Source organism: Marinobacter subterrani (assembly GCF_001045555.1).
In the GTDB taxonomy this organism is placed as follows: Bacteria; Pseudomonadota; Gammaproteobacteria; order Pseudomonadales; family Oleiphilaceae; genus Marinobacter; species Marinobacter subterrani.
On sequence record NZ_LFBU01000001.1, the window covers coordinates 3,212,887 to 3,326,912 of the forward strand.

Sequence of the window (114,026 nt, forward strand, 5' to 3'; positions counted from 1 at the left end):
ACTGGTTCAACAGGACAAGAACCAGATCGAAGCCAATCTGGCCAACGAAGCCCGGGCCATGGCCAATCACCTTGAGCGGGAATTTCTGGTACACGCCGAAGCCATCCGGCGCATGGCCAAGCGCTTGCATTCGAATCCCGCCATGACCAGGCTCGAGTGGCGCCGGGATGCCCGGAATTACCTGGATGATTTCGGGGTCTACCAGGCCATCGAGTGGGTTGACCGGGACTTTGTCATTCGCTGGCTCGAACCTGTCGCCGAAAATGAAGATGTGATCGGCTACAACGTGGCCTTCAACAATGAACGGCGGCGATCCCTTGAGCTGGCGCAGCAATCCGGCAACTGGGACCTGTCAGGCGTGATCGACCTGCACCAGGGCGGCAAGGGCATGGTGATCTACGCACCGGTTGGCGCCGGTGCTGAAAACAACGGCTTTATAGCCGGTGTGTTCCGGATGGAGGTGCTGGCCCGTCAACTGCTGACTAGCCGGGTGCTGGAGCTTTTCCGGATCGAGATCCGCCAGGCCGGCGCGGTGAGCTACGAGTTGAACGACTCCCGGCCGGTTAATCCGGATTTTTCCCACACCGAGCCGGTGGATCTGCCAACACTGGACTGGACGCTGACCCTCTACCCGACCGAGGAATGGGTGCAGCGACAATACAGTTACTGGCCGGGAATGACCTTCGCCACCTTTCTCCTGATGGGGCTGCTGACCAGCCTGACCACCCTGCTGGTGCAACTGATCCTGAAACGGAACCGGGCTCTGCTGAAAACCCGCCGGGAACTGGACCGGGAAATCGCGCAGCGCACCGCCATCCAGCAGGACCTGGCCCGCCTGGAGTCCACCGATACCCTGACCGGCCTGGCCAACCGCCGTTTCTTCATGGAAGACCTGTCCCACACCCTGAACATTGCCGACCGGCAGATGCGGCAGGTTGCCCTGATCATGCTGGATCTGGATCGCTTCCAGACCCTCAATGATTCCCTGGGCCACCAGTTTGGCGATGAACTGCTGATCAAGGTTTCCGAGCGGCTGAACCGGCTCAGCAACGAACGCATTCTGGTGGCCTATTCCGGCGGCGATGAGTTCATGCTATGCCAGCAGCAGGTGGATAACATTGACGACATCATTCACCTGCTGGGCCAGGTGAAGCAGTGTTTTGACCTGCCTTTTGAAGTACAAGGCCAATCCCACAGCATTACCGCCACCCTCGGCGTGGCGGTCTATCCCCAGAGCGGCCTGGACGCCGACACCCTGCTGCGCAATGCCGATATCGCGCTGTACCGGGCCAAAGAGCAGGGCCGCAACACCTATCAGTTCTATACCGAAGGCATGCAGGACCGGGAGGTCATGCGACTGGAGCTCGACAAGGATCTGAGCCAGGCCCTGGCCAACAACGAGTTCGTGCTGTATTACCAGCCCCAACTGAACCTGGACAACGGTGAAATCCAGAGCGTGGAAGCGCTGATTCGCTGGCAACACCCGCGCCGGGGCCTGTTGCCACCGGTGGAATTCATTCCACTGGCCGAGGAAAGCGGCCGGATTACGGACATCGGCCGCTGGGTGGTGATGGCGGCGTGTCGCCAGTTGGCCAAGTGGAAAGGTACGCCACAGGAAGGGCTGCGAATTGCGGTGAACCTTTCCGGCCGGGAGCTGGATGATGAAGACCTGGTGGATCATATCCGGGAGGCCCTGGCGTTGGAGGATGTGCCGGCAGATCGCCTGGAGGTGGAGCTCACCGAGGAGATCTTCATTCAGAACATCGAGCACAATCTGAACCAGCTCGCCCGCCTGCGCCAGCTTGGCGTGCATCTGGCCATTGATGATTTCGGGGTTGGCTATTCTTCGCTGGGTTATCTGCGTGATTTCCCGGTGGACCTGCTGAAAATTGACCGATCTTTCATCACCGATGTGACCGAGCGCCACGACGATGCGGTGATCACTCGGGCGGTGATCAATCTGGCCCACAATCTGGGTATTGAGGTGGTTGCCGAAGGCGTGGAAACCGAGGAACAACTGAATTTCCTGAAGAATCACCGCTGCAACTTTGCCCAGGGGTATCTGATCAGCCGGCCGATTCCGGTCGCGGATCTTGAGCAGGCGCTGGCATCCGGCGTTCTGGTCGCGGCCATTACTGCCGATTCCGGATTGTAATTACGGCAGGCGGTCCCCAAGATACGATTAAATGCTTCAAGTGAGATTCTATGGCTGCGCAATACCTGACTCCCGAGCAGGACGAGAGAATCCGCCAGTGGGAGCGCTGGAACCGGGGTTATTTTATTTTTGCCTTTGTGGCACTGACGATCATTCTGGTGTTCAGCAGTCAGCTCGGGTTATCCAGTGATGAGAGCTGGGGCCCCCTTGGGGTTCTGATCGCGGCGCTGATTACCCCGATCATTGTGCTGCAGCTGCGCCTTTCGTGCCCGGCCTGTGGCCACCGGATTGGCTGGCAGGCCAAGTTGATGGCGCCGGACCAGTGCAAGGCCTGCGGTACGTTTCTTCGCTCTAAGGGCCAGTAACCCTCCCTGAAGTTTCCCTTCTCAAAAAAACCTTTGACCTGTGAGTTGCTCACAGGTTTTAGGCTATCCTTAGCTTTTGGAGTTTGCCGTGTTGAGGCAAGGCTGGCTCCCGAAAACCGCTGTGAATACGTCCCTGCACGCTTGCTCTCCGCCATCCCTGGCTCCGAGCATTTTCGGGAGCCAGCCTTGCCTCAACACTCCGCTTGCTTCAGCGATGGATTCCTGAGGACCTTCCCTGTAGGGAGTAGGAACAGACGATGAAAGTTAAAGACATTGCAGTAGCCGCAGGCGTGAATCCGGATACCGTGCGGTTCTATACCCGCGAGAAGCTGCTGAAACCAACCCGCAATCCGGACAATAACTACCAGCAGTTCGACACCGAGGATCTCCGCCGGCTCCGGTTTGCGCGGAAGGCGCGGCAACTGGGATTTTCGTTGCCGGAGATCCGGCAGATTCTGGATCAGGCGGACGATCATCATTCGCCCTGTCCGATGGTTCGGGATGTGTTTCAGCAGCGGCTGGCGGAGGTTGAGCGGGAGATTCAGGAGTTACAGCAGCTGCGCAAGCGGATGACCACCGCCCTGGCTGCCTGGCAGGACATGCCTGATGGCACGCCGGATGGCCACACCATCTGTCGGCTGATTGAACACTGGGAAGACCCTGAGCCCTCTGAGGAGGCAGGCGACCAGACTAAGGATCTGAGTGAGGAGCGATAACGAATGACTGATGCACCCGTGTTACAGACCACGCTCAGCATTTCCGGGGCCTCGTGCCAGGGCTGTGCGAAAAAAATCCGCAACGCTCTGGCGCCGTTGACCGGGGATGCTGACTTGGTGGAAGTCGATCTGGATCAGCAGACCGTGGCGCTGCCGGAAGGGGTGGACGCCGCTGAGGCGGCGAGGATTGTGACTGAGACCGGTTACCCGGCCGAGCGGTTTGAAGCTGCGTCAGAACCTGCCAGTTGCTGTGCCTCCAAGCCCAAGGAGAGTGAGAGCGACGACGGGCATCAAGACCAGCCGTCCCCGAAAAGCAGCGAGCCGCGCTCGGACAGCAGTCAGGCGAGCACTCCGGACTCCGAAGACGGGCAGGTTCACCTCTCGGTGACCGGCGCTACCTGCGCCTCCTGTGTCAACACCATCGAGAAGGCTCTGATGTCGGTGGGTGGTGTGAGCCATGCCCATATGAATCTGGCAGACAATACCGCCACGGCCACGGGGAACGCGGATCCAGAGACTCTGGTGAAGGCGGTTGAGAGTGCCGGGTATGGCGCCAGCGTAATCCAGGACGAGGACGAAGCGGACGACCGCAAACAGGTGCAGGACCAGAAGCAATACAAGGTTCTGCTGGCGAAAATGGCCGTCAGCCTGGTTCTTGGCCTCAGCCTGATAGTCTGGGGTATGGGTTTTGGCACGATGATGGTAACCGAGGCCAACCAGGGTAGCTGGCTCGGGCTGGGGCTACTGACGCTGATCGTGATGGCTGCCACCGGCGGGCATTTCTATACCGGGGCCTGGAAAGCATTCCGGCATCATAACGCCAACATGGACACGCTGATCGCCCTGGGCACGGGCACCGCCTGGCTCTATTCCATGGTAGTGGCCAGTGTGCCGGGTGCGTTACCGGAGATGGCGCGCCATGTGTACTTTGAAGCCTCGGCCATGATCATCGGTCTGATCAATCTGGGCCAGGCGCTTGAGTTGAGGGCCAAGGGCAAGACCTCGGAAGCCGTGCGCCGGTTGCTGGATCTGCGGGCAAAAACCGCCCGGGTGATCCGTGACGGGGAGGAACGGGACATTCCGGTGGAAGATGTCCGCAAGGGTGACCGTATCCGGGTGCGGCCCGGAGAAAAGCTGCCAGTGGACGGGGTGATTGCCGAGGGCACAACCCGCATTGACGAGAGCATGCTGACCGGCGAGCCCATGCCGGTAAGCAAATCGGAAGGCGATGAGGTGTCAGCCGGCACCCTGAACACCCACGGCTCGATTGTTTATGAGGCCACCCGGGTAGGCAATGAAACGGCCCTGGCCCAGATCATCAAGCTGGTGAAAAAAGCCCAGGGCTCCAAGCCTGCCATTGGCCGGCTGGCGGACCGGATTTCCTCGGTGTTCGTGCCCTCGGTCATGCTGATTGCCGTTGTGACGGCGCTGGTCTGGTACAACGTTGGGCCGGAGCCTTCGGTGGTGCATATGATGGTGGCCGCCACCACGGTGCTGATCATTGCCTGCCCCTGTGCCCTGGGCCTGGCCACACCCATGTCGGTCATGGTCGGCGTGGGCAAGGCAGCGGAATATGGTGCGCTGATTCGCCAGGGCGATGCCCTGCAGACGGCCGGCAAGCTCGACCTGGTGATTCTGGACAAGACCGGCACCATCACCGAAGGCCATCCCACGGTCACCCGGGTGCATGCCAGCAATGGTGACGAACAGCGCCTGCTGGCCCTGGCGGCCGGGCTGGAACAGCACTCGGAGCACCCGCTCGCCGAAGCCATTCTGGCGAAGGCAAAAGCGGCCGGTGCCGAGGCCGGGAAAGTGACCGGCTTTGAAGCCCTGAACGGCAAGGGCGTCAAAGGCGAGTTTGACGGCCAGACCCTACGCCTGGGCAACCGGCGCTGGCTGGAAAGCGAAGGCCTGTCCCTGAACGATCTGACCGATGCCGCCGGTACCATCGCCGAAGAAGCCGGCACGCCCCTGTTCCTGGCTCTGGGCGACCAGGCCCTAGGTGTCATCGGAGTTGCCGATGCCATCAAACCCGACTCCAAAGCCGCGATAGCACGCCTTCACAAGGATGGCATCAAGGTGATGATGGTCACCGGCGATGTCGATGCCACCGCCAGAGCCATTGCTGCCAAAGCGGGTATTGATGACTACCGGGCGGAAGTGTTGCCGGAAGACAAGGCCGGGGTGGTCAGTGAAATGCGCGGCAAGGGCTACACCGTGGCCATGGTGGGCGATGGCATCAACGATGCGCCGGCCCTGGCTGCGGCGGATGTCGGCTTCGCCATTGGCACCGGCACCGATGTGGCCATTGAAAGCGCGGGCATCACCCTGATGCGCGGCTCCCTGCATGGCGTACCCGATGCCATTGAGATCTCCCGGGCCACAGTGAAAAACATTCACCAGAACCTGTTTGGCGCCTTCGTCTACAACACAATGGGTATTCCGGTGGCTGCGGGCCTGCTCTACCCTGTCTGGGGCATCCTGATGAGCCCCATACTGGCCGGCGCCGCCATGTCCCTGTCGTCTGTGACCGTCGTTTCCAATGCCAACCGCCTGCGCCTGTTCAAGACCAGCCACAGGCCGGCACGGGACGGCGTCAATAGTGACGAAAAGAGTGATCCGAAACAGCAAAAGGAGCGGAACTGATGGAAACACTTCTGGTCAATGCCGGAGGACTTGCCCTGATGGCGGCCATCGTCTGGTGGTTCTGGCTTTCCGGCTCCGGCGACACGGGCTCAAACGAACAGCAACATCACCACTGAGGAACACGCCATGAAAAAACACACCCTGGCTCTTGGCCTGATGGCTGCTCTGGGCTTCAGCACCACCGCACTGGCGGCCGGTGCGGCGCAGAACATTCACGTGTACAAATCACCAACCTGTGGCTGCTGTACCGACTGGGTCAAACACCTGGAAGAGAATGGCTTTGAGGTGGAAGTGACTGAGACCAACAACCTCAACCCGATCAAGGCCAAGGCCGGCCTCACCCCGGCGCTGGCCAGCTGCCACACGGCGTTTATCGGTGATTATGTGATCGAAGGCCATGTGCCGGCCAGCGACATCCAGCGGCTGATCGCCGAGGCGCCGAAAGCCGCCGGTCTCAGCGTACCGGGCATGCCTATGGGCTCACCGGGCATGGACATGGGAAACCGGCAGGACCATTACAAGGTCATTATGTTTAACGATGCTGGTCAGACCCGGGTCTTTTCTCAATACAACTGACCCGGGCCTCAGGCAGGGGCGGGCAAAACCGGGGCCGCAAGGCCCCGGCTGGCAACCGGCTCAGTAGAGGTAGGGTGCCAGTGCCAGCTCCAGACGCGCCTGGGCGGCGTACAGGTCAGGCACGGCGATGACGGCCTGCTCCGGCGGAATCGCGGTCGGCCAGGCTTTCTGCAACTTGTCCAGCGCCTTAACGGCGTCACGCCACGCCTCTTTGTTCTGCTTCTTGAGCATTCCCTGTTTCGTCTGCAGGTAATCCCCGGCGGCCAGCACAAAGCCACGGCCGTCCTGGTATTCATGTTCCGCAACAAAACGCCCGTCTTCCAGAGCTTCGTCATACTCCAGCACTGCCTGCTTGGTCAGTGCCAGAACGACTTTGGATACGCTGGCAGCACTCTGGCCGTCGACGGCCTTCACCGCCTTTTCAAGGTCGACCCAGGCAGCCTGAAACTCCTCACTGATATCGCCCCACTTCTCGACCTGCCCGGCCTTTTCCGCCAGCACCTTCAGGTGATTACCGAGGTCGTCCTGGCCACGGCTTTCAAGGCCTGCATCCGCCATCGGGTACACTTCCACCCACGGATGGGTCAGGTGTGGACGACCCTCAGCCACATCGCCTGACTTGATCAGTTCCCGGGCGGCCATCAGGTGCCCTTGCATCATCTGGAGCATGGCAACATAGGCACCGTCGGACTTCACCGCCGACACAGCGCCTCCGGTTTCACCGCCTTCGCCACCTTCGCCGCCTTCACCACCGGTCGCGAAGTAGCTGAACGCAGCTCCGGCTTCGCCGCCATGGGCTTCGCCACCCTCTCCGCCTTCTCCACCGTGCGATTCGCCGCTCTGGCCGCTCTCACCGCCGTGATGCTTGCCCTTTTCGCCCCCGTGATGCTCGCCACCTTCTTCCTGGTAGTGCTCACCTTCCTCGCCACCATGGGAGCCGGAGTTCATCATCTCGTCGTGGTGCTGGTCTCCGTGCTGGTCCGCGAAAGCGCCGGAGCTTGCCAGCAATGTCGCCATACCGATTCCGGTCCAGAGTTTCAGTTTCTGATGGGTCATCGTGTTCTCCTCAAAAGGCCGCCTGAGTGCTCCCAAAGGCGGTAAGATTGATGGGTGTGTCATGGTGGTGCATGATGCGTTAATCTTTATACGGATTGCAAATTATTCCCATTGCGAATTGGAGAATTGATGATTCTGTGCATCAGCGAAATCCTGAGTAGCGAACAACTGGCGCGTATTCGCGCGGCCCTGGACAGTGGACGCTTTGAAGATGGCCGTAAAACCGCTGGCTGGCATGCCCGCCTGGTCAAGAACAATGAACAGATGAACATGGCCGATGACGCCGCGGACACGCTTCGTGCCGAGGTGGAAAAAGCGCTCACCGGGCACCCGGTGTTCCAGATGGCGGTACGGCCGGCGAAAATGACACCCATCCTGTTCAGCCGCTACCGGGATGGCATGACCTACGGCAACCACGTGGACGACCCGGTGATGGGCCGGGGAGCGGGCCGGTTGCGCACGGATATCTCCTTTACCCTGTTCCTGGATGAGCCCGCCAGTTACGACGGTGGCGAACTGGTGACCGACACCACCGCTGGTGAACAGTTCTACAAACTGCCGGCCGGGGCCGCCGTGATCTATCCGTCCTCGACCCTGCACCGGGTGGAACCAGTGACCCGGGGCCAGCGCCGGGTCGCCATCGGCTGGATTCAGAGCACCATCCGCGACCCCGCCCAGCGGGAAGTGCTGTTCGATCTGGACACTGCCCGGCGGCAGCTGTTCGAACGTGAGGGCAAAACCGCCGAGTTCGATCTGCTCACCAAGTCGCTGGCGAATCTGCAGCGCTTCTGGGCGGAAATCTGATTCGGACAGTCTGCTATCTGACGCATGGGGCCATAACCGTTATACTCCGCCCCATCATTCATTTTTAGCAGCCAGGTTACTTCATGCTCAATGCCGACGCTCTCAGCCAGTTGCGCCAGCTGAAAACCGATATCAAGGAAAACAAGGTGGTCTTTGCCGGCACCGTCAAAGCCACCAATGGCCGCTTCGGGTTTGTCGCGCTCGATGAGGGCCGGGATGTGTTCCTGCCCCCGGAGGAAATGCAGAAGGTCCTGCCGGGCGACCGGGTGAACGTCACCGAGCAGGAAGTGGAGAAAGGCAAAACCCAGGGCGTGGTGGACGAACTGCTGGAAACCCGCCTGAACACCTTTGTGGGCCGTTACCTGGTAAAAGGCAAGGGGCACTTCGTGGTGCCGGAAACCCCGGGTATCAACCGCTGGATCTTCATTCCGCCCAAAGAGCGAATGAATGCCCAGCCGGATGACTACATTTACTGCCAGATTCACAAGCATCCGATCAAGGATGGCAAGGGCCAGGCCAAGGTCCTTCGGGTGATTGGCAAGACCGGAACACCGGGCATCGAGCGCGCCTTCACCCTGGCCACCTTTGATCTGGCGGACACCTGGCCGGAAGCAGTCCAACAGCAGGCCGATGGCCTGACTGACGGCGACATCGAAGCCCGGGAAGCCGGGCGCGAAGACCGCACCGACCGGCCCTACGTGACCATCGACAGCCCGGGCACCCAGGACATGGACGACGCCCTGCTGGCCGAACCCAACGCCACCGGCTGGACCCTCTCCATCGCCATCGCCGACCCGACGGCGGTGATTGCAACCGACAGCCCGGCCGAGCAGGAAGCCTTCAACCGCGCCACCGCCATCTATTTCCCCGGCGAGCCACTGCCCATGCTGCCCGACAGCCTCAGCACCCGCCTGTGCTCGCTGATGCCCGAGGTGAAACGCCTGGCGCTGGTCTGCGATCTGCAGGTAAACAACGACGGCAGCCTGGGTAACTACAGCTTCCACCAGGCGGTAATCCGGTCCAAGGGCAAACTCAGCTATGAGCTGGTCTCCAACCTGATCGAAGGCCGGGAGGACGACGACATCAAGGCCCTGCCGGAAACTGTCAGCAACAGCCTGGATCAGCTGCACCAGGCGGCCACGGCTCTGCGGAAATGGCGCAGTGAACACGCACTGCTCAGCGGTGACCGTCCGGAATTCCGCTTGCGTCTGGACGAGAACAAACGCATCCGCCTGATCGAGCCCTCTGTGCAGAACGAGGCCCATCGTCTGGTGGAGGAATGCATGGTGGCGGCCAACCGCTGCGCTGCGGATTTCCTCAGCAGCCAGAGCGCTGGCCTGTTCATCCATCACCCCGGCCTGCGGGATGACCGCGCCGACAATATCCGGGCGCTGATCGAAAGCCATGCACCGCACCTGGCCGCTGTCGACGCCCATCAGGCAGACGGCTTCAGAACCCTGATGAAGGAAACTGAAACACTGGAAGCCGAGGTGCCGGTCAAGGCCATACTGTCCCGGCAACTGGCCCGGGCCGAGCTGAGCTTCAGGCCGGCGCCGCACCATGGCATGGGCCTGGAGGCCTACACCACGTTTACCTCGCCGCTGCGGAAGTTTTCCGATTTCTACGTGCACCGGCTGATCCGGGCCGCGCTCTGGGATGCGCCCATGAAAGCGCTGACCGCAGATCAGCTCGAGGCCCTGCAGGCGGCCCAGATCCGCGCCAGGCAGGCGGCCAACAGCCTGGAGGCCTGGCTCAAGAGCGACTTTGCCAGAACCCTGGGCGAAGCCCCCATGGCCGGGATTATCAGCCGCACCGTGCCGGCGGGCTTCTTCGTGCGCCTGGATGCCAACGGGCTGGAAGGTTTTGTCAGCTGCAAGGAGCTTGAGGGCAAATACAGCTTCGACCCGGTCACCCTGCGCCTGATTCACAACAAGAACGGCCGGATTTTCCAGCTCGAGCAGCCGGTTATGGTGAGTTTCGCCGGGGTGGATGACGAGCGCCGGCAGATCAATTTCACGCTGGTGGAAGCAGCAAGCGAACCGGCCGGCGACAGCCCCGCCAACGGTTGAAAAACCGCTGGGGCAGGCGCATCGTATCAGCCAGAACATAGGCTTTCGGGAAAGATGGGGAGAGATGCGCCATGCCGATCAGCGCCAGTGAATTTCTGAAGAAATACGGATTTGAAGCGGAAGACGAAGAGGGGGATCACAGCCTCCGCCATAACGCCATGGAACACGCGAAACACCTGCGCCGGCCCCACGCCGGAACGCCCCACGACTGGGAGGACTGGGAGCGTTACAAGCAGGAGCATCCGGATGATATCGAGGAGGACGACAGCGATCGCTGACGCCTCCCAGCGGTGTTACCTCGCCAGCATTCGCTCCAGCCGCTCATCTTTCGCCCGCCACTGGTCCCCCAGCCAGTTTTTCACATTCCGGCGGTGCTCGGCATCGGTTGAATAGTCCCGGCCTTTCAGGTGCTCGGGGATATCGACGGTGTGGATTTCCATTTTGACTTCCCGCACCCGGCCGCAGATAAAGTCCCAGAAGGTCGGGGCGCCACCGGGATAGGCGATGGTGACATCCACCAGGGTCTGGATTGAGTCGCCCATGGCGTCCAGTACGAAGGCCGCGCCGCCGGCCTTGGGCGTCAGCAGGTGTTTATAGGACGACTTCTGCTTGTCGTGCTTGGCCTGGGTAAACCGGGTACCTTCCACGAAGTTCATGACGCTGACAGGGGTATGTCGGAACTGCTCGCAGGCCCGGCGGGTGGCCTTGAGGTCCTCGCCGCGCTTTTCCGGGTGTTTGATCAGGTATTCCTTGGTGTAGCGCTTCATGAACGGGAAATCCAGGCCCCACCAGGCCAGGCCAATCACTGGCACCCATATCAGTTGCTGCTTGAGGAAGAATTTCAGAAACGGTGCCCGGTGGTTGAAGACCCGCTGCATGGCGAAGATATCGACCCAGCTCTGGTGGTTGGCCAGCACCAGGTACCAGCTTTCCCGCTTCAGATTCTCCGCGCCTTTCACATCCCACCGGGTGCCATGAGTCAGCTTCATCCAGCCGGTGTTGCAGGCAACCCAGGCTTCGGCGATCCAGATGATGATTCTGGTACACAGGACCCGGAAGCCCTTGATGGGGATGATGAGTTTCAGGATGGCGGGGATGTACAGAAGGATGCACCAGAACAGGGTGTTGATTCCCAGCAGGATGGAGTTGAGTACGCCGATAACGGGTGCGGGAAGGAAGCTGAGCATGGCGATCCTGTTTTGGTTGTTGTTTCCAGATGGAAGGTAATCATAACAATCAGAGGCAGGATTGGGCAGTGGCCTGAAGTGACCGGTTTGCCCATCCGTTTGGACAGTTCTGCCATGGTTGTCTCTGAGGCATTTGCTCTATTCTTGTCCCAGACTGCGGGATTGGGCGTTATCGCAGGTACGAGATGGCTTTCCCAGACACGCCGTAAACCCATCCCTGGGGGCTCGGCATTGCCATCCATGGCAATGCACGGTCTGGGAAAGCCACCTCGTACCCGCTCGCCAAACTTTTATTTTGCCCGCCTTGTGTTCGTCTTAAATTCGGATCACGGCCTTTATGGACATGCCCATGCCCAATTTCCTTAAATACGCCGCCGACCGGGCAGCTGGTCTCACGCGGCAAACAACCCTGTATGCCGGCAACGCCTTTGACCGGGTGTTCCGCGCCGCCAGTCTGGTGCAGGCGGGGCAAACGCCGTTCGAGACGCTATTTACGGACGGGCTGGTGAGCCTGCGCTACTACGCGCCGCTGGCGGAGGACTTTGTCGAGCTGGAGGGCGAGACCATCCCGGTTGAACGCACGGCCCAAAGAACACCGATCGTGATCGTGCCACCCCTGGCGGTAAATATGCTGATCTACGACCTGTTTCCCCAGCGCAGTCTGGTGCGGTTTCTTCGGGCCAAGGGGTTTGAGGTGTATCTGATTGACTGGGGCATGCCGACCCGGGCGCACAGTCACTACAATCTGCACACTTATGTGGCCGAGTTGCTGCCGGCGTATCTGAATCGGGTGCGGGAGCACAGTGGTGAGCAGGAGTTGTCCCTGCATGGCTGGAGCATGGGCGGGATGTTTACGCTGTTTTACTCGGCCTTGAGCAATGATCAGCACGTCCGCAATGCCATTGTGCTGGGCTCGCCCATCGACAGTCACGCCTCGGGAATCCTGGGGCTCCTGAACCAGCGCATGGCCGATGTGGCCGGGTTTATCCGCAAACGCACCGGGTTCCGGCTCCATGACGTGAAGCCCCACTGGTTTCACACCCCGGGTTGGGCCAACACGATCGGTTTCAAGCTGACCAATCCAATCGGAAGCGTGATGAGCTATTGGGAGTTGATCATCCGCCTGGGGGACCGGGAATTTGTCACCAACCACGCGACGACGTCGGCCTTCCTGGACCGCATGGTGGCCTATCCCGGTGGAATCATTCAGGACACGGTGGTTCGGGTCTGGATCGACAACCAGCTCTCGAAAGGGGAAATCCAGATCGGCGACGACATCGCCAAGCTTGAAAATGTAAGTGCCAACCTACTGGCTATCGCCGGCAGCGAAGACACCATGGTAACGCCGGGCGCCGCCAAGCGGGTGATGGATCACGTCAGCTCTACCGACAAGACTTTTCGGGTGGTTCCGGGTGGTCATATGGGGATCCTGGCTGGCAGCAAGGCGCCAAAAGCAAGCTGGTTGGAACTGGCAGAGTGGCTGGCCGCGCGATCTGACTGAAAAATTCAGACGGCCTTCGTCAAAACTTGGAGCGGGCATCGGGGCGGGCTTTCCAAAACTGTGCGGAGCCAGGGATGGCGGAGCCCAAGCGTCACATGGATGTGCCGCAAGGAGCGTGTTTTGGAAAGCCCGCCCCGATGCCCGCCTGCACAGAGTCAGAGGCCCTTCAGAGTCTCAGGCAACTCCGAAAGGCTTTTTATAACCGCCGAGGGTTGAATGCCCCAGTCTTCGAAGACTTTATCGGGATTTCTTTTGACCCAGACCGCCAACAACCCGGCTGCCCTTGCACCAATAACATCCCAGGCGTTACTGGAAACGAGGCAAAGCGGTTTGTCCCAAGCTCCGGTCACACGCCGGGCATAGGTGTAAACGGCGGGATCTGGCTTGAAACTTTTTATGTCATCAACGGACACCAGACCGTCAAACTGCGCCAACAGATTGTTGTGCCCGAGCACCTTTTCCAGGGCCGGATAACTGCCATTGGAAAACGCAAACAGCGGATACTGGCCCTTCAGGCTTTTCAACGCCGGCAAGGAATCGTCAAACGCCGGCAGTGACAAATAAGCCGCCATCAGTTCGTTTTCACGTTCCCCGGACATCGACAGTTTGTGCGTGGCCATGGCGTAGTGCAGAGCCTGACGGGTGCACACGCCGAAGTCTTCGTAGACTTTCATCAGCCCCTTGCGGAACGAGAACTCCAGCTGTTTCTCGCGCCAGAGCGCGGCGACGGCTTCTGCACTGTCTCCGGCATCTTCCGCCAGCAGGCGGGACATGCCCATGGGATCGACCAGGGTTCCGTAGACGTCGAAAGCGAGGGTCATGGTCATCGGTGGCACTCCTCATCCGGAAAGGGTCTAGGGGTCGTATACCTGGGTTACCGTATCCGGAATTGAATGATCACTCAACACTGACCACAAACTGCCCACAGGAAACTCGGTTTACCCGCAGCTTATGACCGCCATTAGAACGCTTCTTATCCTTATCGCCGTGTCCGCAACCAGTGCCTGTGCCACCACGCCTGAGCTGTATCGTCCGGGGCCCGCCAGTCTCCGGGCCGAACCGGTTGACGACTTCGACCGTTATCTTGAATCTGTCGAGCACTATGTCGACACCAACCTGGTCGCCGTCTCGGGGTTTGAGCGTGAGCAGCAGGTCCGGTGGAACCTGCCCTATCGGCTGGTGCCTGCGAAAAGCTGCGGATCGGAAAACCGGACTGGCGTTTTGCTGGTTCATGGCCTGAGTGATTCGCCATTCGTGTTCCGGGATCTCGCCCGTTACCTGGCAGACCGTTGCATCGAGGTCCGAACACTCCTGCTACAGGGACACGGCACACGCCCCGGCGACATGATTAATGCACAGGCGGAGGTCTGGCGGCAACAGGTTCGCCATCACTTCCAAGCCCTCTCGGAGCATGTCGACCGGGCGTTTATTGGCGGCTTTTCCCTCGGTGGAGCCCTGGCCACAGAGTATGCGCTGGCAGAGCAGGGTTCGCGCCCGGAGGGCCTGATTGCCATCGCGCCGGCCTGGAAGCTCAACGGTCTGAGCAATTACCTCTGGCTGGCGCCGGTTGCCGATGCCTTTGGCGATTTCGTGGAGAAGGAGCCGGAGCTCAACCCGGTCAAATACGAGTCTGTCACCTTCAATGCCGGCAGCCAGATCGGTGAGGTGATCTCCGGAATCCAGAGCCGGATGAGCCAGCAGGCTACCCTCCCCATTCCGCTGTTTCTGGCGGCCACCGAAGCCGACTCGGTGATCAATCTCGATTATCTGGTGCGCCAGTTCCGCAACCGGTTCAGTCACCCTCAGAGCCGCATGGTGATTTTCCGGGACATGCGCGAGCCGTGGGGCGAGAAGCCGGTGGATAAACGGATTGAGTTCCTCAACAGCTACCTGCCTGAGGCCAACATCCTGGAGTTCTCCCATCAGTCCCTGCTTATTTCACCTAACAACGAGCTTTACGGTCTTGGCGCCCCGCTGCAGCGATGCCTGGAGCCCAACAACCTGTCGCTCCAGGCCTGCCGTGAGCTGCAGGAGGACGAGCTCTGGTTCAGCGCCTGGCACGATAGCGAACAGCCGGTGTATACCAGCCGGCTAACCTACAACCCCTGGTTCGGACAACTGGCAGGCACGATTGGCAATTTCATCCTGGCAAACGCAACAGCCGGCACGCCATAGCGCGGGAGATTGACCTCGGGTTACACTGCCATTCATGAACCCGATTGATACATTGAACCTGGACTTCCGCTCTCTGAGCACCTTCCTGGCCGTCCTCGACGAGGGCAGCGTCTCCCGCGCAGCCGTGCGACTGGGGGTGACCCAGTCTGCTGTCAGCCACACGCTTGAGCGCCTGCGCCAGGCGCTCGGTGACCCCCTGTTCGTCAAGTCCGGGCGGGGCATCGTGCCAACCCGCTACGCGCTCCAGGCCGGCCCGCATGTGCGGCAGATCCTGGACGATTTGCAATCCCTGTCGTCCGGGCCGCCGTTCAGCCCGGCTACGGCCGAATTCAGCTTCACAATCGCGGCCAATGACTACCAGCGTGACCTGTTGTTGCCCGGTCTTGTACAAGTTTTGCGGAAAGAGGCCCCTGGCATCAGTCTCCAGGTGATCCCTTCGGGCATTCCCCGGCCCGATCTGTTGCGAAAGGACGTCTGTGACCTGGTCATCTCACCTCATGCCCCGGAGGCGACGGACATTATGCAGCGGGGCCTGATGGCGGACCGGATGGTGGTGTTCTACGACGCCGCTTACCGGCAACCGCCAGCGGATCTGCCGGAATACCTGAAGGCGGACCACATCGCCCTTTTATTCGCGACCGGCGAGAAACCAACGGTGGAGACCGCCATGGACACCCGTGGTCTGGTTCGTCGCAACGTGGTGACGGTTTCCAACTTTTCCGGCCTGCCGGAGTTCCTGCGGGGCACGGATATGCTTGCCACGGCGCCGGAAGGCATGAGCAAACACTTACTCCGCGACTTCGCGTGGGTTCCGCTACCCTTTGATTTCAAAACTTTTACCTTGCTGATGCTGTGGCACCGCCGCAATCAGAACGACCCCGCCCATAAATGGCTGCGTAATCAGGTGAATGCCGTTGCTGCCGCGCTCAATGCCCTGAAGCACTAATCAATTAGTTTTGCTCATAGGTTGTATGAGCCCTTATGGCGTTATCTTTCTGTTTTCCCTCGCCTAGACTGCTCGTCACTTGCCAATCGGTCAGGTTGGGGGTGGCTTTCCGAAACACGCTCCTTGCGGCACATCCATGTGGCGCTTGGGCTCCGCCATCCATGGCTCCGCACAGTTTCGAAAAGCCACCCCCAACCCGACCTGGTGTAACTTTTCGATAACGCATCAGGAAAACCATGCTGACTTTAACCAGTGTCTGGACAACGATACTTCTTGCTGCCGCTGTGGCTCTCGGGCCGCTGGCGACGGATATGTATCTGCCGGCGCTGCCTCAGATCGGTTCAGACTTTGGCACCGGTACCGATCAGGTCCAGCTGACACTGAGTCTCTATATGGTGGGCTTCGCCATCGCCCAATTGATTTGCGGGCCTCTGGCAGACCGATTCGGCAGAAAACCGATCATGATTGGCGGATTCGTGCTGTTCGCCATTGCCAGCATCGGCTGTGCCCTGGCCACCAATATCGAAACCCTGATCCTGTGCCGTTTCCTGCAGGCCCTCGGTGGCTCGGCAGGACCGGTATTGGGCCGGGCGGCTGTTCGCGACATCTATACACCCCGTGAAGCCGCCAAGATCCTTGCTATCCTGGCCAGCATCATGGCACTGGCACCGGCTATCGCACCGACCATTGGCGGGCTAATGACCGCCAGCCTGGGCTGGTCATCGGTATTTCTGGCGCTTGGTGGTTATGCGTTGGTGATGGCCGTAGTGGTCGCGTTTGGCATTCCCGAGCCCATGCGCCCGGAGCACCGCCAATCCCTGAAACTCTGCAGCCTGCTGCGGAACTATCGGACCATCGCAAGGGACATCAGCTTTCTGGGTTATACCCTGACCAACGCCCTGATCTTCTCCGGCCTGTTCGCCTTCCTGTCCGGCTCCTCGTTTGTACTGATCGACTTCCTGGGCGTGCCGACAGAACAGTTCGGCCTCTACTTCGCCTGCATGGTTGCCGGCTATGTAGTCGGCAACCTGACCGCCGTTCGCCTGGGCAGCCGACTGCTGCCCGACCAGATCCTGGTTCGCGGCCTGCTGATTGCAATGGCCGGTGGTGGCCTGATGGCCGCACTGGCCGTGAGCGAAGTGTTCAACGTCTGGGCGGTCATCCTGCCCCAGGCCCTGTTCATGATCGGCACCGGCATGGTCCTGCCCCAAACCATGGCCGGGGCCATGGCCAATTTCCCCACCATGGCCGGTTCCGCCTCCGCCCTGTTCGGCTTCACCCAGATGGCCATAGCTGCCGTTGCCGGCATGCTCGTCGGCCACCTGCACGACGGCACCTCCCTGGTCATGGCGACCATCATCGCCGCCTGCGCCGCCCTGGCCATGGGCTGTTATCTGCTGCTGGTTCAGCGTTATCCTGCCGAGGGTTTCGAACCACAAAGCGCAACCAGCAGTTAAGTTCAACTGAGAAAACGTAGGCTACTCCAAGGCATGGGGACTGCTGCGGAACGGTTATCCAAAACTGTGCGGAGCCATGGATGGCGGAGCCCAAGCGCCACAGGGATGTGCCGCAAGGAGCGTGTTTTGGATAACCGTTCCGCAGCAGTCCAGCCACCAAAGCTTCAGATGCAAAATCATCCAAAGTGAGCTAAACAGAGTACGTAAGACTCTAAACCAGACACCAAGGAGCATCCCATGAGCAGCGTCAACCTCGACGGCAACCCCATTGAGCTGAGCGGAAAATTCCCCGAAACCGGCGACAACGCGCCCCCCTTTACCCTGACCAACAGCGGCCTGGAAGAGGTCAAAATCGATAACTGGGCCGGCAAACGCAAAATACTGAACATCATTCCCAGCATCGACACCGGCGTCTGCGCCGCCTCCACCCGCAAATTCAACGAAAAAGCCGGCAGCCTCGACAACACCGTAGTCCTCGTCGTCTCCGCCGACCTGCCCTTCGCCGCCGCCCGATTCTGTGGCGCCGAAGGCCTGAAAAACGTCGAAACCCTCTCCACCTTCCGGAACTACAGCTTCCAGCAGGACTACGGCGTTGCCATCCAGGACGGCCCCCTGGCCGGCCTCTGCGCCCGGGCAGTCGTCGTGCTGGACGAAAACAACAAGGTTCTGCACAGCCAACTGGTCGATGAAATCAAGAACGAGCCGGATTACGATGCGGCGCTAAAGGCACTTTAAAAGGCTCGATCAGTAATCAGGCGCTTGGCCATAACGCCTGAGCTCGGGCGAAGCAGCCGGTGCGGCTTTCCAGGACTGTGCATTGCCAGGGATGGCAATGCCAAGCCCCCATGGATGGGTTCACGGCGTGCCCTGGAAAGCCGCACCGGCTGCTTCGCTAACACCCAAGCCAAGACCTGTTAGAATCCCCGCCCAAAGCCTGAACCACAACCCAAGGCCCCAAATACCCCGTGCCAACAACCACCCAAAACCCAAGCCTGGCCCGCCAGCTCTACAACATGACCTGGCCCATGCTCTTCGGGGTGCTGTCCCTGATGACCTTCCAGCTGGCCGACAGTGCCTTCGTGGGTCAACTCGGGCGGGACCCGCTGGCGGCACTGGGCTTCACCGTACCCATGCAGCAGCTGGTCAGCGGCATGTACGTGGGTCTCGGCATCGCGACCACCGCCATCATCTCCCGCACCCTGGGGCAGGGTGACGAACTGCGCGCGCAGCGGCTCGGGGGCCTGGTGATAACCGTGGGCGCCTCGCTGGCGCTGATCCTGTGTGTCTCGGTCTGGCTGCTGAAGCCCCTGATTCTGGACTTTCTGGGCGCCGAAGCGGCACTGCGACCGTTGATCCGTGAGTACTGGGCCCCCTGGCTGGTGTCCGCCTGGGCCGGCGCCATGCTCTATTTCGGCTACGCCGTCTGTCGCTCCAACGGCAATACCAAAATCCCCGGCTACATGATGATCACCACCAGCCTGTTCAACATCGCCCTGGACCCGCTGTACATCTTCGTCTTCGGCTGGGGACTGCCTGGCGCGGCCTGGGCCACCATCACCGCTTTCGGAATCGGTGCCGCCATGGTGTACCCGACCCTGATCCGCCGGCAGTGGCTGCGCTTCGATCTTCGGCAACTGCAGCTTACAGCCGCCTTCCGGCAACTGGGCAGCGTCATGGCGCCAGCCATGGTCAGCCAACTGATGCCGCCGGTCTCGGCCATGCTGGCCACCGCGCTGGTGGCCGGTTTCGGATCGGCTGCGGTGGCCGCCTGGGGCCTGGGTACCCGGCTGGAGTTCTTCTCCATTGTGGTGGTGCTGGCCCTGACCATGTCCATGCCACCGATGATCGGGCGCATGCTCGGGGCCGGAGAAATCGAGAAAATCCGCCGCCTGGTACGCATTGCCGTGCGCTTCATAGTCGGCTGGCAACTGGCCATCGGCCTGATCTGGCTCGCCGCATCGGGGCTGGTATCAACATGGTTCACCAGCGATGCCAAAGTACAGGAGATTCTCGGCATCTATCTGGTTCGGGTGCCGCTGAGTTACTGCGGCCTGGGCGTGTGCATGCTGATGGTGTCGGTGTGCAATGCCCTGGGGCTATCCCTGCGGGCCTTGCTGGTGTCTACCCTGCGGCTGTTTGTCTGTTACCTGCCGCTGTTGTGGCTGGGGTCGCAACTGAGCGGCCTGACCGGCCTGATGTCCGGCGCCCTGGTGGGCAACCTGCTGGCCGGCACCATGGCCTATGTCTTTTACCGGGCCGGGATGAAGCGGCTCCGGCAGGACGTTGGGGTCAGATGAAGCGCACGCGGAAGCTCTCGGGCACCGGCACCACTTGCTTGCGCTGGTAGTTGAAGAACACGAAGCCGTACTTGGCCAGCGCCACCGGCTGGCCGCTTTCGGCCTTGGTGACCCGGAACACGAAATCCCCGCCGTATTTGTTGAAGTCCATAACGCCTACTTCAAAGCGCAGCATTTCCGGGAAGAAGGACTCGGACTGGTACATGGTGGCGAGGTCGGTGACGATGATGCCGGTGCCGTCCTTGCTGGATTCGTGCAGGCCATGGCTGACCATGAACTGGGCCCGGGCTTCGGAGAGCATGGAGATCAGGGCGTCGTTGCCGAGGTGGTTAGCGCCGTTGATGTCAGTGATTCTGACCGGCATTCTCGTTTCAAAGCAGAAGACGTCGTCCGGGAAGGAGAGTTTGATTCGGGCCACTTGGGTTCCTGTTTTCACTGGGGATCCGGGGGCGAATCATACGCTGTTCGACTTTTAGTGTTCATCTTGGGATCTTACGGTTTAAATCGGTTATCTTGATGTTAAACGTCTGCGCCTTGAGTTTTGGTGGAGCGACGGCATGGAAGGGCTTTCCAAAACACGCTCCTTGCGGCACATCCCTGTGACGCTTGGGCTCCGCCATCCATGGCTCCGCACAGTTTTGGAAAGCCCTTCCATGCCATCGTTCGTATTACTCCCGCGCACCCAATAATTATGACTGAAAGATGGAACTCTATGGATATTCGCCCTGCCGCCACACTGGTTCTTACCCGCGATACGTCAGACGGTATTGAAGTCCTGTTGCTGCAACGCACCTGGGATGCGGTGTTCATGCCCGGCTATTTTGTGTTTCCCGGAGGCCGGGTCGAGGAGCATGAGACCCATGGGCGTGAGCATGTGATCGGGCCCGGCGACGCGGAGATCAGTCAGACCATGAGTGTCGACGAGGGCGGCGCGGATTACATGTTGGCGGCGGTTCGCGAATGTTTTGAGGAGTCCGGGATTCTACTCGCGGTGGATCAGCAGGGGCAGCTGGTGGACGGTGATCATCCGGCCCATGGTGATCGGCAGGCGGTCTTTGACGGTGACCTGTCGCTGGCGGATCTGTGCAAAAAACATGGGTTGTCGATCCCGCTGGACCGGCTGGCCTACCTGGGCCACTGGGTTACGCCACCGGGGCCGCCGCGGCGGTTTGATACGCGGTTTTTCGTGACAACCGCGCCTGAAGGGCAACCGGCCGGTCATGACGGCATCGAGACCATCGATCAGGTCTGGATTCGCCCGGAGCAGGCCCTGGAGGATCACCGGCGAGGCCAACGGTTGCTGGGGCTGCCGACCATCCGGACCTTGCGGATGCTGAGCGATTTCGAGACCACCGAGGTGCTCATGCGTTATGCCCACGCCAATCCGCCGGAGCCGCATCCGAGTCAGCCCTGGCCGGCGTTGAAAAAGGGCAAGGCGGTAACACTGGAGCCGGGTGCGCCCGCTTACGAAGAGGCGGCCAAACTGGACCCGGAGGGCGAAGGCTCAACCCACGCGGAGATCATTCCCGGCGAACCGGTTGAGGTGGCGGCCGGGGTAATACGGCTGACAGCGCCCAATCCGGGGATGATGACCGGGCCGGGCACCAATACCTATGTGCTGGGCCACGAGCGGTTTACCGTGATTGACCCGGGCCCGGCGGATGAGGTGCATATCGAACGCATACTGGAGGTGACCGGTGGGGTGATTGACCAGGTGCTGGTTACCCACACCCACAAAGATCATTCCCCCGCCGTGGCGGCGCTCAAAGAACGGACCGGATGCCGGGTATTCGGCTGGCCGGCGCCGGAAGGCGCGAGCCAGGACCAGACCTTCCGGGCCGATGACGAACCGGAGCATGGCGATCTGATTGTGACCGAAGCCGGCATCCTGAAGGTGCTGCACACTCCGGGGCATGCCTCCAATCACCTGTGTTACCTGCTGACGGACCAGGCATTGTTGTTCTCCGGCGATCACATCATGCAGGGGTCAACCGTGGTGATTAATCCGCCGGATGGCGATATGAAGGCCTACATCGAGTCACTGTATGACTTGCTGGCAGAGCCACTGCGTTATATTGCACCGGCCCACGGATTTCTGATGGGTCAGCCAGAGGCGGTAATCGATTTTCTGATTACCCATCGTCTGTCCCGGGAACACAAGGTGGCCCGGGCTCTGGAGGCGCTGACACCCACGGATCTCAAAGCACTGACCGCAAAAGCCTACGACGATGTACCGACAGCCATTCACGGGGTGGCGGCACGGTCAGCCCTGGCGCACCTGTTGAAGCTGGAGGCTGAGCACAGGGCGTTCCGGAAGGACGATCTTTGGCATGTCAGACACTAGCGCCCTGCCCGTGGCCTACCCGGACGGGACACCAGACGGCTATTTTTTGGCAATAATGTAGACGGCATGCACGATCCCGGGAATATAGCCCAGGATGGTCAGCAGGATATTGATCCAGAAGTGCTTGCCGATCCCCACCTGCAGGAAAACGCCCAGCGGTGGCAACAGAATCGCAATCAGAATTCGCAAAAGATCCATATTGGTCTTCTCCTTTACCGGATATAAGTGTCTGATACCTGCAACATAGCACTTCCGAACCAGGTTGCGCGGATACTGTCCCGAAGTTTTGCGATAACTTCATGAAAGCCGGATTAAACCTTTGTCACTGGCGACCCGATGACTGTCCGGAGGCAGCGGGAGGCAGACGCGGCGGGAGCGTAGTATCCTATGCGTTTTATCGGACCCAACCCAAGACAATCAGGAGTCTGTGTGCCCACGGAAAACGCCGGAATCGTGTCCCGAATGCCAGGTCTGGCCTACATTGGCCTGGTTCTCACGCCCCTGTTCTGGGCCGGTAATGCCGTGGTGGCACGGGGCACGGTTGACAGCATCCCGCCCCTGTCCATGTCGTTCTGGCGCTGGATTATCGCGCTGGCCATTCTGCTGCCCTTCGGGCTTCCGGGTATCTGGCGCCACCGCCAGGTTATCCGCCAGCGGTTCGGTTCCATGCTGGCCCTGGCGACATTCAGTGTCGCGGCCTTCAATTCGTTGCTGTATTTCGCGGCAACCACCACCACGGCCACCAATATCGCCCTGATCAATGCCACCATCCCGATTTTCGTGGCGCTGCTGGCCTGGATTCTGCTGGGCGACCGGACCCGCCCGATCCAGGCCGTTGGTATCGGCCTGGCGATCATCGGCATAGCCACGGTGGTAGCCCGCGGGGATCTCTCGGTGCTTACCGGGCTGCAGGCCCAGCCTGGCGACCTGATCATGGTGGCGGCGGTATTCAGTTGGGGGCTGTTTTCAGTCCTGTTGCGCCGCCAGGCGGTGCCACTGCCGGCCCTGACCTTTCTGACCACCCAGATACTGCTGGGTACACTGGTAATACTGCCGTTTTACCTGACCGACCTGGTGTTGTTTTCCGGCGGCTTTGACCTGTCACAGGACACCGCCTTGCCGCTGCTATATTTCGCGATTTTTCCGGGCATTCTGGCCTATGGTTTCTGGAATCACGGGGTGCATCAAATTGGCCCGGCCCGGGCGGCCATCTTCATGTACCTCACCCCGGTTTTCGCCTCGGTGCTGGCCGGCGTCTTTCTGGAAGAGTCCCTCGGGGTATTTCACATTATCGGTGGCCTGCTGATTCTTGCCGGGCTCCTGCTGGCAACCCAGACCGGCAAACGTGCCGGCTACCGGATCAAAGATCGGTAACGAAAAGGAGATCATCATGACTGAATCTGTTCGCCAGGCCCTGGGCAAGGGATTCGCGACCCTTCTGCTGCTGGCTGTCGCCCTGACAACCGCGGCCGCACCCTGCGATCCAGAGCAGGCCGGGTGGGTACCCAGCAAGTATTACCCGGCGGGCAGTGTGGTGTTTTATCAGGGCGACTGGTTTGAATCCCGCACGCTTCAGGAGGGTAAGGAGCCGGGCAGCGCCTTTGACTGGAAGCGGCTGGCGTCGGCTCCGGATTGCGGTGCCAGAGCCGCAAACGCCAGCGGCACTCCTGAGCCAAACGCCCCGAAAGCCGGCACCAGCGGGCAACCGCCGGCCCCGGGCCAGGATGAGGTGCAGGCCCTGTGTGAGCCACCCGAGCCCTGGCTGTTCTCCCGAAGCTACCTGGTGGGCAGCCTGGCCCGCCATGGCGGCAAGGTCTGGGAGGCGATCCGGCCCACCCACGGCGACATGCCCGGCATAGCCGAACCACCTCACTGGAAACCGGTGCCGGATCACTGCTCTGTGAAGGATCAGTGATCCGGGCCGAGCTTCCCGAGTGCCGTTTCAATCCGGCCCAGGACCTCTTCAAGCACGGCTCTGGGGCAGCCGATGTTCAGCCGCATGAAGCCACTGCCCTGGTCACCAAAGGACACCCCGGGGTTCATTCCGACCCCGGCATCCCGGACGAAGAACCGCTTCAGGCCGGCATCATCCAGCCCCAGCTCCCGGCAGTCCAGCCACATCAGGTAGGTGCCCTCGGGCGCTGATACCCGGATGCCAGGCAGGCGCCGGCGAACCGCCTCCACGAGCCAATCCCGGTTTGACTGCAGGTACACCATCAGCTCATCCAGCCAGGGGGCGCCGTAGCGATAACCGGCTTCAAAGCCGGCAATACTGAACGGGTTACACTGGGGCAGATGCATGGACTCGAAGACCGCCTTCATGGCGTTGCGCCGGTCGGCATCGGGGATCACCAGAGCCGACAGCCCCAGGCCGGGCATATTGAACGTCTTGCTCGGAGCCACCGCCATCACCAGGGCGTCGTCCGGCCCGGCGAGCCTGGCCAGCATGGTGTGGCGGGGTTTGTCACGATAGGTCAGGTCGCAGTGAATCTCATCCGAGACCACCACCAGTTGGTGCCGGCGGGCAATGTCGAGCACCGCCCTGAGCTCCACTTCTGCCCACACACGCCCGACCGGATTGTGGGGCGAGCACAGCAGAAGGATGCGGGCATCGGGCCGGGCGGCGCACTGCTCGAGATGCTCCAGGTCCATCCGGTAGTGGCCCGCGTCGACGCTGTCCGGGGCTTCCGGCACCAGCGGGTTCTCGATCACGGTCCGGCCACTGTGCCGGACGGAACTGAAAAACGGCGGATACACCGGCGGCTGGATAATCACCCCCTCGCCCGGCCGGGCATAGGCCATGCAGGCGGCGTTCAGCGAGGGCACCACACCGGGTGCCATCAGGATCCATTCCCGGCGGATCTCCCAGCCGTGCCGGTGTGCAAACCAGTCAATCATCGACTGGTAAAGGCTGTCGGGAAACAGGGTGTAGCCGTACACCGGGTGCGCCGCCCGTTCACTCAGCGCCCGGGTGACCGCCTCGGGCGCGGCAAAATCCATGTCAGCCACCCAAACCGGAATGACCTCCTCCGTGCCGAAGACCGCCTTGCGGGCGTCGAATTTCACGGAACAGGTATTTTCACGGGCAACGGGCTGATCAAAGTGGCTGGACACAGGGGCTCTCCACGGCGAGTTGAAAGGCGGACGAGACATATTGTGGTGGGCCACGCGGGCCATCGCAACCGGGTCTGGAGGCTTGCCATCCACCTCAAGGCTCCGGCTTTGGTCGAACATCGGCGATTAGTGCTTGCCCTCACGGCCCGATACTTGCGAACCTAACCGTTTATTCATTCAAAATTCTTTCAACGCGTTTCGGAGCCTTCGATGCTTGGCCAGATCCTTTCCACGATGGCCCCGGTGTTCCTGATTACCGGTTGTGGCGCCCTTTACGGCCGCTACCGTAGCCCGGATATCCGTGGTCTGAACGTATTGACCATGGAACTCTTCATGCCCCTGCTGGTGTTCGCGGTATTGGCCGACCAGCAGGCCCCCATGCAGGATTATGCCAGGCTCGCGCTTGGCGCTACCGTGGTGGTGCTCGGCTCGGGCATCCTTCTGTACCCGCTGGCGAAGGCACTGAAGCTGAACCTGAAGACCTTCCTGCCGCCGATGATGTTCAACAACTCCGGCAACATGGGTATTCCCGTTCTGCTGCTGGCATTCGGCGATGCCGCGCTGCCGGCGGCCATTGTTCTGTTTATTGTGGAGATGCTGCTGCACTTCACCATCGGCCTGTACATGCTGGACCCCCATTCCTCGATCGTTCAACGCCTCCGGCTGCCGATCGTCTTCGCCTGTATCGCCGGCCTGGCCGTCAACCTCAGTGGCTTTTCGCTTCCGGGCTGGTTGCTGGACAGCATGAACATGCTGGGTGAGGTGAGTATCCCGCTCATGCTGTTTGCCCTGGGCGTCCGGATGCTGGAAATCGACTTCAACGACTGGAAACTCGGCCTGCTCGGCGCTATCGCCTGCCCCGCCAGCGGGCTGATCCTGGCCTGGCCCATGATCACGGTGCTGGACCTGCCGGGCTTGCAGGTAGCGGCACTGTGGGTCTTTGCAGCCCTGCCCCCGGCGGTGCTGAATTACCTGGTGGCGGAGCAGTACAACCAGGAGCCCCACAAGGTCGCCTCACTGGTATTATTGAGCAACCTGGGCAGCCTGGTGGTAATGCCCACGGTACTCGGGCTGGTCTTTGCGGCCGGCTACGTCTGATCACCTGCCAGGCCGGTTTTGCCGAGGAAGGCTTCGATGTCTGAAACTGCTGCCGTCATGCGCGCCGCTCGCCCCAACTTCCTGATACTGGCCCCTCTGTGTGCCGGTTCAGGGGTGGCCCTGGCCTGGCAACAGGGAACACCGCCAGCCCTGCTGGACACCCTGCTGGTGCTGATCGGCGCCCTGCTCGCCCACGCTGCCGTCAATCTGCTCAATGAATACGAGGACTTTGTCTCCGGCCTGGACCTGATCACCTGCCGCACGCCGTTTTCCGGCGGCAGCGGGGCGCTTCCGGAAGTACCCGCCGCTGCCCGGCGGGTGTTGCTGGCAGCCCTGGGAACGCTGGGGCTGGTGGTGGCAATCGGTGTGTATTTTCTCTGGCTTCGGGGCCTGCCGATGCTGGTGCTCGGGGCCGCCGGGGTGGCACTGGTACTGACCTATACCCGCTGGATTACCCGTTCGCCCATCGTCTGCCTGCTGGCGCCGGGGTTGGGGTTCGGCCCGGTAATGATTCTCGGCAGCCTGATTGCCCTGGGCGCCCGGATCGACGTGACGGGCCTTACGGTTTCGCTGATCAGCCTGCTTCTGACGAGCGAGCTGTTGCTGATCAACCAGATCCCCGATGCCGAAGCAGACAGGCAAGTCGGACGCCGGCATCTGGTAATCACTCTGGGTCAACCGGCGGCGGGCAGGCTCGTCGGCGTTCTGCTTTCGGGCAGTTACGGTGTGTTGGGGGCAGCCATCCTGGCCGACTGGCTGCCGCTATGGACCGCCATCGCCCTGGCCCCAACTCCGGCGGCCCTGTGGATCAGCCTGAAACTGCCCGCGGCTGTGGCCGATCCCCGGCAGCTCAATACCCTCCTCGGCCTCAATGTCGCCGTGCTGCTGGCGACATTGGCCCTGCTGATTTGTGGCCTCAGCCTTTGAGCCGGAACACGCTGACCCGGGAACGCAATTGCCCGGCGCAGGCCGCTTCAATGGCGGCATTGAGCGCCAGCAGGTTGGCCGGCTCCACGATGGCGCTGATCACTTCAATGATCTTCCCGATATTGGCGCCGTCTTCAGAGACCCGCTGAACTGTCCGGGACGCCTGTTCCAGGGTTTCGGCCAGTTTGCCGATCGAGACGGTGGTGTCCTGCAGCGCGCGGTGATTCTCCACCAGCACGGCGTCACGAATGGCAATGGCCCTGTCGTGGACACTGCCCCGGAAATTAATAGCATGGCATTGCAATCAATCTTTACATCCCGGCTGCGTCCCCCTTGCAACCGCAAAGACTTTAACCGATGGTTATGAGCAGTTTCCGGTTGTTTGCATTCACGATATGGAGGTCTGTCCCATGAGTGTTCTTCTCCTGATCATCAGTGCCCTGGTACTGATCTATCTGGGCATTGGCGGCACCACGGCCGCCGCGGTGATGTCCATTGCCACCATTGTCGGCCTGTTTCAGGATGACTGGCATCTTCTCAGCATCCTGTGCGGCGGCGTTCTGCTCGCCCTGGCGCTGATTCTGGTGATCCCCGGTGATTTGCGCCTCGACAAGCTCAGCCGACCACTGCTGGGCTGGGTGCGCAATCGCCTGCCAAAACTGTCGGATACCGAAGCCGAGGCCCTGAAATCCGGCTCGGTGGACTGGGATGGCGAACTCTTCTCCGGCCAGCCCAAATGGGGCAAGCTGCTGGATGCCAAACCGGCCCACCTCACCAGCGAGGAGCAGGCGTTCCTGGATGGCCCGGTGGAAAAGCTCTGCGGAATGCTCGACGACTGGAAGATCACTCACGAGCATTACGACCTGCCCGAAAAGGCATGGAAATTCATCCGGGAAAACGGCTTTTTCGGTCTGGTGATACCGAAAGAAGATGGCGGCTTGGGCTTCTCCAACACGGCCCACTCCGAAATCGTGATGAAAATCTCCACCCGCAGTGTGTCGGCGGCGGTGACCGTGATGGTTCCCAACTCCCTCGGCCCCGGCGAACTGCTGATGCATTACGGCACCGATGAACAGAAACAGCACTATCTGCCGCGACTGGCCGGTGGCGACGAGATCCCCTGTTTCGCCCTGACCTCTCCGGTGGCCGGCTCCGATGCCGGCGCCATTCCGGACAAGGGTATCGTCTGCAAGGGTGAGTGGAACGGCAAGGAAGTGCTGGGCCTGAAGGTCACCTGGAACAAGCGCTACATTACCTTGGCCCCGGTGGCGACCCTGATCGGCCTGGCCATCAAGGTCTACGACCCGGACAAAATGCTGGGCGATAACGAAGAGATTGGTGTGACCTGCGTGCTGGTGCCTCGGGAAACCGAAGGCGTCAATGCGGGCCCCCGCCACTTGCCCATGAACACCGTGTTCATGAACGGCCCGACCTGGGGCAACGATGTGTTCATTCCCATGGAGCAGGTCATCGGCGGCCAGGACATGCTGGGCAAGGGCTGGACCATGCTGCTCGAGTGCCTGTCCATCGGCCGCTCCATATCCCTGCCGGCCCTGGGCACGGGTGCCGGCAAGGTCGCCAGCCTGGCGACAGGCTCCTACGCCTACACCCGGGAACAGTTCGGCCGCTCCATCAGCCAGTTCGAGGGTGTGCAGGAAGCGCTGGAACCCATTGCCGGCTACACCTACATGATGGACGCCGCCCGGCTGCTCACCTCCGGCATGCTGGACCGGGGTGTGCGGCCTTCGGTGCCCTCAGCGGTGCTGAAATACCGCAACACTGACCTGATGCGGGAAGTGATCAACCACGCCATGGATGTGGTCGCCGGCCGCGGCGTGATCACCGGCCCCCGTAACTTCCTCGCCCGGGCCTACCAGGCGGTGCCCATCGGGATCACCGTCGAGGGCGCCAATATCCTCACCCGCAGCCTGATGATCTTCGGCCAGGGCTCCATCCGCTGCCATCCCTTTATTGTTGAGGAAATCGAAGCTGCAGGCATGGACGATGAAGACAAGGCCGCGAAGAAATTCGATGGCATCTTCTATCGCCATCTGGCCCACACCACCCGGAACGCCCTGCGGGCCCTGCTGCTGGGTCTGACCGGGGGATTGATCGAATCGGTGCCGCGCCAGGGCAATATCAAATCCAGCTACCGCCAGCTCGCGCGGTTCTCGGCGGCCTTCGCGCTGATGACCGACGTTACCCTGCTCACGGTCGGCGGTGGCCTCAAGGCCCGGCAGCGGCTCTCCGGCCGCATGGCGGATTGCCTGGTGCAGCTGTATTACGCCACGGCGGTGATCAAGCAATGGCATGAGGAAGGTTACCCCGACGACCAGCGCCCCCTGGTGGAATGGTGCCTGAAGACCTGTCTGCGGGATCTGCAGGGCTCCATGCGTGAAGCCATTATCAACTTCCCGGTACCGGCACTGCGCTGGCCCCTGAGGCTGCTGGTGTTCCCGCTGGGTGCCACCGGCCTGAATGGCCCGGACGACAAGCTCGGTGCGACAGTGGCCGAAAGTATCGTCAAGGACACCCCGCTGCGTCAGCGGGTCAGCCGTGGCGCCTACACCACCATGGACCCGGAAGATCCGCTCGGGCGCGTACTCAATGCCTACAAACTGGCCAACGAGACGGCGGACATGCGCAGCCGGCTGCATGAGGCCATGCGTAACCGCGATGAAGATGAGCTGGGCGGCATTGACCTGCTGATGGGCCATCAGCGCAAGGAACTGGTGGACTGGGCCTGCGCCCAGGGCGTGGTGAAAGCAGACGAATGTGACAAACTGCTGGAAGCACTGGAAGCGCTCTATGATGTGATCCGCGTGGATGCGTTCGATGCCGACGGCCTGAAAGCGCTCTCGCGCTGTGCCAAAGGCAAACGCAAGGTCGTTGAGCGCCCCGCCAGAGAATGATCCCGGTTAAGGAGCGGGCCGCACCCACGGCCCGCTGGGCTCACTGATCCAGAATATCGAGGATCTCCCGGGTATCCCGGATGATCGTATAGACCCGGTCCTCAATGCGCACTCTCTGGCGATTGCCGTCAATGTCTTCAACGGTGCCGTAGCGCAGCAGATCGCGGTCCAGGTAATCCCCTTCCCGGTAATTCACTTTCTTCTGCCAGCCCGGTGGCAACGGCTCGCCCCGCTCGACCTTTTTCTGCAGCCCGGGAGGGAGCTGGTCGCCCGGCGGCTGGGCTGCAACCGGCAGTGAACCCACGATACCAATGCCCAGCAGGGCGGCCGTCAGCAATTTTCTCATAATTACCTCTTTTCCAACTGATGGTGTCCTGTACCGATTTATGTAGGCCTGACGCAAAGTCATGGTCACGGGTTCCCTGCCCGGCCCGAGAAATAGGTACAAATGCATAATCCACTTTTAACTTTGCGCTCGTAGTTATAAAATTAACCTTATCTATTCTTTTTTAGAATATAAACATATTCTGGCAGGCTATATGGAACTCCTATTCGACCAGGTAACCAAGAGCTTCGGCGACCTGAATGTCATCAAGCAATTTGACACCACCATCAAGACCGGTGAGATCGTCGCTCTTGTTGGCCCGTCTGGCTGCGGCAAGTCCACGTTGCTGCACATGGTGGCCGGTTTGCAGAGTGCCTCTACCGGCACGCTCACCGCGAACGGCCAGGGCGTGTCCAGCCCCTCACCCGAGCGGACGCTGGTGTTCCAGGAGCACGCGCTTTATCCCTGGATGACCCTGCTGGAAAACGTGGCGCTGGCCCTTGAATTCCAGAACCAGCCGAAACAGACCGCCCGGAACGAGGCCGGCAAATGGCTGGGGCGGGTCAAGCTGACCGGTTTCGAGGATTACTACCCGCATCAGGTGTCCGGTGGCATGCGCCAGCGCTGCGCCCTGGCGCGGGCCTTCATTGCCCGGCCACAGGTGCTGCTGCTGGATGAACCGTTTGGCGCACTGGATGCCCTCACACGGATGACCCTGCAAAGCGTTCTGAAAGACCTGATCGAAGAAGAACGCCCGACCGTAGTTCTGGTCACCCACGATGTTGACGAAGCGCTTTACCTGGCCGACCGGGTGCTGGTGTTCAGCAACCGCCCGGCTGTCGTACTCGAAGAAATCACTCTGGGCCACATTCCCAAGACCCACGACTTGTCGGCCTTCGCCGATATCCGTCGCGACGTTCTGAACCTGCTCGGTATCGATACCGACACAACCTCAACTCCTGTTGAGCAAGGAGAAACTGCATGATTCGCTGGTTACTTACCGCTGTTCTGGCATTGGCGATTGCCAGTCCCGTTTCCGCCGCAGAAGAATTCCGGGTTGGCTATGTCCGGGTTATGGACGATGCCCAGGCCATGCTGGCCTATGAAGCGGGCCTGTACAAAAAGTACGGACTGGACGCCAAGCTGATCGAGTTCAGCTCAGGCACCGATCTTATCAAGGGCATCGTGGGTGGCCAGCTCGACATCGGTGTGCTTGGCTTCTCCAACGCCTTTACCTGGGTGTCCCGAGGGGCCGACCTGAAAATCGTCGGCGGCGCCCAGCGTGGTTACCACTCACTGCTGGTGCGTGAAGATTCCGGCATCGAATCCGTGGCCGACCTGAAAGGCAAGACCCTGGCTTCCCAGAAGCAGGGCAGCACAGCCGACATCGTGCTCAAGGGCGTGATGCTGGACAACGCCGGCCTGGATTCCGGAGAGCTGAACATCATGGGCGTGGCGCCTGCGGTTGCCGTTCAGTCCCTGGTTGGCGGCCGGGTGGATGCCGCCTTCCTGTTCGAACCCTATGACCGCATTGCCCAATTGGTGGCGCCGGTCAAGCAGATCTATCAGATCGGTGACGTCTGGCCGTTCCCGTGCATGGTGGTTATCACCTCCGCCGATACCCTGAAAAACCGCAAGGACGCCGTGTGGGCGGCCCTCGATGCCCAGCGTGAGGCGATCGAGATGCTTGAAAACCAGCCGGCGGAAGCCGCTCCGCTGATCACCGACTACTTCATCAAGGATGAGTTCGTGGAATCACGCGACCAGGGCAGGATTCCGGCCGAGGAAGTGATTACCTCCGCCATCAAGACCAACGACTTCAGCGCCCAGCTGTCCGGGAAGGACATCGGCCGGATGAAGGAACTGGCCAGCATCATGCAGGCCCAGGGCATTCTGCCGGCGGATAAGGAATTCAACGTTGATGCGCTGCTTGATCTGTCCTGGCAGAAGGCCCGCGAGCTCTAACCATGAGTGCTAATCAAGCCACCGGCGTTGCCAGCAAACGGGCCTACGTGGTCGCCATCGCCGTCATCCTGTTCTTCTGGCAGGTGGCGGCCTGGTTCCTGCCGGACTTCCTGATGCCGGACGTGCCTGCGGCGTTTGTCCGGCTGTGGGAAGAGTTCAACAGCCCGACCTTCTGGGAAGGGCTGGGCAACAGCATGACCCGCCTGGGTGCCGGCTATGGCTCGGCGATTGTGCTCGGCATTCTGGTCGGGCTGGTCGGGGGCACACTGAATGCGGTGCGCAGCACATTGAAGGCTGCCATTATCATCCTGCAGTCGATCCCCTCCATCGCCTGGGTGCCGCTGTTCCTGATCCTCATGGGCTTCGGCAACCTGCCGATCATCGTGGTGGTGGCCATTGGCGCCTTCTTCCCCACCGCCCTGAGCGTGATGAACGCTACCGAAAGTGTGGAGAAAGTCCATATCTCCGCGGCCCGGGTGATGGGCGCCTCGAAATTCCAGATGCTCAGGCGGGTGTATTTTCCCGCCGTCACGCCGGAGCTGATTACCGGTGCCCAACTGGCCTTCGGCAACGCCTGGCGGGCACTGATTTCCGCTGAAATGATCGTGGGCTTCAGTGCCGGCCTGGGTAAATCCCTGGCCTATTCCGGCGAAATCGCCGACATGACCGGGGTGATGACCAACATCCTGGTGATCGCCGTGCTGGCCGCGGTGATTGATCAGGTCATCCTTGAGCGGATCAAACACCGGTTGCTGCGTTACCAGTATCTCTGAAGCCGGTTTTCCCCTTCCGGGAGGCGCCCTGCCTCCCGTCATTTCTTGACAGACGTCACACCCTCCGACTATTACTTGATGTCAGTTTCATTGGCAGTATCTGCAACCTTTTCAGAAAAAAGTCTGAATAACAACGAATAACGATCCTGCGGCACACCAGCCGCCGGCTTGAACCGAAAGGGGTGTATTTCCGTGAACGACCAGGCTGAGGGCACACAGGCAACGCCGTCTCCGATCATTCTTGAAACCCGTAATCTGCAGAAGGATTTCAAGGGCTTTACCGCCATCAACAATGTCAGCGTGCAAGTGCAGACAGGGAGCATTCATGCCCTGATTGGCCCCAATGGTGCCGGTAAAACCACGTTTTTTAACCTGCTGACCCAGTTTCTCAAGCCCAGTGCCGGCCAGATCATCTACGACGGTAAAGACATTACCCACTCCCGGCCCGCCGGAATTGCCCAGAAAGGCCTGATCCGTTCGTTCCAGATCTCGGCGGTGTTTCCGCACCTGTCCGCCCGTGAAAATGTGCGCATTGCCCTGCAACGGACACTGGGGGTTTCGTACCAGTTCTGGCGCTCCAAGCGAGTGCTGGATCAGCTGAACGAGGAGGCCCAGGCCACCCTGGAACTGGTGGAACTCGGCGACTTTGCCGACACCAAGGCAGTGGAACTGCCCTACGGCCAGAAGCGGGCCCTGGAAATCGCCACCACCATCGCCCTGAAACCCAGGCTGATGCTGCTCGACGAGCCCACCCAGGGCATGAGCTCCGAGGACGTGAGCACGGTTACTGACCTGATCAAGCGGGTGGTCGAAGGCCGCACTATCGTGATGGTAGAGCACAATCTGAATGTGGTCGCCACCCTCGCCGACACGATTACCGTGCTCAACCGCGGCGAGGTACTGGCCGAGGGTGATTACGACACCGTTTCAACCAACCCTGCCGTGATGGAAGCCTACATGGGGACCACCGATGCCGCCTGATCAACGCCCGGAGTTGCTTCGGATCGAAAACCTGCATGCCTGGTACGGCGAGTCCCACATTCTCCATGGCATGAACCTGACCCTGCACGAAGGCGAGGTCATTACCCTGCTGGGCCGCAACGGCTCCGGACGCACCACGACCCTGAAGGCCATTCTCGGCCTGGTGGGCCGGCGTACCGGTTCCATCAAGATTCATGGCACGGAAGTCATCAACATGCCCACACACCGGATCGCGCACGTGGGCAAGCTCGGCTATTGCCCGGAAGAGCGTGGGATTTTTGCCTCTCTCAATGTCGATGAAAACCTGGAACTGCCGCCGGTGGTGGCCGAGGGTGGCCTGTCGGTGGACGAGATCTACACCATGTTCCCGAACCTCAAGGAACGCCGGAAAAGCCAGGGCTCAAAGCTCTCCGGCGGTGAACAGCAGATGCTGGCCATCGCCCGCATTCTCCGTACCGGGGCCACCCTGCTGTTGCTGGACGAGATCACCGAAGGACTGGCCCCGGTAATCCTGAAATCCCTGGATGAGGTGATTCGCAAGCTGCGGGAGAAGGGCTTCACCATTATTCTCGTAGAACAGAATTTTCGTTTTGCCGCGCCTCTGGCGGACCGTCACTACGTGATTGAACACGGTCAGGTGGTGGAACAGATTGACGCCGCCGATCTTGAGGCGAAAAAAGAGCAGTTGAACAGGCACTTGAGTGTCTGAGCCTGTGGGCCTGGTACGCCAGAAGCGCACCGACCCTGAATCTAACAATAAAAGGAAACCCACTATGTTCAAGCACTGGAAACAAGGTCTGGCAAGCGCCATCGCAATGGCTACATTGGCCGTACCGCTCACTGCAAACGCCGAACTGACCGACGGCAAAGTCAAGATCGGTGTACTGAGCGACATGTCCGGGGTTTACAAGACCCTCGAAGGCCCAGGCGCCGTGGTCGCGGCCAAAATGGCCATCGAGGACTTTGGTGGTTCCGTACTGGGCAAGCCGGTGGAAGTCATCTCCGCCGACCACCAAAACAAGCCGGACATCGGGGCCAGCACCGCGCGCGAGTGGATCGACGCCAAGGAAGTCGACATGATCACCGGCCTCGACAACTCCTCGGTCGGCCTGGCCGTGCAGGGACTGGCCAACGACAAGAAAACCATCACTCTGAACACTGGGGCCGGCACCACGGCACTCACCGAGGAACAATGCACGCCCTACGGCATCCACTATGTCTATGACACCCATGCACTGCCGGTCGGCACCGCCACAGCCATGGTCAAGAACGGCGGCAAGAGCTGGTTCTTTATTACCGCCGACTATGCCTTTGGCCATTCCCTGCGGGATAACACCGGCGCGGTGGTGAAGAGCCTGGGTGGTGAGGTGGTTGGCAACGTCAACGCGCCGCTGTCCACGAATGATTTCTCTTCCTATCTGCTGCAGGCCCAGTCGTCCGGCGCCGATGTCATCGGCCTGGCCAACGCCGGGCAGGACACGGTGAATGCCATCAAGCAGGCCAACCAGTTCCGGATCGTGCAGAGCGGGCAGAAGCTGGCAGGCATGCTGGTTTTCATCACCGACGTGCACAGCATGGGCCTGGACATCGCCCAGGGGCTGCAGTTCACCACCGCCTTCGTGTGGAACCAGAACGAGGAAACCCTGGAATGGTCCAAGCGTTTCTATGAGCGCCACGGTGCCATGCCCACCATGGTTCAGGCCGGGGTTTACTCCGCCGTCACCAACTACCTGAAAGCGGTCAAGGAAACCGGAACCGACGACAGCGATACGGTTCGTGCCAAGCTGGGTGAGATGACCCTGAACGACATGTTCGTGAAAAACGGCTCCATCCTGCCGAACGGCTCAATGCTGCACGACATGTATCTGGTTGAGGTGAAAAAGCCTTCCGAGTCCGAAAGCGAATGGGACCTGTTGAGGGTTGTATCGAAGATTCCGGCGGAAGAGGCGTACATTCCGTTGTCAGAATCCAAATGCCGGTTGGTTAACTAACGGCAGGACCGACCACTGCTTTCGGGGAGATAGCCGACGTGTCGATACAGGTCATACTGGCCCAGGCGCTGCTTGGGCTGAATGTGGGTGTGTTTTACGCCATGTTGAGCCTGGGGCTGGCGGTGATATTCGGCCTGCTGAATATCATCAACTTTGCCCATGGCGCCATGTACATGTTGGGGGCGTTCATCGCCCTCATCGGTTATTCTCTTCTGGAGCAATGGTTCGGAATCAGCCTTCAGATCGGTTTCTGGGCGTCACTGCTGGTGGCGCCCGTTATCGTCGGTATTCTCGGTGTTTTGATTGAACGCCTGATGCTCAAGCGGCTCTATGAGCTCGACCACATTTACGGGCTGCTGCTCACCTTTGGTATCACGCTCATCCTTCAGGGCCTGTTCTCCAACTATTTCAATGTTTCCGGCACGCCCTATCCGGGCCAGCCGGAATCTCTCAGCGGTGTGGTCAACCTCGGGTTCATGTACTTCCCCACCTACCGCCTGTTTGCCATCGTGTTTTCCCTGGTGGTCTGTTTTGCCACCTGGTGGGTCATCGAACACACCAAACTGGGCTCCCGACTTCGGGCTGGCGTGGAAAACCCTGACCTGACCCAGGCCTTCGGGCTGAATGTCCCCCTCATGGTTACCCTGACCTTCGCCTTCGGCGCTGGCCTGGCTGGCCTGGCCGGGGTTCTGGCTGCGCCTATCTATTCCGTCAGCCCGCTGATGGGGGCAGACCTGATTATCGTGGTGTTTGCCGTGGTGGTTATCGGCGGTATGGGCTCGATCATGGGCGCCATTCTTTCCGGCCTCGCCCTGGGACTGGTTGAAGGCCTGACCAAGGTGTTCTACCCGCCCGCCGCCAGCACTGTCATTTTCTTCCTGATGGTGCTGGTACTGCTGTTCCGCCCCGCCGGCCTGTTCGGTAAGGAGAAGTAAGCGCCATGACCAACCGCATCCTCTTTATCCTCATGCTGGTGGCTGGCCTGACAGCGCCCCTTTACGCCTACCCGGTCTTCGTCATGGACCTGCTGTGCTTCGCACTGTTCGCCTGTGCCTTCAACCTGTTGCTGGGCTACGCCGGCCTGCTCTCGTTCGGCCACGCCGCGTTCTTCGGCGGCGCCGCCTATATTACCGGTTACGTCACCAAGGAGTGGGGCTTTACCCCACTGCTGGGCATACTCGCCGGTGCGGCATTTGCCATGGTGCTCGGCGCGGTCTTCGGCTTCCTGGCTATTCGCCGCCAGGGTATTTACTTCGCCATGGTGACCCTGGCACTGGCACAGATCATCTACTTCCTGGCCTTGCAGATGCCCTTCACCGGCGGCGAAAACGGGCTGCAGGGCATTCCCCGCGGACATCTGTTCGGCCTGATCGATCTGACCGACTCCAACGCCATGTACTATTTTGTGTTTGCCATCTTCCTCGTCGGCTTCGGCATCATCTATCGCACCATCAATTCCCCCTTCGGTGAAGTACTGCAGGCGATCCGGGAAAATGAGTCCCGCGCCCTCTCCCTGGGTTACGACGTCGACCACTTCAAACTGCTGGCCTTTGTGATCTCCGCCACCCTGGCCGGCCTGGCTGGCGCCACCAAGGCCATCATTTTCCAGTTTGCTTCACTTACCAGCGCGCACTGGCAGACCTCCGGCGAAGTCATTCTGATGACGCTCGTTGGTGGCCTGGGCACGGTCTTCGGCCCGGTCGTTGGCGCCATTACCGTGGGGGCCCTGAGCCACGAACTGTCTGCCTTTGGCTCCTGGGTGCAGGTAATACTCGGCACCATTTTCGTGGTCTGCGTGCTGGTATTCCGTCGCGGTATCATTGGCGAAATCCAGCGATTGGCAAGTCGTAAACAGGGTTAAGGTCTATGCGAGTTATTTCTGCACAGGAGGTGGCCGGCGCGCTGGCATGGCCGGCACTGATCGAACGTCTGGCCACCACCTTCCGTGAGGGCGTCGAAGCCCCACCACGACACCATCACGCCATGCATCGCCCGGACGGTGAGGCTACCATGCTTCTGATGCCGGCCTGGGAAGAAACCGGTTACATCGGCATGAAGATGGTCAACGTGTTTCCCCAGAACGCCAATGCCGGCCTGCCCGCCATATCCGGCCTGTATATCCTTTGCGAGGGCCAGCATGGCACACCGCTCGCCTGTATCGACGGCAGCGCCCTCACCAGCCGGCGGACCGCCGCCGCCTCGGCCCTGGCGGCCCGGGAGCTGGCACGGCAGGATGCCGAATCGCTGCTGGTGGTCGGCACCGGCAAACTGGCGCCCATGCTGATCGAGGCTCACGCCGCCGTTCGGCCCATCCGCAAGGTACGGGTCTGGGGCCGAAACCCCGACAAGGCCACGGCCCTGGCCGAGCAATTCCGGGACCGGTTCGACTGTCAGGCGGTAATCGATCTGGAAACCGCAGTACCCGAAGCAGACATTATCAGCTGCGCTACCCTTTCAACCGACCCACTGGTCCGGGGTGAGTGGCTGCAGCCGGGCAGCCATCTGGATCTGGTGGGCGCATTCCGGCCCTCCATGCGGGAAACCGACAGCCAGTGCCTGGCCCGCAGCGAAGTCTTCGTGGACACCTACGCCGGCGCCCTGGGCGAGGCCGGCGACATCCTGCAGGCCATCGACGAAGGCGCGTTCAGCAAGGCGGACCTGCGGGCTGAGCTGGCGGAACTCCTGCGGGGCAAGAAACCAGGACGCACGGACGATCAGGCCATCACCCTGTTCAAATCCGTGGGCGCCTCGCTGGAAGACCTGGCCGCCGCCATCGAAGTCTGGGAAACCCTGGAGCGCGGCTAGTCCGCCTCACCCCGCAGCCCGCCCTCAATGGCCTGACTCACCAGCCAGCGCCGCAACAACTGAATACCCCGTTCCTGGCGACGACTGGTTTTCCAGGCAAAGTAGAACTGATCCCCGGTCATTACCGGATGGATGGGCAACCGCACAAAATCTTCCGAGTCCTTACGGGTACTCAGCATGTAATCGTTGGTGAGGGCGATGCCCTGATGAAATCTTGCCGCCTCAAGAGCCAGCAGCATGTGACTGAAATGCTGGACGCGAACTCCCTGCGGAATAGGCCGGTCCACCGCCTTGAACCACACCTCCCAGTCGCCGGCCGGCTTCTCGAAAATACTGTGGGTCGACAACAACGGAAACCGCGCCACTTCATCCGGCGTCAGCGGCGCCTCATCGCCATCCGCCCCCTCACGCCCCAGCTCCCGCCGGATTTTTTGCCAATAATCCTGACTACAAACCGGAAACAGCCGCTCCACATACAGCAACTCATAGCTGTACGCGGGCGAATTCCGGTGAATGGTGATAAAACAGTCCGCCACCCGATCCGACAACACCGGGTTCTCACTGCTCATCTCCAGCGCCAGATCCAGCTGCGGGTGCAACCGCTGCAAATCCGGCAACCTCGGCACCAGCCAACGCACCGCAAAGGAACTGAACACCGACAACCGCAGCCGAGATTCCTCATGGCCCAACACCTGCTCACTGGCTCGTTCAATCTGCAGCAAGGCTGAACTCACTGCATCAAGATACTGCCGCCCCTCGTCGGTCAACGACAGCGTTCGGCCACTGCGCCAGAACAGCTGTTCCCCCAGATAGGTTTCCAACTGCTTGATCTGATGACTCACCGCACTCTGGCTCACCGCCAGCTCGTCGGCAGCAAGCGAAAAGCTGTTGAGGCGAGCAACGGCTTCGAAGACAGGCAGGGCTTTCAGCGGTGGCAGTTTCATTATCTATTTTTCTAATACCTTACAAATAAAGATCATTTTATCGGATATTAAAACCCAAATAGAATCTCCGTGCGAGTCAGGGGAGCGCGGGCAGGAAATGGCTTCCGAAAATGCTTGGAGCCACGGATGGCGGAAAGCAAGCGTACAGGGATGTACTTGCAGCGGTTTTCGGAAGCCATTTCCTGCCCGCGCTCATGCACCCAGAGTTTTAGATCGGAGGGAAAGAATATGTCAGGAAAAACCGTAAACAGTGCCATTCTTCTGCTTATCATCGGCAACGCCATGGCCTTGATCTCTGACGTATTCATCAAACTGCTCGAACCCGGCGCCCCGGTGTTCCAGTTTGCCTTCCTGCGCTGCCTGATCACCCTCGGATTTCTGCTGCCACTGGCCGGGCAACTGGACCGGAAAAACCTGTTTGCCGGGCTCAAAATCCACACCGCCCGGGCCCACATCCACCTGGCCGGCATCCTGTGCATGGTCATCGCCCTCGGCAACCTGCCGCTGGCCACCGCCAACGCCGTGTTCTACGCCGCACCTATCCTGGTGATGGTGCTCTCCGTCTTCCTGTTCCGGGAAAAGCTGACACCGCTGAGCGTAACCGCCGTGTTCAGCGGCTTCGCCGGCATCATACTCATCCTGCGCCCGGTGGAATTCAACTGGGCCGCCGTGGCAGCCCTGACCTCCGCCTTTACCCTGGCCATCAATGCCGTATTGGTCCGCAAACTCCCGAAGCAGCAAACCACCGTCCACAAGCTGTTCCTGAACTACCTGCTGATTCTGCCAGCGGCGGGCGCCCTGGCCTGGTGGGAAGGCGCGCCCTGGAATTCCGGCATGCTCGTCAGCGCCATGGGTTCTTCCCTGTTCATCCTGGGCTACAACATTACCGTACTGCTGGCCTACCGGCAGGTGGCTGCCAATCAGGTCACCAGCGCCGAATACACCGGGCTGATCTGGGCCGTCGGCATTGGCTGGATCTGGTTCGGAGAAGTGCCGGACCTGTGGTTCCTGGCCGGCAGCCTGATGATCGTGGTGCCGCTGATACTGATTGGCCTTCAGCAGCGGCGCAGGTCACCCGCCAGGGGCTTCAACCCTTCGCCGGAGCCAGCATGGCAGGATCTGCAGGACAAGCCCGGCTACGTGGCCCATTAGCCCCCGGACCGGCTGTTTTCTCCCGTTGAGTGCAGGTGGGATTCAATGGCGAAAGTATGGGGACAATCGGCACCAAGGGCACGCAGCGAATCTGCCAGCCTCAGCAGATACTCGGCATTGGGGCCGCTGGGGCCGGAGGCCATGGCGATCTGGCGGGCAATATCCGCATCCGGTGCGTGGCCAAGGAAAGCCTCGTTGTCCTCGGTGGCAATGTAGACCAGGCCCTCGGCCTGACGACCATCGTCAAACGTCAGCGTGGTACTGAAGCGCAGGTAGCCGTTCTTCTCCCGCACATCCAGATGCTCGAACACATTGGGCGACACCCGGAACGCCATGCCCTTGCAGACGGCCCCGGGCTTCTCCACCAGGGTCACCACCCGGCCGGGCGCCTCAGGCGTGCCCCGGTGATCGTGGGAGCCCTGCCAGAACCGTCGCTCCCAGTCACGAATCGAGGCCGGGCGCTGCTCCAGGAACGGGAAATCCACCTTGTAGATCAGCGATCCGTAGCCAAACAGCCAGATCGACTCCACGCCGGAGAAGTTATACCGATTGCGGTTATGCTCAATGGTGTTGGCGGACATCACGGACCCCACAGCAAAAAAACGACCCGCGATACTCTAGGTGGAGGCGATGAATCCCGCAATGCCCGTCAGCACAATTTCGGCCGCCATGGCCGAGAGGATCAGGCCGCTGATCTTGGACATGATATTCAGGCCGGTCTTGCCCAGCGCCTTCTCCAGATAGCCGGACAGGTGCAGCAGCACCGCCAGGATCAATAGTCCGGACACCAGCCCGAGCAGCCCGCCGGTTACCTCAGCCACGGTTTTCAGCTCCGCGCCGTAGACCAGAATCGCACCAATGGTCGCCGGGCCGATCATGACCGGAATCGCCAGGGGCACCACGGCAATGTCGTCACGGTCTTCATCCGGCAAGCCGGTCGCGTGATTGCGGGTACCACTGTTGACCAGACTGATGGCGGTCAGGAACAGCAAACTGCCCGCACCGATCCGGAAGGAGTTGAGCGTGATACCAATGGCACTGAACAGCAGCGGACCGGCAAAGAACAGAATCACGCCCAGAACAAACGCCGAGACGCTGGCGCGGCGGATAATCGACGACTTCTCAGCGGCTGGCAAGCCTCTGGTGAGGGCGAGGAACATGGTGACCACAAAAAACGGCGCCAGCAGGAACAGAAAGCGAATCGTGCTGCTGATGTAGGTGGAGAAAAACGTCTCGAGCATTCCGGGCAATCCAGAGGTGAATGAGAGCCCGGAAGCATAGCTTGCTACAACCGCTTTTGCCGTAAGGAAGTGAACGTATGAATTGCTGTCCGTTCACGCTGTCATGGGTGTTACATAGCTGAACCGTTTGCGGTACTGCTCCATGGTGCAACCCACCGTTCGCTTGAACAGCCGCCTGAACGAGCTGGCATCCTCATAACCCACACTCCAGATAATCCGCGCCGTTTGCTCCCGGCTGGACTCCAGTTTGTGTTTGGCGGCTTCAATCCGCAGATGCTGGAGGTAGCCGATGGGAGTCTCTCCGGTCGCGTCCTTGAATCGGCGCTTGAAGGTTCGGGTACCCAGGCCGGCCACTTCGGCGACATCATCAATACTGAGCGGTTCGGGGTAGTGTTGCTCCAGCCAGGTTTGCACCTTGCGAATGGCGTCGTCCTGGTGGGCCTTGCGGCTGTAGAAAGCCATATAAGGTGTCTGCTCTACCCGCCGGCCATCCAGAACCAGCATCTTGCTGCAGGCCAGTGCAACCGAAGGTGAAGCAAAACGCTCCACCAGGTAGAGGCACAGATCCACAAACGCCGTTGCCCCGCCCGCGCAGATGATCTGGCCGTTATCCACCAGCAGCTGATCCTCCTCCAGTCGGATATCGGGATAACGGTTCCGGAACTGCATCGCTGCCCGCCAGTGGGTCGTGGCCACCTGATCCGCCAGCAACCCGGCCTCCGCCAATACGAAGCTGCCGGTGCAGACACTTGCCAGCACAACGCCCCGGTCAAACGCCTGTCGTAGCCCGGGAAAGCCGGGCGATTGGTGCATCATATGGCTTTCAGGCCATCCCGGCTGCCCATGCCCAGCCGTTACGAGCACTTTCTGGATAACACTGACAGCTACACTCAACTGCAGCACGGCTCACGCATCATTCCAGTGTACTCCTGGGGGCAGGGCCCGGTAATTCTCGGTGTCCATGGCTGGGCCGGGGCAGGCATACAGTTTGGCGCCTGGATCGAACCATTGCTGGAGGCTGGCTACCGCGTCGTTCTCTTCGACGCGCCCGCCCATGGCAGAGCCCAGGGGGAAAGCACCGACCTGTTCGAAATGGCTTCAGTCATCAGCCGTGTCGCCGCCAGTGTTGGCCGGGTCCATGGCGTGCTGGCCCATTCCATTGGCTGCATCGCCGTAGCCCGTGCCATCGCAGACGGACTGCAGCCCAGCTATCTGGCCATGCTGGCACCCCCGGCCAGCGTGAACGCGGTCATGGAGAACCTGGGCCGGCAACTGGGGCTGAGTCCGGAGGTTCTGGCTGTCCACCTTCAACTGATGGAGGAGCGTTTCGGCCCATCGGTGTGGGACCAGCTGGATCTGGAAGCCCTTTCCCTGTCTCTCACCCAGCGGGGCCTGATTGTCATCGATGACGACGACACGTCCATTTCACCGGCTGAAAGCCAGCAAGTAGCCGAAAACTGGCCCAGTGCGGAAGTTTTACGCACCAGCGGACTGGGTCACAACCGCCTGCTGTGGAGCCCGATGGTGGTGGAGACCGTGCTCAGGGATCTGGGTCGACCTGTGCACTCCGTCTGAGCGCTTCGTTCAGGCCGGACTGGCAGACAGGGCTGGCCAGATCACCGGCACTGACTGACCTGTTCCAGATCCATGTTGCCACCGGTGATAATCAGGGCGGTCACCTGCCCCGGGACCAGCGGAACCCGGTTCTCCAGCAAGGCCGCGAGGCCGACGCTGGCTCCGGGTTCCACATAAAGCCGGGCTTCGGTTAGCAGCCGTCGTGTGGCCTCCCGAATACCCGCCTCGGTCACCGTGACCAGCCTGTCCACCACACGTCGGGAAGCCGCATAAGTGCAATCTCCCACCACCGCCAATCGGACACAGCACGCGATCCACGTCCGGCTGCTGCCGCAGCAATTCCAGGCCAACGGTACCCTGCCCGGCCATGATGCGAACATCGTTGTAAGGGTGGACCAGAGTCAGTCCCTTCTGATCCCGAAGGTCGTGACACAGAGCCACCGCCTGCTGGATAGTGCCCTCAACAATCACCTCGGCCCCCAGTGCACGGGTGCGGCTGATTTTCAGTGGGCTTGAACCCTCAGGCATTACTACGGTAAGGGGCACCTTCTGCATGGCCGCTGCCCAAGCCAGGGCGATGGCATGGTTGCCGGCTGACACTGTTACCAGACCGGCACTGAGTTCATCATCGCGGGCGGTCATCAGCCAGTTCAGGGCACCCCGGGCCTTGAAGCTGCCGGTGCGCTGAAGGCTTTCGCACTTCAACCCCAAAGGCTGACCCATGGCAGCATCCAGGTCAGGCACATTCAATAGCGGCGTTTCGCCCAGTTGTTGTCGAATACGCTGCTCTGCCTCCAGAATTTGGGGCTGGTCAGGAAGGGTTGGCTTGGTCATGGTGTGCTCTCCTGCTGCTTCCCTTATGTAAACCATGGTGCACGAACGACTGGCTATCAAGATACATTGACCAGCTGGAATCGGATGCAGAAACAGATGTCTTGCATATACCCAAAGTGGGTATAAAATTACCCAAATTAGGCATTAATCTGAAAGAATGCGATAAACACCGGTGGTCCCTCAATGTCTTCAAACTCCAGCCTTGCGGATGCCTTGTTTTCAGGCACCCGGCAAAAAGTGCTTGGCCTGCTGTTCATGCAGCCTGATCAGGACTTTTCACTAGCTGAATTAATCGAACGGGCAAAGGCCGGCTCCGGGGCAGTTCAGCGGGAAGTAGGTCGATTCGTGGACAGCGGATTGGTCACTGTCGAGATCAAGGGGCGCCAGAAGCGCTATAGAGCCAATCACGACGCGCCGATCTTTCCGGAATTGTGCTCTCTGGTTGCCAAAACCCTCGGGCCGGCTCAAGTAGTCAAGAATGCCCTGAGCGCCATGGACAGTGAAATCGACGTGGCACTGGTCTACGGTTCGGTTGCCAAAAACACTGATCGGGCGGACAGTGACATCGACCTTATGCTGGTTTCTGACACATTAACCCTCGAAGATGTGTTTACCGCACTGGAGCCGGTGGAGCAGGAGCTGTCGCGGCCCGTGAACCCCACGCTCTACACCAGGCACGAATTTGAAAAGCGTCGGAACAACGACAATCCGTTTATGAGAAAGGTACTGAATGGACCGTACCTGCTATTGAAGGGAATCATTGATGAACAAGGAAGCACTTGAGAATCTGGTCAACATTCGCATCACTGCGTCATCTCGGATATCGCTCTGACAACCGATACCTTGTTTTTCAATGTCTACAGCACACATTGGACCTTCCCTCCGCGAAATGGCGCATTCTTGATCAGGCCCACCGCAAACGGAACCTCGCGGAATACGAGGGCTTTATTGACGTGGATGAAAGCCTGGTTGCAAGCCTTGTCAGGGTTTGCGAGGAAGTGAGGATGGCGGTCCGTGAGCTAACGGAGAATGGTAATTAGTCGGATCTTACCCAATATGGGCAATTTAATGCCCATATTGGGTAGAATGTCAGTAAGGCAACTTACTACACTGGAGCTGCCTCGCCTACTTCGACGGCCTCCGGCTCACACAGGTACTGTCTCGCATCAAACCGTTTTGTCTGCTGGCGGAACTGCCAGGTGAAGCCCGGCCACAGCGTGGTGTTCTTGCCATTTTCGTTCACGTACCAGCTCTTACAGCCGGTCTGCCAGACTGAATCGCCAAGTTTTGCGTGAATCGAGGCATTGTATTGGCTCAGGGCGTCGACCTTCACGTCCACGCTTTTCCAGCCGTGCTTGTCCATCTTCTTCAAGGCATCCAGCACATACTGGATCTGGCTTTCGATCATGTACACCATCGAGCTGTGACCAAGACCGGTGTTCGGCCCCATCAACATGAAGAAGTTGGGGAAGCCGCTTACCGTTGTGCCTTTGTAGGCTTCGGCGCCGTCCTGCCAGGCATTCAGCAGATCCCGACCGTTGCGGCCAAAGATCATGCCGGCGGGAATCGGATCCTGGGCCCTGAAGCCGGTGCCGTAGATGATGCAATCGACTTCCCGTTCATTGCCATTGCGATCAACAACGACACAGCCACGCACTTCACGGATACCATCGGTCAGAACATCCACATGATCCTGCGCCAGGGCCGGATAGTAATTGTTGGAGATCAGCACCCGTTTGCAGCCAAAGTGAAAGTCCGGAGTGACTTTTTTACGCAATTCCCTGTCCGGAATCTGGTTACGAATGTGCCGGCGGGCCTGCAGCTCACCGAGCTTGAGAATGCGCGGATTGCCGACAAAGCCGAGCACCCGGGCCTCCAGCGACCAGTATATGCTCTGCCGGAAGGCATTCAGCGATTGCGGGAACATCCGGAACAGGCGCTTTTCCAGCGGCCTGATGGCCCGGTCCGGCTTGGGCATGATCCAGGGTGGTGTGCGCTGGTACAGATCCACCCGTGCCGCCTGTTTCACCACTTCCGGAACGAACTGGATCGCCGACGCCCCGGTGCCGATGACCGCCACTCGCTTGCCCCGCAAGTCGTAGTCGTGATCCCAGTTCTGGGAGTGGAAACGTTTGCCGGTGAAGGTCTCGATACCTTTGATGTCCGGGTAGGCCGGGGTGCTTAATCCTCCCATTCCGGAGACCAGAATATCGGCCGTCAGGGCACTGAATTCGGGAAGCTTTTCGTCTTTTCGATCGAGCTTGTCGCCAGGGTTCAGGCCCCGTTCCTGTCTATAAGCCCAGAGCCTGGCGCTGTCGCAGGTTTCCAGCTTCCAGGTCTGCGTTTTCTCATCAAACCGCGCTCCGGCAACATGGGTGTTCAGCCGGATATGCTTCATCAGGCCGTATTTCTCGGCACAGTGCTTCAGGTAGGCCTTGATCTCAGACTGCTGAGCAAACATCCGGCTCCACCCGGGGTTCTGTTCAAAGGAGAAGGAGTACAACGCAGACTGCACGTCACAGGCACACCCCGGGTAGTGGTTCTGGTGCCAGGTTCCGCCGATGTCGTCACTCTGTTCCAGGATCACGAAGTCGTTGTAGCCGGCTTCCTTGAGTTTGATGGCCATGCCCAGGCCGGAGAAGCCGGTGCCGATGATGGCGATCTGTGTGTTCTGTGTCATTGCTGCACTCCTGTGTTGGCCTTTCCGGCCTTGTCTGTTGTTGTCCGGCGGGTCATCATGACCGGTAGACACATGTATACACAAATTGGTATACAACCGTATACTCTTGGTTCGGTGATTGGCCTCAGGTGACTGATTCTTGGCCTGCGTGGCGGGCTCTGGTTTGGGGGGCTGGTCGTTTGTGGGAAGGGCTTCCAAAACACGCTCCTTGCGGCACATCCATGTGACGCTTGGGCTCCGCCATCCCTGGCTCCGCACAGTTTTGGAAGCCCTTCCCACAAACGACCGTCAGACTAAAAGTGGCCCGCCCTCTTACATTCGCCTTAAGTCTTTCAGGCCTCTTCCAATGTCCGGGGGCCATGTTGGCAGGTGTTCCGAAAATGCTCGGAGCCAGGGATGGCGGAGAGCAAGCGTACAGGGATGTACTTGCAGCGGTTTTCGGAACACCTGCCAACATGGCCCTACCTCCAACGCAGAGGAAAAATGAACGCATTAACCGGCGGAAAGCTGAAACTCATCCAGGCCGCGCTGCGGCTGATTACCGAAACCCGGAGCCTGACGTCGCTGGGCTTGCGGGAGCTTGCCAGGGAGGCGGGGCTGAATCCGAATACGTTTTACCGGCACTTCAAGAGCCTGGACGAATTCGGCCTGCAGGTGCTGGGTTACATTGCCGAGGAGATGAAAGCCGGGGTGCGGGATTTGCGGCAGATGGCGGATTCTTCCGAGCAGGCCTCCCGCGATACCGTGGCCTTTGTGTACCACTATTTCCTCGCCAACCCTGCAGCCACCACCGTGGCCGTCCGGGAGCTTCATGGCCCCTCCCCGGTGCTGCGCCGGGCACTGGAGGCGCAGCTAGAGGCCAGCGCCCGGGAAATGGCGGAGGACATTATCGACCGGCAACTGGTCAGTGCCGTGCCGCCGGAGACTATCCATGAAATTTCCCGCATGACCATCCGCTACATCCTGTTCCGGGCCATGGACTACATTGAAAAACCGGCGCAGCGGGCAAGTATCCAGGCTGAAACCGAGCATTTCATCAATCGGCAATTCCGCGGCGCAATGCTGGACGGCCTCTCCGAAGCGGCTATCCATACCTTGCTTCAGGGTGCCGATAAACGGACTTAATCCTGGATTTGTTATCAGGTTCCGGGTTTTTGCTTAGTTCATTTTTAGGAAAACGCAAACAAACCTGTTAGCATCCGCATACGTAAAAACCGAGACACTTAGCGAACAGGTCATTCCGGAGGACTTACGCACAATGAAAATCGGTATTCCCAGGGAAGTTTATGAAGACGAGCGACGGGTGGCGGCAACGCCCCCGTCGGTCCATAAGCTGATCGGTCTTGGCTATGACGTCATCGTCGAAAGCGGCGCTGGCGAGGCCGCGAATTATACAGACGAAGCCTACGAAAAAGTGGGCGCTGTCATGGCCGTCGATACCAAGTCACTGTGGCAGGAAGCGGATTTTATCCTGAAAGTTCGGGCGCCGATGAAAAATCCCGCCCTGAACAAACACGAAGTGGATCTGATGAAGGAAGGCGCGTTTCTGGTCAGTTATATCTGGCCGGCGCAGAATCCTGAGCTGCTGGAAAAGCTGGCGGAGAAGAAGATCACCTCGTTTGCCATCGACAGCCTGCCCCGCATCAGCCGCGCCCAGAAGATGGATGCCCTGAGCGCCATGGCAAATATTGCCGGCTACCGGGCGGTAATTGAGGCTGCCAACCATTTCGGGCGGTTCTTTACCGGCCAGGTGACGGCGGCCGGCAAGGTTCCGCCGGCGAAGATCATGGTGATTGGTGCCGGCGTAGCAGGGCTTGCCGCCATTGGCGCCGCCAACAGCATGGGCGCCATCGTGCGGGCCTTTGATACCCGGCTGGAGGTGAAGGAACAGGTCGAGAGCATGGGCGCCGAGTTCCTGGTGCTGGATTTCGACGACGAGGACGGCAGCGGTGGCGGCGGCTACGCCAAGCAGATGAGCGACGAGTTCATCAAGGCGGAGATGGCGCTGTTTGCCGAGCAGGCCGAGGAAGTGGACATCATTATCACCACCGCTCTGATTCCCGGCAAACCGGCGCCGAAACTGATCACCGCCGACATGGTGAAATCCATGAAGCCCGGCAGCGTTATTGTGGATCTGGCATCGGAACGCGGTGGTAACTGCGAACTGACCGAACCCGGCAAAGTGGCGCACCATCATGGTGTGACCCTGATCGGCTACACCGATCTGCCCAGCCGTATGGCGAAGGTGGCCAGCGATCTTTACGCCACCAACCTGGTGCACCTGCTCAACGAGCTGACTCCTGAGAAAGACGGCAAGCCTGTGGTCAATATGGAGGACGATGTCATCCGTGGCCTGACCGTGGTCCAGGACAACGACATCACCTGGCCGCCACCCCAGCCGGAGGCGCCGGTCAGTCCCAAGCCGGCACCGGGTACCGAGGAGCCTTCAGCGGCCGAAAAAGCCGCCGCCCAGAAGAGCGCCGACCGTCGCAGCATGATCGGCAAGAGCTCCCTGCTGATCGTGACGGCCCTCGCGCTCTATGGCGTTGGTGCCTATGCCCCGGAAAGCTTCCTGCAACACTTCACGGTGTTCGTGCTGTCCTGCTTTATCGGCTGGCAGGTGATCTGGAACGTCACACCCTCGCTGCATACGCCCCTGATGAGCGTGACCAATGCCATCAGCGGCATCATCGTGATCGGTGCCATGCTGCACCTGGCTCAGGCGGAAAATATCGCCGTCGGCATTCTGGCGTTTGTCGCGGTGCTGATTGCCAGCATCAACGTCGGGGGCGGCTTCCGGGTCACCCATCGTATGCTCAAAATGTTCCGCAGGTAGGAGGCGCCCAAAATGAGTACAGGAATGGTGAGCGTGGCCTACGTGGTCGCGAGTATCTTGTTTATTCTTAGCCTGGGCGGCCTGAGCCACCAGGAATCAGCCCGGCGCGGTAATCTCTACGGCGTCGCCGGCTTCATTATCGCAGTGGGTGCAACCCTGGCCAGCGTGGGTGAAGGCGGCCTGACAGCCATTGTGATTGCGGTGCTGGTCGGCGCCGGCATTGGCATTGCCATAGCCAACAAGGTGGAAATGACCCAGATGCCGCAACTGGTAGCCCTGCTGCACAGCTTCGTCGGCATGGCGGCCGTGCTGGTGGGCTATTCGGGTTATATCGAACCCCTGGTTGAAACCTCCGGAGCCGAGCACACCATCAAACTGGTGGAAGTGTTTGTGGGGATCTTTATCGGTGCAGTGACCTTCACCGGGTCGCTGGTGGCCTGCGGCAAACTGGATGGCCGGATCGACAGCAAGGCCCTCACCCTGCCCGGTCGGCACCTGATGAACCTGGTGGCCATCATTGTCTGCGTATTCCTGGGAGGCTGGTTCCTGAGTACCGGCAGCGTGGCCCAGGGCATTATCGCGCTGGTGCTGATGACCGCCATTGCCTCGGTACTTGGCATCCACCTGATCATGGCGATCGGCGGTGCCGATATGCCGGTGGTGGTGTCCATGCTCAACAGCTACTCCGGATGGGCCGCGGCGGCCATCGGCTTCATGCTTGGCAACGATCTGCTGATCGTTACCGGGGCATTGGTCGGCAGCAGTGGTGCAATCCTGAGCTATATCATGTGCAAGGCCATGAACCGGTCGTTCGTCAGCGTCATTCTCGGCGGCTTCGGCCAGACCAGCAGCAGCTCTGCGGCTGCGGATTCCGACCAGACCGTGCATGAATCCAGCGTCGATGATGTCTGCGAGGAACTGCGCATGGCGGACTCGGTGATCATTGTGCCGGGTTACGGTATGGCGGTGGCCCAGGCCCAGAACGGCGTCAGCGAGATGACCAAGATTCTGCGGGAGCGGGGCGTGAACGTGCGCTTCGGCATCCACCCGGTCGCTGGCCGACTGCCCGGGCATATGAATGTCCTGCTGGCAGAAGCCCATGTGCCCTATGACATCGTGCTGGAAATGGACGAAATTAACGACGATTTCCCGAGCACCGACGTGGTGATGGTGATCGGCGCCAACGACACCGTGAACCCGGCGGCCGCCGAAGATCCGGGCAGCCCCATCGCTGGCATGCCAGTGCTGGAAGTCTGGAAAGCCCGGCAGGTGGTGGTCCTCAAGCGGGGCATGGCCACCGGTTATTCCGGGGTCGAGAACCCGCTGTTCTTCAAGGAGAACACCCGCATGCTGTTCGGCGATGCCAAGGACAGCATCGACAAACTGGTAGGAGGGCTGCGGGCCTGATCTGATTAACCAGGTCTGAGTTTACAAGAGCCATGCTCTGTCAGAGGAGCATGGCTCTTGTGTTTCCGGGGGTCTATTCAGTGGTGTTATACACATAGGACGACACGGTTCCGTCCTGATCGAATCGCACCACAAGATCGGTGGTTTCAGCATCGCCAAACGCCGACCACTTGTACCTGCCGTAGGTCCAGGTACGTTGGCCATCCTCGATCCCGGTGCGCCAGGGCTCGCCGAACATCTCCTGGATATCCGCCCGGGTGGTTTCACCAATCCGGATTTCATCGACGTTGTGGGTCGGGAAGTCCTTTCCTACCGTTGCACAGCCCACCATGGCCGCAATTATCAGGGCTACTGACAGCGTCTTAACCGATCCTATCATCGACATACTGATTCCTCCTCTGCACATGACTTTCCCTCATCATAGCGCCTGAATAGCCAGACGCGATTACCATGACGACAGATTCGGCTTTCCGGCCGCGCACAAAAAAGCCGCAGGCCCGAGGGCACTGCGGCAACTGACGATCGAAGGGTCGATCAGTAAAGCTTGGCGAGGGACTTCTTGGCGAAGGATTCCACTTCATTCAGGCGGCCTTCCCTTACCTTGACCAGCCACTCCGGGTCTTGCAGCAGGGCGCGGCCGACGGCAATCAGCTCAAACTCGTGATTGTTCATCCGCTCCACCAGTTCGTCGATTCCGGCTTTCTCAACGGCTTCCTGCTTGCTGGCGAAGGTACCGCTGATAAAGTCTTCCGTCAGCCCCACACTGCCAACAGACATGGTCGGCTTGCCGGACAGCTTCTGGGTCCAGCCGGCAAGGTTGAGATTCGAACCCTCGAATTCCGGCTCCCAGAAACGGCGGGTGGAGGCGTGGAAAATATCGACGCCGGCCTCCACCAGAGGCGTCAGGAACTGTTCGAGCTCCTCGGGGCTGTGCACCAGCTTTGCTTCATAAGCCTGCTGTTTCCACTGGGAGAACCGCAGCATGATCGGAAAATCCGGGCCAACCCGCTGCCTGACTGCTTCAACAACCTCGACCACGATACGTAGGCGGTTTTCCATGCTCCCGCCGTATTGGTCGTCACGCTGATTGGTGCCTTCCCACAGGAACTGGTCGAGCAGATAGCCGTGGGCTCCGTGGATCTCCACGCCATCAAAACCCAGGGCCTTGGCATCCTGGGCGGCATCGGCGAAAGCGGTAATCACGTCCTCGATATCCTCGACCGACATGGCCTTGCCGTTAGGCTTTCCGGGGGCAAAGAGACCGGACGGGCTGTAGCCGGGAACCGAAGGATCCGGAGGCGTACCTTCCTTGCGCACAGCACCAACGTGCCAGAGTTGCGGGAAGATAGCGCCACCGGCTTCGTGTACGGCATCAACCACGTTCTTCCAGCCCTGAAGCGCGTCAGAGCCGTGGAATGCGGGAACATCGGGGTAACCACTGGCTGCCGGGTGATTCACGGTGGTGCCTTCGGTAATGATCAGGCCAACTCCGGCCTCGGCGCGACGACGGTAATACGCCACGACATTGTCGCCGGGTACGCCGTCGGGCGAGAAATTGCGGGTCATCGGCGCCATCGCCACCCGGTTCCGCAGCTTGAGGTTGTGGAGTTCAAAGGGTTCGAAAAGCGGGCCAAGATTCATACTCATGATAATGTGCAACCTCACTAATTTGGTTTCGTTAAGCAACCCTATTAAATCTGGTTTTAAAATGCAACCCTATTCGGTACACTGCGCCCATGGCCAGAAAACGTTTTGATGATTCCAGTTGCTCCGTCGCCCGCGCCCTCAATGAAGTGGGTGACTGGTGGTCGCTGCTGATTGTGCTGCACGCCATGTACGGCACCCGCCGGTTCGTGGACTTCCAACAGGAACTGGGCATTGCCAAGAACATCCTGTGCGACCGCCTGGCCAGACTGGTGGATAACGAAGTGCTCCGCAAGGAGGATGTCGGCGAACACGGCTCGCGCTTCGAGTACCGGCTGACCGAAAAAGGCCGGGACCTGTTCCCGGTGGTGATTGCCCTGCGCCAGTGGGGCGACAAATGGAACCCGGCACCGGACCAGACACCGCTGGACCTGCGGGACCGGGCAACCGGCCGGCCGATTCATACCGTGGAAGTCCGGAATGCCGATGGCGAACCGCTGACCATCCGGGATGTCTTTGTGCCCGACGAGAGCCTGCCCGGCGGCAAAAAGAACTCTGTCTGACCATCCGCAGTAACCGCAGCGCCAACCCGTTTCTTGAGTTGAATCAATCTGCGGATCAAACCAGATCCCCTGCCCGGCCATTCTTGCGCTAAATCAATTTTCCTTTCTCCGCGGTCATTAATCTGAAGCCATCAACGATTCAGGTTAAGGAGATGGATATGTCCCGTACATTCAAACTTGGTGTTCTGGCCGCAGCGGTCATGGCTGCTGCTCCCGCCGCTCAGGCGTATGAGGCCGGTGATTTGATTGGTCGTGTTGGTGCCGCGACTGTTGACCCGGACTCATCCAGCAGCAACCTCAACTCTGCCGCCCTTGGCGAGATTCCTGGTGCTCAAGTCAGTGTTGATTCCAATACTCAGCTCGGCCTGACCCTGAGCTACATGTTCACTGACCGGATTGCTCTGGGCGTACTTGGTGCCACCCCGTTCAGCCACGACATCGAAGGCGATGGTTCTGTCCTTGGCACAAAAGGAAAACTGGCTGAAACCAAGCACCTGCCACCGACCTTTACGGTGCAGTACTTCCCGATGCCCGGCGGAAGCAAGTTCCAGCCTTACCTCGGTCTTGGCGTCAACTACACCACCTTCTTTGAAGAAAAGCCCTCCCAGGCGCTGACCGATACCTATGCCAGTCTGGCTGCAGGCGTTACCCGTACTGACATCGAACTTGATGACAGCGTCGGCCTGGCCGCCGAAATCGGCGCAGACTACATGATCACGAAAAACATCGGTGTAAATGCCGCGATCTGGTACGCAGACATTGATACCGAAGCAACCATCAATGCCTATGCGGGAAACACCAAAGCAGACACCAGCACCATCGACGTTGATATCGACCCCCTGGTTTACATGGTAGGTGTGTCCTACAAATTCTGATACCCGTACCCTCCGGCAGTCTCATGGTCTGTGGGCTGCCGGAGGGTGCGTTTCCTGTACGGGGCCCTCCGGCCCCGTCTTTTTTATCTTCCAGAAACAACGAAGGCGGAGCATCTGCTCCGCCTTCGTGTCACGCCTCAATCAGTCTCAGGCGCTCTGGCGCTGGGCTGACCGGCCTCGCTGACCGCCACCATTCTGGCTCCGGCCACCACTGCGACCGCCTGGCTTGTCGCCAAAGCTTCTCGGTTTTCCGCCTGGCCGGCCATTACCGCCGTTGCCATTGCGGGCACGGGCGCGGCTCGGGTCGGCCTTGGCCTTCGGCTTCAGCGGCAGGTTGTTGGTCGGCTCAAAGCCTTCCACTTCCGTGCGCGGCAACTGCTTCTTGATCAGCCTTTCAATGCCCGCCAGCATCTTGCCTTCATCGGCACTCACCAGCGACAGCGCATGACCACTCTCGCCAGCACGGCCGGTTCGGCCGATACGATGCACGTAGTCTTCCGGTACGTTGGGCAGTTCAAAGTTCACCACCTGGGGCAGTTGCTTGATGTCCAGGCCCCGGGCGGCGATATCGGTCGCCACCAGCACACGTACTTCGCCGGCCTTGAAGTCCGCCAGCGCGCGGGTGCGGGCGCCCTGTGACTTGTTGCCGTGGATGGCGGCAGCGGTAATACCGTCCTTCTCCAGCTTCTGGGTCAGGCGGTTGGCACCGTGCTTGGTACGGGTAAACACCAGCACCTGGTCCCAGCTGTTGTCACGAACCAGCTTGCTCAGGAGCGCGGTTTTCTGGCTCTGATCCACCGGGTAGACAGACTGCTTGATGTTGTCCGCGGAGGTGTTGCGAGCGGCGACTTCAACCTGAACCGGGTTATCCAGCAGGCCTTCCGCCAGGGTCCGGATCTCGTTGGAGAAGGTGGCGGAGAACAGCAGGTTCTGGCGTTTGGCCGGCAGCAGCGAAAGAATCTTGCGGATATCGCGGATAAAGCCCATGTCCAGCATGCGGTCGGCTTCGTCCAGTACCAGGATTTCCACTTCGTTGAAACGCACCGCGTTCTGCTGGTACAGGTCCATCAACCGGCCGGGTGTTGCCACCAGCACGTCCAGGCCCTTGCGCAGCTTCATCATCTGCGGATTGATTTTCACACCACCGAAAACCACAGCGGCCTTGGTAGGAACGTATTTGCTGTAAAGATTCACGCTGTCGTGAACCTGCGCCGCCAGTTCACGGGTCGGTGTCAGGATCAGGGCGCGGGGGCCTTTGCCGGTGCGCGGGTTTTCACCCAGGCGCTGCAGCAGAGGCAGAGTAAAGCCGGCGGTTTTGCCGGTACCGGTCTGGGCAGCCGCCATCACGTCGCGGCCGGAAAGTACCGCGGGAATGGCCTGGGCCTGAATCGGAGACGGGGTTTCATAACCCTGATCAGTAGTAGCACGAACCAGCTGCTCGGACAGACCGAGTGAAGAAAAACTCATATAGGATCAACTCTTGATTATTCTGCCTCCACGAACACCGTTGTCGGCGAATGCGGGCAGATGCCATGAACATTCATGGAATAAAAGACGACTACAGTCACGCTCCGTTATCGGGGTGACGTCCTCTGACAGGTCGTATGGAAAGGTCGCACGGGCTTAAAGCCTTAAACTGCGGAAATCCCTAGAGGCAGGATGCGGGCACAGTAACAGAGGGCCCGTGAAATAGCTATAGGTGCTTTTCAGCAACAGGCTTTCAGGCCAGCACTCAGCCGGCGACAACCGCTGACAGGCAACTCATGGTCACCGAGCGGGCGTAACTCATATCGTACATCTGGCTGAACACGAACACCCCGGCGCACATCGCCGCAATCAGTCCGCCAAAGCGCAGCCAACTGGCCCATCCGGTGGCATCAGCGAGGGCCTCGGGTGCTGCCGTTGGCTCGGGTTCACGCCAGAAGAAGCCGGCAAATAACACCAGAAGGGCAAAGGGCAAAGGGCAAGGCTGCCGACAGTAAACGGCACTGCCCAGACCCGGCAGGAGCGTTAAGGTCAGGGCCACCGATATCGACAGTGGCGACCACATTGGGGATACACCAAAGCCCCGGAGTACCGCAAGCGCACCGTTCCGGGTGGCACTGGAATCACCAACACTGCGAATCCGCTCCGCCACCACGAAAACCGCCCGGGGCAACCAGAGACAGTATGGCCGCAACGCCCTAGTAGATCGCGGCGGCACCTTCCGGCCGGCTCTTGAAACGCCTGTGCAGCCAAAGGTACTGATCCGGCTGCTCACGAATGGTTGCTTCAATAAACTGATTCCAGCGTTCCGCGTCTTTTTGCAGATCGTGCCCGAAGCCTTCCTGGATCGGAGAAAACACCACCCGGTAACGGCCGTCCGGCATTCGCAGGTGGCTCACGCAGATAACGGCGGCGCCGGATTCACGGGCAATATAGCTTGGCGACGTGATGCATCCGGCACTGACTCCGAAAAACGGCACGAACACCTCGGACTTCTTGCCGAAATCCTGATCGCAGGCAAACCACACCTGCCCTCCCTCCTTCAGGAACGACAGCAGAGGCCGGATCTGACGCTTGGTGAATGGCCGGATGTTGAAATGACGGCGGCGACCGCGTTCGATCATGCGGTCTATCACCGGGTTGTCATTGGGGCGGTACATATAGCCCGGTTTCTGGAGTTTGCAGGCGATCAGCGGCAACGCAAAATCAAAAATGCTGTAATGACCACCAATCAGCAGCACACCCTTGCCACGTCGCCTGGCTTCCTCAAGGTGCTCGGTGCCATACACCGATGCACTCTGACAATAGGGCGCCATATCGCGCCACCAGGCGTGCATGCTTTCCAGGACACCCCGGGCCGACGCCACGAAGGCGTCCTCAACCAGTTGCTTGCGGGCTGCCTCATCCAGCTCTGGCATGCAGGCCGCCAGGTTGGCATCCGCCACCCGGGCGCGGGACTTCAGTTTGCGGGATAGCAGCCTGCCGAGCGAGCCACCAAGACGCTGCTTGATGCCCATTGGCAGAAACGATACCAGCCAGAGGACAAATACCAGAGCCCAGGAGCTCCAGAAGGCGGGATGCCAGAGCGCGCGTTTTGCAGTTTTTCTGCGGGAGGCCATACAGCGGTCTCTTTACTGTGGGAGCAGCCGGCCCATCCGATTATGAGTACAACGCCGGCGCATCAGCCCCCAAGATTGCCACATCCCTTATCGTTTTGGTAGTTGAGTTCGTTACCGATCCTGGCCGGTAACCGACGCCCCCATCCAGCCCTTCAGGTCCCGAACAGGGCCGAGCGCAAGGGCCGCAGGAAACCGCCGGATTCACGAGTGCTGGCATGGGTACGCTTGCCGTCAAACTCCAGATAGCCGTCTTCAATCGGCTCGAACCGCAGGATTTTCACATCCTCCAGGTAGTTCTGCGTCGATTTCCAGGGTCCCTGAGTGCCCTGGCGGGGCAGACGATCGGCCGCGCGGTTGATGTAGCCCGCATTGAGGGAGCCAAGAATGGTTTCGTCACCGCGACTGTTTTCGGTGTCCCGGGCCACCACGGTACGGTAGCCCCGCTTGTCCATCAGGTTCATCAGCCGGCACAGATACTCGGCGGCAATATCCACCTTCAGGGTCCAGGAAATGTTGGTATACCCGAAGATCATGCCGGCATTGGGCACGCCCTCCACCATTACGTTTTTGTAGATGACCTTGTCTTTCATCACCACGTCCTGACCATCCACCGTGGGATGGATTCCGCCCAGCATCTGGATGTCGAGACCGGTGGCCGGAATGATGATGTCAGCATCCAGATGCTCGCCGGACTTAAGGCAGATTCCGGTTTCGGTGAAGCGGTCGATGCGATCAGTGGCGATGGACGCCTTGCCGGCTTTCATGGCCCGGAACAGATCGCCGTCCTTCACCACACACAGGCGCTGATCCCAGGGATTGTAATCGGGTGTGAAGTGCCGCATGTCGGCGGTGTCGCCCACCTGGCGTTTGATAATGCCCAGGAACAGCCGGCGCATGAACTGTGGGCTCTTTCTGGATCGCCGGTACAGGAAACGGGAAATGGAAATATTCCTGGCGCGGGTCAGCCGGTAGGCGGTTTTCTCGGACAATATTTTCTGCAGGGCCAGGGTCACCTTGTCGGTGGAGGGCAAAGGCATCAGGTAGGTGGGTGAGCGTTGGAGCATGGTCACATGCGCGGCCTGCTCCGCCATGGTTGGCACCAGGGTAATGGCGGTCGCGCCGCTGCCAATGACCACCACCTTCTTGCCGGTATAGTCGAGACCTTCCGGCCAGTGCTGCGGATGCACAATCTGGCCATGGAAGTCACTTTCGCCCGGGAAGTCCGGTTTGTAGCCCTGGTCATAGTTGTAGTAGCCGGTACACCCGACCATGAAGGTGGCGGTGTAGTGCTCGGTTTCGCCTGTCACTTCGTTCAGGGCCGTGAGCTTCCAGCATTTGTCGACGCCCGACCAGTCTGCCGTTTTCACCGCCAGGCCATAGCGGATGTGCCGATCGACATCGTTCTCCCGGGCAGTCTCTCGCACGTAATTCTTGATCGAGGCGCCGTCGGCCAGCACCTTGCCGCCGGTCCAGGGGCGGAAGTTGTAACCGAAGGTGAACATGTCCGAATCCGAACGGATACCCGGGTAACGGAACAGGTCCCAGGTGCCACCCAGAGACTGCCGTCGCTCGAGGATGGCAAATGACTTCCCGGGGCATTCACGTTTCAGGTGACACGCCATGCCAATGCCGGAAACACCGGCGCCGATGATCAGTACATCGAAATGCTGGTTACTCATTGCCTGTCCTCTCGGATTCCAGTCCGCTTTTTATAATCAATAGTCTGGAATCAAGATAGCTCAGGCCGGGCTGCCCGGAAATTGGCCAAAGTGGTACCGGCCCCCGGTTGTTTGAGTCAGTCGTTAACCGGGGGCGTAGTCAGAGGGAGGATCTGCGGAACCGAAACCCTGACTACAATGATTTTTCTCCCTGATTGTGGATGAGACCACCATGACAAAACCGATCCTTATTCTCGGCGGTGCCTCCCTGGACACCATCATTCACCTGCCGGAGCTGCCCTCGCCGGAGCCCCAGACCCTCTGGCCCAGCGAAAGCTACCGGGCCCTCGGCAGCACCGGCGCTGGCAAAAGCCTGAACCTGGCTTCCCTCGGGCAACCCGTGGTCTTTCACACATTGCTGGGCAGGGATACGGAAGGCCAGCAAATCCGGGACGCCCTGGCCCACCCCCGGATCCGTGTGCTGGAGGAGGAAACTGACGGGCCCACTGAACAGCATGTGAACCTGATGTCGGCGGACGGCAAACGCATTTCGCTGTTCATCCAGCCGCCTCCTGAGCCTGAACACGTCGACTGGACGCAGGCGCAACAGGCACTGGCAGAGTGCTCACTGGCGGTGGTAAACATCCTCGGGTACACCCGATCTGCCCTGCCGTGGCTGAAGGCTGCGGGCACGCCCATCTGGACCGACCTGCACGACTACGACGGACACAACCCGTATCATGAACCCTTTATAGAGGCCGCCCGGGCAATCTTCCTGTCCAGCGACAATCTTCCAGACTACCGCACCACCATGGAAAGGCTGATCCATCGGGGCAAGGAATTCGTGGTATGCACCCACGGCTCGGAGGGGGCGACACTGCTGACCAGCGACGGACGGTGGCTGGAGCAGCCCGTGGTTTCAGTCTCCGGGGTGGTCGATACCAACGGCGCCGGCGATGCCTTTTTCAGCGGTTTCCTGCACCGCTATTTGCAGGGCGCAGAACTGACCGACTGCCTGAGGGGCGGGGCCATCGCCGGGGCGCTGTGTGTCACCTCCCGGGAGCTGGCCTCTCCGGACCTGAATACGCAACGGCTGGCCTGAAAACCGGGATCAACTACCCGGGGTAAAATCGGGGTATTTCTTCTGCAGCCGATAGAGCCGCATAATGGTGATGATGTTGGTGACCAGCACCATGCCCTCCGCCAGGGTACCACCCACCGAGCCGATAACAATGTTGTTCAGCATCCACGCCAGCGCTGCCAGACCGAGGATGATACGCAGGGGAATACCCCGGAGCATGAACATGCCCACGGTGCCGAAAACCGCAGCGGCAAGGGGAAACACGTCGGTGATCGATTTCCAGGTCACCCAGGCGACCACCAGATTCACCGCCAGCATGCCCAGCATGATTGACCAGTTGCCCTGGTATTTGCGGGCCAGGGTAATGCGCAGGATCACCAGTACCGTCAAGGCTGATGCCGTCCAGCTCTCGAACAACGCGAACATCAGCGCAAAGGCTACGTTGGCGGAAATCAGCAGCACCATCAGCCGGTCGTCATTCTTGTTGGCGAAACCGACAATGCAGAACCCGAGGGCCACCAGGCCACAAAGCTGGCCCAGCCCCTCGGCGAGGGTCATGCCCGCGATAAATTCAGTCATTGTTCAGAGATGTACCCTTTTGGCGCCATCACGGTAGTCCCGTCTTTCCAGACAAAGCATCAGCCTGACACAATTGCTGTTATTGAGCCACGGAGTACCGTGTGCCAAAGTGATTCCCATCTTTGAGCAAGGACTTTCCCTGACCATGAAAACCGTATTCTCACCCCTGCACAGCCGTCGCCATGTCAAAACCGAACTGGACGGCGGACTTCTGATCGAGCCCCACGAGAAGCCTTCCCGGGCCGAAACCATCCTTGCGCGGGTGAAGGACCAGGCGCTCGGGGAGATCCTGGAGCCGGAAGAGTTCGGGCTTGGGCCGGTCAAGCGGGTGCACACGGCCGATTATGTGAGTTTCCTGGAAACCTGCTGGGACGAGTGGGTGGCGGCCGGCAAGCGCGGCGAGGCCATCCCCACCTTCTGGGTTGGCCGGGGCATGCGCGCCCGTCTGCCAAAGGACATCGACGGTCGCCTCGGCTATTACAGTCTCGGCGCCGATACCTCAATTTCCGATGGCACCTGGGAAGCGGCCCGGGCATCCGCCAATGTCGCTCTCACCGCCCAGAAGCTGGTGGCCGAGGGTGAACGCGCCGCCTTCGCCCTGTGCCGGCCACCGGGTCATCACGCCCATGCCGATGTGTTCGGAGGCTACTGCTTCTTTAATAATGCCGCCATCGCGGCCCAGGCGTTCCGGGACCAGGGCTATGGCAAGGTCGCTGTGCTGGATGTGGACTTCCACCACGGCAACGGCACCCAGGCAATTTTCTATGACCGTAGCGATGTGCTCACCATCAGCCTGCACGGCGACCCGGACCTGGTATTTCCGCACTTTCTGGGGTTCGAGGATGAAACCGGCGAGGGTGATGGCGAAGCCTACAACCTGAACATCGTCTTTCCGCCTGACACTCCCTTCAGCATCTGGAGCCAGGGGCTCGAAAAAGCCTGCGAACGCATTCGGACGTTTGCACCGGATGCTCTGGTAGTGGCGCTGGGGGTGGATACCTTCGAAGAAGATCCAATTTCCTTCTTCAAACTCACCTCAGGCGATTACCTGAAACTGGGCAAGCGTCTGGAGCAGCTGGGCCTGCCAACGGTGTTCACCATGGAGGGCGGCTACGACGTCGACGCCATCGGCGTGAACGCGGTGAATGTGATGCAGGGGTTTGAAGGCAAAAGCTGATCGATGCGGGCAATGGCTTTGGCGGAAACGGCCATTGCCCGTAGGTTGCTAACTGGGCCACGATGAGGGCCCGATACCCCCGGAACCGGATGAATACCCATGGAACGCTACCTCCAGCCAACGGCCTTCTTTGATTACAACCAGCCGCAGCTGAAGGCCTGGATTGAAGCACAGCTGCAGGGCGTGCCAGAGGATTCGGTGGAACAGATCAAGGCGCTTTATCTCGCCGTGCGGGACAGCGTCAGTTACAACCCCTATGTCTTCCAGACCGAGCCCAAGACCTTCAGCGCCAGCTATGCCCTGGAAAGCGGCGAGACCTACTGCATTCCCAAGGCGGTTCTGCTCGGTGCCGCCGCCCGTTCCATTGGCGTTCCCAGCCGTCTGGGCCTGGCGGACGTGCGCAACCACCTGTCCAGCCCCAGGCTGATCGAGTGGCTGCGGTCGGATATCTTCCGCATGCACGGCTATATAGAGTTGTATCTGAACGGCCGCTGGGTAAAGGCCACCCCGGCCTTCAACCGGCAACTCTGTGAACTGATGAAGGTGGAACCCCTGGATTTTGACGGCCTCCACGATTCGGTGTTCCAGGAATATACCGAGTCCGGCCAGGCGCACATGGAATACATCAACGATCACGGGGTCTTTGTCGACGTGCCCCATGACTTTATTGTCGAAGGCGTCCGGGCCGCCTACGGCCATCTGTTCAACGGGGATAAGGCGCCGGAGAGTGCCCTCCCCAGCCTTGAAGAGGAAGTGACAAAGGACTAGTCGTTCAAACGCCCGCTGGCCGCCGCAGCATCAAATTCAACGTACAGGTCACCGGCCAGCTCACGGTAAAGACCCACTTCCTTCAATCGCCTCAATTCCGCGGACAGCTTGCGCAGGAAGCGCCGGTTGGCTTCTGTATTGTGGCAGGTCAGCCGGTCATAGCTTTCGAGAAGGGGGGCTTCCGGATCGTAGCTCAGGTTTTCCACGTACGGCAGGATATCAGGGACGGCGGCGATCATTGCAGCGAACCGGTCATGCTCGAGCATGGCCAGGTTCTGGGCATCGCTTTTGGACCAGATCACGTTGACATCATGGCCCTCCAGAACCTCATCCAGATAGGTTTCATGGCCAATCACCGCGCCTACAGACTGCCCTTCCAGCTGTGACAAATGGCGGACGGGGTCTTCTCCCTCTGGGGTGAACAGGTAATAGGTGAATTTGCCGAGCGGAAAGCTTGCGATCACAGCATCTTCGCCCATCCGCTGTTCCAGAATCTGGGTGAACGAGTAGATGCAGTCCGCTTCGCCCTGTTCAAACACCAGCATGGCCCGCTTGTAAGGGTAAAAGCGTTCACGCACATCCACCTCCAGCCCCTCCAGGGCCCGATGCAGAATCTTCTGGTAGACACCGTCCTGGCTTTCAGTCAGAAGGCTGGTGATGCCGGGAACGGCCAACCGAACCGGAGAATCGGCCAGCGCGGGGGTAGCGATAAGACTGGTGCCAACCAGCAGTGTACCGAAGACGTAAACAAGGCGTTTCATAGCGTGAACATCAGTCAGTGACAAACAGGAAATGACCACTTTTCATACAGAGCGGTCCAGTATGACAACCAGGTTTCGGGGTGACCAGAAAAACCTTGTTAAATGTGCGGGTTTAGCCGATAAAAAAGGCACCGGATCGCTCCGGTGCCTCTCTCTCATCAGGTGGCATTAACCGTGATTTATGCCGCTTCGTCTTCGCTTTCATCCACCGAGTTGCGGATCAGGAAGTCAAAGGCACTCAACGCTGCCTTGGAACCCTCTCCCATGGAGATCACGATCTGCTTGTAAGGCACGGTGGTCGCGTCGCCAGCCGCAAAAACACCCGGAATGGACGTTTCATTGCGATCGTTGACGATAATCTCGCCGTGCTGGCTCAGTTCAATGTCGCCCTTGAGCCATTCGGTGTTGGGCACCAGGCCAATCTGCACAAACACACCCTCCAGGGAGATATGATGCTGCTCTCCGGATGTGCGGTCGGTGTAGTTCAGGCCGTTGACCTTGCCGTTTTCACCGGTTATCTCCGTGGTCTGGCCCGAGGTGATGACTTCTACGTTCTTCAGGCTGCGCAGCTTCTTCTGCAACACATCGTCCGCGCGCATCTCGGCACCGAACTCGATCAGGGTTACGTGGCCGACGATGCCAGCCAGATCGATGGCCGCTTCCACTCCGGAGTTACCACCGCCAATCACAGCCACACGCTTGCCCTTGAACAGGGGGCCGTCACAGTGTGGGCAGTAGGCCACACCCTTGTTGCGGTACTCGGCTTCGCCCGGCACGCCGATCTGGCGCCAGCGCGCACCGGTGGACAGAACCAGACTACGTGCCTTGAGGGTGGCTCCATTTTCAAGCCGAATCTCATGAGGCATTCCCGGGCGTGAAGCCGGAATCAGCTTCTCGGCACGCTGCATGTTCATGATATCGACGTCGTACTCCTTGACGTGCTGCTCCATAGCGGCAACCAGTTTCGGGCCTTCGGTATAAGGCACGGAGATCAGGTTCTCGATGCCCATGGTATCAGCCACCTGGCCACCGAAACGCTCGGCCGCGATACCGGTGGAGATCCCCTTCCGGGCTGCGTAAATGGCGGCAGAAGCACCGGCGGGCCCGCCACCAATCACCAGAACCTCGAAGGTGTCTTTCAGGTTGATCTTCTCGGCGTCTTTCTCGCTGGAGCTGGTATCCAGTTTGGCAACAATCTCTTCGAGGGTCATACGGCCCTGGCCCCAGGGCTCACCGTTCATGTAAACACTGGGTACCGCCATCACTTCACGCTGCTCCACTTCATCCTGGAACAGCGCACCGTCAATAGAGGTATTCTTGACGTTCGGGTTCAGCACGCTCATCAGGTTCAGGGCCTGAACCACATCCGGGCAGTTCTGGCAGGAGAGCGAGAAATAGGTTTCGAACTCGAACTTGCCTTCGAGCGACTGGATCTGCTCGATCACCTCCTGGGAGGCCTTGGAAGGGTGACCGCCCACCTGCAAAAGCGCCAGCACCAGCGAGGTAAACTCGTGACCCATGGGGATGCCAGCAAAGCGAACGCCAATATCGGTACCTACGCGGTTGATGGCGAAGGAAGGACGACGCACATCATTGGATTCTTCGGTGCGCAGGCTGATCTTGGCAGACATGGGTTCCAGCTCTTCCAGCAGCTCCCGGAGTTCCTGGGACTTCTTACTGTCGTCATAGGCTGCCACCAGCTCGATCGGCTGCTGCAGCTTGTCCATGTAGGCCTTGAGCTGTTCCTTGATATTGGCATCCAACATTATCGTGCGTCTCCTTTAGATGTTGAAACTAAGTATCTGAATTTAAAACGGGTCGCTTTGCGAAGATGGAGCAACGATACGATCTGGCAGACAAAGGCTCAAATTAATTGACCCAAACTGTTTAATAGGTCTTTGCTATGTTGATTTGGTGGTGGATGCTGAAACCTTGACCAATAGCGCATATCCAGCCGAAGCCAGCCGAAGTATCATGTTGTAATAACGTAGCAACATCATTCTCTGGTACCAGCAAAGGCAACGCATGTTTCTAGACCGTTTCCACTCCGTCCAGGACGGACACGTCGTTATCTCCGCTCTGCAGGCCAGCCAGTTTGCCAAGGAGATCGCCGGGGACTTCAATCCCATACACGATCCGGACGCCCGCCGCTTCTGCGTTCCGGGGGATCTGCTCTTCGCCATCATTGTGGCGCGCTTCGGGCTCTCGGAGCACATGACCTTCCGGTTTCGCAGTCTGCTCGGTGAGGGTGTGCCACTGCGGTTTGTCGAGAGCGAAAGCACCATCGATGTGTGCGATGATGCGGGAAAGGTCTACATAGAAGTAACCCGCAACGGAGACCTGACCCGGGACGAGCAACTGATCGAAGATATTACCCGCGCCTACGTCTCGGCCTCTGGCAAGAACTTTCCCCATACCCTGAAGCCATTGATGGAGTCTAACGGGGTGATGTTCAATCCCGACCGCCCCATGGTGATGTACGAGAGCATGAGCCTGTCCCTGGACAATCTGGATCTGCCCTCGCCGGGCCTGGAACTGCACAACGCCACGCTCGAGGCGGCCGGCAAGCGCGGCAACGTTCTACTGGAATACCGCGTGACAGCCGACAACAAACCGGTGGGCGAAGTGACCAAACGGCTCATATTAAGTGGGTTGCGGCCCTACTCCCCGGAGGCGATGGCGGGTGTTATTGAAGAGTTTTATCGTCTCAAGGCCCGTGGCATCGACTATTTCAACAAGGACAACACCGGAGACCACAACAATGCCAATTCAGCCGGGTGATACCCTGCCAGACATCGAACTGCAGGTCATGGGAGAGAAGGGCCCGGAAAAGGTCCGGACCAGTGAGCTTTTTGCCGGCAAGAAAGCCGTCCTGTTCGCCGTACCGGGCGCTTTCACACCCACCTGTTCGGCCGCTCACTTGCCAGGCTTTGTGGTCAATGCCGACAAGCTGCGTGCCAAAGGCGTGGACAGCATCGTCTGCACCTCGGTCAACGACGCCTTCGTAATGGATGCCTGGGGCAAATCCCAGAACGCCGAAGAGATCACCATGCTGGCCGATGGCCTGGGCGAATTCGCCAGGGCCGTGGACCTGACCCAGGACCGGACCGCCAACGGTATGGGCATTCGCAGCCAGCGCTACGCCATGATCGTGAACAACGGCACGGTGGAGCTTCTGAACATCGACGCCCAGGGCCTGGACCAGACAAGTGCCGAAACCATTCTCGCGGCTCTCTGAAGCAACCCTTTGCGCCAGACACAAAAAACCCCGGAAAGCCCGGGGTTTTTTGTTGCTAAGCGTCTCGTAAGAAAAGCTTAGATCTTGCCAACCAGGTCCAGGGACGGAGCCAGGGTAGCTTCGCCTTCTTTCCACTTGGCCGGGCAAACTTCGCCCGGGTGCTTGCGCACGTACTGGGCGGCTTTCACCTTGTCCATCAGGTAGTCGGCGTTACGGCCAACACCTTCAGCGCTGATTTCCACGGACTGGATGATGCCATCCGGATCGATCAGGAAGGTAGCGCGGTCCGCCAGGCCCTGGCCCTCACGCATTACACCAAAGTTGTTGGTGATGGTGCCGGTCTGGTCGCCAACCATGTAGTAGTTGATCTTGCCGATGGTCTCGGAGCTGTCGTGCCACGCCTTGTGGGTGAAGTGTGTGTCGGTGGACACGGAGAATACTTCAACACCCAGCTTCTGCAGTTCTTCGTACTTGTCTGCAACGTCGCCCAGCTCGGTCGGGCAAACGAAAGTGAAGTCGGCCGGGTAGAAGAAAAAGACAGCCCACTTACCTTTTACGTCTGCTTCGCTGATCTCAACGAACTCACCGCCCTTGAAAGCGGTAGCGTTGAACGGCTTGATCTCGCTGTTGATGATGCCCATTAAAGATAACTCCTTGTTGATGGATTCACAGATAAATGAAGATACGGCGCACACGTTACGGATAAGTGACGCCCGGATAAAATTGATAATTCCCAACCCAGAGATAGGCAGAGCCTATCTTTGGGCTTCCGGCTCGGAAAATCTGCCGCCTGCTGCTTTATCTATGGGGCCTTAACCCGCAAGTTCAATCTTGTGGAAATCCAGAATGTTCTCTTTCGGTGACGCATCGATGGCAGCCACTTGCGCCCGCCTCTTTGCCAGGATGTAGACAAAGCACGCGAAGTAGAGACCGATGACCAGCGCACCAACCCACTGGATCCTCAGGAAGTCCAGTTGGAACAACAGCGTCAGCCCGATCATCGCCACCAGATTGAAGATCACGTAATTGATCCGACCCAGGCGCTGGGCAGTCAGGTTCAGGTTGTCGGTGTACAGGCGGATCAATGAGTCCAGCGAGTTGATCACCATCAGCACACCCACGGTAATCATGGCCAGATTGGTGAACGCGGCAATCTGAAGACCTTCCGCGTGGTAGTAGTACAACACCGAAAACCACACGCCAATGGCAATGGACGGCACGACCAGCATGGCGATCAGCAGTTGCCAGGTTTTGACGCCGCTGACAAAGCGCGCGGTAAACTGGCCAATCATGATGCTCCAGGAGAACCACCAGAACAGGTAGAACTCGTGGTAATCGTTGATCGGCAGGAAGAACTGGTCAAGGTTGGTGAAGTATTCACCGAGCATGCCCACGGTGCCGAGGAAGTCCGCTGGCGAGCCCTTGCCCAGAGCGAAGGCACGCAACCACATACCGGCAATAAGCGCGATGAACAGGATGCTCGAGCCCACACTGAGAATGCGTACGTACTTGATCTTGGAACTGGAATACACCGCCAGGGCAATGGCAATGAACACGATCACATAGAACGCCGGCTTCACCGTTTCACCGTCGCCGAGTTGCGGCAGATACCAGGGCAGGTTCACCAACAGCAGGTAGGCGGTGAAGGCGCAGGTGCCGATGATCACCACGTTGTTCACCAGCTTGACCAGCGGGATCTCGAAAAACTTCACCCGCGGCTCGATGATCGCGAAGTAGAAACAGGTCAGGAAATAGAAGCCCCAGATCAGGAACGCCCAGAACCCGAACTCGATGGCGAGCGGATTGGCAAAGGCATATTCAGGGTTTGCAGAGACATTGCCGTAACCGCCGAACTCGGTGAGCGGGAACATGATCAGCCCCACGTCGAGACCGGAGGTGAACAGAATGGCAATGAAGGTGAACGTGCGAACCGGCGTGACGCCGATGCACTGGACGTCCCACCACTTGTACAGAATCAGCACAATGGCGGCGAAGGTGAAGATCAGGCCTGTGGATAACCAGAGTGTCATGCGCGGCACCTCCGGTTGTTTGTCATCATTATAGTGAACAGCATGGGTGTTCCTCCTCTACTTGGTAAGCGCTGCTTCGTTCGAATCGGACACAAACCCAGGACTTGCCTATCCGGCGCCCGAAAACGGCAGAACACCGTCGCGCTGATAGGGAAATCCTGAGGGCTTGCAAAACCCCGGGCGCGTTGCACGCCCGGGTGGGATGACGACGCGCTAAGCCAGCGCGCGCTTTGCCTCTCCCGGTCGCTGGCGTGCCTGCCACTGGTCGTCCATCACCACAGGCGCGTCAGAAGGTTGCAGGGGCTCCCTGCCCCGGATCAGGTCGGCGGCCCGCTCGGCCACCATGATGGTGGGCGCGTTCAGGTTGCCGTTGGGTATGGTCGGGAAGATGGATGAATCCACCACCCGCAGATTTCGGATGCCGCGCACCCGGGTTTCCGGGTCCACCACCGCCAGCTCGTCCGTGCCCATCTTGCAGGAGCAGGATGGGTGATAGGCACTCTCCACCGCCTGGCGCACGAAGGCATCGATTTGCTCGTCGGTCTGGACTTCGGCACCGGGCTGGATTTCGGCCCCGCGGTACTCGTCCATGGCCGGCTGATTGATGATTTCCCGGGTCAGGCGCACACAGTCCCGGAAGCCTTCCCGGTCGGCCTCGTGCTCCAGGTAGTTGAAGCGGATGGTCGGCGCCTGCCTGGGGTCGGCCGATTGGACATGCACGAAACCCCGGCTTTGCGGCTTGTTGTGGCCAATGTGCAGCTGGAAACCGTCCCCATTGAAGGCTTCCTTGCCGTCGTAGCGCATGGCGGCCGGCAGGAAATGGTATTGCAGGTCCGGCCACTCGACACCAGCCCTGGACCGGATAAAGCCGCAGGATTCAAAATGGTTGGTGGCGCCCAGGCCGTCCTTGCGCAGGATCCAGCGCACGCCGATCTTGAGCTTGTTCCACCAGCCCAGCTTGCCGTTGAGCGAGACCGGCTGCTTGCAGCGGTACTGGAAGTAGAACTCCAGGTGGTCCTGCAGGTTCTCGCCCACGCCGGGCAACTCGTGCTTTACCGCGATACCGGCCTGTTCCAGCACCTCTCGCTTGCCAATCCCGGACAGTTGCAACAAATGCGGTGAGCCAATGGAGCCGGCGGACAGGATCACTTCCTCGGCAGCTTTTGCCTCGTGCACCTTGCCGCCCTGCTCATAGCGAACGCCGGTGGCGGTTTTGCCCTCCTGTCCATCCAGGAGCACCTTGTGCACCAGGGCATGGGTGACCACGGTCAGGTTATCCCGCGCCATGGCCGGGCGCAGGTAGGCGTTGGCAGTGGACCAGCGACGACCGTTCTTGACGGTCATGTGCATGGCGCCAAAACCTTCCTGCCGGGCCCCGTTGTAGTCGCCGGTCTCGAAATAGCCGGCATCCGCGCCCGCTTTTATGAAGGCCCCATAAAGCGGGTTCTGCATGTTGTTGCCGTTGTTCACACCCAGCGGGCCGTTATCGCCCCGGTAATCATCGCCGCCAAACGCCCAGGTCTCGGCCTTCTTGAAATAGGGCAAGACGTTCCGGTAATGCCAGCCGGTGGCGCCTTCGGAATCCCATTCGTCAAAATCCCGGGCGTGGCCACGGACATAGACCATGCCATTGATGGAGGAAGAGCCGCCCAGCACCTTGCCCCGGGGACAGTGCATGCGGCGGTTGTCCAGGAACGGCTCCGGCTCGGTCTCGAACTGCCAGGCGTATTTCTTGGTATTCATGGGAATGGACAAGGCGGTGGGCATCTGGATAAAGATGCTCTTGTCGCTGCCGCCGGTTTCCAGCAGCAGCACCCGGTGGCGCGCGTCCTCGGTCAGGCGGTTGGCCAGCACACAGCCGGCGGAACCCGCACCCACAATGATGTAGTCGTATCGGTTTTCTGTCATACGCGGTCTCCTGTGTCGAGTGCGGGATTAAAACGGAGCATCCAGATCCTGCATTCCGATATAAACGGACTTGATCTGGGTGTAGTGAGCAATGGTCTCACGCCCGTTTTCCCGGCCGATGCCGGAGAGTTTATAGCCGCCCACCGGCATTTCCGCCGGCGATGCACCGTAGCTGTTGACCCAGCAGATTCCGGCCTGGATCTGGTGAATGACGCGGTGGGCCCGGCGGATGTCGTTGGTGAACACGCCGGCGGCCAGGCCGGTGTCGGTGTTGTTGGCGCGGGCAATCACCTCGTCCTCATTGGAGAAGGTCAGCACCGACATCACGGGGCCGAAGATCTCCTCCTGCACGATGGTCATGTCGTCGGTGCAATCGGTGAAGATGGTTGGCTCGACAAAATAACCACCCTTCGAATCCTCCGGCTCAAAGGCGCGACCACCGTGGCTCAGAGTCGCGCCTTCAGAAATGCCCTTGGCGATGTAGTCCAGCACCAGATTCCGGTGCTTTTCGGAAATCAGCGCGCCGAAGTTGGTGTCCGGGTCCATCGGATCACCGGGCCTGATGTTGTTGCGGGTGCGCTCCAGCAGACGCTCCATAAAGCGCGGGTAGATGTCCTCATGGACAAACACCCGGGTGCCGTTGGTGCAGATCTCGCCCTGGGTGTAGAAATTGCCCACCATGGCGGCGGAGATGGCGTTCTCCAAATCGGCATCGTCAAAGATGATCAGCGGGGATTTGCCGCCGAGCTCCATAGTGACGTCCTTCAGGGTGGAGGACGCCGCTGCCATCACCTTCTTGCCGGTGGCAACTTCGCCGGTGAAAGATACCTTGGCAATCTCGGGATGATGAGTCAGCCACTGACCAACCTCGGCCGCGCCCTGCACCACGTTGAACACACCCGCCGGCACGCCCGCCTCCACAAAGATTTCCGCCAGATTCACCGCACCCATGGGGGTTTCCTCAGAGGGCTTGAAGATCATGGCGTTGCCGCAGGCCAGGGCCGGCGCGGACTTCCAGCAGGCAATCTGGATCGGGTAGTTCCAGGCACCGATGCCGGCGCAGATGCCCAGCGGCTCCCGGCGGGTGTAATAGAAATCGCCGCCCAGATCCTGCTGGTTACCCTCGATGGAGGGCGCCAGGCCGGCAAAGAATTCGACGGCGTCGGCGCCGGTGACCACATCCACCGCCTCGGCCTCCTGCCAGGGCTTACCGGTATCCCGCACTTCTGCGACGGCCAGCTCATCATTGCGCTCTCGCAGAAGCGCGACCGCCCGCAGAAGTATGCGGCTGCGTTCGATGGCGGTCATCGCGGACCATTCGGCAAAGCCGGCCCGGGCACTCTCAATGGCGGCCTGCTGCACGGATTCATCCGCCACTTCCACCTCGTAGATCACCTGGCCGGTGGCCGGATTCACCACGGGGAAGGTTTCGCCGGTGCTGTTGGCCAGGAAACGGCCATGGACAAAATTCTGAACAACAGGAAGAGATGCAGACATAGTAATCAGATAACCTCGGTTCGGTGTCTTCAGGCCTTGTGGGCCGTTGGATCTATCGCGGCTCAGAGCCGCTTCAACTCAGCGCTGGGCCTGAGTCAGTGTCTCGTGGACAAATTTCTTGCAGAGCCGCTCGCCCGCCTCAAAACTTTCTGCCGGGTCCAGACTCAGGGCACTACGCAGCCAGAAGCCGTCAATCATTGCCGCCATTTGCCGGGCCGCTTCGGTCGCTGCGCCGGGTTCAAGCACTTGGGCAAAGGAGTAACGCAGATTGCTGTACAGCCGGGCGTTGTTGATCTGCTGCAGCCGCTTGAGCCCTGGCTCGTGCATCGAACGGGCCCAGAAACTCAGCCAGGTTTTGGCCGCCAGCGCCGAGCGCTGGAACTCGGAAAAATTGGACTCGATGATGCAGTTCAGCCGCTGCTCCGGAGAGCGATCGGTCCTGGCCATGCGCTCCCGCAATTCCTTGCCCAACTGATCCAGCAGATAACGCAGGGCCGCTTCAATCAGCCCCTGCTTGCCACCGAAGTAATGGCTGATGATGCCGGAGGACATGCCCGCCCGTTTGCTGATGCTCATAATCGTGGTGTTCTGCATGCCCAGCTCGGCGATGGAGGCCATGGTGGCGTCGATAAGCTGCTGTTTGCGTGTGTCTTTAACTCCAACTTTCGGCATGGCGGCGTCGCTTGTTCGTGCTCTTTCCGGTTTGTTAGGGCGGGTAAAACTCTGCCGCCTTTTATTAATTGAACGTTCAATTAATGAAAAGCTTACAGAAGCGTAACGGAAAATTCAAACCTGGTTAAAAAATGGGCAATATCCGGGCCGCTTGATCACGGCCAGGTCAATGCAGTAGACAGAGCCAGTCAGTATCAGAGATGGCGACGGTAGTCGGGGTCGGTCCAGCACACCGGTAACGGCTCACCGGAGGGAAAGGCCAGACCGGACTTGGCATAGGGCTCTGGATCCTGCGCCTCCTCCCCGTAGTGGAGACTGCCGGTGACCTGCTGGATGTGCGGATCAAACAGTGCCTGGGTGTCCAGCACCTCAATCAGGTGCCCGGTTGCTTTTTCAGCGACAAACATAGCGGCCTCCGCAGGTGAAATGTATTCCTTAAACGTAGCAGACCCCGCCCGATCCAGACAGCTAGGGCCATGCCACGGTTACACACGTCGACGCCCCGGAAAATCAGGATATGAGACATTTCGCTACATTAAATATCGGTTCCCATGTTTTCTGGCAGGAAAAGCTTGGTAAGCTGAATCGCACGATAAAAAGAAAAGCCTGATGGCTCTACAGCGAGGTTTACAGCTTGTGACCCTCAGCAAAGTTCTGCGTATCCTTGTTCCGATTCTGGCGTCCTGCGTGTGCCTGCTCGCCCATGCCGATGCCGGGGTGATCACGCTTGCCCCCGACGAGCCGATTGAAAGCCGTTTTCAGTACTGGGAGGACCCCGGTGGCGAGGCAACGCTGGCGCAGGTCCTTGCAATTCCAGAGGCCGAGTGGCAGCCCAGGCCCTCTGGCAAGGCCACGTTCGGCATCACCGATTCCGCCTACTGGTTGCGGGTGCAGGTGCGCAACCAGACCAGCCGCGACCAGCTTCTGATCGCCGAACTCGCGTACTCGCAACTCGACGATGTGGTGTTCCATGAGCTCGCCGGAGACACGCTGATTCGCCGCTTCAGCACGGGCGACACCCGCCCCTTCTACCCCAGGGATGTCGATCATCCCAATATGCTGTTCAGATTCCATGTGGCACCGGACGCCGCCAAGACGCTCTATATCCGGGTGGCGACTCAGGGAACCATGGTGGTGCCCCTGCGAATCTGGCAACAGAGCGATTTCTATGAGGCGGCCGCAAACCAGCAGAAACTCCAGTTCTTCTACTACGGCGGCCTGGCAGTCATCATTCTGATCAACCTGGCGGTATTCCTCACCCTGCGTGAAAAGCTGTACCTGTTCTACGCTCTGGCGGTGTTTGGCTATTTCCTGTTCTTTGCCGCGGTTCGGGGTTTTACGCTGCAGCATATCTACCCGGCGGCACCCTTCCTCCATGCCCATGTGCTGATGCTGTCCATCCCCTTCCTGGCCATGTTTTCAATCCTGTTCTGCATGGAGTTCCTGAAGGTGCGCTCGCACAGCCCGCGGCTTTACCGGGCCCTGCAGGCCATGCTGGTTTTCGAGATACTCTTCTTCCTGAGCGCGCCGCTGCTGAACTACGCCACCGGTATCCGGCTGGCGGCGGTCTCCGCGTTCGTGTTCTTCTCGCTGCTTCTGGTGGCTGGCCCCGTCGCCTGGGCCGCCGGAGTTCGCGCCGGCGCGTTTTTCACGCTCGCCTGGACACCCCTGACCCTGGGTATATCGGCAACCGCCGGCCGGGCCCTTGGCCTGTTACCGGAGAATTTCTTCACCGAGTACGCCATGCAGATTGGCTCCGGACTGGAGGCCTTTATTCTGACGCTCGCCCTGGCAGACCGCCTGTACCGGGAACGAGAGCAGAAGATCCAGGCCCAGGCCGACATCCTTCAACAGCAAAAAGCCCGTCACGAAGCCCAGGACCAACTGAATGAAGCGCTCACCCACGACCCGGTAACCGGCCTGCCCAACCGTAACCGGTTTGAGTGGATGGTGGACCAGCAACTGAAGCGGGACCCGAACGGTCGTTATATGGTTGGCGTGGCCCGGGTTACACGCCTCAAGGAGGTCAACCGTACCCTGGGCCTGGAACGCAGCGAACGCCTGCTCAAGCGCATGGCCCAGCAGATGACCGAACTGGCCGAAAAACTGCCCATGGTGCACAGCACCCAGGATGCCCGGGGCCGGGACGAACGGGTGTATCAACTGGCCGGCGACAGCTTCGGCCTGCTGGTAGACGTCAGCAAGGCCGGAGACAAATTCCAGGTGCTGGATAATGCCCTCAAACAACTGGCCGAACCGGTGATGATCGACCACCTCGCCATCGAACCCGGCCCCCGCTTCGGGGTGGCGAGCTACCCCGAGCACGGCCGGAAGGCGGCCCTGCTGATCCGCAATGCCCACGTTGGCATGGAGATGGCCCCACATGGCCACTACGAGAGCGGCTTCTACTCCAGCAAAAATGACATCTACGATGAGCGCCGGCTGACCCTGATGTCGGATCTTCGCAAGGCGCTCCGACTGAATCAGCCCGAGTTGCACTACCAACCGAAATTCAGCCTCGCCACTGGCCGGGTAACCGGCATCGAAGCCCTGATTCGCTGGCACCACCCGGAGCGCGGCTGGGTGTCGCCCGAGGAATTCATACCGCTGGCCGAGAAAACCGGCGTGATCAAACACCTGACTCGCTGGGTTGTGGACCAGGCACTGAACGACCTGAAAAGCCTTCATGCCACTGACCCGGAACTGACGGTTTCAGTAAATATTTCGGCCCGGGATCTGGTTTCCCCGGAGCTGAAAGGTTTGTTCGAAACCCGAATGAAGCGTTATCAGCTAAGCCCCGACCAGATTATCGTCGAGCTGACCGAGACCGCCGCGATGGACGACCCGGAAAAAGGCCTCGAGGCCCTGGAAGCGCTGGCGCAGATCGGCCTGAAGATCTCGATTGACGACTTCGGGGCCGGCTACTCGTCGCTCTCCTACCTGAAAAAGCTTCCGGCCAGCGAAATCAAACTGGATCGGGCCCTGCTGCAGGATATTGACACCAGCGACAGTGCCCGGATGATTGTCGAAACCGCCATCAGCATGGGTCATGGCCTGGGTTTCCAGGTCGTGGCCGAAGGCGTGGAATCCGGCCAGGCCGCCCGCCTGCTGCACCGCATGGGTGCAGACCTGTTACAGGGCTACTGGCTATGCCGCCCCAAGTCCCTCAGCGAGCTCGAGCAGTGGCTGAGGGTTGAAAGAAAGGCCACCCGACTCCAGCGTCTATACTAGCCTTACATTTACTGGAAAAGGATTCTCCCTTTATGACCCTTGACCAGATTCAGACCCTGCTCGACACCTGGACCGGCCTGGGCATCTGGCTGGCGCTTGTCGCCGCCAGTGTTGCCTGGGTGGTCTATGACCTAAGAACCAGCAACAGCCACATAGCCTCCATGATGCAGTGGGTATGGGGCCTGACAGTCCTGTACTCTGGCCCCGTGGGCGTGGCCATTTACCGGTTTTCCGGTCGCAAACAGATTGCCACCGACAGTCTCGCCCGCAAGGGCTTTCGCTCGGTCGCGCACTGCTATTCCGGCTGTGGCGTCGGCGAGATTCTCGGGGTGCTTATTTCGGTCGGCCTGTTCGCCATGGGAAATTTCTGGGCCGCCATCATTACCTTCACACTGGCGTACATATTCGGCTTTGCCCTGAATATCGGCCCCATGATGCAGAACGGCATGGCCTTCAAAGAAGCCTTAAAGGGCGCTTTCGTCGCCGAAACCATCAGCATCGTGGTGATGGAAGCCGTAGCGATAACGACTGACCTTTACCTGGGAGGGCAATCGACCATGGACGACGCGCTGTTCTGGTCATCGCTCTATGTGTCGCTCTCACTGGGCCTGTTTGCCGCCTGGCCGGCCAACCTGCTGCTGATCAAATTCGGCCTCAAGGGCGGAATGGGCGACCCCAGGGATGAAGACGCGGCAGCCCATGCACACTGCCACTGAGTAACAACGCCTGGCACCTGGCGGGATTCACCAGTTTTATGTGAATTCCGACCGTCTGATTTTGCAGCGGGTTGTGCCACACTTCGGGAACCAATAACGACAATTCCCGGAACCGAGCCTTTCGATATGAGCGAGATTCAGACCCACTATCGCACCTGCAACATCTGTGAAGCCATGTGTGGCCTCGAAATCCAGCATCGGGGCAACGAGATCCTGTCGATCAGGGGCGATAACGACGACCCGTTCAGCCAGGGCCATATCTGCCCCAAGGCAGTGGCCCTGCAGGATTTCTATAACGACAGGGAGCGCCTGAAAACACCTATAAAACGCACTGCCGATGGCTGGCAGGCGATTAGTTGGGATGAGGCATTCGGGGAAATCGCCTCCCGTTTCCGGGGCATCCAGCAAGACCATGGCCAGGACGCGGTCGGGGTGTATCTGGGCAACCCCAACGCCCACAATTTCGGCAATGCCATCATGCTGCCCCGGTTCTTCAAGGCCCTGGGCACCAATAACCGCTACAGCTCCGCCTCCGCCGACCAGTTGCCGCACCACGTGGCCTCCAATTACATGCTCGGCGCCGGCATGCTGATTCCTGTGCCGGACATCGACCACACGGATTTCATGCTGATCATCGGCGCCAACCCGATTGTCTCCAACGGCAGTATGATGACCGCCCCCGGAGTAGGAAAACGCCTTAAGGCTATCCAGCAGCGCGGTGGCAAGGTGGTGGTGGTTGATCCCCGCCGCACCGAGACCGCGAAAAAGGCCGACCAGCATCTGTTTATCCGCCCGGAAACCGACGCCCTGTTCATGCTCGCCATGGTGCATACGCTGTTCGAGGAACAGCTGGTTAGCCTGGGCCACCTGGAAGGCCGGATCGACGGGCTGGAGCAGCTGGCCGGGGCCGTAAGACCCTATTCACCCGAAACCGTGGCGGAGGCCTGCGGCATGACCGCCGATGCCATCCGTGAGCTGGCCAAGAATATGGCTGCCGCCGAAAGCGCCGTTTGCTACAGCCGCATGGGCGCCTCGACCCAATCCTTCGGCGGCCTGTGCCAATGGCTGAACAACCTGCTGAACATTCTCACCGGCAACTTCGATAGCCGCGGTGGCGCCATGTTCCCCCAGCCGGCCTTCGATCTGGTACGGGATAAAAAGGGCAAGCCCAGTTCCTATGGCCGCTACGAGTCCCGGGTCCGAAAACTGCCCTACTTCAACAACGAGTTCCCGGTCGCCACCCTGGCGGATGAAATCCTCACCCCGGGCGAGGGCCAGATCCGCGCGATGATTACCATCGCCGGCAACCCGGTGCTCTCGGCCCCCGGCGGGGCCCGCCTTGAGGAAGCCTTTGATGCACTGGATTTCATGGTGGCGGTGGATATCTACCTGAACGAAACCACCCGCCATGCGGACCTCATTCTGCCGGCCACCACCGGTCTGGAAGTGCCGCATTTTGATGTGTTCTTCAATTCCTTCGCCGTGCGCAACATCGCCAGGTTCTCGCAGCCAATGTTCGAGAAAACGCCGGACCAGAAGCACGACTGGGAGATTCTCCGGGATCTGGCCCTGCACCTGAGCGGCCAGCAGGACGATGGCGTAACCCCGGAGGCGATGCTCGATCTTGGCCTCAAACACGGCGCCTACGGCAAACAGGGCATGAGCCTGGAGAAGCTGAAAGCCAACCCCCACGGTGTAGACCTGGGGCCACTGCAGCCCTGCCTGGAACAACGCATCCAGACCGAGGACGGCAGGATTCGGCTTGCCCCCCGGTTGTACCTGGACGATCTGAAACGCCTGGATGCCTCGGGTCTGTTGCAGGCAAACCAGAACAACGACTATCCGTTCACCCTGATCAGCCGCCGGCTGCCCCGCAGCCATAACACCTGGACCCAGAATTCCCACCGGCTGGTGAAAGGCAAGAACCCGTGCACTTTGCAGATGAGCCCGGCCGATGCCCGCAAACTCGGCCTGGAAGACGGCCAGATGGCGACGGTCAGATCCGCCACCGGCAGCGTTCAACTGCCAGTGGAAATCGATGACGATATGTTCGAAGGCGTGATCAGCATGCCCCAGGGCTGGGGCCACAACCGGCCGGACACGGCCATGGCCATAGCCCAGGCGCAACCGGGAGTGAGCATGAACGATGTGACGGATTCACAGCGCATTGATGCGCTGACCGGCAACGCGGCGTTCAACGGGACCCGCGTTTCGATGCAGGCGGCCTGAAGCGTCTGGCGCGGTTGGGCGACATAACCAATAGCCGTTTTGGCCGGGCTTCCGTTTTCCCAAGGCTGTGCGCGCCGGTGGATCACACCAGCGCGCCATTAATGATGGCCCGCAACTCCTGACGAATCGGGTAGGTCGACGAGGGAATCAGTTGGGTCATGAAGATGACGACCAGTTCCTCGACCGGATCGATAAAAAAGTTGGTGCTCGCCAGGCCACCCCAGCCATACTCGCCGACCGACCCGTTGATCTGGGATTTGGCGACGTCCGTTTTTACCGAAAAGCCCAGACCAAAGCCACTCCCGGCATAATGTGTCTCGCTGAATGCACCGACAGACAGGCCCGGCAGGTCCTGATTGCCTGGCAGGTGGTTTCGACGCATGAATTCCAGCGTTTTCCGGCCAATAATCCGCCGCCCCCGGAATTCCCCGCCCTGACAGAGGGCCTGGGCAAAGTGGAAATAATCGTCAATGGTAGAAACCAGCCCGCCGCCGCCCGACACAAACTTGCTTTTGTGCCGGAACGGAGAGGTCTGTGGGTCGTCCTGCAGCGTGAACTGATCGCCAGGCTGGAACTGATAACAGGCGGCAAAGCGGTCAAGCTGATCGTCACGAACCTGGAAGCCGGTGTCAGACATGCCCAGAGGTTCAAAGATATGCTCTTGCAGGTACTCATCAAACGGCTTATCCGCCAGCAACTGCACCAGATACCCCAGCACATCGGTGCTGACCGAATAGTTCCAGGCCGTCCCTGGTGAGAACTCCAGCGGCAGTTCCGCCAGCTGGCTGACCAGTGCCTCCAGCGTCAGATTCCGGCTGCCATCCAGCTTCAGCTCCCGGTAAGCCGCGTCAACGTTGGTGCGGTTCATAAAACCGTAGGTCAGGCCTGACATGTGCGTGAACAGGTCGCGAATGGTCATGGCGCTGGTGGCGGAGGTGGTCAGGAAGTTGGGATAGACTCCGCTTTTGTAAACCCGCTGGTTTTTCCAGGCCGGAATGTACTTGTGCACGGGATCGTCCAGTAAAAACCGCCCCTGCTCATACAGCTGCATCATGGCGATGGATGTGATCGGCTTGGTCATGGAATAAATGCGGAAAACCGTATCCCGGCGGACCGGCTTGTTGCGCTCCACATCCATCAGCCCTTGCGCGTTCACGTAGGCAATTTCGCCTCGCCGGGCCACCAGTGTCAGCGCGCCGGGCAATTTCCCGGGCCGGATATATTGCCGGTCAAGGTGGTCGTTAATATTGCAAAGACGATCCGGTGCGAGGCCGGCAACCTGTTTGGGTTCCTTCATGGAGAAGTTACCTTCTTGTGTGTTTCGGGAGTCATTGCGGCGACCATCGTGGGCATTATCCTGCTGGACCTGGGCGTTCAGGGTAACCAGATCCTCAACCAAGACCATCTCACTCCGCTTACCGGAAACTCTGCTTGATCGGATCAAAATCGAAGCCAACAAGCGGGATATGCCCTACCAATCGCTGATCAAGGCTTGGCTTGCAGATGATGTGAACGACAGCCGTCGGACCTGAGCTGCTAACGCCCGCCATCACCGGTGACAGAACCGCAGCGAAGCGAAGGGTTTGGCATCCTGTGCATGGCCTGGTTATGTTTCGTTTTCTGGTAATTCGAGCTGCCTCTCACTCCGCCAGACTCGTATGAGCACAACCTCTTTAGCCTGCCTGAGGTAAACAACACGAAATGGCGCGTGGATCAATTCGCAAATATGGTCGAGGTTGAATTCAGGAACAACTCGGCCAGCATCCGGGTGGATTTGAAGCATTTCACAATGCTCAAGGATAGCAGCCACGAAATCATCACCGATATGTGGCACATCCTGCTCTTTGTAATACTCCTGAATAGCCTGTAAGTCCTCAAGATCGGACTGTGCGATGCGTAATTCCATTTACTTGATGCCCAACGTTTTCTTGGCGTCCTCCAGCGATACTGTGTTGCCCTCGCGAACATCCATAAGTCCCTGTGCCACCGCCTTTACAAACCGCAATTCCTCTGCGGTTCGCTCATAATCCTCGAGTCCCTGAACAACAGCTATGCCGCGGCCACGACTGGTAAGCAGGATTGGTCGATGCGTATCCTTCGCTCGACCAACCACCTTTCCGGGATTAATCTTCAGGTCTGATAAAGGAATGACATCCTCGGAAAATTTCACTTGCATAGTGATTACCTAATCAACGATTCGGTGCCATTGTTAGCACCAGTTAACAGGTGCGGTCAAGAAACACACGCAGAAGGCAGCGGCGCACGTTAGCGCGTCCGCTGGCTTGGCTTGTTAGCAGAGATGTCCTTGAGGCCGCCGGAGACATACTTGTGCAGGACACTAGAGACGAGGGACTGGTAAGGAAGTCCCTCTTCCAGTGCTCGCCGTTGCAGTGCCTCCAGCAGCGCTTGCTCTTCGGGATCTAATTTAGTCTTGGCCATGCTACCCCCCTAGAAATGTCTTGGCGGCCTTTTCCCCTGTCGCTCACGACCCGCACTCTTAATGCGAGCCGCACAGGGCGGTTTGATCCCGGTGTCTGGTCACCGAGACCGAGGGGCCTTCCCTCCTCTTGAGTACAGCAACAAAGACCGGAGTCTTTCGTCATGACACGCTCGCGAAGCGACGGAAAAAGCGGTCGCGGTGCAGCCAATTGTGTTATGTCTTCCCTGAAGTGCTAGATAGTGTATAGAAACTATATCCCATACACATAGGTGCACCATGAGAACGAACATTGTCATTGACGATCAGTTGATGGCGGAAGCCCTCAAAGCCTCCGGCTACGAAACCAAACAAAGCCTGCTCGCGCTGGAACAATATGAAATGTTTGGCAACGATATGGCAGCCAAGTGCGCCGACAATTATCGAGCACTTCGTAAAAGGGGCATCACGATCAGAAAGACTGCCGACGTGATCATTGCGACATTTTGCATAGAGAAGGAGCTACCCCTGTTGTTCCTGGATCGCGCCTTTATCCCTTTTGTTGATTCCCTTGGACTTGAGCCTGCCCTGAGAGAAGCATAACGCCCACAACCAAGCGCTTGTCGCGTGGATTGCATTGTTATGCCACCTGGACCAAAATATACCAATTATTGGTACTAGCGAGGTGGCATCATGCAAAAGAACACCAGCATCACTTTAGGCCAACATTTTGATGCGTTCATTGCAGAACAGCTCAAAAATGGCCGATACAGCTCAACCAGCGAGGTCGTTCGTGCCGCATTGCGCCTGCTTGAAGAGTCTGAAACCCGCCTGACTACACTTCGTAAATTGCTTAAGGAAGGCGAGGATAGTGGTTTCGAAGACTACTCCTATGACTCGTTTATTCGTGAACTGGACAACGAAGGGCGCTGATGCCAAGTTTCAAGCTTTCCAGGAAGGCCAAAGCTGACCTCAAATCTATTGCCCTATACACGGAGCGTGAATGGGGTCGAGATCAACGAAACCACTATGTCCTCCAGTTCGATCAATGCTTCCACCTTCTGGCAGACAATCCGAACTTGGGGCAAGCTTGCAATGAGATAAGTCCAGGCTACCGACAGTACCCTCAGGGGAGCCACATCATATTTTATCGGCTAGCCACCGAGGGTATTGTTGAAATTATCCGCATCCTGCACAAACGCATGTTGCCTGAGGGGCATCTGCTTTAGGGCATAACGCTTAGGTAACCGGCGCCGGAACGCCAGCGGAGGAAACCAAAAGCGGCACGCTTTTGGCGCCCGGTTGACCGACTGGTCAGCACTTATTGACGCCTGCGTATATGCTGATAATATACGTTTATGATCAATTGGGCACAAGTTACTGGCTTTGACTGGGACGAAGGTAACTCCCGCAAGAACGCGGAGAAACACAGTGTAACCCAGTCTGAAGCGGAAGAAATTTTCTTTAATGAGCCGCTTCTGGTGCTGGAAGACTCCAAACACAGCCAGACTGAGGCCCGTTTTCATGCCCTTGGTGAAACCGATGATGAGAGATTACTCCACATCACGTTCACACTGAGGCAGAACGGTACGCTGATTCGGGTGATTTCCGCTCGCGACATGCACCGAAAAGAGAGGGCTGTTTATGAGCAAACCAAAAAAGATGCCTGAGTTCAAAACTGAAGCAGAAGAGCGAGAGTTCTGGGAGACCCACGACTCCTCCGATTACCTGGACTGGAGTCAGGCAAAACCGGCTTCTTTCCCGAAGTTGAAGCCCTCAACAAAGACTATCTCACTCCGCTTGCCCGAAACTTTGCTTGATCGGATCAAAATCGAGGCCAACAAGCGGGATATGCCCTATCAGTCGCTGATCAAAGCTTGGCTTGCTGATGACGTGGACGACAGCCGTCGCGCCTGAGGTGCTAACGCTGCCAACACGCGCAGCTTTGTAATGGAGGCGAAGCCGCAACGGAAAAGCTGTCGCTGTGCTTGGCCTTGTATGGATAATTTCTACCGTGTTTGGGTAAATTGAGGCCCACCCCCAGTGGCCGCTGGGGGCCTTCATGCGGCAGCTCGATGTTGGCAGGCTCCTCATCCGAGAGACCGGTAACAAGTGCGTAGCGCTGCATGACTCTCAAGCGATAACTCGTACAGTCATCGGGGCCTCGAGCCCGTATAGCAAGGCAGAGTCAGCTTATTATGAACACCACAGAAATCCAAACCTCACTGAATATCGGTGTCGACGTTGGTAAAGCCAACCTTGATATCGCTCTCCATCCTTCCGGACAATTTTATTCAATACCCAATAGCGAAGCCCACATTCATCGGTTCGTGAAAATCCTCAAGAACTACGACATTGAACGAATCGTGGTGGAAGCCACAGGGCGCCATGAGCATGCCCTGGTTCAGGCCTGCAATCAGGCAGGCTTACCGATCATAGTCGTCAATCCCACCAGTGTCAGACGTTACGCTCAGGCCATTGGCGTGCTCGCCAAAACCGATCGTATTGATGCCCAGGTGATTGCCAAATATGCCGCCACACTGAAGCCGGAATTCAGACCCATCCCGGACAAAACCTCCCAGAAGATTAGAGACTTACTAGCCAGGCGGGCACAGCTTCTGGAAATGTCCACCATGGAGAAAAACCGTCTCCAGATCATGCCGAAGCCCCTTCACCGATCCATTAAAAGCTTACTCAAAATGCTCCAGAGTCAGATTGAAACAATCACCCGACAGATCGAGCAGGAAGTGGCCAAAGTGGATCACTGGCGTACCAAAATGGACATCATGACCAGTGTGCCCGGTGTCGGAAAAGTGCTCGCCTACACCTTCCTCAGCGAGCTACCGGAACTCGGTTCTCTGAACCGAAAGGAGATCGCCGCACTGGTCGGTGTCGCACCCATCAATCGAGACAGCGGCAAGCTCAATGGCAAACGGAGGATACGAGGTGGGCGCCCCAGAGTCCGAACCGTGATGTTCATGGCCATGCTCTCATCCATCCAATGCAATCCTGTTTTCAAACGCTTTTACGAACGCTTGAAGGCACAGGGGAAGATTCCAAAAGTGGCCGTCGTTGCCTGCATGCGAAAGATGATTGTGGTACTCAATACGATGGTCAAAAACCAGGAATCGTGGCGTGAAAATATGGCTTAATATATGTGATTGACACCACAGTCACTTGTTAGAGGATATAGAACCACTTGGACTAGGTGACGGTTATTTCCGGAACACCACCACATTTTTTGCACCTAGCTGATGTGATGCGTGGAGTTCCAAAACCATCAGCACTCCAGGTAATTTTGAAACAAGTCATGGGCATGCTTGGTTGCCATGATCCGCCGTACGCAGACCCATGTTCAAGCAACGTAACAGACTCGAATTCACCACATTGACATTTAGCGGTGTATGTTGCTTTATCGATTACACCCACAGGATCTCCTAATCGGCTGATAACGCGAAGGAAGAGCGTGTCCGACGCACAAGCTGTGTTTGGTTATATTGAAAATGGTACTCCATGCTTTTCCAGTAATTCTTTTAAACTGGTCTTGTGCACGAAGTGAAACTCTTTATCTGACAGAGATCTTATACCGAGCGCCTTGCAAGCGTAGTCGACAACTTCTGTTTTCACGAAAGAACCATACTTCGCTAAAAAAGTCTCGGTTGTACGGATGCCTTGATCTGCAATAACGCCTTTCTGTATACCGCCAGCTCTGACACGGGTTTGTGTTTCTTCTTCAACTGCCATGTACTCATCAAACATTTCGGAACCCATTGCTCGCGAAATATTCCTGGCTCTACTTCTAAGATCTGCCACGCTTGGGTTAGACCTCAGAATTTCAGCTTTCAATAGGACGTAGAACAGCAACCTAACACGACTTGTTTCATCTTGCTTCGGCTCTAGAAAAGCTATTGCGGCATCTACCATAGCAACTGCAGGCGCCACATAAGTACCTTTCTTTGCAATTCCTTGCCCCAGATAAAAAGCCTTCAAAACTAGCAATTTATGCGGGTGCGTTGCCATGAGCAGCTCCCCTCTAACAGCAATTGGACTGATGCCTCAGTGATTGCAAAAATCTGACCGCTTCATGATTACGGTTTTGCCAACCCCAAGAATTCAACCCAAGAATTTATAAATCAGAAGCTTAGCTCATGGCTTTTGCCGATGCCACGCAATCATTTGACATCTGTGATCTGCCCCTCCGATAATACTGTTCATACATACAGTATTTGGCAAGGAGCCATTATCCATGCAAGGAAAGCAGCCCCGTCTGCGTGATCAGGTACGTGCGGTCATTCGGGTGAATCATTACAGCATTCGCACCGAAAAGACTTACTGGTACTGGATTCGCCATTTCATTCGGTTTCACCAGATGAAACACCCTCGCGAAATGGGGCCAAGGGAGGTAAACGATTTTCTGACCTGGCTTGCAGTGCATCGCAACGTGGCAGCGGCAACGCAGAACCAGGCCCTGAACTCATTGATATTTTTGTATGACAAAGTGCTGGACAAGCCACTTGGGGAGATCGGCAGTGTCGTTCGCTCAAAGAAGCCGCGAAAGCTGCCGGTGGTGCTTACCCATGACGAAGCGATGCGCATCATTGATCAGTTGGGTGAACCCAATAAATTAATCGCTTCGCTTCTCTATGGCTCCGGTTTACGCGTCACGGAAGCGTGCCGTCTGCGTATCAGGGATCTGGATTTCCAGCAGCAGGTGATTACCGTTCGAGATGGCAAAGGCGCCAAGGACCGCACTACACTGATGCCCCCCACTTTAATAAAACCATTACAAGACTGGATAGAAGCGATCACTGATGCCTGGAAGCAGCGCAGCGAAGAATTTATTCATCCGGTCAGCCTTCCCTATGCCCTGGCCCGGAAATATCCCAAAGCCGGGCACTCGCTGGAATGGCAGTGGCTTTTTACGTCCCCTTCACTCAGCACGGATAATCTTGGCAATGTTTCCCGCCATCACCGGCATATCTCTTCTGTTCAGAGAGCCGTACGTAATGCTGTGGAAGCTGCGGGTATTGGTAAACGCGCCGGTTGTCATACCTTCCGCCACACCTTCGCTACTGAGCTGTTAAAACGCGGCAATGACATCCGCACGGTTCAGGATTTACTCGGCCATTCGGATCTGCGCACTACTCAGATTTACACGCACGTGCTCGGCCAGGGCTTTGCAGGTGTCCGCAGCCCGCTGGGCTAACGCCATCCGTTCATTACCTCAAGCGCCTGTCGCATGCGCCTGACGTGGCTTCCCTCCCCATCTCGTCGCACAGAAAGCGCAGTGGCGCCAGTGAATACAGGCTGCCTTCGATCACTTTACTATCACCCCGGCCGGCATCAAGCCGGCTACCACTCCAGTTGAGCCCCAGTCTGATACTCAATCACCCGGGTCTCAAAGAAGTTCTTTTCCTTACGCATCGTGGCCTGCTCGTCGAGCCAGGGCGAGACGTTCTTCGCGCCCGGGAACGGCTCCTCCAGGCCCACGGTGCGGGCACGACGGTTGGCCACGAAACGGAACTGTTCCGTGTGGTATTCAGCGGAATAGCCAAGAATCGGATCCCGCAGGATGTAGTTGGCGTAGGCCATTTCGGCGGCTTCGGATTCGTCCCACATCTCACGCACGGCTTTCGGATCGAAGGCGATGTTCTCCTCCTCCACGATCTGGTTTACGACTTTCAGGCCAAAGGAGAAGTGCATGGCCTCATCCCGCAGGATGTATTGCAGCTGTTCGCCGGTGCCGCGCATCAGGCCCCGGCGCTGCAGGGCGAAGATGGGGCTGAAGCCGTTGTAGAACCAGGTGCCTTCGAACACCGCCGCGAAGAACAGGTAGGACATAATGAATTCCTGCAGGTCCTCCTGGTTGCGCAGGTTCATGTCCGGGCGCATGGCCGCATCCAGTCGGCGGTTGGCGATCTGGATCTTGCCGTTGATGGCGGGCACCACGCGGTAGCGGTTGTAAATTTCGCTCTGGTCGAGGTTCAGGGTCTCGATGCAGTGCTGGTAGGCCCAGGTGTGCATGGCTTCCTCATACACCTGTCGGGCCTGGTAGATCTGCAGCTCCGGGGCGCTCATCTTTTCCATCACCGCCAGGCCGATGTTGCGCATGGCCAGGATGTCGGAGGTGGTGAGGTAGGCGAGTACGTTTTCGTACACGTGCTTTTCCGGCGCCGTCAGCCGGTGATGATAGTCGTGAACGTCCTGGGCCATGTTCACATCCAGGGGGGTCCAGTGGTTCTTGTTGGCGTTCATGAAGTACTCCCAGGCCCAGGGGTACTTGAACGGCGCCAACTGGTTGATGTCGGTTTCGCCGTTAATAACGCGCTTGTCGTCTACGTTCACGGGGGCCGGGCCTTCTGTATTCGCCGGCTTGGTTTGGGTGGTTGGTTCGTCGTCCCAGTTAAGCATTGTGTTACCTCTGAATTCTGGTGTTCTTGGCGTTCGTAGGTCGGATTAGCGGAGCGTAATCCGACATCGGTGTTTGAGTTGGCTTTGTTATCGGATTACGCTTTGCTAATCCGACCTACGGGTGCTTCGCCTAATCCGACCTACATTGGCCTGCGGGTTATTGGCAGGCTTCGCAATCCGGGTTGTCGATGCTGCATACCTGTGGCTGTGGCGCAGACACCGGTGCGGTTTTCTCGGCGCCGGTGGCACCCAGGGAGCGCAGGTAATAGGTGGTTTTCAGGCCACGCTCCCAGGCCAGTTGGTACAGGGCATCGAGTTTCTTACCGCTGGGCTCGGCCATATAGAGGTTGAGGCTCTGAGCCTGGTCGAGCCATTTCTGGCGCCGGGCTGCCGCTTCCACCAGCCATCTCGCATCAATCTCGAAGGCGGTGGCGTAGCGGGCCTTGAGCTCGGCCGGGATGCGGTCGATCTGCTGCACGGAACCGTCGAAGTATTTGAGGTCATTGACCATCACGTTGTCCCACAGGCCTTCGGCCTTGAGATCGCGGACCAGGGAGGGATTGACCACCGTGAACTCGCCGGAGAGGTTCGATTTGACGAACAGGTTCTGGTACGCCGGTTCAATGGACTGGGATACACCCACGATGTTGGAAATGGTGGCGGTAGGGGCAATGGCCAGGACGTTGCTGTTACGCATGCCGTTCTTCACAACCAGCTCCCGCACCGGCGCCCAGTCCAGCCGGGCGTTGGTGTTCACAGACAGGTCCCCTTCCCGGCGGTTTTCCTTCAGCAGGTTGATGGAGTCAATCGGCAGGATGCCCTGCTGCCAGAGGGAGCCCTCGTAGCTTTCGTAAACGCCGCGTTCGCCGGCCAGCGTGGCGGAGGCGCGAATGGCGAAGTAGCTGAGCTGCTCCATGGCCACGTCGGCGAACTCCACCGCTTCGGGGCTGGAATACGGCAGGCCCAGTTGATAGAGCGCATCCTGGAAGCCCATCAGACCGAGGCCGACCGGGCGGTGCTTGAGGTTGGAATTGCGGGCCTGGGGCACGGCGTAGTAGTTGATGTCGATGACATTATCGAGCATGCGCACGGCGATGTTCACCGTTTGCTCCAGGCGCTGCACATCCAGCTCGCCGTTAGCGATATGAGCCGCAAGGTTCACGGAACCCAGGTTGCACACGGCAATTTCATCGGCGCCGGTGTTCAGGGTGATTTCCGTGCACAGGTTGGAGCTGTGCACCACGCCCCGGTGCTGCTGGGGGGAGCGCAGGTTGCACGGGTCCTTGAAGGTGATCCAGGGGTGGCCGGTTTCGAACAGCACGGTAAGCATCTTGCGCCAGAGCTGTTTGGCCGGAATTTTCTTGAACAGTTTGATCCTCCCCTGCTCGGCCAGCGCTTCGTAATGCTCGTAACGTTCACGGAAGGCGTTGCCGTACAGGTCATGCAGATCCGGAGCATCGCTGGGGGAGAACAGGGTCCAGTCTTTGTCGTCACGCATCCGCTCGATCAACAGGTCCGGCACCCAGTTGGCGGTGTTCATGTCGTGGGTGCGGCGGCGTTCGTCACCGGTGTTCTTGCGCAGTTCCAGGAACTCCTCGATGTCCAGGTGCCAGCTTTCCAGGTAGGCACAGACCGCGCCCTTGCGCTTGCCACCCTGGTTCACCGCCACGGCGGTGTCGTTCACCACTTTCAGGAACGGCACCACGCCCTGGCTCTGGCCGTTGGTGCCCTTGATGTGGGAGCCGAGCGCACGTACCGGGGTCCAGTCGTTGCCCAGGCCGCCAGCCCATTTTGACAGCATCGCGTTGTCGCGGATGGCGCCGTAGATGTCTTCGAGATCATCGCCGACCGTCGTCAGATAACAGGACGACAGCTGGGAATGGCGGGTGCCGCTGTTAAACAGCGTGGGTGTGGAAGCCATGTAGTCAAACGACGACAACAGATTGTAGAACTCGATGGCGCGGGCGTTCGGGTCGTCTTCGCGCAGGGCCAGGCCCATGGCGACGCGCATGAAGAATACCTGGGGCAGCTCAAGACGGGCCTTGTTCCAGTGCAGGAAGTACCGGTCGTACAGGGTTTGCAGACCGAGGAAGCCGAATTGCAGGTCACGCTCCGGGTTCAGGGCAGCGCCAAGGCGCTCCAGGTCAAAACTGGCCAGCGCTTCGTCCAGCAGCTCGTGGCGAATGCCAGCTTCGATAAAGGCGCTCAGGGCCTGTGGGTAGATCTCCGCCAGCGGCAGGCTGCGGGGCAGGTCCAGTGCGCTGGCGTTCTCCAGCCGCAGTTGTTCCAGCAACAGCCGGGCGGTAACCGCGCTGTAGTCAGGCTCCTGTTCGATGCGGCCACGGGCGGTCATCACCAGTGCGGACAGCACGTCTTCCTCGGCTATGCCGTCGTACAGGTTGGTGAGGGCGTCCTCCACGAGGGAGTCGCCGTTGATGCCTTCCAGCCCGGTGGCGGCCTGCTCCACCTGCAGTTTCATCAGGCCCAGATCCAGCGGGACAATCTCGCCGTTGGCCTGTTTCACAGTCAGGTGTGGGTGGGCTTCCACCGGGGCGTGAAGCGCGCGTTCCCGGGCGTGTTCTTCCCGGTACAGCACGTAGGCGCGGGCCACCTTCTGCTCCTCGGCCCGCATCAGGGCCAGTTCCACCTGGTCCTGAATGTCTTCGATATGCACCTTGCCGCCGGCTTTCAGGCGCCGGCTGATGGCCTGAATAACCTGGTCGGTAACCCGGCGTACGGCATCGTTGATGCGGGCCGAGCCGGCGGCCTTGTCACCCTCAACAGCGAGAAACGCTTTGGTCACGGCAATGCTGATCTTCGACGGATCGAAGCCGACAAGCGTTCCGTTACGTTTGATGACCTGCAGGGATTCAGTATCGGTGTGCGAGGTTGGCCGGGGTTCGGCCAGGGCTGAGGCGGACATGTGTGTTCTCCTGAATACGCGTTGAATTCCTTTCACCATCGCGTAGGCAGAGAATCGGAGCACCACCGTAGGTCGGATTAGCGAAGCGTAATCCGGCAAAGGCGGTTTGGCGCAGACAGGGGTGTCGGATTACGCTTTGCTAATCCGACCTACACGTCTGGCCTGAGTCCGGTCTGCTCACCTTGAAACGCGAAGGTGCAGTTGTTTCCCTGGCAGGTCTTCGGACTCAGGGGCGTGAATCGTTCGATTCGGCCTCGTGTGGCGACTTCCCGGCTTGCGCCAGTGTCTTGATGCCACGCTTGTTCCCCAATACCGCTGCGCGTCAGTTCCGGAGTCTCACCGGATTCCCGATACTTTATGCTGTGGAGGTTTGGCTGTTAAAATTACAACATATAGTGTTAAACCAGAGACGCAAACACTATATGCCCAAATTCCACCGGTAGCAACCCAACACACGCGAACAACCGAACTTGACACTGGTTCCTGTTTGGGGCGAAATACGCCGGCTTCGCGGATCACTCCGCGACGGATATTATTCATCGAGCCAAGGATTCGGCGGTGTTTCTGTTGCACTCTTTTTACTTTTCCGCAGTACGGCGGTCGTTTGGATTATGATAATTTTCCAGCGGCTGCGGGCCTTGTTTGCCAACTACTTTGCCGAGCTCTCCGGCCTTAATCTCGCCGTAATGCTCATTTCTTATGCCGCCCTGTCCTGGGCCGGGCTGAGTTTGGCGGGCGAGCATTCTCTCACCTCTCCGGACCACTTCTTCTACTGGCTGATCATTACCGCATCCACTGTCGGTTACGGCGATTTCTCGCCAGAAACAACGATTGGCCGTATCTGGACCATCGGCTTTATCGTTCCCGCGGGGCTCAGTCTGTTTGCATTGACCATCGGCCGGATCGGCGCGTTTGCAGTGCATCATTGGCAGAAAGGAATCAAAGGTATGAAAGATTTCCAGGTATTTGAAAATCACATCGTTGTTATCGGCTGGAACGACACGCGAACCCTCCATCTGCTGGAGCTACTGCTGAAAGAGGAATCCATGGCCGGGTCCAACCGTGCGGTGTTGCTTGCCGCAACCTCGCCCCAGGAAAACCCGATGCCCGACAGCATCTATTTCGTGCGCTTGGGACAATACACCGATGAAAGGGAATTGAAACGTACCGGCATTGCGCAGGCAAGCTGCGTGATCATTGACTCGCCGGAGGACGATGTCACCCTGACCTGTGCATTGTTGTGCTATCAGTTGAACCCTGCGGCCCACATGATTGCCTACTTCAACAACGAGCGACTGAGCCAGTTACTGACACATCATTGCCCCACCGTTGAGTGCACACCCTCCGTGGCCGTCGAAATGCTGGCGAAGTCGGCAGCGGATCCCGGCTCGAGCGCCCTTCACCACGATCTCCTGAGCGTCGCCGGCGGTATGACCCAGTTCTCGCTGATGTTGCCGGAAACAGCGCCCCGGCAAAGCGTTGGCGATCTGCTTCACCCGTTCAAGCAGATCTTTGACGCACTGATCATTGGTGTTCAGGAGCCGGGTGAGAAATCCATCGAGATCAACCCGGGCCTGACGTACCCAGTCGGCCCCGGCGCCCGAATCTATTACATTGCCAACCGCCGTATTCTGGCAGAAGACTGGCACGCATTCGTTGATCAAACCAACCAGCCCGCCGGATAGGCACCGGCACGCAGCAAACAAGGAGACCTTTCATGGAAGAAAACCTGCTTCATCCGTCACTGTCCGGACTTGACGATTTTGCCCTCGCTTTTGGCACCTCGCTGGTGCTGTTGCTGATTTTCAAGTGGTTGTATCCCTTGATCACTCCGCACCGGGAGTGGCAGCTGGTTCGCGAAAAGAAGAACATTGCCGCCGCCATTGCGCTCACCGGGTCTATTGTCGGCTTCAGCGTCGCCCTGAGCGGAGCGGCAACCTATTCCGCCTCCTATTACGACTTCCTGATCTGGGGTGCCATCGCCCTGATTGCCCAGATTCTGGCATACCTGATTGTGTGGCTGGTGATTCCGGGGTTATCGACCCGGATTGTGAACCAGGAAACAAGCGCCGGGATCCTTGCAGGGGGTACGGCTGTGGCCGTGGGGCTGTTGAATGCCGCCTGCATGAGTTATTGAGGGGAGGGTCATACGATGAAAAGAACTTCGATGATCCGCTTGGTGCGAATGCGCAAACAGGTAAGGTCTTATCCTCTCGTTCCACTGACGGCAGCCATTGGTGCGATAATGTCAGGCTGCAGTTCGGACGATCGTGTTCCCGGGTATGTGTTCATAAATGCACAGGACTGCCTGCGGTCACTTCCGCACCTTGCCGCCGAGTGCGAGTCGGCCTACGAGACCTCCAAGCAGCAAGCGGCCACGTACGGGCCTCGTTACCGTAACGAGGACGACTGTGAAGTGGATTTTGGCGATGGCGCCTGCACCACCGACAGCACCTACTACTACGTTCTGGATGACGACAGAAAGCGGATAACAACGAGGACAGTCCTCCACGCTCAGCCCCGGATGGACGCGTTCGTCGCCCGCCCTCTGTTTGAAGGGTCACGAACCCTGGCATCAGAGCCCCTCCTGCAGTTCCGGAACAAGGGCAAACGTGGTTACTACACGGTGGATGGAATGCCGGTCAAAGCCTCGACGTCCGGGCGGGTCCATGATGCCGGCGCGTTTGGGAGCCGCTTTCTGAGTGTCAGTTCGAACACATTGTCCCGAGGCGGCTTTGGCTACAAGGTGGCCGCCATGAGCCAGTACGCGAACAGCTGGAGTAGCAGCCGCTCAGGCAGTGGCTGGAGCTGGGGTGGCTGAATGTTCCGCAACAGCATCAGTGAGCGTCCCCAATGGCGGGAACGGGCCACGGAATACGGCTTCCACTTTCATTCCATGTACGGGCAGCCGTACTGGGATGAAGGGGCGTACTACCAGTTCAGTCTGCGTCAGATCGAGCAGGATCTGGAAGCCCCAACGGCGGAAATCCATCAAATGTGTCTTCATGTGGTGGATAAAGTGGTGCACAACGAACGATGGCTCAGCGCCTTCGCGATTCCCGAATCGCACTGGGACCTGATTCTGGCAAGCTGGCAGCGTCAGGATCCGAGCTTGTATTCCCGCCTCGACTTCGCGTACGACGGCAAAAACCCTGCAAAACTCTACGAGAATAATGCCGACACACCCACCAGTCTGTACGAAACCGGCTTCTGGCAATGGCTCTGGCTTGAAGAGAATGTGGATCTGGGCACACTGAGGCGTGACTGCGATCAGTTCAACAGCCTGCAGGAAAAGCTCATCGCCCGCCTCGCGCACATCGTGCCACCTGGCCAGTTGCTTCACCTCGCCTGCTGCGCCGACAGTGTCGAAGACTGGGGCACAATCACCTATCTAGCCGACTGTGCAGAAGAAGCTGGCATAGCCACCCATCGTTTGCTGATGAGCGATCTTGGTATAGATGCCAGGCATCGATTCACCGACGACAGCAACCGGGTGATCGACAACGTCTTCAAACTTTACCCTTGGGAGTTCATGCTGCGAGAACAATTCGGGGAATTCCTCTCGCAAAATTCAACCCGCTGGCTTGAGCCACCCTGGAAGTCCGTGTTGTCCAACAAGGCATTGCTGGTTGCTCTGTGGGAAATGTTCCCCGGACACCCCAACTTGCTGCCAGCCTATTTCACGGAACAGGAAGCCGGCAGAGTGCTCAGGGATTTCGTACGGAAGCCTCTCTTCTCCCGGGAAGGTGCCAATGTCACAGTGGTTCAATCGGGCATTCCGGTTCAGACAGTAGGTGGCCCCTACGGCGAGGAAGGTCACGTCTATCAGGCCTACCATCCGGTTCCGCGATTCGGCGATCAGCACGTGCTGATCGGGTCCTGGCTGGTGGACGACCAGCCAGCAGGCATTTCTGTTCGGGAGGACACTGGGCCCATAACGCAGGACCTTTCACGGTACCTACCTCATGTTATCCTTGAGTGATATGGGGTCATGCCCCGAAATCTCCCGGAGTGAATAACCTATGCGGGTTGTATGGCTATTGTTGATCTCTTTTACTTGGCCTGTCCTCGCCAGCAGCGCTGAGGGCACCCGGATTGAGAACTTTTCCTCTATTGAAACGCTGCAACCCGCTTGGGAGCCCCTGAACTTCCCCAAGATCGAGAAGCACACCCGCTACGAGCTGGTCACCGAGGACGGGATGCAGGTGGTCAAGGCCGCCACATCTGGTGGCGCCTCGGGCCTGATCGCCCGGGTGACTATCCAGCCTTCGGAATCGCTGGTATTGCGATGGCGCTGGAAGGTCTCCAATGTGTTTGAGCAAGGCAATGCCCGGAAGAAATCCGGCGATGACTACCCGGCGCGCATCTACGTGGCTTTCCAGTTCCAGCCGGAAAAGGCCGGTTTTTTTGAGCGAGCGAAACGTAAGGCGGTGGAAGTGCTGTTCGGGGAGTCACTGCCGGGCAATGCCCTGAATTATATCTGGGCCAATACCCTGCCGAAGGGGGAGTTTGTGCCCAATCCCTACACCGAAAAAACCGTGATGATTGCCGTTAACTCGGGGGCCACCAACGTCGGCGAGTGGGTCACTGTGGAAAGGGACATTGTGGCGGATTACCGCAAGGCGTTCGGTGAAGCACCGCCACCGATCGTGGGCATCGCAATCATGTCGGATTCGGACAACACGGGTGAAACCGCCACGGCGTGGTACGGTGATATCCAACTGAACCAGTGATCCGCCACCGCGGCAGCCGGCTAACGCAGATGCTCCGGAAAACCGGGAATCACATAGCCGCCGGTCAGTTCCCGTACCGGCGGCACCTCCCCCTTCTCGACCAGGCGCAGGTAGGCATCATCGAATTCGTTGCGCAATATCGCCGCGCGCGGATTGGCCAGAGAGAATAGCCAGGCGGTGTTGCGCGTCCGGACTTTCGACTCATGCACGATGTTGTTTGCGCCCCCATTCAGGATTTCCTGAACCGGCGCCTGGTAATCCAACAGATAATCGCCCCGATTGCGCTTGAGCATATCCACCGCGGATCGGTGATTCGGCGCTTCGGTCAGTCTGATGCCCGGCTTCCGCTCCAGCCAGCCGAGCAGGCCACCGTAGGTATAACCGCCAATCACAATCACCCGCTTGCCCTGCAGCTGGTCAAAATGCTCGAGTGGCTCTGTGCCCTCTCGGTACCAGGCACTTAACTGAACCTGGAACGGACTGACCCAGCTTTCCAGCACCTCGCCCTCCAGCCTGGGCACCTCGGTAACCCCGGGCCAGACATCGATGGTTCCGTTGATCAGATAGAGGTAGACCCGGCTCACCGGCAGGTAAATGAAATCCGGCTGGTAGCCGGCCTCCGCAACCACCTTGCGGGTAAGCTCGATAAAGCGGCCAGCCGGCGTGCCATCGGCAGCCTGGTAGCTCAGCGGAGGGAATTCGAGATAGGCCACGCGAAGGGTTTTTTCAGCACCTCCGGCCTGAGCGACCGCTTGTGCCGATACCAGGCAGGCAATGAGCAAAGCCAGTACCCGTGCGGATTGAAAAAGCCCGGGCAAAGGAAAAGCAGACGGGTAGACTGAGAAAATACTGCGCATGGCGTCCGGAAATTTTGGTATGTTCGCGCAAAGATTAACAGACTGGCGCAAATCTGCACTGACACCCCACGCAAAAAAAACCGGACAGATTGTCAAATATGGTTAATTACCATGTACAGGCCGACCCCGCTCATCACCACCGTGTAGGGGAACGCCATGACAACCATCCTGCCATAGGACAGCCGCACCAGAGGCGCCACGGCGGACGTCAGCAGGAACAGGAACGCAGCCTGGCCATTGGGTGTCGCCACGCTGGGCAGATTGGTGCCGGTGTTGATGGCCACCGCCAGATCGCGGAAATGCTCGACACTGATGGCCCCGGCATCCAGCGCCTGCTTGACCTCGCTGATGTAAACCGTCGCCACGAACACGTTATCGCTGATCATCGAGAGAAAACCGTTGGCGATGAAGAACATGCCCGGCTGCTGGCTGGCCGGTAATGACAGCACGTAATCGATGATCGGTTTGAACAGATGCTGATCGTGAATCACCGCCACCACCGCGAAGAACACTACCAGCAGGGAGGTAAACGGCAGGGATTCCTGAAAGGCCTTGCCAATCTGGTGCTCGTCGGTGATGCCGGTAAACGAGGTAATCAGGATGATCACCAGCAGGCCGATCAGGCCGACCTCGGCCAGATGAAACGCCAGCCCCGCCACCAGAATCAGTGCAGCGGCGGCCTGAACCCACAGGGCTGCCTGGTCTGCCTTGGTCCGCTTGGCGCGTTCGTTGTCGGCAAACTCCTCGAGCACCCGGCGAACGGGTTTTGGCAGCCGCCCGCCATAGCCAAACCAGCGCAGCTTTTCCAGAGCCCAGCAGGTAAACAGCCCGGCCACCAGCACTGGCAGGCTGACCGGCGCCATGCTCATGAAGAAACCGGCGAAATCCCAGCCCACCACCTTGGCAATCAGCAAATTCTGGGGCTCGCCGACCATCGTGGTGACACCACCCAGCGCGGTTCCCACGGCGCCATGCATCAGCAGGCTGCGCAGGAAGGCCCGGAAATTCTCAAGGTCTTCCCGGTGCAGCTCGATCACCTCTTCGTCGCTGCTGGTGTTGTGGTCGGCATGCTGGTAGCCCTTGCCGGACGCCACCTTGTGATACACCGAAAAGAAGCCGACGGCCACGGAAATGATCACCGCAGTAACGGTCAACGCATCGAGAAAAGCCGACAAAAGCGCGGCCGCGCTGCAGAACAGCAGCGACAACGCTGACTTGGATCGAACGCCGACCAGAATCTGGGTAAAGGTAACCAGCAGCAACTCCTTCATGAAGTAGATACCAGCCACCATGAACATCAGCAACAGGATAACCGGGAAGTTGGTGAGCACTTCCAGGTAGACAGCCTCCGGCGAGGTCAAGCCGATGAGCAGGGCCTCTACCGCCAGCAGGCCACCGGGCAACAGCGGGTAGCATTTAAGCGCCATGGCCAGGGTGAAAATGAATTCCGCGATCAGCAGCCAGCCCGCAGTTCCGGACCCGAGGGTGTACATGACAATCGGATTGACGGCGAGAAATAACAGGATGACCTGTTTGTACCAGACGGGTGCCTTGCCGAGGAAGTTATGGGTAAAGCCGGAGATAACGGTAGTTGGCATTGCGGACTTCTTCTGAAAAACGGTTTATTGGAATTGTGTGGCAGAAGGCCCGCCTCTTCCTTGATATTTGTGTACCGGAATCTGATTCGACGGTACGTTTCCTGACCCTGATTGGCCCTGATAATAGCAAGAAGACGAGAAAAAATCGGCCACGCCGTATTTTCAGGTGATGTTACGCAATTAGAATGGCCAGAGCGACCGCAGGTTAATTGACGTCCGGCACCCTGCGGTCGCTTTGGCGAAAGCCGTCACCATTCCGGTCAGAAGAAGGCCTGGATTCCAGTCTGCGCACGGCCGAGGATCAGGGCGTGAACGTCGTGGGTGCCCTCGTAGGTGTTGACCACCTCCAGGTTCACCAGATGCCGCGCCACGCCGAATTCGTCGCTGATCCCGTTACCACCGAGCATGTCCCGGGCCAGGCGGGCGGGCACTGTCGCGCACCATGCGTTCCTCTTCGGTCAGCTGCTGGTCCAGCAACAGCGGGTCTTCCCAGTTGAAACTTGCTTGGTTGGCCATGTCGGTTGCCTCCGTTTGTTGATCTTGTGTTGATAGTGGACTGTCAGGCCCCTGCTGTGAAGTCTGCAAGAGGGCCAGATGAAGGCCACGCCCTACGGCTTTTCAAGCAACATGTTGCTGTATTTCATAACCATCTCCACTAATAGGAAATTTCTTATTCCTGTTTTTATAACTTTAAAAGAAATTACCTGAAGTGCTCATTGCGATTCAAAAATAGTATACCCAAATATTTTTTAAGGAAACATGTTGCTATATTATTTTAAGAAGGCGTATGTTGAAACTGACAAGGCAACGACCTGCTTTTGCGGTCAGGCCACCCAACAAAAACAAACCGGACACAACAGGTGAATCAGATGGATACAGGCATCACTCTCAATCCGGAACGCCGTGCCGCCATGGTGGAAAGCGGCGCATGGAACGACCTACTCATCACCGATTATCTTGACCAGGCTGTAGCCAACAGCCCGGACCGGGCGGCCATTGTTGGCTATCAGGTAACCGGCGATACCCGCACCGCACTGACATACCGGGAGCTCAATACAACCGTTACCCGCATGGCCGCCGGACTGGCCGGCCTGGGTATCGGAAAAGGCGATGTGGTGGCCTGCCAGTTGCCGAACTGGTGGCAAACCACCGCCCTGCACCTGGCCTGCATGCGCATCGGCGCCATCCTGAACCCGCTCATGCCGATCTTCCGGGAGCGGGAACTGCGCTTCATGTTGGGGCACGGTGAGGCAAGGCTGCTGGTGGTCCCCAAGGTGTTCCGCAATTTCGACTACGAAGCCATGGTGGATGGCATCCGCCCGGAATTGCCGAGACTGGAAACCGTGCTGGTAATCGGCGGTGAAGGTGAGCGCAGTTTCGAACGGCGTCTGCTGGAGACGCCCTGGGAAGAGCAAACGGACACGGAGGCGTTGTTTGCCGAACGCAAGCCCGGTCCCGACGAGGTGATCCAGATTCTTTACACTTCTGGCACCACCGGTGAGCCCAAGGGTGTCATGCATTCCTCCAACACTCTGTTCTCCAACGTGCGGCCCTACGCCGACCGACTGCACCTGACGGCCGACGACAAGGTACTGATGGCGTCGCCCGTTGCCCATCAGACCGGCTTCCTCTACGGCATCATGATGCCCATCTACCTGGGAACCACGGCCATCCTGCAGGACATCTGGGATGCCGATTTTGTGTGCAAGGTCATCGCCGCAGAACAGACGGCCTTCACCATGGCCTCCACCCCGTTCCTGGCCGACCTGGTGAAAACCGCACCAAAACACCAGGGCGATCTCGACTCGCTGCGCATCTTCGTCTCTGCCGGTGCCCCCATTCCCAGCGCCGTGGTGGAACAGGCAAGCAAGACCCTGAAAGCCAAAATTGTCTCTGCCTGGGGCATGACCGAGAACGGCGCCGTAACCATGACCTGCCCGGAAGATCCAGCCGAGCGCGCCAGCCAGTCAGATGGCAAGGCGCTGCCCTACATGGAACTCCGGATCACCGACTTCAAGGGCAACGAACTCCCCGCCGGCGAAGAGGGCAACCTGCTGGTTCGGGGCGCGAGCCTGTTCCTCGGTTACCTCAAGCGCCCGGAACTCTATGGCGTGGATGACGATGGCTGGTTCAGCACAGGCGACCTGGCGCGCATGGACAAGGACGGCTACATCCGCATCACCGGCCGCACCAAGGATGTAGTGATCCGCGGTGGCGAGAACATCCCCGTGGTTGAGGTAGAGAACCTGCTCTACAAGTTCCCCGGCATTGCCGATGTGGCTTTGGTGGGTTGCCCGGACGAGCGCCTGGGTGAGCGCCTGTGCGCCTATGTCACCCTCGACGAGAACGCCACCGACCTGACCCTTGACGAGCTCAAGAGCTACCTGACCAAACAGCAGCTTTCCAAGAGCTACCTGCCGGAATACCTGGAAGTGATCGAGGCCATGCCCCGCACCGCCTCCGGCAAGATCCAGAAATTCAAACTGCGGGAACAGGCGAAAGAAGTGCGCCTGGAACCGGCCAAACGCGCCTGACCCGACCCATTACTCTGAGCAACAGGAGAACAACCCATGAAAGGCCTTAACGGAAAAACAGTCATTGTTACCGGTGGTGGTGGCGGCATCGGCCGCGCGGTATCCCGGCGCTTTGCCGAGGAAGGCAGCCTGGTTGCCGTCCTGGACCGTGACGAAGCCACAGCCCAGGCCACGGTGGATCTGATCACCGAGGCAGGTGGCAAGGCCAAAGCCTACGCCGCCGACATCACCGATTACGCGGCCATTACCGAGACGGTGGCGGCCATCGAAAACGATCTGGGCGTGCCCACGGTGCTGGTGAACAACGCCGGCTTCGACCGCTTCATGCCGTTCCTGAAAACCGAGCCCAAGCTCTGGGATCAGCTGATTGCGGTGAATCTCACCGGTGCCCTGAACATGCACCACGTGGTGTTGCCAAAGATGATCGCCGCCGGTGGTGGCAAGGTCATCAACGTGGCCTCCGACGCGGCCCGGGTGGGCTCCTCCGGCGAATCCGTCTACGCCGCCTGCAAGGCCGGCCTGGTGGGCTTCAGCAAGACCGTGGCACGGGAACTGGCCACCAAGAACGTGTGCCTGAACGTGGTCTGCCCCGGACCCACCGACACCGCGCTGCTCAAGGGCGTGGCGGAAACCGCGCCGAACCCGGAGAAGCTGCTGGAAGCCTTCCGTAACGCCGTGCCGATGAAGCGCCTGGCCCAGCCGGAAGACTACCCCGGCATCATCGCCCTGCTCGCCAGTGACGACGCCAACTTCATTACCGGCCAGGTGATCAGTGTGTCCGGCGGCCTGACCATGGCTGGCTAAGCGGCCCTTTCCACACATCAAGACAACGAATCAGGAGCACGCATCATGAACTACGAAGACATTCTCTACGACGAAACCAACGGTGTCGCCACCATTACCATCAATCGCCCGGACCGTTACAACGCCTTCCGCGGCCAGACCTGCATGGAACTGCTGGACGCCTTCAACCGCGCCGGCTGGAACAAGGACATCGGCGTGATCGTGTTCACCGGTGCCGGCGACAAGGCGTTCTGCACCGGTGGTGACCAGGGCGCCCACGAAGGCCAGTACGACGGCCGCGGCCTGATCGGCCTGCCGGTGGAAGAGCTCCAGCGCACCATCCGCGAAGTCCCCAAGCCGGTGATCGCCCGGGTCAACGGCTTCGCCATCGGCGGCGGCCACGTTCTGCACGTGATCTGCGATCTGAGCATTGCCTCGGAAACCGCCATCTTCGGCCAGGTCGGCCCGAAAGTCGGCTCGGTGGATCCCGGCTTCGGCACCGCCTACCTGGCGCGGGTCGTCGGTGAGAAGCGCGCCCGGGAAATCTGGTACCTGTGCCGCAAGTACAGCGCACAGCAGGCGCTGGAGTGGGGCCTGGTGAACGCCGTGGTGCCGCCGGAGCAGCTGGACGAGGAAGTGCAGAAGTGGTGCGAGGAAATCCTTGAGAAGAGCCCCACCGCTCTCACCATCGCCAAGCGCTCGTTCAATGCCGACAGCGACAACATTGCCGGCATCGGTGCACTCGGCATGCAGGCCCTCAGCCTGTACTACGACACCGACGAGTCAAAGGAGGGCGTGAAAGCCTTCAAGGAAAAACGCAAGCCGGACTTCCGGAAATTCTACAAGTAAGCGAATCGCCCCGGCGGCCCCATGCCGCCGGGTCACCGACAACGCCCGGAGAACACCATGAATTTCGCATTTAACGAAGAACAGAACGCGATTCGCGACGTTGTGGCCCGCTTCAGCGCCGAGGTGCTGGCTCCGGGCTACCGCAAGCGGGATCAGGAAGGTGTCATCGAAAAGGATGTCATCCGCCAGCTCGGCGAGATGGGGCTGCTTGGTGGTGAACTGCCGGAAGAATTCGGTGGCAGTGGCATGGACTGTGTCACCAGTGGCCTGATCATCGAGGAAATCTCCAAAGGCGATTTCAACGTTGGCTACATTCCGCTGCTGACCTCCCTGAACGGCCAGATCATTGCCAGCCACGCCGCGCCGGACCTGGCGAAGGAGTGGCTGCACGGCATGACCACCGGCCAGAAAGTGGCCTGCATCGCCCTGACCGAGCCCCACGGCGGTTCCGACGCCGCCAACCTGCGCCTGAAGGCGGAGAAGAAGGACGACGTTTACGTGCTCAACGGCGAGAAAACCTCCATCTCCATGGCCGACCAGGCCGACGTGGCGGTAGTCTTCGCCCGCACCGGCACGGTCGAGCAGCGGGCTTCCGGCATCAGCGCTTTCCTGGTGCCGATGAACAGTCCGGGCATCACCACCACCCGGTTTGAAGACAACGGCCAGCGCGCCATTGGCCGTGGCTCCATCTTCTTCGACAACGTGGAAGTACCTGCCCACAACATGATGGGCGACGAGGGCAAAGGCTTCAAACAGGTGATGCAGGGCTTCGACTACAGCCGCGCCCTGATCGGCCTGCAGTGCCTGGCGGTGGCCCAGCAATCCCTGGATGAAACCTGGCAGTGGCTGACCGAGCGCAAAGCCTTCGGCCAGAACCTGTCAGCCTTCCAGGGCCTGACCCATCCGCTGGCCGAATACCAGACCTACGTTCATGCCGCGCGCATGCAGTGTTACCATGCGCTCTGGCTCAAGGACAACAACCTGCCCCACAACGCCGAGGCCGCCATGAACAAATGGTGGGGGCCGAAGCTGGCTTTCGACGTGGTGAAACAGTGCCTGCTGGCCCATGGCCATACCGGCTGGGGCGAGGACCTGCCCTTTGCCCAGCGGTTGCGGGATGTCCTTGGCCTGCAGATTGGCGACGGTACCGCGCAGATCATGAAAAACATCATCGCCCGCGAATACCTGCCCGGGTGAGGCAGCGTGAAACAGGAGAACCAATGATCGTCAACGAATCCGGAGGCATACCCAACCGCCTGTTTTTCCGGCTGTTCCAGACCGGCAACATCCTGCAGCGGCAGGTTCAGAACGAAATGGGCATCAGCGCCGTGCAATGGGCCGTGCTGGGGGCGCTGTCGCGGGAAGGGTTCGAGGAAGGCACCTCCTTCAATCAGCTCAAGGAATACCTGTTCGTCAGTCGGCAGAATCTGGACGGCGTTCTGAAGCGCATGGAGCGGGACGGCCATGTGGTTCGCGTACCCGACCCCAGCGACGGCCGGGCCCGGCTGGTAAAACTGACCGACAGCGGCCAGGTGTTCTGGAACAACCTGCAGGGCACGATTGCGGAATTCTATCAGCAGGCCCTACAGAGTATGAGCTTTGATGACGGGGTCAGCCTGCTGCACCTGCTGAAAAAACTGCAGCAGGACATGACCGCCATTTCCCTGACCTCCGCTTCGGCGGATCTGAACCGGTAAGACACCGACGTCTTCACGTTGCGTTTGGCGCCAAAGTAACAGAACTCCAGGCTGTTGTAGCAGGACGCCACGTAACGCCCACCCAGGCCGGCGGTGTTGCCCTGCCGGTAGGCATCCGATTTTTCAAAGGTTGCGCTCAACCTCTGCCACAACCGCGGCAGGATTGATACCAAAGTGATCATAGAGCTCCCCGGCAGAACCGGAAGCACCGTATCCCGTCATGCCGACAAAGCCGCCCGTGCCCAAGTATCTATCCCAACCAAAACGCAGTGCCGCTTCAACACCCACCCGAACCGTTTCCTGGCCAAGAACTTGCTCGCGATAGCCAGGCTCCTGCTGATCAAACAGTTCCCAGCACGGCATGGAAACCACGGCGGTCGGCAGGCCCTTGCGCTGGAGTTCTTCCCTGGCCGCCAGGGCGACCGAAACCTCTGATCCGGTGGCCAGCAAGGTAACGGCCCGTGCCCCGCCCTCGGCTTCCAGCAGCACATAGGCGCCACGGCTGGAAAGGTTTTCCGCCAACCGGGTGTGACGAACCACGGGCAGTTCCTGCTTGGCAAACACCAGGGTATTGGGTCCTGATTTGTGCTCCAGGGCCAGTTGCCAGCACTCGGCGGTTTCCACGGCATCGGCGGGTCGAAACACCCGCATGTTGGGCATGGCGCGTAGCGCGGCGAGGATCTCCACCGGCTGGTGCGTCGGCCCGTTTTTACCAACGCCGATGGAATCGTGACTGAAGACGTAATTGACCGGAAGCCCCATCAATGCAGACATCCGCATGGCCCCTCGCTGGTAATCGGAAAACGCCAGGTAGGTCACCGACAGTGGGATCGCCCCGCCATGGGCGGCGATGCCGTTGGCCATGGCGCCCATCATGTGCTCACGCACGCCACAGTGGATATAGGAACCGGAGCGATCAGCGGCCGTGAAGGCGCTCAGACTCCGTTTGTGGGAGGTGGGCGCTTCAAGGTCGGCACAGGCCACCAGCCGTTCAGGCAGCACCTCAACCAGCAGATCGTTGATTTCCGCCGAGGCGCTGATGCCCGGCCTGGGCGTGTTCTCCTCGACCACCCGCTGTTTGTAATCGTGCAGGACCGTCTCCCAGCCCTGGGGCAGGTCGCCGGCCAGAATCCGGTCAAAGTAGGCACGCTGTCCTGCGGGCATGGCGTCCAGCCGTTGCTGCCAGGTGGCGTAATCGTCTTCGCTTCGGCGGCCCGATGCCCGCCAGCAGGCCAGTATGTCATCGGGGATGGAAAAGGGAGCGTGGGGCCAGCCGAGGAGCTTCCGGGCCGCCCGCGAATCCTCGGAAGACAGCCGGGCACTGTGGCCGCCACGGGTACCCTGAACCCGTGGTACACCGCAACCAATCACGGTGCGGCAGGCCAGCATCGAGGGCCTCGGATCCTTTTTCGCCTCGGCAATGGCGTCCGAGACGGCCTCAAGATCGTGCCCGTCCAGTTCAATCACATGCCAGTGCGCCGCCCGGAACCGGTCCGCCAAGTTCTCGCTGATGGCGAGGCGGGTGTCGCCATCGTCGGTCATCCGGTTGTCATCCCAGAACAGGATCAGCTTACCCAGTTGCAGGTGGCCCGCCAGCGAAATCATTTCCTGGCCCATGCCTTCCTGCAGGCAGCCATCGCCAACAAAGGCGTAGGTGTGGTGGTCGACAATGTCCGCGCCAAACCGTGCGCCCAGCGAAGCCTCCGTAACGGCCATGCCCAGGGCGTTGCAGATGCCCTGGCCAAGCGGCCCGGTGGTGACTTCAATACCGCTGTCGATATCAAACTCGGGGTGGCCGGCGCAATGGGAGCCCAGTTCCCGGAAGGTCTCGATCTGGTCCAGCCCGATCTTTTCGTAACCGGTGAGATACAACAACGAATACAACAGCATCGAGCCATGCCCGTTGGACAGCACAACCCGATCCCGATCCGGCCAGTGCGGGTCGGCGGGGTTGAATTTCAGGTGCCGGGTAAACAGGGCGGTGGCAATGTCCGCCATGCCCAGCGGCACGCCCTGGTGGCCCTCCTGGGCCTTTACGATGGCATCAATTGAAAGAAATCGGATGGCGTTGGCAAGGCTTTTGGAATCGGGGTTGTTCATCGGTTATTTTCCATTCCGGTGTACCAGGTCGCCGCCAGGTTGCGGGCGGCGAATCGTAGATTCTCTTCGGCGTGCGCCAGGGCCTCTGGCAACGTGGTGGCGCGGCGGACGATGCTGTGGACCGCCACGATGCCCTGGTCAAACAGAGCCTCAGCGCCTTCGTTGACGGCGCCGGCGAGGGCCAGTACCGGAACGCCAGCCGCCTTCGCTCTGCGGCTGACACCCACCGGGGTCTTGCCCCGCATCGTCTGGCCATCCAGGCATCCTTCCCCGGTAATCACCAGATCAGCGCCTTCGAGGTGTCGGTCGAATTCCAGCGTCTCGAGCACAATGTCGATACCCGGGCGCAATTCGGCATTGAAGAAGCCCAGGAAAGCCGCCCCCAGTCCACCGGCGGCGCCGGCGCCAGGGAGATCGACAATCCTTCTGCCAGTGGTGTTAAACGCCACCTCGGCAAACCGTTCCAGACAGCCGTCCAGATAACTCACCATCGCCGGGTCGGCGCCTTTCTGGGGCCCGAAGGTGGCGGACGCCCCGTGTTCGCCAATCAGCGGGTTATCCACGTCGCAGGCAACCCGGAACCGGACCTCGGCCAGTCTGGGGTCAAGCGCGTCAAGATCGATGCGCCGGAGATTGGCAAGGGCGGCGCCGCCAGGTGGCAGCTCCCGGTCATCGGCGTCAAGGAATCGGGCGCCCAGGGCCTGGAGCATGCCGGCCCCGGCATCGTTGGTGGCACTGCCACCGAGGGCAATGACAAACTGCCGGGCGCCCCGATCAAGCGCCTTGGTGATGAGTTCGCCGGTGCCCCGCGTGGTGGTCAGGGAGGCATCCCGTGCCTGCGGGGGTATCAAACACAGCCCCGAGGCTGCCGCGCACTCGATGATGGCCGTGCGGCCATCCGCCAGCATGGCCCACCTGGCCTGGACCGGGTCTCCAAGTGGCCCGGTGGCGGTTTCACAGAACCATTCGCCAGCACGGGCGGAGACCAGGGCCTCGGCGGTCCCCTCTCCGCCATCACCTGCCGGCAGTTCCACCAGGTCGGCCAACGGCACAACCGCCCGAAAGCCTTCGGCGATGGCCCTGGCCGCTTGCCGGGCCGTGAGGCTTTCCTTGAATGAATCCGGGGCAATCAGAATTTTCATAGGAGGTCGCTCAGACGAGGTCACGACGCTTGGCATGAACCACCGTGCGCACCGGTTCATCCCCCAGAAAGGCCTCAATGCTGTCCACGACCTGTTGCCAGAGGGACTGCATGGCCTCCTCACTGGCCCAGGCAACGTGCGGTGTCAGAATGACATTGGGGCGATCCAGGATGGTCAGCAGGGGGTTGTCATCCGCAGGCGGCTCTTGGGTCAGGACATCGAAGCCGGCACCGGCAATCAGTCCTTCGTCCAGGGCCGTCACCAGGTCCGCCTCGTTGACCAGACCACCCCGGCCGGTATTGATGACCAGGGGCCTGCGCTTCATTTTTCGGAATTCCGGCAGGGCAATCAGGTCCCGGGTGGTGTCGGTCAGCGGGGCATGCAGGGTGATGATATCGGCCGTTTCCAGCACCTCATCGAACGGGGTATAAGACCCATCGCGGACCCGCTCGCCCTTGCGGCCGGCGTACAGGGGTATCATGCCGAACGCTTCCGCCAGCTTGGCCACGCTCCGGCCCAGGGTACCGGCGCCGATTATGCCGATCCTCGAGCCGCGCAGGTCGCGGATCGGGTGGTTGAAGAAACAGAACTGGCCAGACGCCTGCCACTGGCCATCCATCACATCCTGACGGTAGCCAACCAGGGAGCGACGAAGCGCCAGGATCAGGGCCATGGTGTGTTCGGGCACGGTGTTCACCGCATAGCCCCGGACATTGGAGACAGTGATGCCCAGCTCGGCACAGGCCGCGGTATCGATGACGTCGTAACCGGTGGCCGCCACGGTGATGAACCTCAGATCCGGCAACTGTTCCAGGGTGGCACGCCGTAGCGGCACCTTGTTGGTAATGGCGACCTGGGCGCCCTGGAGCCGCTCGACCACCTGGTCTTCGGCGGTGGCGTCGTAGCATACCCAGTCGTGGTCGCCCCGGGGGCGGTTCAGGTTGACGCTGGGTCCGATGGTTTCGCGATCCAGAAATACAATGCGTGTCATGATCGTCGTCCCTTGAAACAAGGCCAGAGGCCTGGGAAAAAAGGCCGGAGGCGTGCTCCGGCCATAAAGGGATGGCCTGACCATCCTTCAGAGGAGTACCAAATCGTCAGACGTTGCGAGCCCGGCTCAGTGGATAAGGGAACCACCGTTCACATCAACTTCGGAGCCCGTCACATAGCTGGACAGCTCAGAGGCCAGGAACAGGCAGCACCCGGCGACTTCTTCGGCCTTGCCTGCGCGCCCCATGGGGATGCCCGCCATGACCTTGGCGTTCATCTCCTCGGTCATCTTGCCGGCGGTGATGTCGGTGGCAATAAAGCCGGGGCATACCGCGTTGGCCCGGATGTTGTCCGGCGCGAAATCCCGGGCCGTTGCCTTGGTCAGTCCCAGCACTCCGGCCTTGGCCGCCGAGTAATGGGGACCGCCGAACACGCCGCCACCGCGCTGGGCGGACACGGAGGAAATGTTTACGATGGAGCCGCTCTTGCGCGTCTGCATATGCGGGATAACCGCCTGGCTCATGTACAGGGTGCCCCGAAGGTTCACGTCCAGTACGGCATCGTAGTTCTCGGGCTCGATGTCCAGCAGGCGCACGGGCTGGGTGATGCCAGCGTTATTGACCAGGATGTCAATCTGCCCCCAGCGCTCAATCAGCGTGTGGATGGCGGTATGACAGGCGTCCCTGTCGGTCACGTTGCAGGCCAGGCCAACGTGCTGCTCGCCCAGGTCCCGGGCCGCCTCGTCCGCGGCTGTCTGGTCCAGATCGAGGATGGCAACGGTGGCGCCATGCTCGGCAAACAGCCTGGCAGTGGCCTTACCGAGACCGTTTTTGGAGGCTGCGCCGGTAATCACGGCAAACTTTCCGCTCAGAATACTCATAATGTCTTCACTCTTTTGTCGTTGTTAACGGGGTGGTTCGATCGCACGCTGATCAGCCCAGCCAGGCCTTGGTCTGCCGGATGATCGCGTCGGTGGAAATGCCATACTGGTCATGCAGCACCGGCAGCGCGCCGGCATCCAGGAACTCGTCCGGCAGGGCAATCTGGCGGAACGCCGGGGTGACCGAATTGCGCAGCAGGGTGCTGGCCACCGCTTCCCCAAGGCCGCCAATCACCGTGTGGTTTTCCGCCGTGATCACCAGGCGACCCGGCTTGCGGCAATGCTCAAGAATCGTGTCCACATCCAGGGGCTTGATGGTGGGTGTGTGCAGAATGCCCGCCTGGATGCCGTCTTTGGCCAGTTTGTCCGCCGCCTCCAGGGTGCGCATGGTCATGAACCCGGAGGAGATGAACAGTACGTCGGCGCCATCGCGCAGCAACTTGGCCTTGCCCAGTTCGAATGTGTAGTTCTCGATCTCCTGCAACACCGACGGCACCTTGCCACGGAGCAGACGCATGTAGACTGGTCCCCTGTGATCGGCGATGGCCTCCACTGCCTGCTCGGTGTCCAGGGCGTCGCATGGGTCGACAATGGTCATGTTGGGCAGGCCCCGGAAGATCGCCAGGTCTTCTGTCGCCTGGTGGCTCGGCCCATAACCCGTGGTAAGGCCAGGCAGGGCGCAGCAAATCTTGACGTTGAGGTTGTCCTCGGCAATGGCCATGGCAATAAAGTCGTAGGCACGGCGAGAGGCGAACACGGCGTAGGTGGTGGCAAAGGGTGTGAAACCTTCTTTTGCCAGCCCGGCTGCAGCCGATACGAACACCTGTTCGGCCATGCCCATCTGGTAGAAGCGGTCCGGGTAGGCCTCGGCGAACACATGCAAATCCGTATACTTGGCCAGGTCGGCAGAGAGGCCCACGATGTCTTCGCGTTCTTTGGCCAGCTCCACTAGCTTGTGACCAAAAGGCGCGGACACCGTTGGCATGCCCTCGGCAGACAACGAGGCGATCATCGCCGAAGTCAACTGGCGCTCACTGGCGTCTACCGGCTTGCGGGGTATCCACTTGGATTGACGGCGGCTCATACTCATGACGGTTTTCCCTCCTCAAGCACACTCAGGGCCAGATCCCACTCTTCCTCGTCAACGCGAACGAAGTGGGTAATTTCACGCGCCTCCAGGAACGGAACGCCCTTGCACATTTTGGTATCGCAGATAATGGCCCGTGGTTTGGCGCCGTCGTAATGGCGGGCCTTGTCGAACGCTTTGACGAGCGCTTCGATGTCGTTGCCGTCGACCCGCTGGGTGTACCAGCCAAAAGCCTCGAACTTGCCATCAATGGGTTCGGAGCTCAGTGTTTCGGTGGATTTGCCATCGGCCTGCTGGTTGTTGAAATCCACCAGGCAGATCAGATTGTCCAGCTTATGGTGGGCGGCAGACATGGCCGCTTCCCAGGTTGAGCCTTCGTTCAGTTCACCATCGGACATCAGGTTGTAAACAAACGAGGCAGACCGCTTGCGCTTCAGGCCCAGGGCCATACCCACGCCAATACCCAGCCCGTGGCCGAGGGAACCACCGGTGATTTCCATACCGGGTGTGTAGGAAGCCATGCCGGACATGGGCAGGCGACTGTCGTCGGTGCCATAGGTTTCAAGCTCATACTCAGGCAGAATCCCGGCTTCCAGCAGCGCGGCGTAAAGGGCAATTGCGTAGTGGCCGATGGACAACAGGAAGCGGTCACGACCTTCCCACTCCGGGTCTTCCGGATGGAACGTCATGGCATGGAAATAGGAGACAGCCAGCACATCGGAGACACCGAGCGCCTGACCGACATACCCCTGCTTCTGAACGGCGCCCATAAGCAGGGATTTGTGACGAATATTCCAGGCCCGCTGGGCGAGGCTCGGTTGGGCGCCATGGGTTAAGTTGGTAGTCATGGTGATATCTCTTGTTTTGCTCGAGGTATTTTTCAGGTCGTATTCTTGGTCGTTGTCGTTATCCATTCTCTTCTCTGTGTCTTTTTATTCAATCAGCTGGTCTTAAGCGTCTGTTAACCTATACTTAACAAATGATCGCCACCTGGGATGGCGACCAGGACCATTCAACACAACAACGACGAACGAGGTTGGTGACGTTATGTCCCGGGATCCCAGCCTGAATGGCATGATCTATTTTGAGGCGGTGGCACGGCACGGACGTGTTGCCAGGGCGGCCGACGACCTCAAGGTGTCGCCTTCGGCCGTCAGTCAGCAAATCAAACTGCTGGAGGAAATGCTTGGAGTAAGCCTGTTTCGCCGGGATAAACGCCAGCTAAGTCTGACCCTGGAAGGGGAGCAGTTGTTTATGGCTGTCACCTCCGCCTTTGGGCTATTGCGTGATGCCCGGCAGACCGTTTCCCGGCAACGAGACAGTCACCAGCTCATCGTTCGAATCATGCCGAGTTTTGCCGTTCGATGGCTGGGGCCCAGACTGGCGGGGTTTATATCGCAGAATCCGGAGTGGGACCTGAGAATCGATGCCAGTCCTGACCCATCCAACTTTGAACGGGAAGTCGTCGACTTCGATATCCGCTACAGTCCAACCCCCTGGGATGGGCTGCACTGCGAGGTGGTGTTGTCTGACTATGTGTTGCCCCTGTGCAGCCCGTCTTACCGCTTGAAACTACGCGAGGAACACGGGCCGGATGACCGGGAGATGCTGCAGAACGCACGGCTGATCGATAGCGTAAAAGCGGTCATTCAGTGGGATAACTGGCTGGCGGGTCACCGAATCGTCCGCTCCTTCAAGTCTGCCGCGCTGCGATTCGACCGGTCATCGATGGCCCTGCAACAGGCGGTTAATGATGTCGGCGTGGTGCTGGAATCAACCACGCTGGCCACACAGGAGTTACTGGATGGCTCTCTGGTCCCCCTCGTACCCGAACTGGGCGCGGTGAATTTTCCGGCCTACTGGATTGTCAGCCCGAGCCGTCACCGAAGCCGCAAGCTGGTTCAGGTTTTCAGGAACTGGATCATTGAGGAGGCGGAGGAGCATGAGAAGACGATCTCGGCGTTTCTGCAAAGCCATGACATCGCGGTCAACAACATCCCGGATGCCTTCAACAATATCTCGTTTCAGAAATAGAACCACACCGCCGATAGCGGCGTGGTTCTGGCCAGGTCAGTAAATCGTTAACGCGGGTACGTAGCTGATCAGGGCAAGGATCGCAATCGCCAGCAGATAAAACGGAACCAGTTCCTTCACGACACTGCCAACGGATGCCTTGGCTATTGTCGAAGATATATACAGCGTTGTCCCAACTGGGGGCGTATACAGGCCGATCGCCAGGTTGACCACCATGATCAGTCCAAGCTGAACGGGGTCAAGCCCGATGGCGGCGGCGATTCCGGTAAACAGCGGCCCGAGAAGCAGCACCGCCGCTGGTAAATCCAGGAACGTACCCACCAACAGCATGATCACATTCATGGCCAGAATGACCTGCCACGGCTCAGAAAGCGACCCGGTCACCCAGGCGGCCAGTTCCTGGGGGACCTGCTCCAGCGTCAGAATCCACTGAATAATGGAGGACGCCATGATGATCACCATAACCGCCCCGGTCATCACGCCGGTCTCCAGAATGGCCCGCAAGATTCCCTTCCAGTTCATATCCCGATAGATAACCGAGCCGACCAGCAGGGCATAGGCAACCGCCATCACGCTCACCTCGGTGGGCGTCGCAATGCCGAAGCGCAACGTACCGATCACGAAGATTGGCATCAGCAAAGCCGGAAAGGCATGCTTCAGCTCCGACTTCCACTTCGTCCAGCCACCCACGACCTCAGATGGCGGAAAGCCTCTCCGTACGGCGGCGAACCAAGTCAGTGCCAGCATACCGACGCCCAGCAGGACGCCCGGGAGTATACCGGCCACAAACAGATCAATGATGGAGGTATTGGACACCAGACCATACAGAATCAGAGGTATCGACGGTGGAATCAGCACCGACACGGTGGACGACGAGGCGTTCACCGCCGCTGCGAAACCCGCCGGATAACCTTCCTTTTTCTGTACCGGAATCAATGCATTGCCCAGGGCCGAGGCATCCGCAACGGCGGAGCCCGACACCCCGCCAAACATCACGGACCCCACCACGCTTACATGGCACATACCACCACGGAAACGCCCGACCAGCAGCTTGGCAAAATCCACCAGATGCTCACCGAAACGCCCGGACATCATCAGGCTGCCGGCGAGAATAAAGAACGGGATCGCCAGCATCGGGAAGCTCTGGGTGGGGGTATACAGCCGTTGTGCGAGAACCGCAAGCGACTGGCCCTCGAACATCAGGGCGATACCCGACGCACCGATCATCGCGAATGCAACTGGCACTGACACCAGAAGCAGAACAGGAAAAACCCAAATCAGTAAAGTCGCCATAGTTTATTCCCCCGCCTCAGCTGTAATTCTTTGCTGTAGGGTCTTGGGCCAATGCCCGGTTGCCGATGAGGTACTCGATGGCTGAAAGAAGGCCGATCAGCGCAATCAATGAAA

General features: G+C 59.4%; 111 protein-coding genes, 1 pseudogene and 1 riboswitch (2 of these 113 only partly in view). Of the genes and pseudogenes, 64 read left to right on the plus strand and 48 right to left on the minus strand.

Translation table 11 applies throughout. The annotated features are described in order from the left end of the window. The 5 genes from msub_RS14930 to msub_RS14950 form a co-directional block, all read left to right on the plus strand. Window positions 1-2,155, plus strand: partial view of a putative bifunctional diguanylate cyclase/phosphodiesterase gene (locus msub_RS14930; RefSeq protein ID WP_227506744.1) — the 3' portion only. 50 nt of this gene lie to the left of the window's left edge; 2,155 of the gene's 2,205 nt are visible here — the last part of the coding sequence; its start codon lies beyond the left edge, outside the window; its stop codon occupies window positions 2,153-2,155. Between the two features lie 50 nt (window positions 2,156-2,205). Then, window positions 2,206-2,520: a hypothetical protein gene (locus msub_RS14935; protein WP_048496745.1), complete on the plus strand. Its 315-nt coding sequence runs from the start codon at window positions 2,206-2,208 to the stop codon at window positions 2,518-2,520. Between the two features lie 257 nt (window positions 2,521-2,777). Beyond that, a complete protein-coding gene (locus tag msub_RS14940; protein WP_048496746.1) occupies window positions 2,778-3,236 on the plus strand; it encodes a MerR family transcriptional regulator in 459 nt (152 codons plus the stop codon). Between the two features lie 3 nt (window positions 3,237-3,239). Continuing rightward, window positions 3,240-5,882: a heavy metal translocating P-type ATPase gene (locus tag msub_RS14945; RefSeq protein WP_048496747.1), complete on the plus strand. Its 2,643-nt coding sequence runs from the start codon at window positions 3,240-3,242 to the stop codon at window positions 5,880-5,882. A gap of 126 nt (window positions 5,883-6,008) precedes the next feature. Continuing rightward, window positions 6,009-6,458, plus strand: a complete 450-nt coding sequence (locus msub_RS14950; RefSeq protein ID WP_048496748.1) for a DUF411 domain-containing protein — start codon at window positions 6,009-6,011, stop codon at window positions 6,456-6,458. Between the two features lie 60 nt (window positions 6,459-6,518). Here the strand turns inward: msub_RS14950 and msub_RS14955 are convergent, their stop codons facing one another. Continuing rightward, complete coding sequence (locus tag msub_RS14955; protein ID WP_048496749.1) at window positions 6,519-7,514, minus strand: hypothetical protein; 996 nt, start codon at window positions 7,512-7,514, stop codon at window positions 6,519-6,521. Window positions 7,515-7,643: 129 nt separating this feature from the next. On the opposite strand from msub_RS14955, the gene msub_RS14960 reads away from it, so the two are divergent. From msub_RS14960 to msub_RS14970, 3 genes are all read left to right on the plus strand, one after another. Then, window positions 7,644-8,318 (plus strand): Fe2+-dependent dioxygenase, encoded by a 675-nt coding sequence (locus msub_RS14960; RefSeq protein ID WP_048496750.1) that lies wholly within the window; start codon window positions 7,644-7,646, stop codon window positions 8,316-8,318. 83 nt (window positions 8,319-8,401) lie between these two features. Beyond that, a complete protein-coding gene (locus msub_RS14965; protein ID WP_048496751.1) occupies window positions 8,402-10,387 on the plus strand; it encodes a ribonuclease R family protein in 1,986 nt (661 codons plus the stop codon). Between the two features lie 71 nt (window positions 10,388-10,458). Beyond that, entirely contained in the window at window positions 10,459-10,665 is a 207-nt protein-coding gene (locus msub_RS14970) for a hypothetical protein (RefSeq protein ID WP_048496752.1), read from the plus strand. Between the two features lie 15 nt (window positions 10,666-10,680). Here msub_RS14970 and msub_RS14975 read toward each other — a convergent pair whose 3' ends face one another. Further along, window positions 10,681-11,574 carry an acyltransferase gene (locus msub_RS14975; protein ID WP_048496753.1) on the minus strand — a complete coding sequence of 298 codons (894 nt, stop codon included), beginning with the start codon at window positions 11,572-11,574 and terminating at the stop codon, window positions 10,681-10,683. 349 nt (window positions 11,575-11,923) lie between these two features. Here msub_RS14975 and msub_RS14980 point away from each other — a divergent pair, with 349 nt between their 5' ends. Beyond that, the gene (locus tag msub_RS14980) at window positions 11,924-13,075 is read left to right on the plus strand and encodes an alpha/beta fold hydrolase (protein WP_048496754.1); all 1,152 of its coding nucleotides are present in this window, start codon (window positions 11,924-11,926) and stop codon (window positions 13,073-13,075) included. 155 nt (window positions 13,076-13,230) lie between these two features. On the opposite strand, the gene msub_RS14985 is transcribed toward msub_RS14980, so the two are convergent. Further along, window positions 13,231-13,902, minus strand: a complete 672-nt coding sequence (locus msub_RS14985; protein ID WP_048496755.1) for a haloacid dehalogenase type II — start codon at window positions 13,900-13,902, stop codon at window positions 13,231-13,233. A gap of 124 nt (window positions 13,903-14,026) precedes the next feature. Here msub_RS14985 and msub_RS14990 point away from each other — a divergent pair, with 124 nt between their 5' ends. The 5 genes from msub_RS14990 to msub_RS15010 all read left to right on the plus strand — a co-directional run bounded on the left by msub_RS14990 (window position 14,027) and on the right by msub_RS15010 (window position 19,950). Continuing rightward, window positions 14,027-15,250: an alpha/beta hydrolase gene (locus tag msub_RS14990; protein ID WP_048496756.1), complete on the plus strand. Its 1,224-nt coding sequence runs from the start codon at window positions 14,027-14,029 to the stop codon at window positions 15,248-15,250. A gap of 34 nt (window positions 15,251-15,284) precedes the next feature. Further along, entirely contained in the window at window positions 15,285-16,196 is a 912-nt protein-coding gene (locus msub_RS14995; RefSeq protein WP_048496757.1) for a LysR family transcriptional regulator, read from the plus strand. A 236-nt stretch (window positions 16,197-16,432) separates the two neighbouring features. Then, the gene (locus msub_RS15000; protein WP_048496758.1) at window positions 16,433-17,653 is read left to right on the plus strand and encodes a Bcr/CflA family multidrug efflux MFS transporter; all 1,221 of its coding nucleotides are present in this window, start codon (window positions 16,433-16,435) and stop codon (window positions 17,651-17,653) included. Window positions 17,654-17,890: 237 nt separating this feature from the next. Continuing rightward, window positions 17,891-18,388 (plus strand): thiol peroxidase, encoded by a 498-nt coding sequence (gene tpx / locus msub_RS15005; RefSeq protein WP_048496759.1) that lies wholly within the window; start codon window positions 17,891-17,893, stop codon window positions 18,386-18,388. A 278-nt stretch (window positions 18,389-18,666) separates the two neighbouring features. Beyond that, window positions 18,667-19,950, plus strand: a complete 1,284-nt coding sequence (locus msub_RS15010; RefSeq protein WP_048497146.1) for an MATE family efflux transporter — start codon at window positions 18,667-18,669, stop codon at window positions 19,948-19,950. Here the strand turns inward: msub_RS15010 and msub_RS15015 are convergent. Continuing rightward, complete coding sequence (locus msub_RS15015) at window positions 19,943-20,368, minus strand: thioesterase family protein (protein ID WP_048496760.1); 426 nt, start codon at window positions 20,366-20,368, stop codon at window positions 19,943-19,945. The genes msub_RS15010 and msub_RS15015 overlap by 8 nt on opposite strands. Window positions 20,369-20,662: 294 nt before the next feature. On the opposite strand from msub_RS15015, the gene msub_RS15020 reads away from it, so the two are divergent. After that, complete coding sequence (locus tag msub_RS15020) at window positions 20,663-22,294, plus strand: MBL fold metallo-hydrolase (protein WP_048496761.1); 1,632 nt, start codon at window positions 20,663-20,665, stop codon at window positions 22,292-22,294. 39 nt (window positions 22,295-22,333) lie between these two features. On the opposite strand, the gene msub_RS21235 is transcribed toward msub_RS15020, so the two are convergent. Further along, window positions 22,334-22,492 (minus strand): YqaE/Pmp3 family membrane protein, encoded by a 159-nt coding sequence (locus tag msub_RS21235; RefSeq protein WP_048496762.1) that lies wholly within the window; start codon window positions 22,490-22,492, stop codon window positions 22,334-22,336. A 231-nt stretch (window positions 22,493-22,723) separates the two neighbouring features. Here msub_RS21235 and msub_RS15030 point away from each other — a divergent pair, with 231 nt between their 5' ends. Beyond that, window positions 22,724-23,668: a DMT family transporter gene (locus msub_RS15030; protein ID WP_156182779.1), complete on the plus strand. Its 945-nt coding sequence runs from the start codon at window positions 22,724-22,726 to the stop codon at window positions 23,666-23,668. A gap of 16 nt (window positions 23,669-23,684) precedes the next feature. Continuing rightward, complete coding sequence (locus msub_RS15035; protein ID WP_048496764.1) at window positions 23,685-24,209, plus strand: hypothetical protein; 525 nt, start codon at window positions 23,685-23,687, stop codon at window positions 24,207-24,209. On the opposite strand, the gene msub_RS15040 is transcribed toward msub_RS15035, so the two are convergent. Further along, the gene (locus msub_RS15040; protein ID WP_227506746.1) at window positions 24,203-25,408 is read right to left on the minus strand and encodes a MalY/PatB family protein; all 1,206 of its coding nucleotides are present in this window, start codon (window positions 25,406-25,408) and stop codon (window positions 24,203-24,205) included. The two genes, msub_RS15035 and msub_RS15040, sit on opposite strands and share 7 nt — an antisense overlap. A gap of 210 nt (window positions 25,409-25,618) precedes the next feature. On the opposite strand from msub_RS15040, the gene msub_RS15045 reads away from it, so the two are divergent. Continuing rightward, the gene (locus msub_RS15045) at window positions 25,619-26,506 is read left to right on the plus strand and encodes an AEC family transporter (RefSeq protein ID WP_048496765.1); all 888 of its coding nucleotides are present in this window, start codon (window positions 25,619-25,621) and stop codon (window positions 26,504-26,506) included. Between the two features lie 36 nt (window positions 26,507-26,542). Then, window positions 26,543-27,433 carry a prenyltransferase gene (locus msub_RS15050; protein ID WP_048496766.1) on the plus strand — a complete coding sequence of 297 codons (891 nt, stop codon included), beginning with the start codon at window positions 26,543-26,545 and terminating at the stop codon, window positions 27,431-27,433. On the opposite strand, the gene msub_RS22485 is transcribed toward msub_RS15050, so the two are convergent. Beyond that, entirely contained in the window at window positions 27,423-27,737 is a 315-nt protein-coding gene (locus tag msub_RS22485; protein WP_048496767.1) for a methyl-accepting chemotaxis protein, read from the minus strand. The two genes, msub_RS15050 and msub_RS22485, sit on opposite strands and share 11 nt — an antisense overlap. Before the next feature lie 106 nt (window positions 27,738-27,843). Here msub_RS22485 and msub_RS15060 point away from each other — a divergent pair, with 106 nt between their 5' ends. After that, window positions 27,844-30,345, plus strand: coding sequence for an acyl-CoA dehydrogenase (locus tag msub_RS15060; RefSeq protein WP_048496768.1), 2,502 nt, complete (start codon window positions 27,844-27,846; stop codon window positions 30,343-30,345). Between the two features lie 40 nt (window positions 30,346-30,385). On the opposite strand, the gene msub_RS15065 is transcribed toward msub_RS15060, so the two are convergent. Then, entirely contained in the window at window positions 30,386-30,691 is a 306-nt protein-coding gene (locus msub_RS15065; RefSeq protein WP_048496769.1) for a hypothetical protein, read from the minus strand. A gap of 193 nt (window positions 30,692-30,884) precedes the next feature. Between msub_RS15065 and msub_RS15070 the strand changes: the two genes are divergently transcribed. From msub_RS15070 to msub_RS15110, 9 genes are all read left to right on the plus strand, one after another. Continuing rightward, complete coding sequence (locus tag msub_RS15070) at window positions 30,885-31,655, plus strand: ABC transporter ATP-binding protein (protein ID WP_048496770.1); 771 nt, start codon at window positions 30,885-30,887, stop codon at window positions 31,653-31,655. After that, complete coding sequence (locus msub_RS15075; protein ID WP_048496771.1) at window positions 31,652-32,635, plus strand: ABC transporter substrate-binding protein; 984 nt, start codon at window positions 31,652-31,654, stop codon at window positions 32,633-32,635. Before msub_RS15070 ends, msub_RS15075 begins: the two co-directional genes overlap by 4 nt. 2 nt (window positions 32,636-32,637) lie before the next feature. Next, on the plus strand, window positions 32,638-33,408 hold the full coding sequence (locus msub_RS15080; protein ID WP_048496772.1) for an ABC transporter permease: 771 nt from the start codon (window positions 32,638-32,640) through the stop codon (window positions 33,406-33,408). A gap of 192 nt (window positions 33,409-33,600) precedes the next feature. After that, entirely contained in the window at window positions 33,601-34,389 is a 789-nt protein-coding gene (locus tag msub_RS15085; RefSeq protein WP_048496773.1) for an ABC transporter ATP-binding protein, read from the plus strand. Beyond that, on the plus strand, window positions 34,379-35,098 hold the full coding sequence (locus msub_RS15090) for an ABC transporter ATP-binding protein (RefSeq protein WP_048496774.1): 720 nt from the start codon (window positions 34,379-34,381) through the stop codon (window positions 35,096-35,098). Before msub_RS15085 ends, msub_RS15090 begins: the two co-directional genes overlap by 11 nt. Window positions 35,099-35,162: 64 nt before the next feature. Then, complete coding sequence (locus msub_RS15095; protein WP_048496775.1) at window positions 35,163-36,380, plus strand: ABC transporter substrate-binding protein; 1,218 nt, start codon at window positions 35,163-35,165, stop codon at window positions 36,378-36,380. Between the two features lie 38 nt (window positions 36,381-36,418). After that, complete coding sequence (locus msub_RS15100; protein WP_048496776.1) at window positions 36,419-37,315, plus strand: branched-chain amino acid ABC transporter permease; 897 nt, start codon at window positions 36,419-36,421, stop codon at window positions 37,313-37,315. Window positions 37,316-37,320: 5 nt separating this feature from the next. Further along, complete coding sequence (locus msub_RS15105; protein WP_048496777.1) at window positions 37,321-38,241, plus strand: branched-chain amino acid ABC transporter permease; 921 nt, start codon at window positions 37,321-37,323, stop codon at window positions 38,239-38,241. A gap of 5 nt (window positions 38,242-38,246) precedes the next feature. After that, the gene (locus tag msub_RS15110; RefSeq protein WP_048496778.1) at window positions 38,247-39,185 is read left to right on the plus strand and encodes an ornithine cyclodeaminase family protein; all 939 of its coding nucleotides are present in this window, start codon (window positions 38,247-38,249) and stop codon (window positions 39,183-39,185) included. On the opposite strand, the gene msub_RS15115 is transcribed toward msub_RS15110, so the two are convergent. Further along, window positions 39,182-40,129: a LysR family transcriptional regulator gene (locus tag msub_RS15115; RefSeq protein ID WP_048496779.1), complete on the minus strand. Its 948-nt coding sequence runs from the start codon at window positions 40,127-40,129 to the stop codon at window positions 39,182-39,184. The genes msub_RS15110 and msub_RS15115 overlap by 4 nt on opposite strands. Before the next feature lie 228 nt (window positions 40,130-40,357). On the opposite strand from msub_RS15115, the gene msub_RS15120 reads away from it, so the two are divergent. Further along, window positions 40,358-41,281, plus strand: a complete 924-nt coding sequence (locus tag msub_RS15120) for a DMT family transporter (RefSeq protein WP_048496780.1) — start codon at window positions 40,358-40,360, stop codon at window positions 41,279-41,281. Here msub_RS15120 and msub_RS15125 read toward each other — a convergent pair. From msub_RS15125 to msub_RS15135, 3 genes are all read right to left on the minus strand, one after another. Continuing rightward, on the minus strand, window positions 41,278-41,862 hold the full coding sequence (locus msub_RS15125; RefSeq protein ID WP_048496781.1) for a gamma-glutamylcyclotransferase: 585 nt from the start codon (window positions 41,860-41,862) through the stop codon (window positions 41,278-41,280). The two genes, msub_RS15120 and msub_RS15125, sit on opposite strands and share 4 nt — an antisense overlap. A gap of 36 nt (window positions 41,863-41,898) precedes the next feature. Next, entirely contained in the window at window positions 41,899-42,522 is a 624-nt protein-coding gene (locus msub_RS15130) for a MarC family protein (RefSeq protein ID WP_048496782.1), read from the minus strand. 93 nt (window positions 42,523-42,615) lie between these two features. Then, window positions 42,616-43,338, minus strand: coding sequence for a GlxA family transcriptional regulator (locus msub_RS15135; RefSeq protein ID WP_227506747.1), 723 nt, complete (start codon window positions 43,336-43,338; stop codon window positions 42,616-42,618). Here msub_RS15135 and msub_RS15140 point away from each other — a divergent pair, their 5' ends adjacent. Then, the gene (locus msub_RS15140; protein WP_048496783.1) at window positions 43,339-44,097 is read left to right on the plus strand and encodes an alpha/beta fold hydrolase; all 759 of its coding nucleotides are present in this window, start codon (window positions 43,339-43,341) and stop codon (window positions 44,095-44,097) included. It begins immediately after the preceding gene. A gap of 9 nt (window positions 44,098-44,106) precedes the next feature. Here the strand turns inward: msub_RS15140 and msub_RS15145 are convergent, their stop codons facing one another. Further along, the gene (locus msub_RS15145; RefSeq protein WP_406564697.1) at window positions 44,107-44,931 is read right to left on the minus strand and encodes a pyridoxal-phosphate dependent enzyme; all 825 of its coding nucleotides are present in this window, start codon (window positions 44,929-44,931) and stop codon (window positions 44,107-44,109) included. 183 nt (window positions 44,932-45,114) lie between these two features. Between msub_RS15145 and msub_RS15150 the strand changes: the two genes are divergently transcribed. Next, a complete protein-coding gene (locus msub_RS15150) occupies window positions 45,115-45,714 on the plus strand; it encodes a nucleotidyltransferase domain-containing protein (protein ID WP_048496784.1) in 600 nt (199 codons plus the stop codon). 322 nt (window positions 45,715-46,036) lie between these two features. On the opposite strand, the gene msub_RS15160 is transcribed toward msub_RS15150, so the two are convergent. Beyond that, the gene (locus tag msub_RS15160; RefSeq protein ID WP_048496786.1) at window positions 46,037-47,611 is read right to left on the minus strand and encodes a flavin-containing monooxygenase; all 1,575 of its coding nucleotides are present in this window, start codon (window positions 47,609-47,611) and stop codon (window positions 46,037-46,039) included. 483 nt (window positions 47,612-48,094) lie between these two features. Between msub_RS15160 and msub_RS15165 the strand changes: the two genes are divergently transcribed. The 3 genes from msub_RS15165 (at window position 48,095) to pntB (ending at window position 51,854) form a co-directional block, all read left to right on the plus strand. After that, complete coding sequence (locus msub_RS15165; RefSeq protein ID WP_048496787.1) at window positions 48,095-48,736, plus strand: TetR family transcriptional regulator; 642 nt, start codon at window positions 48,095-48,097, stop codon at window positions 48,734-48,736. 133 nt (window positions 48,737-48,869) lie between these two features. After that, entirely contained in the window at window positions 48,870-50,447 is a 1,578-nt protein-coding gene (locus tag msub_RS15170; RefSeq protein ID WP_048496788.1) for a Re/Si-specific NAD(P)(+) transhydrogenase subunit alpha, read from the plus strand. Between the two features lie 12 nt (window positions 50,448-50,459). Then, window positions 50,460-51,854 carry a Re/Si-specific NAD(P)(+) transhydrogenase subunit beta gene (pntB, locus tag msub_RS15175; protein ID WP_048496789.1) on the plus strand — a complete coding sequence of 465 codons (1,395 nt, stop codon included), beginning with the start codon at window positions 50,460-50,462 and terminating at the stop codon, window positions 51,852-51,854. Window positions 51,855-51,927: 73 nt separating this feature from the next. Here the strand turns inward: pntB and bamE are convergent, their stop codons facing one another. Further along, entirely contained in the window at window positions 51,928-52,233 is a 306-nt protein-coding gene (gene bamE, locus msub_RS15180) for an outer membrane protein assembly factor BamE domain-containing protein (protein ID WP_048497149.1), read from the minus strand. A 155-nt stretch (window positions 52,234-52,388) separates the two neighbouring features. Further along, window positions 52,389-53,501, minus strand: coding sequence for an NADH:flavin oxidoreductase (locus msub_RS15185; RefSeq protein WP_048496790.1), 1,113 nt, complete (start codon window positions 53,499-53,501; stop codon window positions 52,389-52,391). Between the two features lie 89 nt (window positions 53,502-53,590). Between msub_RS15185 and msub_RS15190 the strand changes: the two genes are divergently transcribed. After that, complete coding sequence (locus msub_RS15190; RefSeq protein WP_048496791.1) at window positions 53,591-54,061, plus strand: winged helix-turn-helix transcriptional regulator; 471 nt, start codon at window positions 53,591-53,593, stop codon at window positions 54,059-54,061. Window positions 54,062-54,219: 158 nt separating this feature from the next. Next, window positions 54,220-54,936: an OmpW/AlkL family protein gene (locus msub_RS15195; RefSeq protein ID WP_048496792.1), complete on the plus strand. Its 717-nt coding sequence runs from the start codon at window positions 54,220-54,222 to the stop codon at window positions 54,934-54,936. Between the two features lie 147 nt (window positions 54,937-55,083). Here msub_RS15195 and msub_RS15200 read toward each other — a convergent pair whose 3' ends face one another. From msub_RS15200 to msub_RS15215, 4 genes are all read right to left on the minus strand, one after another. After that, window positions 55,084-56,403: a DEAD/DEAH box helicase gene (locus msub_RS15200; RefSeq protein WP_048496793.1), complete on the minus strand. Its 1,320-nt coding sequence runs from the start codon at window positions 56,401-56,403 to the stop codon at window positions 55,084-55,086. A 265-nt stretch (window positions 56,404-56,668) separates the two neighbouring features. Beyond that, a complete protein-coding gene (locus msub_RS15205) occupies window positions 56,669-57,139 on the minus strand; it encodes a hypothetical protein (protein ID WP_156182780.1) in 471 nt (156 codons plus the stop codon). Continuing rightward, window positions 57,120-58,040 carry a lysophospholipid acyltransferase family protein gene (locus msub_RS15210; protein WP_048496795.1) on the minus strand — a complete coding sequence of 307 codons (921 nt, stop codon included), beginning with the start codon at window positions 58,038-58,040 and terminating at the stop codon, window positions 57,120-57,122. Before msub_RS15210 ends, msub_RS15205 begins: the two co-directional genes overlap by 20 nt. Before the next feature lie 152 nt (window positions 58,041-58,192). Next, a complete protein-coding gene (locus msub_RS15215; protein WP_048496796.1) occupies window positions 58,193-59,719 on the minus strand; it encodes a flavin-containing monooxygenase in 1,527 nt (508 codons plus the stop codon). A 211-nt stretch (window positions 59,720-59,930) separates the two neighbouring features. Here msub_RS15215 and msub_RS15220 point away from each other — a divergent pair, with 211 nt between their 5' ends. Next, window positions 59,931-60,800 (plus strand): carbohydrate kinase family protein, encoded by an 870-nt coding sequence (locus tag msub_RS15220; protein WP_048497150.1) that lies wholly within the window; start codon window positions 59,931-59,933, stop codon window positions 60,798-60,800. A 9-nt stretch (window positions 60,801-60,809) separates the two neighbouring features. Here msub_RS15220 and msub_RS15225 read toward each other — a convergent pair whose 3' ends face one another. Then, window positions 60,810-61,358 carry a YgjV family protein gene (locus msub_RS15225; protein ID WP_048496797.1) on the minus strand — a complete coding sequence of 183 codons (549 nt, stop codon included), beginning with the start codon at window positions 61,356-61,358 and terminating at the stop codon, window positions 60,810-60,812. A gap of 145 nt (window positions 61,359-61,503) precedes the next feature. Between msub_RS15225 and msub_RS15230 the strand changes: the two genes are divergently transcribed. Both msub_RS15230 and msub_RS15235 read left to right on the plus strand, forming a co-directional pair. Further along, window positions 61,504-62,535, plus strand: a complete 1,032-nt coding sequence (locus msub_RS15230) for a histone deacetylase family protein (protein WP_048497151.1) — start codon at window positions 61,504-61,506, stop codon at window positions 62,533-62,535. 99 nt (window positions 62,536-62,634) lie between these two features. Continuing rightward, entirely contained in the window at window positions 62,635-63,303 is a 669-nt protein-coding gene (locus msub_RS15235; protein ID WP_048496798.1) for a transglutaminase-like domain-containing protein, read from the plus strand. Here the strand turns inward: msub_RS15235 and msub_RS15240 are convergent. Continuing rightward, complete coding sequence (locus msub_RS15240) at window positions 63,300-64,064, minus strand: substrate-binding periplasmic protein (protein ID WP_048496799.1); 765 nt, start codon at window positions 64,062-64,064, stop codon at window positions 63,300-63,302. The genes msub_RS15235 and msub_RS15240 overlap by 4 nt on opposite strands. A gap of 179 nt (window positions 64,065-64,243) precedes the next feature. Next, window positions 64,244-65,830, minus strand: a complete 1,587-nt coding sequence (ahpF, locus tag msub_RS15245) for an alkyl hydroperoxide reductase subunit F (RefSeq protein ID WP_048496800.1) — start codon at window positions 65,828-65,830, stop codon at window positions 64,244-64,246. Window positions 65,831-66,089: 259 nt separating this feature from the next. Between ahpF and msub_RS15250 the strand changes: the two genes are divergently transcribed. Further along, entirely contained in the window at window positions 66,090-66,845 is a 756-nt protein-coding gene (locus msub_RS15250; protein ID WP_048496801.1) for a DUF3581 family protein, read from the plus strand. Beyond that, window positions 66,826-67,302, plus strand: a complete 477-nt coding sequence (locus msub_RS15255; RefSeq protein WP_048496802.1) for a peroxiredoxin — start codon at window positions 66,826-66,828, stop codon at window positions 67,300-67,302. The genes msub_RS15250 and msub_RS15255 overlap by 20 nt, the downstream gene beginning before the upstream one ends. A gap of 77 nt (window positions 67,303-67,379) precedes the next feature. Here the strand turns inward: msub_RS15255 and ahpC are convergent, their stop codons facing one another. From ahpC to msub_RS15285, 6 genes are all read right to left on the minus strand, one after another. Beyond that, window positions 67,380-67,943, minus strand: coding sequence for an alkyl hydroperoxide reductase subunit C (gene ahpC, locus msub_RS15260; RefSeq protein ID WP_048496803.1), 564 nt, complete (start codon window positions 67,941-67,943; stop codon window positions 67,380-67,382). Window positions 67,944-68,114: 171 nt separating this feature from the next. Further along, window positions 68,115-69,332 carry a choline transporter gene (locus msub_RS15265; protein WP_048496804.1) on the minus strand — a complete coding sequence of 406 codons (1,218 nt, stop codon included), beginning with the start codon at window positions 69,330-69,332 and terminating at the stop codon, window positions 68,115-68,117. A gap of 213 nt (window positions 69,333-69,545) precedes the next feature. Continuing rightward, window positions 69,546-71,240 carry a choline dehydrogenase gene (betA, locus tag msub_RS15270; RefSeq protein WP_048496805.1) on the minus strand — a complete coding sequence of 565 codons (1,695 nt, stop codon included), beginning with the start codon at window positions 71,238-71,240 and terminating at the stop codon, window positions 69,546-69,548. 27 nt (window positions 71,241-71,267) lie between these two features. Beyond that, complete coding sequence (gene betB, locus msub_RS15275; protein WP_048496806.1) at window positions 71,268-72,737, minus strand: betaine-aldehyde dehydrogenase; 1,470 nt, start codon at window positions 72,735-72,737, stop codon at window positions 71,268-71,270. Between the two features lie 78 nt (window positions 72,738-72,815). Beyond that, entirely contained in the window at window positions 72,816-73,409 is a 594-nt protein-coding gene (gene betI / locus msub_RS15280; protein ID WP_048496807.1) for a transcriptional regulator BetI, read from the minus strand. 194 nt (window positions 73,410-73,603) lie between these two features. Continuing rightward, the gene (locus msub_RS15285; RefSeq protein ID WP_048496808.1) at window positions 73,604-73,816 is read right to left on the minus strand and encodes a hypothetical protein; all 213 of its coding nucleotides are present in this window, start codon (window positions 73,814-73,816) and stop codon (window positions 73,604-73,606) included. Window positions 73,817-74,018: 202 nt separating this feature from the next. Between msub_RS15285 and msub_RS15290 the strand changes: the two genes are divergently transcribed. From msub_RS15290 to msub_RS15300, 3 genes are all read left to right on the plus strand, one after another. Further along, window positions 74,019-76,640: an EAL domain-containing protein gene (locus tag msub_RS15290; protein ID WP_197083846.1), complete on the plus strand. Its 2,622-nt coding sequence runs from the start codon at window positions 74,019-74,021 to the stop codon at window positions 76,638-76,640. A 32-nt stretch (window positions 76,641-76,672) separates the two neighbouring features. Next, the gene (locus msub_RS15295) at window positions 76,673-77,356 is read left to right on the plus strand and encodes a DUF4396 domain-containing protein (protein ID WP_053077962.1); all 684 of its coding nucleotides are present in this window, start codon (window positions 76,673-76,675) and stop codon (window positions 77,354-77,356) included. Between the two features lie 126 nt (window positions 77,357-77,482). Next, complete coding sequence (locus msub_RS15300) at window positions 77,483-79,585, plus strand: molybdopterin-dependent oxidoreductase (protein ID WP_048496810.1); 2,103 nt, start codon at window positions 77,483-77,485, stop codon at window positions 79,583-79,585. 82 nt (window positions 79,586-79,667) lie between these two features. Here msub_RS15300 and msub_RS15305 read toward each other — a convergent pair whose 3' ends face one another. Beyond that, window positions 79,668-80,882, minus strand: coding sequence for a serine hydrolase domain-containing protein (locus tag msub_RS15305; protein ID WP_048497153.1), 1,215 nt, complete (start codon window positions 80,880-80,882; stop codon window positions 79,668-79,670). Here msub_RS15305 and msub_RS21240 point away from each other — a divergent pair. After that, the gene (locus msub_RS21240) at window positions 80,881-81,117 is read left to right on the plus strand and encodes a CopG family antitoxin (protein WP_082146506.1); all 237 of its coding nucleotides are present in this window, start codon (window positions 80,881-80,883) and stop codon (window positions 81,115-81,117) included. The genes msub_RS15305 and msub_RS21240 overlap by 2 nt on opposite strands. 74 nt (window positions 81,118-81,191) lie before the next feature. Here the strand turns inward: msub_RS21240 and msub_RS15310 are convergent, their stop codons facing one another. The 3 genes from msub_RS15310 to msub_RS21845 all read right to left on the minus strand — a co-directional run bounded on the left by msub_RS15310 (window position 81,192) and on the right by msub_RS21845 (window position 82,024). Next, window positions 81,192-81,491, minus strand: a complete 300-nt coding sequence (locus tag msub_RS15310; RefSeq protein WP_048496811.1) for a type II toxin-antitoxin system RelE/ParE family toxin — start codon at window positions 81,489-81,491, stop codon at window positions 81,192-81,194. Beyond that, window positions 81,492-81,761: a type II toxin-antitoxin system Phd/YefM family antitoxin gene (locus tag msub_RS15315; protein ID WP_048496812.1), complete on the minus strand. Its 270-nt coding sequence runs from the start codon at window positions 81,759-81,761 to the stop codon at window positions 81,492-81,494. 89 nt (window positions 81,762-81,850) lie between these two features. Then, window positions 81,851-82,024: a hypothetical protein gene (locus tag msub_RS21845; protein ID WP_197083847.1), complete on the minus strand. Its 174-nt coding sequence runs from the start codon at window positions 82,022-82,024 to the stop codon at window positions 81,851-81,853. 277 nt (window positions 82,025-82,301) lie between these two features. Here msub_RS21845 and msub_RS22220 point away from each other — a divergent pair, with 277 nt between their 5' ends. The 6 genes from msub_RS22220 (at window position 82,302) to msub_RS15345 (ending at window position 85,153) form a co-directional block, all read left to right on the plus strand. Continuing rightward, window positions 82,302-82,604: a type II toxin-antitoxin system VapB family antitoxin gene (locus tag msub_RS22220; RefSeq protein WP_156182781.1), complete on the plus strand. Its 303-nt coding sequence runs from the start codon at window positions 82,302-82,304 to the stop codon at window positions 82,602-82,604. A gap of 90 nt (window positions 82,605-82,694) precedes the next feature. Continuing rightward, window positions 82,695-82,934, plus strand: coding sequence for a type II toxin-antitoxin system ParD family antitoxin (locus tag msub_RS15325; RefSeq protein ID WP_012140687.1), 240 nt, complete (start codon window positions 82,695-82,697; stop codon window positions 82,932-82,934). Further along, window positions 82,934-83,230, plus strand: coding sequence for a type II toxin-antitoxin system RelE/ParE family toxin (locus msub_RS15330; RefSeq protein ID WP_048496814.1), 297 nt, complete (start codon window positions 82,934-82,936; stop codon window positions 83,228-83,230). Before msub_RS15325 ends, msub_RS15330 begins: the two co-directional genes overlap by 1 nt. 129 nt (window positions 83,231-83,359) lie before the next feature. After that, entirely contained in the window at window positions 83,360-83,671 is a 312-nt protein-coding gene (locus msub_RS15335) for a BrnT family toxin (RefSeq protein ID WP_048496815.1), read from the plus strand. Continuing rightward, entirely contained in the window at window positions 83,646-83,918 is a 273-nt protein-coding gene (locus msub_RS15340; RefSeq protein ID WP_048496816.1) for a BrnA antitoxin family protein, read from the plus strand. Before msub_RS15335 ends, msub_RS15340 begins: the two co-directional genes overlap by 26 nt. 281 nt (window positions 83,919-84,199) lie before the next feature. Further along, window positions 84,200-85,153, plus strand: coding sequence for an IS110 family RNA-guided transposase (locus msub_RS15345; RefSeq protein WP_048494337.1), 954 nt, complete (start codon window positions 84,200-84,202; stop codon window positions 85,151-85,153). A 340-nt stretch (window positions 85,154-85,493) separates the two neighbouring features. Here msub_RS15345 and msub_RS15350 read toward each other — a convergent pair whose 3' ends face one another. Further along, a complete protein-coding gene (locus msub_RS15350; protein WP_048496817.1) occupies window positions 85,494-86,021 on the minus strand; it encodes a hypothetical protein in 528 nt (175 codons plus the stop codon). Window positions 86,022-86,247: 226 nt separating this feature from the next. Between msub_RS15350 and msub_RS15355 the strand changes: the two genes are divergently transcribed. After that, window positions 86,248-87,207: an integron integrase gene (locus msub_RS15355; RefSeq protein WP_048496818.1), complete on the plus strand. Its 960-nt coding sequence runs from the start codon at window positions 86,248-86,250 to the stop codon at window positions 87,205-87,207. Window positions 87,208-87,353: 146 nt separating this feature from the next. Here msub_RS15355 and msub_RS15360 read toward each other — a convergent pair whose 3' ends face one another. Together msub_RS15360 and msub_RS15365 are read right to left on the minus strand one after the other, a co-directional pair. Continuing rightward, window positions 87,354-88,412: a ribonucleotide-diphosphate reductase subunit beta gene (locus tag msub_RS15360; protein ID WP_048496819.1), complete on the minus strand. Its 1,059-nt coding sequence runs from the start codon at window positions 88,410-88,412 to the stop codon at window positions 87,354-87,356. A gap of 157 nt (window positions 88,413-88,569) precedes the next feature. After that, on the minus strand, window positions 88,570-91,335 hold the full coding sequence (locus msub_RS15365) for a ribonucleoside-diphosphate reductase subunit alpha (RefSeq protein ID WP_048496820.1): 2,766 nt from the start codon (window positions 91,333-91,335) through the stop codon (window positions 88,570-88,572). Window positions 91,336-91,529: 194 nt separating this feature from the next. Then, window positions 91,530-91,758, minus strand: a riboswitch (cobalamin riboswitch). Window positions 91,759-91,946: 188 nt separating this feature from the next. Between msub_RS15365 and msub_RS15370 the strand changes: the two genes are divergently transcribed. From msub_RS15370 to msub_RS15390, 5 genes are all read left to right on the plus strand, one after another. Next, on the plus strand, window positions 91,947-93,020 hold the full coding sequence (locus tag msub_RS15370; RefSeq protein WP_048496821.1) for a potassium channel protein: 1,074 nt from the start codon (window positions 91,947-91,949) through the stop codon (window positions 93,018-93,020). 32 nt (window positions 93,021-93,052) lie between these two features. Next, on the plus strand, window positions 93,053-93,472 hold the full coding sequence (locus msub_RS15375; RefSeq protein ID WP_048496822.1) for a DUF350 domain-containing protein: 420 nt from the start codon (window positions 93,053-93,055) through the stop codon (window positions 93,470-93,472). Window positions 93,473-93,580: 108 nt separating this feature from the next. Beyond that, the gene (locus msub_RS15380; RefSeq protein WP_048496823.1) at window positions 93,581-94,156 is read left to right on the plus strand and encodes a DUF1190 domain-containing protein; all 576 of its coding nucleotides are present in this window, start codon (window positions 93,581-93,583) and stop codon (window positions 94,154-94,156) included. Beyond that, window positions 94,157-95,317: a glutathionylspermidine synthase family protein gene (locus msub_RS15385; protein WP_048496824.1), complete on the plus strand. Its 1,161-nt coding sequence runs from the start codon at window positions 94,157-94,159 to the stop codon at window positions 95,315-95,317. Window positions 95,318-95,357: 40 nt separating this feature from the next. Next, entirely contained in the window at window positions 95,358-96,068 is a 711-nt protein-coding gene (locus msub_RS15390; protein ID WP_048496825.1) for a DUF3047 domain-containing protein, read from the plus strand. A gap of 20 nt (window positions 96,069-96,088) precedes the next feature. Here msub_RS15390 and msub_RS15395 read toward each other — a convergent pair whose 3' ends face one another. The 4 genes and pseudogenes from msub_RS15395 to msub_RS22395 form a co-directional block, all read right to left on the minus strand. Beyond that, window positions 96,089-96,925 carry a substrate-binding periplasmic protein gene (locus msub_RS15395; RefSeq protein ID WP_082146507.1) on the minus strand — a complete coding sequence of 279 codons (837 nt, stop codon included), beginning with the start codon at window positions 96,923-96,925 and terminating at the stop codon, window positions 96,089-96,091. A 92-nt stretch (window positions 96,926-97,017) separates the two neighbouring features. Continuing rightward, on the minus strand, window positions 97,018-98,523 hold the full coding sequence (gene nhaB / locus msub_RS15400) for a sodium/proton antiporter NhaB (RefSeq protein ID WP_048496827.1): 1,506 nt from the start codon (window positions 98,521-98,523) through the stop codon (window positions 97,018-97,020). A 260-nt stretch (window positions 98,524-98,783) separates the two neighbouring features. Continuing rightward, window positions 98,784-98,948, minus strand: a pseudogene (locus msub_RS21245) (acyl-CoA dehydrogenase family protein); the annotation flags it as partial. Then, window positions 98,917-99,039, minus strand: coding sequence for a hypothetical protein (locus tag msub_RS22395; RefSeq protein ID WP_264750626.1), 123 nt, complete (start codon window positions 99,037-99,039; stop codon window positions 98,917-98,919). The gene msub_RS22395 and the pseudogene msub_RS21245, both read right to left, overlap by 32 nt. 353 nt (window positions 99,040-99,392) lie before the next feature. Between msub_RS22395 and msub_RS15405 the strand changes: the two genes are divergently transcribed. Genes msub_RS15405 through msub_RS15425 form a run of 5 tightly spaced genes read left to right on the plus strand, consistent with a single transcriptional unit; the run spans window position 99,393 to window position 104,386 of the window. Beyond that, window positions 99,393-101,057, plus strand: coding sequence for an AMP-binding protein (locus msub_RS15405; protein WP_048496828.1), 1,665 nt, complete (start codon window positions 99,393-99,395; stop codon window positions 101,055-101,057). A gap of 36 nt (window positions 101,058-101,093) precedes the next feature. After that, window positions 101,094-101,861, plus strand: coding sequence for an SDR family NAD(P)-dependent oxidoreductase (locus tag msub_RS15410; protein WP_048496829.1), 768 nt, complete (start codon window positions 101,094-101,096; stop codon window positions 101,859-101,861). 45 nt (window positions 101,862-101,906) lie between these two features. After that, a complete protein-coding gene (locus msub_RS15415) occupies window positions 101,907-102,689 on the plus strand; it encodes an enoyl-CoA hydratase-related protein (protein WP_048496830.1) in 783 nt (260 codons plus the stop codon). A 57-nt stretch (window positions 102,690-102,746) separates the two neighbouring features. Next, complete coding sequence (gene aliB / locus msub_RS15420; protein ID WP_048496831.1) at window positions 102,747-103,886, plus strand: cyclohexanecarboxyl-CoA dehydrogenase; 1,140 nt, start codon at window positions 102,747-102,749, stop codon at window positions 103,884-103,886. 23 nt (window positions 103,887-103,909) lie between these two features. Further along, a complete protein-coding gene (locus msub_RS15425) occupies window positions 103,910-104,386 on the plus strand; it encodes a MarR family winged helix-turn-helix transcriptional regulator (protein WP_048496832.1) in 477 nt (158 codons plus the stop codon). Between the two features lie 123 nt (window positions 104,387-104,509). Here msub_RS15425 and tkt read toward each other — a convergent pair whose 3' ends face one another. The 6 genes from tkt to msub_RS15455 all read right to left on the minus strand — a co-directional run bounded on the left by tkt (window position 104,510) and on the right by msub_RS15455 (window position 111,433). Beyond that, window positions 104,510-106,486 carry a transketolase gene (tkt, locus tag msub_RS15430; RefSeq protein ID WP_048496833.1) on the minus strand — a complete coding sequence of 659 codons (1,977 nt, stop codon included), beginning with the start codon at window positions 106,484-106,486 and terminating at the stop codon, window positions 104,510-104,512. After that, window positions 106,483-107,628, minus strand: a complete 1,146-nt coding sequence (locus msub_RS15435; protein ID WP_048496834.1) for a glycerate kinase — start codon at window positions 107,626-107,628, stop codon at window positions 106,483-106,485. Before msub_RS15435 ends, tkt begins: the two co-directional genes overlap by 4 nt. Before the next feature lie 10 nt (window positions 107,629-107,638). Then, on the minus strand, window positions 107,639-108,619 hold the full coding sequence (locus msub_RS15440) for a D-2-hydroxyacid dehydrogenase (RefSeq protein WP_048496835.1): 981 nt from the start codon (window positions 108,617-108,619) through the stop codon (window positions 107,639-107,641). Window positions 108,620-108,745: 126 nt separating this feature from the next. Continuing rightward, entirely contained in the window at window positions 108,746-109,498 is a 753-nt protein-coding gene (locus tag msub_RS15445) for an SDR family NAD(P)-dependent oxidoreductase (protein ID WP_048496836.1), read from the minus strand. A gap of 52 nt (window positions 109,499-109,550) precedes the next feature. After that, window positions 109,551-110,582 carry a transketolase family protein gene (locus msub_RS15450; RefSeq protein ID WP_406564707.1) on the minus strand — a complete coding sequence of 344 codons (1,032 nt, stop codon included), beginning with the start codon at window positions 110,580-110,582 and terminating at the stop codon, window positions 109,551-109,553. Between the two features lie 2 nt (window positions 110,583-110,584). Further along, window positions 110,585-111,433, minus strand: a complete 849-nt coding sequence (locus tag msub_RS15455; protein ID WP_048497154.1) for a transketolase — start codon at window positions 111,431-111,433, stop codon at window positions 110,585-110,587. Window positions 111,434-111,632: 199 nt separating this feature from the next. Here msub_RS15455 and msub_RS15460 point away from each other — a divergent pair, with 199 nt between their 5' ends. Beyond that, window positions 111,633-112,619, plus strand: a complete 987-nt coding sequence (locus msub_RS15460; protein ID WP_048496838.1) for a LysR family transcriptional regulator — start codon at window positions 111,633-111,635, stop codon at window positions 112,617-112,619. Window positions 112,620-112,655: 36 nt separating this feature from the next. On the opposite strand, the gene msub_RS15465 is transcribed toward msub_RS15460, so the two are convergent. Both msub_RS15465 and msub_RS15470 read right to left on the minus strand, forming a co-directional pair. Beyond that, window positions 112,656-113,912 (minus strand): TRAP transporter large permease, encoded by a 1,257-nt coding sequence (locus tag msub_RS15465; RefSeq protein ID WP_048496839.1) that lies wholly within the window; start codon window positions 113,910-113,912, stop codon window positions 112,656-112,658. 16 nt (window positions 113,913-113,928) lie between these two features. After that, window positions 113,929-114,026: the 3' portion of a TRAP transporter small permease gene (locus msub_RS15470; protein WP_048496840.1), read on the minus strand. It continues 490 nt past the right edge of the window; 98 of the gene's 588 nt are visible here — the last part of the coding sequence; its start codon lies off the right edge, out of view — the gene reads right to left on this strand; its stop codon occupies window positions 113,929-113,931.

Coding starts and splice junctions, on each gene's coding strand:
- msub_RS15230 (WP_048497151.1), top strand. CDS start 61,504: ATGAAAACCGTATTCTCACCCCTGCACAGCCGTCGCCATGTCAAAACC.
- betI (WP_048496807.1), bottom strand. CDS start 73,409: ATGCCGAAAGTTGGAGTTAAAGACACACGCAAACAGCAGCTTATCGAC.
- msub_RS15150 (WP_048496784.1), top strand. CDS start 45,115: ATGTCTTCAAACTCCAGCCTTGCGGATGCCTTGTTTTCAGGCACCCGG.
- msub_RS15265 (WP_048496804.1), bottom strand. CDS start 69,332: ATGACACTCTGGTTATCCACAGGCCTGATCTTCACCTTCGCCGCCATT.
- msub_RS15060 (WP_048496768.1), top strand. CDS start 27,844: ATGAGTGTTCTTCTCCTGATCATCAGTGCCCTGGTACTGATCTATCTG.
- msub_RS21235 (WP_048496762.1), bottom strand. CDS start 22,492: ATGGATCTTTTGCGAATTCTGATTGCGATTCTGTTGCCACCGCTGGGC.
- msub_RS15345 (WP_048494337.1), top strand. CDS start 84,200: ATGAACACCACAGAAATCCAAACCTCACTGAATATCGGTGTCGACGTT.
- msub_RS15225 (WP_048496797.1), bottom strand. CDS start 61,358: ATGACTGAATTTATCGCGGGCATGACCCTCGCCGAGGGGCTGGGCCAG.
- msub_RS15450 (WP_406564707.1), bottom strand. CDS start 110,582: ATGAGCCGCCGTCAATCCAAGTGGATACCCCGCAAGCCGGTAGACGCC.
- msub_RS15360 (WP_048496819.1), bottom strand. CDS start 88,412: ATGCTTAACTGGGACGACGAACCAACCACCCAAACCAAGCCGGCGAAT.
- msub_RS15045 (WP_048496765.1), top strand. CDS start 25,619: ATGCTTGGCCAGATCCTTTCCACGATGGCCCCGGTGTTCCTGATTACC.
- msub_RS15250 (WP_048496801.1), top strand. CDS start 66,090: ATGTTTCTAGACCGTTTCCACTCCGTCCAGGACGGACACGTCGTTATC.
- msub_RS15425 (WP_048496832.1), top strand. CDS start 103,910: ATGATCGTCAACGAATCCGGAGGCATACCCAACCGCCTGTTTTTCCGG.
- msub_RS15215 (WP_048496796.1), bottom strand. CDS start 59,719: ATGAGTAACCAGCATTTCGATGTACTGATCATCGGCGCCGGTGTTTCC.
- msub_RS14990 (WP_048496756.1), top strand. CDS start 14,027: ATGACCGCCATTAGAACGCTTCTTATCCTTATCGCCGTGTCCGCAACC.
- msub_RS15145 (WP_406564697.1), bottom strand. CDS start 44,931: ATGACCAAGCCAACCCTTCCTGACCAGCCCCAAATTCTGGAGGCAGAG.
- msub_RS15415 (WP_048496830.1), top strand. CDS start 101,907: ATGAACTACGAAGACATTCTCTACGACGAAACCAACGGTGTCGCCACC.
- msub_RS15365 (WP_048496820.1), bottom strand. CDS start 91,335: ATGTCCGCCTCAGCCCTGGCCGAACCCCGGCCAACCTCGCACACCGAT.
- msub_RS15380 (WP_048496823.1), top strand. CDS start 93,581: ATGTCAGGCTGCAGTTCGGACGATCGTGTTCCCGGGTATGTGTTCATA.
- msub_RS15080 (WP_048496772.1), top strand. CDS start 32,638: ATGAGTGCTAATCAAGCCACCGGCGTTGCCAGCAAACGGGCCTACGTG.
- msub_RS14945 (WP_048496747.1), top strand. CDS start 3,240: ATGACTGATGCACCCGTGTTACAGACCACGCTCAGCATTTCCGGGGCC.
- msub_RS14935 (WP_048496745.1), top strand. CDS start 2,206: ATGGCTGCGCAATACCTGACTCCCGAGCAGGACGAGAGAATCCGCCAG.
- msub_RS15410 (WP_048496829.1), top strand. CDS start 101,094: ATGAAAGGCCTTAACGGAAAAACAGTCATTGTTACCGGTGGTGGTGGC.
- msub_RS15350 (WP_048496817.1), bottom strand. CDS start 86,021: ATGGCAACGCACCCGCATAAATTGCTAGTTTTGAAGGCTTTTTATCTG.
- msub_RS14975 (WP_048496753.1), bottom strand. CDS start 11,574: ATGCTCAGCTTCCTTCCCGCACCCGTTATCGGCGTACTCAACTCCATC.
- msub_RS14940 (WP_048496746.1), top strand. CDS start 2,778: ATGAAAGTTAAAGACATTGCAGTAGCCGCAGGCGTGAATCCGGATACC.
- msub_RS14960 (WP_048496750.1), top strand. CDS start 7,644: ATGATTCTGTGCATCAGCGAAATCCTGAGTAGCGAACAACTGGCGCGT.
- msub_RS15095 (WP_048496775.1), top strand. CDS start 35,163: ATGTTCAAGCACTGGAAACAAGGTCTGGCAAGCGCCATCGCAATGGCT.
- msub_RS15160 (WP_048496786.1), bottom strand. CDS start 47,611: ATGACACAGAACACACAGATCGCCATCATCGGCACCGGCTTCTCCGGC.
- msub_RS15370 (WP_048496821.1), top strand. CDS start 91,947: ATGATAATTTTCCAGCGGCTGCGGGCCTTGTTTGCCAACTACTTTGCC.
- msub_RS15255 (WP_048496802.1), top strand. CDS start 66,826: ATGCCAATTCAGCCGGGTGATACCCTGCCAGACATCGAACTGCAGGTC.
- msub_RS15325 (WP_012140687.1), top strand. CDS start 82,695: ATGCAAAAGAACACCAGCATCACTTTAGGCCAACATTTTGATGCGTTC.
- msub_RS15340 (WP_048496816.1), top strand. CDS start 83,646: ATGAGCAAACCAAAAAAGATGCCTGAGTTCAAAACTGAAGCAGAAGAG.
- msub_RS15235 (WP_048496798.1), top strand. CDS start 62,635: ATGGAACGCTACCTCCAGCCAACGGCCTTCTTTGATTACAACCAGCCG.
- msub_RS15190 (WP_048496791.1), top strand. CDS start 53,591: ATGGCCAGAAAACGTTTTGATGATTCCAGTTGCTCCGTCGCCCGCGCC.
- msub_RS14985 (WP_048496755.1), bottom strand. CDS start 13,902: ATGACCATGACCCTCGCTTTCGACGTCTACGGAACCCTGGTCGATCCC.
- msub_RS21240 (WP_082146506.1), top strand. CDS start 80,881: ATGGAGAAGTTACCTTCTTGTGTGTTTCGGGAGTCATTGCGGCGACCA.
- msub_RS15140 (WP_048496783.1), top strand. CDS start 43,339: ATGGCTTTCAGGCCATCCCGGCTGCCCATGCCCAGCCGTTACGAGCAC.
- betB (WP_048496806.1), bottom strand. CDS start 72,737: ATGTCTGCATCTCTTCCTGTTGTTCAGAATTTTGTCCATGGCCGTTTC.
- msub_RS15110 (WP_048496778.1), top strand. CDS start 38,247: ATGCGAGTTATTTCTGCACAGGAGGTGGCCGGCGCGCTGGCATGGCCG.
- ahpF (WP_048496800.1), bottom strand. CDS start 65,830: ATGTTGGATGCCAATATCAAGGAACAGCTCAAGGCCTACATGGACAAG.
- msub_RS15170 (WP_048496788.1), top strand. CDS start 48,870: ATGAAAATCGGTATTCCCAGGGAAGTTTATGAAGACGAGCGACGGGTG.
- msub_RS22220 (WP_156182781.1), top strand. CDS start 82,302: ATGAGAACGAACATTGTCATTGACGATCAGTTGATGGCGGAAGCCCTC.
- msub_RS15185 (WP_048496790.1), bottom strand. CDS start 53,501: ATGAGTATGAATCTTGGCCCGCTTTTCGAACCCTTTGAACTCCACAAC.
- msub_RS15285 (WP_048496808.1), bottom strand. CDS start 73,816: ATGTTTGTCGCTGAAAAAGCAACCGGGCACCTGATTGAGGTGCTGGAC.
- msub_RS15395 (WP_082146507.1), bottom strand. CDS start 96,925: ATGCGCAGTATTTTCTCAGTCTACCCGTCTGCTTTTCCTTTGCCCGGG.
- msub_RS15195 (WP_048496792.1), top strand. CDS start 54,220: ATGTCCCGTACATTCAAACTTGGTGTTCTGGCCGCAGCGGTCATGGCT.
- msub_RS14965 (WP_048496751.1), top strand. CDS start 8,402: ATGCTCAATGCCGACGCTCTCAGCCAGTTGCGCCAGCTGAAAACCGAT.
- msub_RS15375 (WP_048496822.1), top strand. CDS start 93,053: ATGGAAGAAAACCTGCTTCATCCGTCACTGTCCGGACTTGACGATTTT.
- msub_RS15210 (WP_048496795.1), bottom strand. CDS start 58,040: ATGGCCTCCCGCAGAAAAACTGCAAAACGCGCGCTCTGGCATCCCGCC.
- betA (WP_048496805.1), bottom strand. CDS start 71,240: ATGACAGAAAACCGATACGACTACATCATTGTGGGTGCGGGTTCCGCC.
- tpx (WP_048496759.1), top strand. CDS start 17,891: ATGAGCAGCGTCAACCTCGACGGCAACCCCATTGAGCTGAGCGGAAAA.
- msub_RS15460 (WP_048496838.1), top strand. CDS start 111,633: ATGTCCCGGGATCCCAGCCTGAATGGCATGATCTATTTTGAGGCGGTG.
- msub_RS15455 (WP_048497154.1), bottom strand. CDS start 111,433: ATGACTACCAACTTAACCCATGGCGCCCAACCGAGCCTCGCCCAGCGG.
- nhaB (WP_048496827.1), bottom strand. CDS start 98,523: ATGCCAACTACCGTTATCTCCGGCTTTACCCATAACTTCCTCGGCAAG.
- msub_RS15220 (WP_048497150.1), top strand. CDS start 59,931: ATGACAAAACCGATCCTTATTCTCGGCGGTGCCTCCCTGGACACCATC.
- msub_RS15135 (WP_227506747.1), bottom strand. CDS start 43,338: ATGATGCACCAATCGCCCGGCTTTCCCGGGCTACGACAGGCGTTTGAC.
- bamE (WP_048497149.1), bottom strand. CDS start 52,233: ATGATAGGATCGGTTAAGACGCTGTCAGTAGCCCTGATAATTGCGGCC.
- msub_RS15240 (WP_048496799.1), bottom strand. CDS start 64,064: ATGAAACGCCTTGTTTACGTCTTCGGTACACTGCTGGTTGGCACCAGT.
- msub_RS15290 (WP_197083846.1), top strand. CDS start 74,019: ATGGCTCTACAGCGAGGTTTACAGCTTGTGACCCTCAGCAAAGTTCTG.
- msub_RS15440 (WP_048496835.1), bottom strand. CDS start 108,619: ATGACACGCATTGTATTTCTGGATCGCGAAACCATCGGACCCAGCGTC.
- msub_RS15050 (WP_048496766.1), top strand. CDS start 26,543: ATGTCTGAAACTGCTGCCGTCATGCGCGCCGCTCGCCCCAACTTCCTG.
- ahpC (WP_048496803.1), bottom strand. CDS start 67,943: ATGGGCATCATCAACAGCGAGATCAAGCCGTTCAACGCTACCGCTTTC.
- pntB (WP_048496789.1), top strand. CDS start 50,460: ATGAGTACAGGAATGGTGAGCGTGGCCTACGTGGTCGCGAGTATCTTG.
- msub_RS15355 (WP_048496818.1), top strand. CDS start 86,248: ATGCAAGGAAAGCAGCCCCGTCTGCGTGATCAGGTACGTGCGGTCATT.
- msub_RS15010 (WP_048497146.1), top strand. CDS start 18,667: ATGACCTGGCCCATGCTCTTCGGGGTGCTGTCCCTGATGACCTTCCAG.
- msub_RS15065 (WP_048496769.1), bottom strand. CDS start 30,691: ATGAGAAAATTGCTGACGGCCGCCCTGCTGGGCATTGGTATCGTGGGT.
- msub_RS15115 (WP_048496779.1), bottom strand. CDS start 40,129: ATGAAACTGCCACCGCTGAAAGCCCTGCCTGTCTTCGAAGCCGTTGCT.
- msub_RS15200 (WP_048496793.1), bottom strand. CDS start 56,403: ATGAGTTTTTCTTCACTCGGTCTGTCCGAGCAGCTGGTTCGTGCTACT.
- tkt (WP_048496833.1), bottom strand. CDS start 106,486: ATGAACAACCCCGATTCCAAAAGCCTTGCCAACGCCATCCGATTTCTT.
- msub_RS15385 (WP_048496824.1), top strand. CDS start 94,157: ATGTTCCGCAACAGCATCAGTGAGCGTCCCCAATGGCGGGAACGGGCC.
- msub_RS14970 (WP_048496752.1), top strand. CDS start 10,459: ATGCCGATCAGCGCCAGTGAATTTCTGAAGAAATACGGATTTGAAGCG.
- msub_RS15300 (WP_048496810.1), top strand. CDS start 77,483: ATGAGCGAGATTCAGACCCACTATCGCACCTGCAACATCTGTGAAGCC.
- msub_RS15315 (WP_048496812.1), bottom strand. CDS start 81,761: ATGCAAGTGAAATTTTCCGAGGATGTCATTCCTTTATCAGACCTGAAG.
- msub_RS21845 (WP_197083847.1), bottom strand. CDS start 82,024: ATGGCCAAGACTAAATTAGATCCCGAAGAGCAAGCGCTGCTGGAGGCA.
- msub_RS15130 (WP_048496782.1), bottom strand. CDS start 42,522: ATGCTCGAGACGTTTTTCTCCACCTACATCAGCAGCACGATTCGCTTT.
- msub_RS15435 (WP_048496834.1), bottom strand. CDS start 107,628: ATGAAAATTCTGATTGCCCCGGATTCATTCAAGGAAAGCCTCACGGCC.
- msub_RS15000 (WP_048496758.1), top strand. CDS start 16,433: ATGCTGACTTTAACCAGTGTCTGGACAACGATACTTCTTGCTGCCGCT.
- msub_RS22395 (WP_264750626.1), bottom strand. CDS start 99,039: ATGGCCAACCAAGCAAGTTTCAACTGGGAAGACCCGCTGTTGCTGGAC.
- msub_RS14995 (WP_048496757.1), top strand. CDS start 15,285: ATGAACCCGATTGATACATTGAACCTGGACTTCCGCTCTCTGAGCACC.
- msub_RS15405 (WP_048496828.1), top strand. CDS start 99,393: ATGGATACAGGCATCACTCTCAATCCGGAACGCCGTGCCGCCATGGTG.
- msub_RS15125 (WP_048496781.1), bottom strand. CDS start 41,862: ATGTCCGCCAACACCATTGAGCATAACCGCAATCGGTATAACTTCTCC.
- msub_RS15305 (WP_048497153.1), bottom strand. CDS start 80,882: ATGAAGGAACCCAAACAGGTTGCCGGCCTCGCACCGGATCGTCTTTGC.
- msub_RS15105 (WP_048496777.1), top strand. CDS start 37,321: ATGACCAACCGCATCCTCTTTATCCTCATGCTGGTGGCTGGCCTGACA.
- msub_RS15035 (WP_048496764.1), top strand. CDS start 23,685: ATGACTGAATCTGTTCGCCAGGCCCTGGGCAAGGGATTCGCGACCCTT.
- msub_RS14950 (WP_048496748.1), top strand. CDS start 6,009: ATGAAAAAACACACCCTGGCTCTTGGCCTGATGGCTGCTCTGGGCTTC.
- msub_RS15090 (WP_048496774.1), top strand. CDS start 34,379: ATGCCGCCTGATCAACGCCCGGAGTTGCTTCGGATCGAAAACCTGCAT.
- aliB (WP_048496831.1), top strand. CDS start 102,747: ATGAATTTCGCATTTAACGAAGAACAGAACGCGATTCGCGACGTTGTG.
- msub_RS15310 (WP_048496811.1), bottom strand. CDS start 81,491: ATGGAATTACGCATCGCACAGTCCGATCTTGAGGACTTACAGGCTATT.
- msub_RS14980 (WP_048496754.1), top strand. CDS start 11,924: ATGCCCAATTTCCTTAAATACGCCGCCGACCGGGCAGCTGGTCTCACG.
- msub_RS15295 (WP_053077962.1), top strand. CDS start 76,673: ATGACCCTTGACCAGATTCAGACCCTGCTCGACACCTGGACCGGCCTG.
- msub_RS15070 (WP_048496770.1), top strand. CDS start 30,885: ATGGAACTCCTATTCGACCAGGTAACCAAGAGCTTCGGCGACCTGAAT.
- msub_RS15075 (WP_048496771.1), top strand. CDS start 31,652: ATGATTCGCTGGTTACTTACCGCTGTTCTGGCATTGGCGATTGCCAGT.
- msub_RS15390 (WP_048496825.1), top strand. CDS start 95,358: ATGCGGGTTGTATGGCTATTGTTGATCTCTTTTACTTGGCCTGTCCTC.
- msub_RS15330 (WP_048496814.1), top strand. CDS start 82,934: ATGCCAAGTTTCAAGCTTTCCAGGAAGGCCAAAGCTGACCTCAAATCT.
- msub_RS15120 (WP_048496780.1), top strand. CDS start 40,358: ATGTCAGGAAAAACCGTAAACAGTGCCATTCTTCTGCTTATCATCGGC.
- msub_RS15465 (WP_048496839.1), bottom strand. CDS start 113,912: ATGGCGACTTTACTGATTTGGGTTTTTCCTGTTCTGCTTCTGGTGTCA.
- msub_RS15445 (WP_048496836.1), bottom strand. CDS start 109,498: ATGAGTATTCTGAGCGGAAAGTTTGCCGTGATTACCGGCGCAGCCTCC.
- msub_RS14955 (WP_048496749.1), bottom strand. CDS start 7,514: ATGACCCATCAGAAACTGAAACTCTGGACCGGAATCGGTATGGCGACA.
- msub_RS15335 (WP_048496815.1), top strand. CDS start 83,360: ATGATCAATTGGGCACAAGTTACTGGCTTTGACTGGGACGAAGGTAAC.
- msub_RS15020 (WP_048496761.1), top strand. CDS start 20,663: ATGGATATTCGCCCTGCCGCCACACTGGTTCTTACCCGCGATACGTCA.
- msub_RS15165 (WP_048496787.1), top strand. CDS start 48,095: ATGAACGCATTAACCGGCGGAAAGCTGAAACTCATCCAGGCCGCGCTG.